The sequence below is a fragment of the Polyangiaceae bacterium genome (assembly GCA_016715885.1).
Classification (GTDB): Bacteria; Myxococcota_A; Polyangia; order Polyangiales; family Polyangiaceae; genus Polyangium.
On the sequence record JADJXL010000020.1, the window covers coordinates 1 to 115,343 of the forward strand.

A 115,343-nucleotide genomic window follows, 5' to 3' on the forward strand; every position below is an offset into this window, starting at 1 on the left:
AAAAGCTCATTCACCAGAACAGGAATTGAGATTAAAAGGAGTCGTGTGGTGCAGCCATTCCGTATTTCCGAAAAGCTTCACCAGAACAGGAATTGAGACCTCAGGTTTCTCCGCTGAAAAACACTTTGCCAACTCCCGCGAAAAGCTCATTCACGGACTTTGCCCACGGCCTTACGCACGGCCTCGTTCAAAAGGATTGGCACCTGTTGGCCGCGGCTACTCCGTATCTCCGGCGACCCGGGCCACGTAATGCCCACTTTCCGAAGCATGCGTTGTGCTTCGAGCAATCGCTCGGCATCCGGCGCCGTGGGGAAGCAGCGTCGCGAGCTCGTCCGGCAATAGCTCCGTGGGGCCAGCGGGCGCGCGGTCGACCACCGCGTCCACGATCGTGGATTGCCTCGGCTTTATCGAAGATGGCCTGGTTCAACTGCAAAACGTTGTCCGGGTCATACACCGGCAGGAGCCTTATGCCGTTCCCAGTCCGGCCCCGCGGCCAGCCGCCGCGCACCGGGAGCCGTTGCATCGACCTCGAAGAACGTACCCTCGACGCTCGCCGCCGAGCAGCCAAAGCCGAGGCTCGCGAGCTTCTCCCCGTACCCCCCACCCCGAGCAGGCCAACAGCGAGCTCGAACGCGGGCAAAAGCTCCTCGGGAAGCCCTGGCAAGGCAGCGCGCACGTCCTCGGGGCCACCTTTGACCGCGTCGACCGAGAGGCCGAGCTGCTCGAGCGGCCCAAAGCCGCGCTCGTGAATGCAATCTATTGCGAAAATCGTCGGAGATTTTTCGATAACGATCCGAGATCGCACAACGCCAGTCCCGAACGGAAGTGAGGGACTTTTGAATGTGTAGCGCGGGGTTTTAACCCCGCGCGAGCGTGCATTGAGGACGGGGATTTCGAGTTTTGAGACAGCCGGAGCTTGTGATCACGATTTTGGACTTGCGCGAGCGTGCATTGGACGGGTTTCGAGTTTTGAGACCCAGCCACTTCAGCCCGGGGCGGACACCGACGACCATGAGCCCATCGCGACGGTTATCGCGATAGAGCCGTTCGAGAGCCGGCATCCCAACCTTGCACGCCTCACACCATGAGGCCCAGAAATCAACCACGACGACCTTCGCTGTTCCGTGACTCGGCACACTCAACGTCTGATTGTCGAGTGAAACACATTCGAACGACGGGCCCACTTCACCGAGCAGCGGATGCCGCATCGATCCGGCAATGGTGGCCGCATGGGGATCGCACAGCCGGCGAAAACGCTCGCGGAAATAATGGCGAATATGGATTCACGACGTGTGAAGTGGCGAGTCGACAGGCACATGAATGCGCACAGTAGCAAAACTTGGTGGACCGCCGACACGAGAGAGTGCCAATCAGAACTTTCAGGCGCCTTGCGGATGAATGCAGGGCTGCGGTGTGCGTCGTCTCGCGCTGTGCCAGCAAGCGGGGACAACCGCGCAGAGCCACTGGCGGTTTCACGCATATCACGGCCTCGTTCAAAGGTTGGCACCAGGCCGCGCCTACTCGGCAATCGCGGGCAAGCCAGGCCACGTAATGCCCACCTTCTGAAGCATGCGCTGCGCCTCGAGCAATCGTTCGCATCGGGCGGCGTGGGCAGGCGTCGCAAGATCGTCCGGCAAAAGCTCCGTGGCCTTTCAATGCCCGGTCGGCCACCGCGTCCACAATCGCCCCGGATCGGCGCGGCTTTCGTGCGGCCGAGGTCCATCACGTACGCCCCGCGATACCACCGCCGAAAACCTGCTGGAGCTTCCGCGATCCGGCGGTGCATTTCGTCATTGTTGCATGAATTGCAAATCGCGGATCGACCGGCTGAGCGGCAAGGAAAACGCGGCAGGCCCTGATCATGGCATAGCGGCGTCGCAAAACGATTCGTCCTACGAATTGGGTGGATGAACGACGCGGGTCAGCTTCAAAAACCTGCGCCTGCGCGCAAGGACCACGGTCACCGGTTCTGGCAAGGTCCAGTTCGTGTCGAGGTCTTTATAGACGCGTCCAGACTTCCGAAAAGAGGAGGGTGTAAATCGTTTCCGTCCCGAGTTCCCCAAGGACAGCCACGTCCGGTACGACTTCATTGCCAATCTCTGGTGGAATCGTCTGATAGCCGGGGTAGGTGGCTTCGATCTCGCGAGCGATTTCGCGCGCTACTGGTTCCTCTTCGGGGACGCCTGGAAGCTGGATCCCGTAATAGGTCCGAGCAGCGACACGTGGAAGTTGATCGACGTTTTGCCCAAGACAAGCCAGATGCGGCCTGAGTACGCTGGATCGATATTCCCTGAATGCAGGTGGAGCGACTCGTCTTGAACGCCTAGCGATCCCCAAGGCGGCTGATCCTGGCCTTCCACGTTGACCACTCGCGTCGCCCGCGGGCAGCAGCTACCATGAGCCGGCAGTGCTCTTCGGTGTCATTGTAGACAGGCTACCCGGGTGCCACGTGCATGCGCTCCAACTGGAGCATCCCCCGCGGATAGAATTGGTAGACAAGGTCGAGCAGCTCGGAACGCGTACTTCATCAGAGACCCACCCTTTGGCCGAGGTTCGGGTGGTTGGCAACGATCTTCCTGGGGTTTTGAGGCGCGAAAGGCGATCCCGACGGCGAGCACACCGCGCACCCGAGCCGCAGAGGGCGATCCGGACGGGGAGTGACGTTTTCGTGCCTGCGAACTGCGAACCAGCGTTCCCATTTGTGTTGACGCGCGCGTGATGGATCTCCGACACTGGATGCCATGGGGCACTCGTTGAGCATTCTCGGGGTTGCGGCGTGGTGGTTGTTGCGTCGACTGCCGAAGGTTCTGGTCTTGCTGCTGTGCGCATTGTGCGTCGCGGGCTGCGGTTTGGTGGTCCCAGCTTGGCGACCGGCGCAAAAGGTGCAAGTGTTCAATGTGTGCTGGAGGCCGCCGGAGCCGGTCCTGGAGAGCATCATTTCGATTTTTCGACAGTAAGTGGGTAAGCTTCACCAAGGTCGGCCAGGCCGGATCCTGGGTGCGGACCCTGCGTACACGAAATATGTTTTTCAATTCAGCCCGGACGGTCCCGTCAAGAATCTTCAATTGCTCCCATTGAGTCGCGTGGATGCTTGGTGCCCGCGCATTCCGCTGCCGAGCCATTTGGATGTGCCGCGTTCGAACCAGACCCTGCACCATGTCCCGTGCCCGTATCGCTCGAGGAGCGTCCATCGGACGCACGACTTCTCTTTGGGCAAGCGTCCAATCCGCCGATTCGGAGCCCGTTCTTCTGCGACCAGCAGCCGCGTGGCGTACACGGCGGAAGAATTGATGTCGTTGCGGGCTCGCATTTGGCGTATCAATCGGCGTACGACCAAGCGTACAAGACTGGAAAAGCGTTGGCGCTGGCTGAAGCGGAGATGCAGGCCGTCATCAACAAGAGCGATTCTTGGTTGAAGCGCGCGTTGACATCGGATCCAGGTACGATCGAACAGATTCAACAGCGGGTCACGGATGCACTGAATTCCATCGAGCCACTGCCCGAGTACGATGATCCGACCCTGGAGAGCTTGGCGTGGGCGGGTTATCAGGCCGGATTCGAGAATGGCAAATTCGAGGTAGAAGCAAAACTCTTTGCCATCGATGCGGGCGTCATGCTCATCGAATTCGCCTTGTTGGAAGTGGCCATGGGTCCGCTTGGTGGAGCGACTTCTGGCGTCGGCGGTCAGCAAAGGGACGAAGGTGCTGACGGCGGCCGTGAAGCGACTGGAAAACATTCCCATTTTCATTCCGGGCGCGGTGGGTGGACCCGGGGCAATCGTTCGGATTGGCAAAATCACCAGCTCCGTTTCGGCGAAGGTGCATCGGGCCCGTTTGAAGAAGGCGCTGGAAAATTCAGTATTCAAATTCAAAAGAAAGGCTGGTGAATCGACGCACCACATCGTACCGATCGAGAGTAACGTGGAGGGCGCTGAGCGGTGCCGCAAACTCCTTGACAAGCTCAAGCTCAACATCGACGAGGAGTACAATGGCGTGTTCTTGCCGATGTACAAGAATTCGCCGAATCCCGGTGGCGCCATTGTGCACGCGACGCTAGACAACCCAGTATACTACAAAAAGGTTCTAGACTCACTCAGGAAAGCAACTTCTCAGGCAGATGCGATTCGGAGACTCCGCCGAATCCGCGAAACCCTTCTCGATGGGACATTCTACCATGCGAATCTATGAGTACATGGGCAGCACGGGTTACGAGGTCCCCTGTGTGTGACGACGAGCGCTGGGAGGAGTTTCTCGAGCTCGACGGTTCACCAAGGGCGGCGACCTGGAAGCCTCTCCGGGTACGTCGGGTCCGGCGGTCTCGCCGACAGGGATTTTCGGCCGTCCGACAGTCCTTCTTATGGTAGCGATGTTCTCGTCCTTCGGCGTTCCGCCATCGATGCGTTGCGCGACATGCTCGACGCCCACGGCGAGCTCTTGCCCCTCGAAGACGAAGGTGGCGTCGAGCTCTTTCTGTACAACCCGCGGGCGCTCGATGCCTTCGATCATGAGCGTACGGTGGGTTCTCGGGACGAAAACGGGCGAATCGAGATGGCCAATAACCATGTCTTCATCCCGTCCGTCGTGGAAGGTGTCGACATCTTCAAACAGGCATGCCCACGAGCAGGTACGATCTACGTCTCAGATCGCTTCGTACAGCGCTGGAAGCAAGCCAAACTGAAAGGTCTGGATTTCACCCTCGCGTGGGATTCGGATCTGCCGCCCGAAGCGCAGCCGAACGTGTGGACGTCGAAACCCATCAAGCTCTGAACGATCAGCGAAACGTTATCGACGGCGATGGCAAACCGGCGAAAGCGCCGCGCGGGGGAGCAAAGGGGTCGAGTTGGCGCTCTTGGGGTGAGGCGCGAGGTGTGAAACCATACACTCACCCACAATACGTCGCAAACACCTATTTTTTCTTCCTCCTGGACCCCAGCGCTGGTATAGCCCGCCCTTGGGAGGACAACATGCCCAAACAAAAACCATCGAAGGGGCCGAAAGCACCCGCCGGAAAGCCCGCCGTTCCGACCGAAGCCGCAAAAGCGTTTGCCGAAGTCGAACCGCTCATAACAAAGCTATCGAGTGACGAGCTGCTACAAATAAACGTCGATATCCCGCGCGCCGTCGCTATCGCGGTAGGCGCCGTACCACAACTCGCCAAATTGCGCGACCAAGCCGCCAAGCTACCCGATTTCGATATCACCCATATCGATCGCGTGGGCACCTACGCGCTCGCCGCTTGGTACGCATATCTCTTGGCACTGCCCGAAGTCACCGCCGGTGGACTCGCCGCTCTCTTGGAAGAAGCCAAACCGCTTCGAGAGGGCATGCTCCTCGCCGCCGAATTGCTCGCGCATCGAGGACTCTTCGATAAGAAATCCGTGGAAGCCATCCGATCCGGTCAGGGCAACCTGGACATCGCCAATGACCTCGTCGCACTCGCAGCGCTCTTCTCCGCCAATTGGCCAGAGGTCGAGAACAAGAGCCCCATTGAATGGACCGAGGTCGAACAGGCCACCACCCTCGGCCCAAAAATCCTGGTCGCCCTCGGCGCCCGAGAAGTCCCCGGCATCAAAGTGCCAGACGCCTCCAATGCCATCGAGCGGCGTGATCGTAGTTTCACCTTGTTCTTCCGCGCCTACGACCAATGCCGGCGCGCCGCTACGTTCCTCCGCTGGAACGAAAAGGACGCGGACGCATTCGCCCCATCGCTCTTCGGGAGCCGCCGGAGGACCAAGTCCGAGCCCGAACCCGAAGTCTCGGAGACCTCGGAAACCCCCGAGAAATAGCACGCGAAGGCCCGCGAGCGCCGAACGACCGCCCCGGATCCACCTCGAAAGGTCATCAAAGGCCGGACGACCGCCTCGATCCAACCGGAGCCGGTGGCCAAGGGCCGGTCGAGCGATCGTTTTCCACCGGAATCGGTCTCCACAAGGCCCAAGACCGGCCGGTTTTGCTGCGAAAATGCTCGCGAGCGGCCCGGTCGACCGAGGTTCCGTGGCCACAACGGACAGTTTGGGCCGGTCGAGTGGCCTTCGGGCACCGGGATCGGTCGATGGAGGCCGGTCGAGTGCCTTCCTTGATCAATACGCTCATTTCAAACGCCAGAAATTACACTCGCACGCTCGACTCGTGGTACCGTCCCGCGCATGCGCCGGTTTGAGCTCATCGAAGGGTCCTCGAGTAAGTTTTGGCAAATCGAACAGGATGGCCCGAAGCTGACCATCCAGTGGGGAAAGATCGGTACGGCCGGTCAAAGCCAAACGAAAGACTTTCCAAGCGACGCGAAAGCGACCGCCGAACACGATAAGCTCGTCAAGGAAAAAACAAAAAAGGGTTACGCCGAAGTCGCCGCAATGCCCGACGGAGCGCCCGCGCCGAAACCTCGAGCGACCAAACCGGCAGCGCCCGCCGTCACGGCCGATACGACGCCCGCGGCGGCCGCTGAAGCGAACGCGACACCGATTGCAGCGAGCGTACCGAGCGAAGCGCCGAATGCAGCCGTTGAAATCGATTGGAGCGGCCTGCAAGTGGACCGGAGGCTCGTGCCGCACAGGCATGGTCGTTATCGGCCGACGGAGGCGCAACGAAATGCCGATCCTTGGCAGGCATTGCAATCGGCGTGGTCGAAATGGAAATCCATTTGTCCTTTCGATAAAATCATCGTCGCCGCGGAGCTCGTTCCGGCCGCGAACGAAGCGCGACGATGGCTCGAAGCAGACGCGCCGGGACCGCTGTCGCCGCTCGAAGCGGCGGTGGTCGATTCGCTCTTGGGGTTGTCGTGCGACACGGATAGTTTTCCCGCAATGCGAGCGCTCACGGAGGCGTCGATCGCAAAATATGGCGCGACGTGGATCCTCGATATGCTCGTTGCATCGACGCGCGTGCGCATCGAGCGATACAGTGATCCGCCCATGTGCGCCCTGCATCACGAAGCGGAGAGCATTGGGCCATTCACGACGGGCACGGAGACGTCGCATCGATTGGCGTTCATTGCGCAAAGCCTTTCGGATGAAGCTTATGCGGAGCTTTGCGCAGCGGCCGAAGCGCGCTGGCCGATGTGGTCGTATTTTCGGAAGGTGCACGTGCTCACGGTCATTCCGGGGCACACGAAATTGGCGGACGCTTTGGGTGAAGAATGGCTTGCGTGTTCGGGTCATGTGGAAGGGTATACGAAGCCGACGTATTCCAATGACGGAATCGCGCCGCAATTCGATTTTGCCTACAGCCGTCCGATGATGGCGAAGCTGGCGAAAAAGGCGGTCAGTCGAGCGTTTGCGGGCGGATGTTTGGTGGGGAATTTGTGGCGCCTTCTGGATCTGGTCGGTGCCGATGTGATTCCCATCGTAAAAATAAGCAATGAAAATGTCGATTGGTCAGGCGGTGTTCGAGGCGGGCTCGAAGTCGCGTCGCTCGTACGAGGGCCGGAGACGGCCGCGTTGATGGTGTCGCACTTGGCTGCAATGAACATGGCAGTGCAATGGCTCGAGAAAAACCCGGTGCTCGCCATTCCTGCGCTGGCGGATGCCATGGCTTCAGGATCCGCCATTGGAGACCGGGCGGCCGTGGTATTCATCGATATGGATCGCGCTCATCCGGGGCTTGCGGATCGATTGGATTTGCGCCCGGCGGCTCGGTCGGCCATGCAAAAGCTTCGAGAAAAGATGGCGCCGAAACCGGATGCGTCGCTCGACGAATTGCCGGGCGTCTTGGCGAATCCTCCGTGGCTATCGGGCAAACGGGCCGATGCGCTTCCCATCGTGGCGAACGTCGCGATGCAAGCTTATCCCGACGTCATACACGAGGACGAAAATGGACTGCTCGCGCAAGCTCGTGAAGACGTCAAGACATATTCCAAGTCGCGAATGACATACGCTGATGCGTCCGAAAACCTGAGTCATCGGTGGTACAAAAAATACGTGTCGCGGAACATCGTATCGCTCGAGAAGTCGGACTTCGAGAAAGCTTTTGCGCAGTGGCCTGCCGACGCATGGGGGGCTGGATATCACGTCCTCGTGCCGCTCGTGGTTTTGGGTGTGGAAGCGATTGGAGGCTACCCGCGAATCGCGGCTGCCAATTCGATACATTTTGCTTCGACGCTGAAGGACATCGTCGAATCGCCGAAAATCGCGCTGTTTTACGCCTATGCCCGCACGTTGAAGAATGCTCGTCGATATGCGGAAGTATGGCTGCAAAAATTCCCGAAAGCGGCTGCCGTGGGCCTCGTGCCGACGGCCGTGGGACCTCACACGAAGGCACGCGAACAAGCTGAATCGGCATTGCGGTTTTTGGTGGCAAGAGGGCACGGCGAAGTGGTACGAAGCGTTGGCGAATCGTACGGTCGTGAAGTAAAAGCGGCGCTCGATGCAGCGCTCGATGCGGATCCGCGTGATCGATATCCGGCGAAACTGCCGAAGCTCGGATCATGGTGCAATGTGGAAAAAATGCCCCGGCCGCTCTTGAAAGGGCGCGAAAAAGCATTGCCCAAGCAAGCGGTCGAAGCCATCTTCATGATGCTCGCATTCTCCACGCCCGATTCTTTGTACGTGGGCATCGAAGACGTGATTGCCATATGCGACAGGGCGTCGCTCGAAGATTTTTCCTGGGCGCTCTTCAATGAATGGCAAATGGCGGGGGCGTCATCCAAGGAAAATTGGGCGATGCAGCAGCTCGGAATCCTGGGTGGCGACGAAGTGGCGCGAAAGTTGACACCGCTCATTCGCACTTGGCCGGGGGAATCGCTCCAGGCGCGAGCCGTTTCGGGGCTGGACATTTTGGCGCGAATTGGCACCGACCTGGCGCTGATGCACCTCAATGGCATTGCCCAAAAGGTGAAGTTCAAGGGGCTTCAAGAAAAAGCGCGCGAAAAAATGGACGAAGTCGCGCAAAACCGGGGCCTCACCGCGGACGAGCTCGCCGATCGCCTCGTTCCAGATCTGGACCTCGATCCGGATGGTTCTCGCACATTGGACTTCGGCCCGCGGCAGTTCCGAGTGAGCTTCGACGAAGCGTTGAAACCGGTCGTCGTCGATTCATCCGGAAAACCACTGAGCGATTTGCCGAAGCCGAACAAATCGGACGATGCGGCGAAAGCGAAAGAAGCAGAGACGATTTGGAAGACGCTGAAAAAGGACGTCAAGGCGATTGCGCAAAATCAAATCGTTCGTCTCGAATTGGCGATGTGTTCTCAAAGGCGCTGGGAATTGGATTCATTCCGTGCGCTTTTCCTCGAACATCCGCTCCTCATTCATCTCGTGCGGCGGCTCATCTGGGGCGTGTACACGGAAGAGGGCGCGCGAACGGGGGCATTTCGCGTGGCCGAGGACAGCTCGCTGGCAGATGCGCACGATTCGGCGTTCTCGTTGCCGGACGGAGCGTACGTGGGGATCGTGCATCCATTGGAATTGCCTGATTCCGAGAAGGCGGCGTTTGGGCAGATCTTGGGCGATTACGGTGTCGTGCAGCCATTTCAGCAAATCGGTCGCGATACGTACGGCCCGACAGACGAAGAGCGCAAGTCCGCTTCGATCAATCGGCGCGAAGGGCATTTCGTGCCGGTTGGCAAGATCCTCGGACTCGTCGAAAAGGGTTGGCGCAAAGGGCATCCGCAGGACGCAGGCTGGATCTGGGACATGTACAAACCGCTTCCTGGTGGATTGACTGCCACGCTGGATTTGCGGACGGGTATTGCGGCCGACATGCAGATGACCGAGCCGAAGCAAGAGATTGGGAGCATTTTCGTGTCGCACAAGCAGAATAGCAAATTCACGCTCGGTGATTTGCAACCGGTGGTATATTCGGAGCTGGTGCGGGACCTCGTGCAGCTCGGGAGTGCGACGTGAAGAAAAAGCAAGCCGCCGGATTGCAACGGGCGCCTGCGGAATTGATGTATCGCGACGAGCTCGCGCGGCTCGAAAAGGACGATACGGGGCCGCGTCCGCCGGGCTGGAAACTGTCGCCCAAAGCCGTGCGAACGTTCGTGCTAGGAGATTCGGCGCGCGAAATCAAACAAAAATTCGTGGGTCACGCGGCGGTCATCGATCGGGCGATGGTATCACTGGCGACGTCGCGCGGGCTTTTGCTGGTCGGAGAGCCTGGAACGGCGAAAAGCTGGCTTTCGGAATTGCTCGCGGCGGCCATTTCCGGCGTGTCGACGTTGACCATTCAAGGGAGCGCGGCGACATCCGAGGATCAAATCAAATATTCGTGGAACTACGCGCTTTTGTTGGCCGAAGGTCCAGGCGAACGGGCGCTCGTGCCGGGCCCGGTATTGTCGGGAATGCGCGACGGTAAAATCGTACGGTTCGAAGAGATCACTCGGTGTCCGGCGGAGGTGCAGGATGGACTTTTGTCCATATTATCGGACCGAGTGCTCACGATTCCCGAGCTCGGGGACGCGGGTGTGGTATTTGCGCGCGAGGGGTTCAACGTGATCGCGACGGCGAATACGCGCGATCGCGGCGTAAACGAAATGAGCGCTGCGTTGAAACGGCGATTCAATTTCGAAACGTTGTTTCCCATTGGAGACTTGGCGTCGGAAATCGACCTTGTGAGGCGCGAATCGACGAGGTTGCTCGAAGCGTCGGGTGTCAAAACGGTATTGCCGGATCCGGTGCTCGAAGTGCTCGTGACGACGTTTCGCGAATTGCGCACGGGGACGTCGAGCGATGGTCAGCCGCTGGAGCGATTGTCGACGGTGTTATCGACGGCGGAGGCGGTATCGGTTGCGCATGCGGTTGGCGTTCGTGCGGCGTTTTTGGGCAATGGCGAAGCGCTTCCAGGGGACGTCATCGATTGCCTTGCGGGTGCGGCGGTCAAAGACAACGCTGAAGACTTGGAGAAGTTGCGGCGATACCTGGAGACCGTAGCGAGCAAGCGCAAAGCTCCGCATTGGGCGGCATTGCATGCGGCGCGGTCGAGGTTGTAATCGTGGCGGGAAGGCTGTTCGTCGTTGGCGTGAGGCACCATAGCCCAGCGTGTGCTCGGCTCGTTTCTTCGGTGCTCCAGCGCGTCAATCCGGCAGTGGTGCTGATCGAAGGGCCGAGCGATTTCAACGACAGGCTGGATCAATTGGCGCTGGAGCACACGCCGCCCATTGCGATTTTCACGCATTACTTGACTGATGACGGGCCGGTATCCTGCTTTGCGCCATTTTGTGCATTTTCCCCGGAATGGGTGGCGCTGCGCTGGGCATTCGATCAAGAAAAGCTCGTGCGATTTGCAGACTTGCCGGCGTGGAGCAAATCGTTCGAGGGCATAGAGAATCGGTACCGGGACGAAGACGACCGGTACGAGCAAGCCGTGCAGGCATTGTGCCGACGCACGGGCACGTCGGATCTCGATTCGATGTGGGAACACCTTTTCGAGGGGCAGTCGCCGGAGGACCTCGAAAAGGCGCTCGACGCGTATTTCGAGCAAATACGGGGTGATGCGGCGGCGAGCGAGATTGATGCGCCGCGGGAAGCGTGCATGCGAGCGTATGCGTCGTGGGCGATGGAAGTGGGTGACGTCGTATTGGTATGCGGTGGGTATCATGCGCCTGCGATGAAAGGTGTTTTACCGGGCGGAAGCGAGCCCGAGCCGCCTGCGGCACCGTTTGGCGGGCAAAGTCATCTCGTTCCGTGGACGTACGCTCGAATGGATAGTTTTGCGGGGTATCAAGCGGGAATGCCTTCGCCGATGTGGTGGGAGCTGGACTTCAAGCTTGGATCGGGCGTGGCCGATGCAATGCTCGATAGGACGATGGATGCATTGCGCAAAGGATCGCAGCGTCCGACGGTGGCGGATCACATCGCGCTGCGCACGGCGATTGCTGGGCTTTCGGCATTGCGCGGGCATGTTTCGCCGAAACGCGTCGATGTGCTGGATGGACTGCTTTCGGCGCTCGTGCGCGAGCCGCTCGCGAGTCCGCCGCCCTGGTCTCGGCGCGGGATCGTGACGGAGGAGCTGCATCCGACGATTGCGACGATATTGCGGACGTTCACGGGGGACCGCATTGGAAGATTGTCGCTGGAGACGGAACGTCCTCCACTGCTTCGCGATGTGCATGCCATTTTGGAACGAGTGGGCCTTTCGCCGACATCGACGCCGCAGACGCTTACATTGGATTGGCGCATCGAAGGCGATCGCGAACGGCTTCGCGTGCTGCACCGATTGCGCATATTGGAAATCCCGGGCTTTGCACGACTACACGGTCCCGCGTGGGGAACGGAGGCGCGCATGGCGGAAGGGTTTCGCATCGTTTGGCGACCCGATCAGGATCCGGCCATCATCGAAGCATCGCGTTGGGGCTCGACGCTGGAAGGCGCGGTCGTATTTTGTTTGTCGCGGCGAATGCTCCAAGCGGATTCGCTCGCCGCGCGGGTCGAAGCATTTGGCGACGCTGCATTTGCGGGGCTGATGAAGCTTGCGGGAGATGTCGCAAACGTCGTTGCGAATGCGGTGGCGACGACGCCGTCGCTCGGAGCGCTCGGACCCGCCATTGCTAAATTATTTGGGCTGTGGCATCATGGCGAATGGCTGGAGGTCGTGGGAGCGCCACTATTGGGCCCGGTGCTTCGGTCGGCAGCCGAGAGAGCATTGACGCTGCTTGGCGGAATTCGCGGAACGGATTTGTTACCGGCGGACTTGACCGCCATGCAGGCGCTCGCGGAGCTCTTGCGGCACGGATCGGCGCTGGGGCTCGATATGGACGATACGCATGCGGTTCTTACGCGGCGCATTTCTGACGTAAATGCGCCTGCGATGTTGCGCGGGGCCGCATTGGGAACGATATGGTACCTCGATGCCGAAGCGGCGCAGGTGGAATCGGCCATCGAGCATGCATTGCAGGCATCGTCCGAAGGGCGTTTGGGTGATTTCTTGGCTGGTCTATTCGCGCTCGCGCGCGGGCCTGCGTTACGTGACGACAAACTCGTCGGTGCAATCGACGCGGCTCTTGCTACGCTGTCGGATGATGTGTTTTTGGTGCAAGTGCCGGCGTTGCGACTTGCGTTTTCTTGGTTTCCGCCGGCAGAACGAGCGCGCATTGGGACGCTGCTCGCGGCGCGCTGGGGTAAGCGTCCGGATGCTTCGTGGATCGGTGATGTGCCCGTGAATGTATTGGCAGCGGGCCTCGAGCTCGATGCGCGGGTATTTTCCTGGGGGCGTTCGCTCGGGGTGCTCGAATGACGGCGTACGATCCGGAGACTCGATGGCGATTGATTCTCGGTCGAGCGGGCGACGACGGGCTTGGGCCTTCCACGATGGGCGCCGAGGCGCTCGAAATGGAGAATGCGCTTTCGTGGCTGTATGATCGCGAGGTCGAAGGGGACCAGCGAAGAAGTGTCGCACGTGGTGCAGGTCCGGGACGCGGGCGCAATCATCCGCTCGACGTGCCTGATTGGATCAATGAAATTCATCGACTGTTTCCGAAAGAAGCGATCGAGCGTCTGGAATCCGATGCGCTTCAGCGATACGGCATTCTCGAAGTGGTGACGAGGCCCGAAGCGCTCGAGAACGTCACGCCTTCGTTGTCGCTCGCGGAGGCGATATTGCGCTGCAAGTCGCGTATGGATACGCGTGTGCTCGACGCGGCGCGGGCGCTCGTGGCGCGCGTCGTGGAGGACTTGAAAAAGCGATTGTGCGAAGAAATCGAGCATCGGTTGGGGGCGACGCCATTTCGTCATCGTCGTTCGCGTTTTCGAGTGGCGAAGAATTTGGATGCGCTGCGAACGATTCGAAAAAACCTGCGTCACTATGACCAAGAACGACGCAAATTGATTATACAAAGACCCGAATTTTTCGCTCGCGTCAGGCGATTTGGGCCGCGGCATCAAGTCATCATCGTCGTCGATCAATCAGGTTCGATGGCGCGGAACATCATTCATGCGGCGGTCGTGGCGTCGGTTTTATGGCAATTGCCCGCCACGCGAACGCATCTCGTCGTATACGATACGGAAGTGGTGGACTTGACGCCGCATGTGGACGATCCCGTCGAGCTTTTGATGCGCGTGCAGCTCGGTGGAGGAACCGACGGCGCCAAGGCATTGCAATACGCGTCGCAGTTGATTGAAGTGCCGCATCGGACGATATTGTTGTGGATAACGGATTTCGAGGATACGCCAGAAGCATTGGTGCGCGAAGTGCGGTCGCTCGTGGGTGAGGGCGTCATTATATTCGGTGCTGCGTCGCTCGACGATCAGGTGCAAGGCGCGTATGACCATGGGGTTGCGCAAGCGGTAGCGGATGCGGGGGCGCACGTGGCGGCGACCACGCCGAGCAAGCTCGTGGGGTGGCTGGTGGAGAAAATCCGGCAATGAGGTCCGACCTTGCGACGATGACACCGGAGGCTCTCGCGGCGCTTTCCAACGTTGGTCTCGTAAAACGTGCGCAGAAGGAAATGGCCGAAGGGAAGGGGCCTATCGTTCGCGAGGAATCGGACGGGACGGTCGTTGCGACGTTTGCGGAAGGTGTTTCGACAAAGTTATTGGTGGGCAAAGCGCTGAAGGATACGTTTTGCAGTTGCGGTGCGAAAGGCGTATGTCGGCATCGCGTGGCGGCGGTGCTCGCGTATGCGGCAAATGCGGGGACGGAGACGCGGCCGCCTTGGGCGATGACGACGGAAGAGCTCGAGGTTTGGCTTGGCGAACGGATTTCGCTCGTGGATGCAGCGGAATCTGCGGGCGTGGACATCGAGGTTGGAACGCGTCCGTGGGCGGCGCGTTTTTCCGGATGTACTGTGCGATTTTTGGCGGGCGCGGACCTTTCGCATGCCAAATGTGATTGCGCTGCTTCGTGGTGTGTGCACGTGCCGCTTGCTGTGCGGGCATTTCAACGGCTTTCCATCGAGGATCGCGAGCGCATATCGACGCAGGTTCGATTGGGGCCGCCTCCGCGGCAAGTGGCGCCGGAGGCTGCGCTTTCGGGCATGTCGGTCTATTTGGGGCGGCTTTTGCAACGAGGCATTGCGGATGCGCGTGGGCTGGATCAGGCGCGTGCGGAAGCGCGTGCGCACGTGCGCGATTGTCCGTGGCTCGATGCGGTGCTCGAAGACCTGGAAGCACAGCGGACGGCGTGGGAGAATCGGTCGGCATTGCACGACGCGGGCAAGGTGCGGGCGCTTCTGATGGAAGGGTTTGCCCGCGTGCGCGCGGCCAAACATGGGAGCGACCTGGCGGCGCTTTTGGGCGTGGGTGAACCGCTCGAAGTGCCGCTCGAGAAAGCGCGCCTGTTGTCGCTTGGGGCAAGGCTTTCGGCGGTGGGGTCGTCGCGGTCGCTCGAGGTGCTTTTTTGGGACGGAGCGACGGTGGTTTCGTGGCTCGTGCCGATTCCGGCGAATGCGGAGCCGGCGACGGTGACGGCGGTTGGACAAACGCCGCTGAGTGTGCTTGCGGCGGGGCAGGTGGTATCGCGGCATTTGGTGCGATTGGCGCGACGAACGATCGAGATACGTCGCGGGAGAGACACGGCGGTTCTCCCACAACGCGGTGAATGGGTTGACATACCGGCTCCTCATGGTTTTTCCGGGCCAGGTGCATTGTTGGCAAACGAAAAGGATAGGCCTCCGTGGTTTTTGCGTCATAGGGCGCGGACGGATGCGCTGCGGGTCGTGGCGACGCCGAACGGTGTAAAAGGTTTGTTCTGGTCTCCGGGGCGTCAAACGTTATCGGGCTTCATCGAAGACGACGATGGATCGCTGCTCGTCGAGCGGTCCTATGAATGGTTTGCCCCGGGAGCGATTACATCGCTCGTGCAGGCATTGCCAAAGGCGCTTTACGTATCCGGTTGGCTTCGAGGTTCCGGCGCAATGAAGGTGCTCGAACCGATTGCGGTTGTCGTGGGTGAAAGCAGTGACGCGGCTCATGTCATCGTGCCGGACTTGGCGCCGGATGCGCCGATTCCTGCGCTTCCAATGACCGCGCTAGAGCCGGCGAATCCGCTGGATACGGTGCTCGGGCGGCTCGAGGCTGCGCTGGACACGCTGGCGCAGGAGGGCGCGCTCGGTGGGCGCATTCCGCCGCTTGGAGGGCTGCTCGCGGGGGTCGGCTTGCGACGGATCGCGGAGACGTTCGGGAAGTTGGAAGCGGCGCGGGCAGCCGGGGATGCAGCGGCCGCGACGAATGCGTGGGTGGATGTCGCGATTGCGGTGGCGCTAGCGAGGGCGTGAGCGTGTACACACAAAATCTATAATCTTTATTACTCACGAGCGCTGTCGCCCCATTTTTGCGACGTGCTCAAAATCCAGCCATACCTATTCCGTACGCAATCGTGATGTGGTAGCGTCGGCCAATGACCACGAAAGCTACCGTATCCTTCGATTCCATTTCTTCTGGACAAGGCCGATCTCTGCGGGTGGCATCCAAAGTAGCAGGGCTGCTCGCGGTGCTCGCATCGACGTCCGCTTGTAGCGATCCTGCGGCGATGAAGCCCGAGCCCGAAGCGAGTTTCTCCGTGCGGGGCAGCGTCGAGCAGGTTCACGTGTGGAAAGCGCCGCCAATGGCGAAAATCGAGCTTCACGATTCGACAGGGGCGCTCGTGCAGGAGGGCGTAGCCGACGAGCAGGGAAGTTTGGTGCTACGCAATGTCCCGCCGGGAAACGATTACGAAGTCGTCGTGCCCGAGCTCGTCGAGCTCAATACGGTAAAGCCCGTGCGTGTCATGAGCGTCGAGGGCAGTTTGCCCAATCCCGAGTTTTATTCCAGCCAGAAATTCGTGGCAGGGTTCAATTACATCACCATGCGCGACGGCACGAAGCTCGCCGCATACATTACGCTCCCTGGTCCGCCTGAAAATGGTCCGTACCCGACCGTCGTCAATTATTCGGGTTACAATCCCGCTCAGCCCGGGGCGCCCATTGGCAATTATTCATTTCTTTGCGGCGACCTGCCGATCCTCTGCGACGCACCGAATGATGCGAGCGCGATCATTGCGGGGCTCAATGGTTATGCGACCGTCGGCGTGAACATGCGCGGTACGGGTTGCTCGGGCGGAGCTTACGATTACTTCGAAACGCTGCAAAGCCTCGATGGGTACGACATCATCGAAGCCGTGGCGGCGCAGGATTGGGTACTGCATCATAAAGTGGGTATGACGGGTTTGTCGTACCCGGGCATTACGCAGCTCTTCGTGGCGCGAACCCGTCCACCGAGCCTCGCGGCAATCACGCCATTGTCGGTCATTGGCGGTACGCATACCACGATGCGGCCGGGAGGCATCTTCAATGATGGCTTCGCGCTCGAATGGATCACGGGCGTGCTCGACAAAGCAGCCCCGTACGGTCAGGGCTGGGAACAGGCTCGTGTCGATGCGGGAGATACCGTGTGCCAAGAGAATCAGCTCTTGCACAGCCAGCGTGCCAACGTGATCGACACGGCGCAAGCCACGGCATATTATACCGACGACCTCGTCAAACCGCTCGATCCAACGGCTTTCGTCAATGAGATCGACATTCCCGTATTTCTCGCGTCGTCATTCCAAGACGAACAGACGGGGCCTTACTTCTTTACGCTGCTCGACCAATTCAAGTCGTCGCCGCTGACACGTTTTACCGTCTATAACGGTATTCACCCGGATGCCTTTGCCCCGCAGGTGCTGGTCGAGTGGAAGGCATTTCTCGATATTTACGTAGCGCAGACCGTGCCTTCGGTGAGCAAGCAAGTGCGAGAGCTTGCGCCGATTCTCTTCGAAACCATTTTCAAAGCGAAGTCGGAATTGCCGCCAGATAGGTTTGCGAACCATGCCACGTGGGAGGACGCAAAGAAGGCGTACGAAGCGGAAGGTTCGCTTCGGGCAATCTTCGATAATGGGGCCGCAGAAACCCCAGGCGCTCCCGAGGGGACGGCCGAATTGCGTTTCGGTGCGTGGCCTCCGCCGACGACCCCGACGCGGTATTTCTTCCAAAGCGACGGGTCGCTCGAGCCGACGGAGCCTGTGGAAATGGCGGGTGCTTCGAGTTTCGTGCTCGATGTGGATGCAGGGCATCGCGGCATCATTGCGCCGGGAGGCGACGTGTGGGATCCCCTTCCGGCATATGATTGGAGGCAACCGGGAGCGGACAAGGCCGTTGTATTCGATTCCGCGCCGCTTGCCACGGACCTCGTGATGCTCGGCACGGGAAGCGTGGACATTTGGCTGCGCTCGTCCGTCGACGATGCGGACATCGAGGTGAATTTGAGCGAAATTCGGCCCGATGGGCAAGAGATGTTCGTGCAAAGTGGTTGGCTTCGCGCGAGCGTACGCAAGCTCGATGGTTCGTCGACGGAATTGTGGCCGCAACCGACCTATCGAGAGGCGGATGCCGCGCCGCTCGTGCCGGGTGAATGGACGAGCATGCGTATTGGCATTGCGAGCTTCGGGCACGTGTTTCGAGCGGGATCACGCATTCGCATTGGAATCGACACGCCCGGAGACAGCCGCGCTCGCTGGACGTTCGACTTGAAGCAATTCTCGGGCGAAGCGCGTCATGACGTTGCGCATTCGGCGATGTATCCGTCGAGCGTCGTATTACCGGTCATTGCCGGCGAAACAGCGCAGACGCCACTTCCACCGTGCCCGTCACTGCGCGGTCAGCAGTGCAGGCCGTATGCGGCGTATACGAACACGCCGGCGATGCCTTGACCCACACACGCAAGTCCCTGATCCTGCTGCCTTTTTCCGAATTCGCTTGACGTCTTCGCAAGGCATGCTAAGCAGGCGTCGCGGCTCACCCCGCTCATGATGCTCCACTCCTCCTAAAACTCCCAAATCGAGGTCGAGTTTTCTCGGATCGCGCAGCTTTGGCGCTTGGCGGTTGCCTGCGCGTACGCGGTCCGAACGGAAGGAGCGTCAATATGGCAAGACTTTTGTTTCGCAACGTTTCATTTGCGTACGGCGATGGTGTTCCTCTGCTGTCGAACGTGACGTTTCATTTGGCCCCCGGCGTATACGGGGTCGTCGGCGAAAACGGCGCGGGAAAAACCACCGTATTGCGCCTCGCGGCAGGCGAAATCACGCCCGATCGAGGCACGATCGCGATGGAACCGCATCATGCAACCGTGATTCTGTGCAGGCAAACGACAGATGCAATCGATAACGAAGTAAAACTCTTGGCCGAAGACATGGCGAGCGAATCGTTTGCCATGCGCGACCTTTTTGGCCTCGATGAGGAAGAGCTGCGTCGCTGGGATTCGCTGTCGTACGGAGAACGACGGCGATGGCAACTCGCGGCGGCATTGCATCAAGCGCCCGATGTGCTGCTCGTCGACGAGCCGACGAATCACCTCGACAAACCCGCACGCGACGAGATTGCGGCCGCATTGCGGCGTTTTCGCGGCACGGCGCTCGTCGTGTCGCACGATCGCGAATTGCTCGACGACGTGTGCACGGGGACGTTGCGCGTGCACGACGGACGCGTGGATGTGTATGCGCTCGCGTATTCGCGCGCTCGCGATGCATGGGAGCGTGAAGCGCGCGCGAAGCAAGACGAACGGGAAACGCTCGTGCAAAAGCGGGATGCGGCGGCGCATAGGCTTTCCGAGGCGCGCGATCGCCGTGCACGAGCGGATGGAATGCGCAGCGCAAGCCGGCGCATGAAGGATCGGAACGATAGTGATGCTCGCGGCATTGGTGCGGATTTTCGTGTCGCGAGGGCCGAGAGACACTTGGGAAAGCTCGTCGGAGCGCGGCGCGGTGAGCTTGAACGAGCGGAAGCCGCGATTCCCACGCACGAAAACCGTCGTGCCGTTGGGCGCTCGATTTTCGTTGGATACGAGCCAGCTCCGCGACCTCGCGTGCTCGAGCTCGATATGCCCGCGCTTTTCGCTGGCGACCACCAAGTGCTCTCGGACGTGCGTGTTTCTATCGCACGGAACTCGCGCATTCATGTGGCCGGACCGAATGGCGCTGGCAAAAGCACGCTCGTGCGCGCATTGGTGAATGCATCCATGCTCCCCCCGGACAAACTCTTGTACTTGCCGCAAGACGTGAGCTCGGCGGAGGCTGCGCGACTTCTCGAGTCCGTGCGTGTTTTGCCTCCGATCGAGCGCGGGCGCGCATTGTCGCTCGTGGCAGCGCTCGGCGTGGATCCCGATAGGCTACTTGCGTCGGGGGCGCCGTCTCCGGGTGAAGCGCGCAAATTGGCGCTTGCATTGGCGCTTGGCAGGCGCGTATGGGCGCTCGTGCTCGACGAGCCTACGAATCACCTGGATTTGCCGTCCATCGAGCGTGTCGAGGAAGCTCTTGCGAATTATCCGGGTGCTCTTTTGGTGGTGAGTCATGACGAGCGGTTTGCCGAGCGAGTCACGACGGAGACGTGGTGTTTGCGAGGCGGGAGAATCGAGGTAGAAAGCCGCGCAGCGGTCACCGCTCGATGAAAAGCGCTTCGTACGGGCGCAATACAAAACGTCTGTCGCGCCCTTCGATGGGCGCATCGTACGTCGACGCGATCGCCTTCGAATGCTCCGATCCCCAAACGATGGTTCTCGTCGCGTCGTCGAAGTGCAGCAGCACGTCGATTTCGTCATTTTCAAACGTGCGCCGCATGCCGACCACGTTGGGCGGCAGAGCATTTTCGGGCAGGAGCGATAGCGATCCCGAATGCAATGCTGGATGCTGCTTTCGCAGGCGCAAGAGTCGCTTGTAGCAGTTCAAGATCGACGTCGGATCCCGAGCTTCGGTGTCGACGTTCGTTATTCTGTAATCGGGATGTATGGGTAGCCACGGCACGGCATCCGCCGTGGTAAAACCTGCGTTTGGCGCGGACGACCATTGCATTGGCGAACGACATGCGTCCCGGTTCAAGAGAATGCCTTGGCGGTGCAGTGCTCGTACGACGATCTCGGGCAAAAACCCATAAATGGCCGCCACGGGATCCTTGGCGCCCGAAAGCGGTAGGTCGAGGTCCCGCATGCCGAGCTCCTCACCATTGTAGATGCAGGGAATGCCTCGCGCGGACAGTTGCAGCGCAGCGCAGAGCTTTTCACGCTCGGGATGATGCTCGAGGCGCTCGCCGCGGCGCATGCGATCGTGATTTCCGAATACCCACGTGGGGACGAGCGGCGCGGGCATTTCGCGCTCGAATTCCTCGATGAGCGATCGAAACCCCCGAGCCGTAAACGGCGTTTGCATCGCTTTGAAGAGAAAAACCGCATGCAATCCGTCACCATCTTCGCAATATTTGCGCAAGACGTGAGGCTTCCCGAATACCTCACCCACGAGAAATCGTGGCGGATTTTGAAACTCGTCCACGACGCGCCGCAGGGTTCGCGCAAAGCGCAGGGTATCCGGATGATGGAGCGTGGCGCGAAACGATTGAAAAAAGCCGTCCGGATCCTCTTCGCTTGGGATCAATCGAGGTGAAAAAGGATTGTCCTCGAACGCCTCGTCCTTGAAGATCGCATGGAAAATGTCGAGCCGAAAGCCGTCGAAACCGAATGCGAGCCAGCGACGAACGACGTCGAGCATCGCTTTTTGCACGTCAGGATTGCGATAATTGAGATCCGGCTGGCATTTCAAAAAACTTGCCCAATACCATTCACCGGATGCCTCGTCCCAATGCCATCCGCGTGGTCCAAGAATGGATCGCCAATTGTTCGGAGGTTCTTTGCCGAGCGGTTTTTTCCCCCGCCGCCAAATGTACCAATCGCGCTTCTCGTTCGAACGATCCTTTCGAGACTGCTCGAACCACGCATGCCGATCGGACGTGTGATTCATGACCATGTCGGCGAGCACGCGCATGCCGCGAGCGTGGGCTTCGTCGAGGAAACGCCGCAAATCGTCGAGCGTTCCTTGGTCAGGACAAACGGCGTCGTAATCGGAAATATCGTATCCTGCGTCGACGTGGGGGCTTTGGAAAAATGGGCTCAGCCACAATGTTTCGACGCCCAGGTCTTGCAGGTAGTCGAGTTTTTCCAGGGCGCCGCGAAGATCGCCGATACCATCGCCGGAAGCGTCGAAAAAGGAGCGGAGATAAACTTGGTAAATGGTCGTGCGAGACCACCAGGGCGGGACGTTTTTCATGCGATCATGCGAGCCACTCGAGCGACTCCTACCGACGATACGCCAGCGCTCCATGGGCGTCAAAAAAAGATCTCACGACCCGTTGATTTTGCTTGGGCTGGCGTGATAGTGTCGCAACTTGGCGAACCAATGAGTGTGCAAGGTTGCTCAATCGACTCGTGCGCGGATGTCGCACTCAGGTGACGAATACGACTTTTCGACGGGATGTGTCATGCGTACGGATGAACGTTTCGGGCTGCGGAGCCATCGCAGAATTGAAGTGACGTGGGGCGATTGCGATGCCGCGAGCGTCGTATTTTATCCCCGCTATTACGAGTGGTTCGATGCGTGCACGCACGTGCTGCTCGCCGGCGCGGGGCTCAGTCACCATACGATCCGTGAAAAATATGGTTTGCTGGGGACGCCATTGATTCAGGCTTCCGCAAAATTCGTGTCACCTGCGACGTTCGGCGACGTGATCGATGCCGAAAGCTATATCTCCAAAATCGTCGACCGCGGTTTTACCGTGAGTCACCGCTTTTGTATTGGCAATCGTGTCGTCGTGGAGGGCGAAGAGGTCCGCGTTTGGGCGAAGGCGACCGGGGATTCGTCGAAACCCATGCGAACGGTCGATCCGGGACCCGAGATCCGCGCCATCATCGAGGGACGCTATGCATTTTGAACGGCGTTTCTAGAAGCACGCTTGATGGCCAGGTGTGCCGGTATAGCACATTGGCTGCGGTCCGCATACATGGCCGTGTCCATAGGTCTGTTCCTTGCACGAACACACACAACAAGCTTTCGGTACGCAGTCCGAAACCGTACTGTCGCAATGCTGGCACGCAGACACGCATTGTCCAATGCCTGCTTCGCAATCCACCGCGCAATTCGTTTCGTATTCGTCCGCATCTTGAACCGCAGGTAGATCCACCGTCCCATAATACGTGCACGTGGCACCTTGCGTTTGCAGACATGCTCCGCCTACCGAAAGCGTATAGGATATCGTCCGAGCTTCGTCGCAGCCGACGACGACGGTCGAGCCATCGCACATGATCTTGTTGTGCCAATGGTGCTCGACGATGTAGTCCAATTGAGTGAAGTCGTAGTCGGCGGTCCAGTAATAGCCATTCGGCTTCTGAACGGTCGTGAACTCACCCGTCTCCGTAGAAATGATCGAATCGGTGGCCGCCGTGGGAATGCAATTCGTCACCGACGCATACCACCTGAGCTCGAACGGCGATTTGTCGGTCGTCGGCTTGCCCCAACCTTGGGGCACGGCGCCCGTTTCAATGTGCATGACCTTGTTGGCGATCGAGCACGAGGCCGTCACGGTCGACGAAACAGCCTGGGCCGCTTCACCAATGCGCTCTTCCGGCTCTCGGGCGGTGTCCACGACGCATCCGCCAAGCGCCAACAGCCCCATGAGGGCAAAAATTTTCTTCATGGAAATCAACTCCTCATTCGGACGGGAAGTCCTGAATTTCGTTGATTCCAACATTGCGGATCGTCAAGGAATGGATTGTGCTCTATTTTCGTCTCGGCCGCCGCGTTTTGTTCGTGACGACGCGCGTGGACGATGATGCAATGGTCATTCGACCGTGACGCGTGCGCGTCCGACCATATCGAGATGCTGGTGGCCCACGGAAACCGCCAATTCGCATCCGCCCGCAGCATTCGGAACTTGCCAGTCAATCGCCTCCAGCGTCTTCGGCAATGAGCCGTTCCAAGTCTTCGATGGCGACGGGCTTGACGAGGTGTTTCGAGAATCCGGCTGCGGCCGTGTTTTGCCGGTCCTTCGGCAGCCCGTAACCGCTCAGGGCAACGAGCCGCGTCTTGCGAAAAGCTTCCTCCGAGCGCATTTGTCGCGCAACATCGAGGCCACTCATCCCCGGCAAACCAATGTCGCAAAGCACCACGTCCGGTTGTAGTGCCCGCGCCAAAGCAATGCCCGATATGCCATCGTGCGCCACGTGCACATCCTGTCCGAGGAGCTGCAAAACTTGCTTCATGGATTCTGCATTGTCGATGTTGTCCTCGATGACGAGCACTCGGCGCTTCAGCAATAAGCTTGCTTTTTGCGGAGCATCCTGCCGCTCTTGCGGCGTCGTGAGCGGCAATTTCACGGTCAACTCCGCTCCTTGGCCTCGCCCCGCGCTCGATACGCTCACGCTTCCCCCATGCAGCTCGACGATTCCCTTCACGAGCGCAAGGCCCAGCCCCAAGCCTCCGCGCCCGCTATCCAGCGTGAATTCGATTTGCGTGAAAGGTTCGAATAGCGCGTTCAGCTTCTCCGGAGGAATCCCGCAACCCGTATCTCGCACGCGGAGCACCGCTTGCTTGTTTTCGCATTTCAAGAATACCTCGACATGGCCCCCGGCAGGCGTGAACTTGACGGCGTTGTTCAACAAATTGCCAATCACCTGCACGAGCCGCGTGGCGTCACCGTCCACCCACACCTGTTTCGAACCAAGCCAACAATCGAGCTCGACTTTGCGGCTTTCGTATTCCGGTAGATAATCGTCCACCGTCCGCTGGACGATGGCTCCGAGCTCCAATGGGCGTTTTTCGATCTGAATCTTCCCGCGCGTCACACGCGTAATGTCCAGCAAATCATCGACGATACGCGTCAGATACGTCGTTTGTCGTTTGATGACCTCTCGCGCATTCTGCCCGGATGCTTCTCCCGCATGTGCGTGTTCGAGCACGTACGACGCGCTTCGAATGGCAGCGAGCGGATTCCGAAGCTCGTGCGACAACATCGCCAAAAATTCGTCTTTGCGACGATCGGTCTCCCGTAGCGCAGCCTCGCGCACTTGATCCTCGATGTCCGTGCCACATCCGAACCAACGCACGATCTCCCCCGCTTCGTTACGCATCGGCAAGGCCCGCGCGACATACCAGCGCACGGTTCCTTTCTGCATGTTGACGATGCGCAATCGCGCCTCGTACGGCTCACCATTCGTCACGGCCGTCATCCACGCTTTCATGATCCGTTCGCGATCGTCCGGATGAATGCTTTCTATCCACCCATCCCCGCGCCCTGACCCCCGCTCGAGCCCCGTGGCCGAATAATATCCTTCGTTCAAGTATTCCGAATACCCGTCTGCACGGGTAATGAAAAGCATGTCCGGTACGGTCTCCGCCATCATGCGGAACTTCTCCTCGCTTACTTTCAGCGCCTCCACCGCACGTTTTTGCTCCGAAATGTCGTCGATGGAGAAAACGATCCCCCCGACCTCACCGTAAATGTCTCGCCACGGATACACGGCCCATCGAAGCCATGACTTCGTTCCATCCGGAAATTCCCACAACTCGTCGTCGCCGCTAAAATGCTTGCCTGCGAGCGCCTCCCGATGGATCTGCTTCCATGTTTCGGGTGCGTCCGGCCAAACATCGTAATGGTAGCACCCAACGAGCTCCGTGCGCCCGCGGCCGTAGTTCTTGACCCACGAGCGACTCGCGGCCAGATAACGGAAATTCTTGTCGAGAAGCGCCATGCTCGTGGGTGCTTCGGCCACGAGCGAACAAAGCTGCGCGTGGCTATTTTGCAGCGCCCGCTCGACCGCTTGCTCCCGTGTCAGGTTCCACAAAAAACACGACACGCCAATGACTTCTCCTCGTTCATTGCGATCCGGCTCGATGATGAAGAGGTATTCACTGACTTGTCCGCGCAGGGTGCAGGTGACGACGTGCCGAGCGGCTTGACCCGACGCCATCACGTCGCGCTTCATGCGCTGCATCTCTTCGGCTTGTTCGCACGGAAAAAAGTCGAGCTCGGTCTTGCCCAGTACGTCTGCCTCCGTCAGCGGTGGCGACGGGTTGACGACCGACGTGAAACGGAGCTCGCGATCCTGTTTCAGCAGCACGGCAGGCGATGCTCGCACGGCATTCAGCAAACGACGCTGGGTCAGCTCGAACGAGGTTGGGGGCGAAGTGGCGTGATCAGGGGAAGGCTGTTCATCGTGCTTGGGAAGGCTCTGGGCCATGCGACAAGCGTACGCCCAACACGGCAGGAAAACAACTGCGACGCGGGTAGCTTCCGAATGGCCGACGCGCGGCGACGAACCCCGCGGCTGCACAATTGGACCGGCTTGTCAAACCCGTACGAGCTCGACCGTCATACGCGCAATTTTCAACCGTGCGCGACGCTCATGATCTTGTGCAGCTCGTCAATCGAAATGCCGAAAGCGCGCGCCAGCGTTTGCAGCGCAATGCCTTCTTTTTGCCCGACGCCGCCGTCTTTCCAAGCGACCGCGGACGCTGCCAAGAGCGCCGACCTGCGCAAATCGCCGTCATCCAAGCATTCTGCAATGGCCGTCGCTCGCGCTGCGATGCCTTCGCTCGCTCGCCCCTCCGCATTGCTCCGCATCGTCTCGATGTCCTCGGCGCTGAACCGATCCTCCGTCAATGCCGCGACGTGCGCCGACAGCTCCGCGCATTCTTCGCCCGAGAACCGACCATCCGCGGATGCGACGAGATAGATGGCCTCCACGAGCGCTTCGATTTGCGCGCCGATTCGCCCTTCCTCTTGCGCGTGCCGCGCGAGAATTTCGGCTTTCATGGCCGCTTCACGCTCGAGCATCGCCTGGTATGCGGCTGAATCGTGCAGCATCGATTGAACGGCCTCTGTGCTTTGCAGTTTATTTGCTTGCGTCATGATTTCGTCTCCGTATCGTGGCGCGCCACGATGGCACGGGTTGGGTGTGCTTGTCGATGGAATTTTGTCGCGCACGTTTCCGTCGCGCAACCTTGACGCTGCCGTCTCACCATGTTCTGCTCGTCTGTCGGAGACGGACGCAAAACATGGCTGGCTACAGAGGAATTGGCGTCGTTTTTGCGCGGAGAACATCGCGCGCGGCCCGCGTCGAAACCACCGTGATGCAGCGATTGCCAAGCGCGACACGCGAGACGTTCATCAAAGCAAATATGTCGTGCTGGGTGCCGATCGAGCATGCAACGGACATTTTCGACGTGGCCTCGTCGCTCATGTACCCATCGTCGACGAACGCAATCCGCGAGCTTGGTCGCGCTCTGGCTCGCGATAATCTGGGCGGTGCCTACAGGCACTTCGTGCGCATGATGTCCGTGCCATTTCTCATCAAGCAAAACGCGCTTTTGTGGCGAGCGTATCACAATGCCGGACGTACCGAAGTGGAGCTCTTCGATTCCAACTCCGTCGTGCTTCGCGTCCACGAGTATCCGGATTTGCCCGAACGTTTTCGCGAATGCATGTGCGGATGGCTCGAGCAGGCGATTGTAATGACGGGAGGCAAGGACGTCTGCGTCGAGAAGTCGGATATCGAGCCGGTTCACAAGTGGCACATGACGTGGAGATGACCGCAGCGGGATCAGGTCCCAGTTTGTCCGGGAGGTTTGCGAGGACCCCCCCATCGTCATCGGACTGTCGCGAGCGCGCGTCCAAATCCACTCCCGGGCTCGAAAGGAGCGAGCACATAATTCTTGGCCCTCGGTCGAACTTGGAGTAGTCACACGTTCCGTGGAACCGACGCTCACCTGTTTGTTGCGTTCGCAGGCAGTGCCCATGGAGGTACTGCACCAGCAATATGGCAAGCTTCTGGAGCTCGTCCGGAAGCTCATCGGGGTCGTACCGAATTGCGATCCCTACATGGAGATTTGGCCGACATCTTTCCGCACCTACAACGTGCTCGTGCCCAATTTCCTCAATTTGCCGTTCGCGCTCTGGGGCGCCGGTGCACCCGCGGATGTGGTGGGTTTGGCCATGTACGTCGCAAGTCGCAATGCGGGGTGCGCGTATTGTTCTGCCCATACGACGTCGTTTGCGCTGCGACGAGGGGCCGATCCGGACAAGATAACGCGAGCATTGAAAGGCGAAGATGCAGGATACACGCCGCGAGAACGAGCTGCGATGAAGGTCGCGCAATCGCTCGCGCGCGTGCCCATTGAATTGACCGATGCCGAGCGAACCGAGATCGGTAAGCATTTTTCGCCCGAGTTGGTCGAGTGGATCGTGCTTGGCATTGCCATGATGGGATTTCTCAACAAATTCATGGATGCCATCGGTGTGGAGCTCGAAAACGACACCGTCGCCGAGGTGAATTCAGTCATCAGTTCCACCGGTTGGTCGCCTGGAAAGCACGCGACCGATGTCATGAAAAACCTTCCGAATCGGCCAAGGCCCAACGCCGATACGTTTTTACAAAAACTCTCCGTGGTGCCATTGATTCCATCGGCGTTGTCCAAAGATAGACAATGGACCGCGGGGGTTCCGGATTTTTGGCCCGCGGTGGGCAAGTATCTGAAAGAGCACACGGGATCGGATTTTTCGATTCTCTCCAAGTTGACGCACGAACGTGCCATTCGTGCCATTGGCGTCATCGTGCGCGACAACTTGGATGCCGGTTCGAGCGCGGTGGGTTTGCCGCTGAAGGTGCAAGTGGGGCTGGTTTATGCGACGGTCGTGGGCAACAAGTCGCTTGCGGCGGAAATGCGAGCGCTCGGGGTTCGACACAATGTCACGGCGGAAAAAATGGATGCGGTCGTGAAGTTTGCCGGTAGTCAAACGCGTCCGGCGCCATCGATCGATGCGAAATCGAAAGCGGTGCTCGTATTGGCGCGCGCGGCTTCACCGAGCCCGGCGGTCGTCGACGACAGCGTCATCGAGGAATGCCGCGCGGCGGAGCTTTCGGCGGCGAGCGTCGTGGAAGTGGTGACATGGATCAGCGTGCTGCAGATGCTGCATAGGCTGATTGGGTATTACGGCTGACGGGTTGCTCGAGCATGCGACGATGCGCTCGAACCCGAGGGCGCGTGTCTCGACGACGCCTATTCGAATCCTCAAGGTCGACGTGCACCATCCGAACCAGGTGCAGAGTGTAGTCGGTCTTTTTGATGATCTGGTGTTGCTCGATTGCGCCGCACACCGTGGGCGCTTGTTGGCTCCCTGGGTCCCTCGCCGGCACGGGTTGAGCAACTCGAAGAATCTTGTTTCACATACGACCGGAGCGGACGTACCGACCAAAGACGCTGCGAATCGCCGTGCGCATTTGAGTTGACACGGGTGCCTGTGGGCATCGACATTTGTCGCCATGGGGCATCTTTCCAAGGTTTTCCAAACTTGGCTGATCTTGGTCGTGGGGCGGCTCCATCGGCGGCTGCTGGTTTTGGTGTGGTTGTCAAATCTTTTGTACGCGCTCAATGTTTTCAGGGTTGCGGCGTTGTGCTTTAGTCTCTGTCTGGTCGTTTTCCCAGTGAGTTGTGCGCGTGCACGATCTGTGACCGCCGATGAGTCGTGGCCTGCATCGACGCGCGAGCAGGTAGAGGCGTGCGTCGATGCGTACGCGGGTGAGCTCGACGCTGCCGACCACACGATGCGTTTCAACATGGTCGTGACGGAGAAAGCGGTCATCCGTGATGTGCAAGCGCAGGAGCCGCGCATCGCGTCGCGCAACATGGAGATCTGCATACGTCAGGCGCTCGAACGGATGAGGGTACCGCACTCTGTCGTGCGACGAGGTTTGGCATCGTTGAACGAGCGCCGGGTATCGGCGCAATCGCGTGCCGTGATGGGTGACGTAACGATGGCCAGCACCGCGGCGGCGGAGGAAGTGGTCGTCAAGCTGGGGCCCATGGTCGTACGTGCCGGAGCGGTGGGTGTTTTCGTATTCATAGGGATCGCGGTCGTGGCGGCGGCGTTGGCGGACGACAAGCCGAGTGCGGAGGAGTGCGAGGAGGAATGGAGGAGGGCAAGGAAAACATGTAGGGAGCTGCTGAAGATACCGGGGCGCAAACCGGCGCGCGGGCTGACGGGAGGCCATAACGAGGTGGAAAATTGCGCGAGGGGGTTCGTCACCGAGGCATGCGGCGGCAATCCTGTGGAATGGTGATGGCGATGGGAGAAGTTTGTCATGACTAAATCATTGAAACTACCGACACGAGGGTGGAATGTTATTGCTCGACGATTGGGATGAATTGTCCGCGTCTCCCGACGAGGAAGAGACCGCGCTCGCAATGTCGCTTGGTGCTGCCGCTCTGGACAGCATCGACGCGACTCTGCTCAAACACGCTCGACATCAGTGGCAAAAGGCGGCACGAGTTGTTCTCGACGCGGTTGAAGCTGGCGGCTTTCCGCTTTCTGACGAGACCCGCGTCCGCGTCCATGTCCGCCGGTTGATCGTCCTTGCGGAATCTGGGGCACTCGAATCGAAGGGAAACCTACGGAAGCCGCGTTCGAGTGAGGTCCGGTTGTCGGAGCACGGTGTGGCAACCTAACTTGGCGTAGCCGGAACCAAAGTGGGGCTAGCCCCACACCCCACGAGGGCTTCCCGTTCTCGACCTGGCAAGGGGCGGAAGCCCTAGAAAACGGGACGTTCTTCAATGTACCTCTATGAATACAGACCCACAAAGGGCTACGAGATAGTTACGTGGGTCGATGACGATACGTATGAGGCCTTGGATCGGCTCAACGGCAAACCCCAAGGCAAGAAGTGGAAACCAGTTCGGGTACGACGCGTGCGAGCAACGAAGCGTGAAGGGTGCGAACCTTCGGATGCGCCCTTCATGTTCATGTCCGGCATACTGGTGTTTCGGCGCTCGGCGGTGGATGCACCGCGGGACATGCTGGACGCGTTTGGCGAGCTGTTACCCCTCGAAGACGAGGGCGGTGTAGAGCTTTTTCTATACAATCCCCGGGCGCTCGAAGCCTTGGATCACGAGCGTACGCAAGGGTCGTTCGGTTTTTCGGCTCATGTCAAAAATCCATATTTACCTGGATCTCGCTCTTCGGTAAAGTCGGCCCATGAGCGAAAACACCGTGTACACTTTGTCTGACATCGTTCAGCGCCTGGGTACCGCAACCGAAGACGAGGCGCGTCTCGAGCTCGAAGGGTTCGGCAATGATCACTTCATCGCCAAGGGGCGGCGCATTGGTACGCCGAGGCTCGTGAAAGAGCTTGCGCGCAATTATGGCATCATGGCGGATTGGCTTGCCACGGCAACCGATCAGCAAAAGGAATGCCTTGGATTCGTGGGAGCGGATTGGTTACGCATTGCTGCATGGGCGGGGCGCGAAGCGGAGATCCGACATGATGCGATGACGAAAGGGGAATCGCTTGCTGCGGCGACGAAACAGGTGCGGTCGTCGACTGCGGACGAATTGATGGGTCAAGTGAAGAATGCGCGTGAACGGCTCTATACGGGGCTCGTGAACGTGGCCGCTGGAATCCCCGCGTGGAAAGCGCGAGTGGATGGTGCTTACGCGACGCCCGACACGCAAGTTCCGATGACGGATGCGCTCGATGCGATGTGTGTCGTCGCGGAAAAGATGCTCGCGGAGCCGACGGATGGGATGAAAATTCGATTGGCGCGGAACAAGCTGAATGCGAATTCGATTCAGAAGCTACGTGATCTCGCGGCGGCGGCGCGCGTGGCGAAGCGCGAGGCGGATGCGGTCGCGCCTGCGCCGACGGTGACGCAATCCGATGTGGATACGTGGGACGGGATTGCGCTTTTATTTTTCGAGCAATTCGTGGATGCGGTCGAGGATGCGCGGCGGGTGGACCCGGCGATACCGGCGCCGTCGATCATTGGGCTGCGAAGCTTATTTGGTCGCACTCGAAAGGGCGGGAAGGGAGAGGCGGCGGGAGCGGTGGAGGAGACGGGCGAGGAAGAATAAGGGGGCGGGTTGATGAAACGGGCGCGGTACCGTCTATAACGGCTGCAGAAGCCTCTGTAACGTAACTGGGCTTCCCGAACATGGGTCGTCGCCGCTCAGGCAACCCATCCTTGGAGCCGCGACAACCCATTCCTGCGCGCTGACATGGCGTCTTCGGGCGCTGACATGCCATGCAAGGCGTCCGGAAACGACGCTCCGCGCCACGAACACGGCCCTCGGCGAGCTTGCCATGGCTTCCGACATTGCAGACACGTGCTGACTGCGCGCAGCCTTGCCTCCTCGAAACGCGCCGCCTGCTCTAAAGATTGCCTTTCATCATCACATCCTGATACCCTCGGTGGCGATGGACTTGGTGTCGCTCTGCCCGCTGCAGGCTTGGGCCTTCGTGTGGCAATCGCAGGATGGCCGGCATGCGCAAACGGTCGTCGTCAAAGCCACCTTCGTGCTTGCTCCCAGCAGGGTGTCGCTCGCTGAAGAACAGGATGGAGCGAACGAAGAGGACGGCTACTGGAACGACGACCCGACTCGCAGCGTCGTGGCGCCCAGCGACAAAGCGCCCTACAAAGCGCGCGCCGATGTGATGCTCGTCGGGCATGCCTATGCGCCGAACAAGCAGCCCGTTCGGTCGCTCGCGACGCGGATCATCGTCGGCGACTTCGACAAGTCCATCGAAGTGTTCTGCGATCGCGGTTTTCGCATTCATGACGGACAGCTCCTCGAAGGGCAACGCTTCACCAAGTCGCGCCTGTCCTGGGAACGCGCGGCCGGCGGTCCCGATTCGGCAAACCCCATCGGCATCCGCTTCGATGCGCAGCCAGATGCGTACGGAATCGTTGCGATCCCCAACTTGCAACCCCCGGGACTCTTTGTATCCAAACGATCGGACGTGTTCGTGCCCGTGTGTTATGGGCCCGTTGCGCCAAGCTGGCCGGGACGAGCGGCGCGGCTCGGTCGGCTTGCTGGGACGTTTCCGCAGCCTGGATGGTCGGACAAGCCTCTCCCCGAGGGGCTCGATCCGATGTTCTTCCAAGCTGCTCCGCCGGATCAGCAAGTTGCCGAGATCCGGCAAAACGAGCGCATCATCCTCGAAAACCTGCACCCCGAACACCCGTACTTGGTCACGAGTCTGCCTGGGCTGAAACCGCGCGCGCTGGTGGAACGGGCGACGGGGGAGCGCGAGGAAGTGTCGTTCGTGGCCGATACGCTGCTCATCGATACGGATCGAGGCGTATGCGTCGTGGCGTGGCGCGGGAGCGTCGGGCTTCGGCATGCGCAGGAGGCGGGACGGATTTCCGTCACGATGATCGAAGATGCAGCGGCGCCGGTGCCGCGCGTTTCAGTGCCCGTGTCGGGGGCGGACGACGATGAGGATGTCGCGAATGGGACGAGGACGATCATCCCGCAGAGCGAGACGAAGCGGCCGGTAGGGAAGACGTTCGTTCCGGGGGTGACATCGGTTTCTCGCGTGATGCCTTTCGTTGGAGCGGACAACAATCCTGCGCGTCCGCCAGCGCCCACGCCGCGCCCGAGCGATGCGGCACTGCCGTTTCTTCGAGCGGATCAAGCTCCGGCGAGCAGTGAGCCGTCGAGTGGTACGGGGCCGTCGTGGTTCAAGGATCGGCCTAGTCAGGCGGTGCCGTCGGCGCCGGTTACGCCTTCGGGGATGCCGTGGCCCATGAGCACTGGGCCTGCGACGGCGCTGCCCGTAGCGCCGCCCATGGGGGGACCTCCTCCCGCCAAGGCGCCTCCGGGAACGGTGGTTGCACCGGTGGCGGGCGGTCCAGCGCCGCCCATGAAGCCGCCGGCGGTGGCTCCGAGCGCCATGGCAGCCGTGCCACCTCCGCCGGCAGCCGTGCCGCCGCCGCCACCGGTTGCTGTCGCGTCCCCACGCGGCACGGCGGAGCCATCGAGCAGTCCGTGGGCGTCTGGGCCGCCGACGGGCGCAGTTGCTGCCGCCGTGGGACTTGGTGTTGGCGCTGCGGTCGTTGCTACGGCGTCCGTAGCCGCGTCGAGCTCGGCCAAGCCTGGGACCGCCGCGGCGTTGAGCGATGCCGCTGCCGATGCGCAGGTGCGTTCGGCGCCGGCGGCGCAACCGGCCATCAAGCCGCTGACTCCGTCACCAACGTCGAACAAGCCGCCTCGGCCGTCCAACGGGGATGTCCTCGACCTCATTTGGTACGAGGAGAGCTTCGTGCCGCGTATTCGCAGCTATTGGGAGGAGCTCGTCACGGAGCTCGACTTCGAGCCTGCGGATCCGCGGCGGGACCTTGGCGCCGAAGATCCCGAAAAAGCGCGAACGCGCCACAATGTTTTCGGCATTTTGTCCGACGGCGAGATGGTGGATCCATCGGGCATCTCGCGGATCGTCAATGACGCGGTGAATCAACGAGGCCGATTCACGCCGCCGCTCGCGCTCACGGGTGGTGAATTGCGATTTCCATTCGACGAAGTAGAGACGCTCAAGGCGATGATCGTGGCGATGACGCCGTTTTTGGGCTCGGACAAGCGGCTCAAGGAAATGGTCGATTCGATGACCGAGCTCCTCAAGACGCCGTACTTGCAAGGTTCGACGGGTATCGTCGACAAGCTCACGCGTGATCTTCGCGGCCAATTTCGGGAATCGAACCGTTCGCTCCCTGCGACGTATTTGGATGGGCATGTCGAGCGGCTTCTTTTGGAGCAGCGCCGTTATGCCATACGTAAAGTTTTCGGTGGTGAGTTCATTCGGGCGCTATTGATGATACCGGCTGAAGGGGGCATGAAGGGACAGGCGTCGGAGGCGTCGATTCCGGTGTACATGCCCAAGACGCTCGACCAAACGTTGCCGATGCTCGTTTCGATGAAGGTTCGGCTCATCGTCGAGGCTCACTTGCAGCAGGATCCGTACGACACGAGCTCGTACGCGCTTCGCACCGTGGCCTTGGGGCGCTCGTACCAGATGGATGCGATTCGAGCGGCCGCGGGGAAGTGAGCCTCACCCCCCAACCCCCTCTCCCTATCGGGAGAGGGGGAGAAGACCTCACCCCCCAACCCCCTCTCCCTATCGGGAGAGGGGGAGAAGACCTCACCCCCCGACCCCCTCTCCCTATCGGGAGAGGGGGAGGCTCATTCCCCCCTCTCCGCTTGCGGAGAGGGGGCTAGGGGGTGAGGCATGTTCCCCCCTCTCCGCTTGCGGAGAGGGGGCTAGGGGGTGAGGCACGTCCCCCTTGATCCCCTGATTCGCTTTCGCTTACGCTCAGCATCGTATGCCTTTGCTCGAGCTTTCTTTCGCGTCGGGAGAAGACACCCTGTCGGTTCGGCACTTCGCCGTCCGTGAAGAGATATCGACTCTCTTCGAGGTCGACATTCTCGCCCGCTCACCGCTCGACGAAATCGACCTCGAGGCCATCGTCAACGACGGGGCGGGCTTTGGCATCAACAGCGGCGTCGCCTACTTGACGAACGCAAACCGAGTTTGGACGGGCATCTGTTCCCACATGGAGCTCGTGCAGACCGAATCGATCGGTTTGTCCACGTACTTCATCAAGATCGTGCCCGCGCTCTGGCGAACCACGCTCCGTCGCAACAGCCGCATCTTCCAGCACATGACGATCCCCGACATCGTGCTGAAGGTGCTCTCCGAATGGCAGATCGAGCCCGAGCTGAAGCTTTCGTCAACCTACCCGGAACACGAGTACCGCGTGCAGTACGGCGAGACCGACTTCGCCTTCATCAGCCGCATGCTCGAAGAAGCAGGCATCACGTACTTCTTCACGCACGAGCCCCCCAAGACGAAACTCGTGCTCACCGATCAGCCGCTCGTTCCCGACGCGCGCCCCGCGCTTCCCTTCGTCGACAATCCCAACCAAGAAGCCGAAAAAGAATTCGTCACCAAGGTCAAACTCACGCAAAAGGTCAAACCCGGACGCTTCACCATCCGCGACTTCGACTTCCGCAGAAACCTCGACTACCAGCTCTTCGGCGAAGCTCGCGCAAAGACCGAGCTTGCGTATGAACACTACTACTACGATCCAGGCGCGTTCTGGTTCGAGCCGGGGCAGGGCGGCGACACACCCGTCGCCGACGACAAGGGGATCGCCAGGACAAACGACAAGGAAGGCACCGGTCGAGTCATCCGCGAGCTCGAAGGTGCGCGACGAACCCGGCGTGTCGTGGCGTTCACGACAAACGTCCTGGATTTATCACCTGGCATCTTGCTGAGCGTCACTCCGCATCCGCGCGGAGACATTTCTGGCAAAAAGCTCTTGGCGGTCTACAGCGAGCTCGAGGGCGCACCGGGCGAAGAGTGGACGATCACCGGGCAAGCCGTGTACGCGGATGCGCCGTATCGGCCCGAGCGACGCACGGTGCGTCCGAGGATTCGGGGCGTGCAGAGCGCCGTCGTCGTGGGACCTCCGGGCGAAGAGATCTTCGTCGACGAGTTTGGCCGGGTACGCGTGCAGTTCCATTGGGATCGCGAAGGCAAGTACGACGACAACAGCTCGTGCTGGATGCGCGTGAGTCAAAATTGGGCTGGCGCGGGATACGGCTTCTTGAGTTTGCCCAGGGTCGGCCAAGAAGTGCTCGTGGAGTTTTTCGAGGGCGATCCGGATCGTCCCGTCGTGACCGGACGCGTCTTCAGTCAAACGCGCCAAGTGCTCTACAAACTGCCTGACAACAAGACGAAGAGCGGGTGGAAGACCGAGACGTACCCCGGCGCTGGAGGCTTCAACGAATTGTCTTTCGAAGACGCCAAGGGTCGCGAAGAGATCCACATCCAGGCGCAGAAGGATTATACGGAGCTTGTCAAGAACAATCAGAGCTCCAACGTTCTAAATAATCGTACGGGTAGCGTCACCAGCAACGATTCGTGGACCGTCGGTGGTAGTCAAAGTTTTAGCGTGGGACTGAACCAGAGCCACACCATTGGCAAGGCCCAGAGCAACAACATTGGCGACAGTCGGACATCGAGCATTGGTATGACGGACGCCATTCATGCGGGCGACGTCATCATGATGAACGTGGGGCCAGCAGGCGTTGGGTTCCTTTATGCAAAGGACCAAACGATATACTACACGAATTCCGTGGCCTCGATTACCCTGACCCCCGACGGGTTGTTCATCAATTCGAAAAAGAACATGACGGTGAAGTCCGAGAAAGCGATGAAGCTTTCCGGCAAGGACGTCGTGATCGACGGCAAGCCGAATGTTTATTTCAACAAGAATGGCAAACTGCTGCGGTACTTGAAGCGGCTTGCGATGATCGCTGCGGCGCGTGAATTGGCCGAGAGCATGCCGCCGGGGCCCGAGCGTGATGCATTGCTCAATGCGGCAAACAGGCTCGAACGGAACAATCAGGCGGTGGAGCGAGCGCGTCTTGCGGCGGATGCGTACAACACGGAAGGTGCGCCCGAGGGGTGGACGCGGCTCGAAAACATCGACAACCCGTCGACTGGATTTTTTGCAGCGGTGTATCAATCCGATATCGATGGATCGGTCGTCGTTGCCTATCGCGGAACCGAGCCGGCGACGACCGGTGACTGGTTCAAGGCCAACTTGCCGCAGGGAATGGGCCGAGGCTCACCGCAGCACGCGCAAGCAGCGGCCGTTGCTCGCGACGCGCAGGCCAGGTACGGCCAACGTCGAATACACGGGGCATTCGCTCGGCGGAGGTCTCGCGGCGACGGGTGCGATGGCGACGGGCGGCAACGCGACGACGTTCAATGCGGCGGGCATCCACAACAACACCTACGGACTTTATGGCCTCGATCGCAATGCCGCTTCGGGCGTCTCCAATTATCGCAACGACGGCGAAATCCTCACGGGCTTGCAGGAAAACAGCCTCATCAGCGGCATGATGCCGGACGCCGTAGGCACCCAATACGACATCCCGGCGGTTCGCATGAACACCGAAGCTGGGAATACGAGCTTCACGGATTCGCCGGGCATGAATCGATTGGGGTGGCTCAGGTATCTCTCGCCGGCTGCGTGGCTCGCCAACGGCGCCATGAACGCGATGGAAGGTGTGGATCGCCATTCGCGCTACATCGATGGTATCGAATTCCAGAAGACCGAGGACATGGCCACGATCGCGAGGATGTTGCCGCAATGAAGGACGAAACTGCCGAAATCAGCATCCCGCCCGTAGCGGAGGTATTCGAGGATCCAGCGCTGCGCCGAGCTGCGGCGGCGGCCGAAGCGGGCGATGTGGCGCAACTTCGAGCGATCGACGTCGACCTCGATACGATGGCGCCTGGGAACGTCAACCTGCTGATGTACTACATTACGGCCGAAAACGACGTGGCCATTCGTGCATTGCTCGATGCAGGAGCGAATCCGAATGTGCTGACGCCTTCGGGCGCGTCGCCGCTGATGCTCTCCGCAATCAAACCAGATTCGCGCTTTCTGGCGCTCTTGCTCGACAAGGGCGGTGACCCGAATCTTCTGGATCAAGCCAAAGAGCCGATCCTCACGCGCCTCGTGTTTCATCAGCAATGGGACAATATTCTGCTGCTGCTCGATCGAGGTGCCGACATAAACAAGACGGGTCCTTCGGGGCAAACGGCGGCCTACCTCTTTGGCTCACTGCATCAATTCGACCGCGTCCATGCTCTGCTCGAACGAGGTGCCGACCCGAACGTGAAGACCTCCGCAGGCCTCGATTTGCGCACATTCGTTACGCAGCGCGTCGCTCCAGATTCGCCGCAAGCGTCGTGGCAAAAAAAGGTCGCCGAACGAATTGGTATTTAACCCGCGCTCAATTCAGTTGAGCTCATGAACGAAACCCATTAAGGTCTGCAACTATGCCCTTGCTCGAGCTTTCCTTCGCATCGGGAGAAGACTCGCTTTCGGTTCGGCACTTTGCCATCCGTGAAGAGATATCGACTCTCTTCGAAGTAGACATCCTCGCTCGCTCTCCCCTCGACGAAATCGACTTGGAAAGCATCGTCGACAATGGCGCGGGCTTCGGATTCAACAGCGGCGTCGCCTGGTTGACCACGACAAACCGCGTCTGGACCGGCATCTGCTCGCACATGGAGCTCGTGCAAACCGAATCGATGGGTTTGTCGACGTACTTCATCAAGATCGTCCCCGCCCTTTGGCGCACGACGCTCCGCCGCAACAACCGCATCTTCCAGCACCAGACCATTCCCGACATCGTGCAAAAGGTGTTGACCGAATGGCAGATCGAACCGGTGCTCAAGTTGTCGGCTTCCTACCCCGAGCACGAGTACCGCGTGCAGTACAACGAGACCGACTTCGCCTTCATCTGCCGGATGTTGGAAGAAGCGGGCATCACGTACTACTTCACGCATGAACCGACCGTCACGAAGCTGGTTTTGACGGACGAACCCACGGCTCCTGGTCCGCGTCCCGCTCTGCCCTTCGTGGACAATCCAAACCAGGAAGCTGAAAAAGAGTTCGTCACCAGAGTCAAGCTCACGCAGAAGGTCACCCCCGGTCGCTTCACGTTCCGCGACTTCGACTTCCGCAAAAACCTCGATTACCAACTCTTCGCCGAAGCTCGCGCGAAGACCGAGCTTGCGTACGAGCAGTATCACTACGAGCCAGGTTCGTTTTGGGTCGAGCCGGGACTGGGCGGAGACACGCCGGTCGCCGATGACAGGGGTATCGCTCGGACAAACGAGAAGGAAGGCAAGGCGCGCGTCACGCGGGAGCTCGATGCGGCGCGACGAGCTCGGCGCGTGGTGGCGTTCAAGACAAACGTCGTGGATTTGTCCCCCGGATCCTTGATGACGATCACGCCGCATCCGCGCGGAGACATCTCGGGCAAGAAATTGCTAGTCATTGAGAGCAACATCGAAGGCACGCCCGACGACGAGTGGACGATGACGGGCGAGGCGGTTTATTCGGACGTACCGTATCGGCCCGAGCGGCTCACGCAGAGGCCGCGTGTGCAAGGCGTGCAAAGCGCGGTCGTCGTGGGCCCCGCCGGCGAAGAGATCCACGTCGACGAATTCGGCCGCATTCGCGTGCAGTTCCATTGGGATCGCGAAGGCAGCTACAACGACGGCAGCTCCTGCTGGATCCGCGTGAGCCAAGGTTGGGCGGGCGCAGGTTACGGTCTGCTGAACTTGCCGCGCGTGGGTCAAGAGGTTCTCGTCGAATTTTTCGAGGGCGATCCTGACAGGCCCGTCGTCACGGGGCGCGTCTTCAGCCAAACCCGGCAAGTCCTCTACAAACTGCCCGACAACAAAACCAAGAGCGGTTGGAAGAGTGAAACATCGCCAGGTGCTGGCGGCTTCAACGAGCTGTCCTTCGAAGATGCGAAGGGGCGCGAAGAGATCCACTTCCAGGCGCAAAAGGATTTCACCGAGCTTGTCAAGAACAATCAGAGCTCGACGGTGCTCAATAATCGGTCGGCGAGCATCACTTCAAACGACTCGGTAAGTGTTGGAGCCAACCAGAGCTTCAGCGTGATCGAGAATCAGAGCCACACGATTGGCAAGGTGCAGAGCAACAACATTGGCATTGCTCGAAGCTCGGTCATTGGCAAAGCGGATACGGTGAGCGCGGGAGAGCTCATCAGCGCGCAGGTGGGCACGCTGGGCGTTGGGTATTCGCTCGACAAGGATCAGAACATCACCATCACGAACAGCGTTGCGTCGATTGTTTTCACGAAGGACGGCATCAGCATCGACAGCAAGGGCGCGCTGCTTTTGACGGCCGATGGTGTGCTGAAGCTTTCCGGCGAAACGGTGTACATCGACGGCATTCCGAACGTGTACGTCAATTGCGATTCGGCGCTTGCGGCGACGGTTCCGACGATGGATCCGGCGCAGAGCCCCGCGCCTCCGGGAGGACCCGGCACGGGCGGCGAGACGATTGACCCGCAAAGCAAGCTTTCGGGGCAGGGGACGGTGGAAGAGCCGGGTGGTTTCAAGGAAGTCAGCATGTTCCTTGGAGCGATGCCGCCTCCGGCGAATCCGAATGGAGCGCCTTCGGCGATCAGCATTGGAGCGGGTGTGGCGGCCGCGATTGGTGCTGCGGTGATGGGTGCCGGAGCGGTCACGGATGCAGCCGAGGCGATGAAGTCGGCGCTCAATCTGGATATGGCGACGAAGGCGATTCAGATGTACGGGCAGGTCAAGAACGTCATCGAGGGAGGTCCGGGGGCGCTTTTGCAGACGCCGCCTGGCCAGAAGTTGCTCGGTGCCGTGCTGACGAATCCCATTACGGGAAGCGTGACGGGCAAGGATATTGCGGGGCTCTTGAGCGCCGGGAACGAGGCGGGCATTTTCCACCTCGGCAAAGTCGGCGGAGCGGTTGCATCTGCGGCGGCTGGCGCGGCGTTGCCGAGTGGGGTGCAGCAATACATGGCGCTCCGCACGCAGGCGGCGGGGCAAGTGGTTGACGGGGACGCTGTGAACAACGCGATTGCGCACAACCTCGCGCTTGGATACAAGCCGATGGATGCGCGAGCGGTGGCGCTCGAGCAGCATGGCGTCGCGCTTTACCAAGGCGACGGCGCTGGAGTCTTCAACAAGATCATTCCGGGCATGCCCGTCGGCTGACACGGAAAGGACGCAAGATGCCTCGTTACGAGCACCCCGACATCAGCTTTGAAGTTCCGCGCGACTGGGACGACAAGTCCGTGGGGGCTTTTGCCGCGCCGGTTGCGCCAGGACAAACCACGGCACCGAACGTCGTCTGCACGCGCGACAAGCTCTTGCCGGGCGAAAACCTTGCGGGGTATGCCGACCGAAACCTCGTCGAACTTGCTCAGCGACTTGACAAGTTCAGCCTACAAAAGCGATCGGACATCACGGTGAGCGGTTTGCCCGCCATCGAATTGCGCTTCACGTGGAAGGGCAACAAGGGTCTGGTCGACCAACGACTGGTAATGTGCGCCACGGGCAAACGCCTCGTGTTGAGCATTACGTCGACAGCGCCGCGCGCGGCGGGTGTCGATATGGATGCGATCATGAATCGCATTCTGAGCACTGTGAAGATACCTGGGGAACGCGGCGAAAACTAGGCAGGGTGAGCGGCCATGAGCGTAACACCGCTTGAAGCTGCGCGGCTTGGAGATGAAATAGGCCACACGTGCGCCTTGAAGGGGCTCCTTTTGGGGCTTGCGCTTGGGGCGGCGATCGTCGCGGTCGGCATTGTTGCTGCTGGCGCGACGGTCGCGACGGGTGGAGCGGCTGCGGTGCTCATTGGTGGCGCTATTGCGACCGTTGCGGGCACTGGCCTTGCGGGCATGAAGATAGGGTCCATCATCGATGCTGGACCCAGTGGGCCTATAATGATAGGCTCACCGAATACATTTTTAGGCGATGCGGCGATACCGGCTGCGCGAGCGACGCTCGATACCGTGGCGTGTAAAGATCACGCCATAAAACTCATTGCCGAGGGGAGCCTGACGGTATTCATCAATCAGGCTCCCGCTGCGCGAAGGACGGACAAGACGGTATGTTCCGGTCCGATTCGCGAGGGACAGCCGGATGTCTTTTTTGGTGGTCCCAAGGGCACGTATTTGCCGCTCGAGAGCGAGGTTCCTGGGTGGCTCGTGACGACGCTCGAATGGGCGGCGATCATTGGATCTGTAATTGCCACGGGCGGTGCCATTTTCACGGTTGGTATTGGTGCGGCGCTCGGTGGATTCGCTCTTGGGTACATCGGCGGCGAGCTTGGTACCAAATATGGCGGCGACATTGGTTATGCCATTGGAGGCGACAAGGGTCGCGTCGTCGGCGAAGTCATTGGTGAGCAGATTGGTTCGGCGCTTGGCGGCAAATTGGGTGAGTGGGGCGGCGCCAGGATCGAATCTTCGCTTCCTTCGAGCGTTCTCGCCAAACTGCCTGGATCGACGGCCACGACGACATTGCAGGCGCGCATGGCCAACCCGGACAACTTTGCGCCTGGGGAAAACCCAGCATTTTGGACGGGCCCCGGCTCGCGCGATGCCGCGCTTGCCAATGGCAACTCCACCATGGAGAATACGCTCGGTGGGCAATCCACGGAAGCGTTCGTCAATGGCCAGAATATGGCGTGGGAGCAATCCAAGCCGGTCTGGGTTGAATCGTCCACGAATTATGCAAATCAGGTCGCATCGCAATATGGCACGGGCGGGCCGCGTGCGGGCGAACCCGTGACCGTTTACGTGAGTGATGCGGCAAATCCAAACAGCGTGTACTTCACGACGGAAAAACCGATTTTGCAGGCCGCTGGCGTGAACATCGTCGAAGTCGTCGTGCCCGCGCCGCCGCCTTCGCCTTGACGCGCCCGACTTTTGGTGGCACAGACCCGCTACTCCCATGGCAACCAGCGATTACCAGCGATTCCTCAGTTCATTTTTCGGTACCGGTGCCGATGCCGCCTTGAGCGGCCCCGACACGGCCGCGCTTTCGCGCTTGCAAGGGTACGAGCAAGACGAAGCCGAACGAATGATGCTCGAGCGGCTCTCCGTGAGCGATACGCGGTCGGCCGTGGGGCTGGGCGTGATCAAGTCGCAAAAGGCTCTGCCGCGCATCCGCGAATTGATGCAATCGCTCGAAGGCAAAGAACGCGGCCTCGAAGGTGGGCCTCTGGTGGCCTTGAGTTTGGCATGTTATCGCATCGACGGCGATCCGAAAGCGATCGAAAACATCATCAAAGTGCTCGAAGTGGCAGAAGTCGACGTGTTCAAATTGGATGCAATCGCGGCGCTCCGCGACAGTGGCGCTCCCGAGGCACGAGACGCACTTTTGCGAGCCGTGGAAACCAGTGAAGTGCCGCTCATTCGGCTCAATGCGGCGAAATCATTGCTCGTCATGGCCGGCAAATTGCCAGATCTGCGCGACAACCCGCCCGTGGTCCTCAAATTGATGAACAAATCGCCGGAAGTGCGGACCGAAGCGGTGCGCGAATTCAAATACATGCTGAATGGCTGAGCTTGCGGCCATGCGTTACGCCGCGCTTGCCATTGCGCTAGTCGCCAGCGGGTGCTTGCATCGCTACAGCGAGCCGCCGCCGAGGCCCGTCGAGTTCGCCCGGACAACCCCCACGGTCGCCCCCGAACCTTGCGAAAAGGCGGCCGAAATTATTGTCCCGCCCGGACAAACGCCTCCGCCCGACGCCGAAGGGGAGCTTGGCGTCATCGATGTTCGCGGCGATGATCGCTTTGCGATGCGTGGATATGTCGCGTTCACGTGGTCGAGCGACGGCGAGCGTATCGTGAGCGCGACCCAGGAGGGCGTGATTTTTTGGAGCGCCAGCACCGGGGTGCTCGAACGCCGCATCGATTTGGGCACGCGCCTCGAACGCGTTCACAAAGTCGCTGTGTCGCCCGACGATCAATGGCTGGCCGTCGTCGGATTCGAACCTCGCAAAGAAACATCGGCGCTCGACGTACCGAGCATGTGGCTCGTGCGCGCCAGTGGCGAAGGCGGCGTAAAGAAATTCGATGGAATCGGGGACGGCATTTCGTTTACGCCGGACAGCAAAAAACTCGTTGCGCACGGCCATACTTGGGATCTCGCCGCGGGTACGCATACGAAAACGTCGGTAACCGCCATCAAGCACGAAGCCAAGTTTTTACCTGGCAACGAACGCGCCGTCGTCTTCATCAATCAGGACAAACCTGGGAAGCAGGCATCGATTCCCGAAGTGTGGGACGTTGCCTCGGGACGCGTGTTGCATCGGTTTCCAGAAGTCCAGACGTCGATCAGCGCATCGATCTCGGGCGATGGCAAGCGCCTCGCATTGCTGCAAAAAGGCGAGCTTTCGGTGTATTCGCTGGAGACGTTCGAGCGCGTCGTGCACATTCCCAGCGTCGGCGACGCTCAAATGGTGCACCTTTCGCACGACGGCCGCAAAGCGGTGCTCGAAGTGTTGATGTGCGTAACCTTGTTATCGAGCGATTCCAATAAAATGTGGAAATGTCCGTCGCCCGATTTGAGCCTGTGGGATTTGGATCGTGCCGAGCGGTCGTGGCGCAAGCCCCAAGGTTCCGGGACTGGTTGGATTTTCACGCGAGATGGCGAATACCTCACGGGGCCGGACACGCGCCTCGTCGATTACATCATTCGAGCTCGTGACGGTGCCGAATTACGCTTTGGTACGCGCATTCGATCCCTATCGCCGGGCAATCATCGCGTTATTTTCGATGGAAAACATGGACTCGAAATCGGATCGCTCGACGGCAAGAGCGTCGTTCCTGTGTTTCAGCGATCTCCCAAGGTCGTAGCTCGCAGCGCCGACGGGCGTTATTGGGTCACGCTTGGAAACGAAGGCCGATTGCGCATCGAAAGTGATTCGTCATGCGTTCGTTTGGGCATTGCTCATGGCAGTTGGCCCGAGCCACGCAATCGTTACGATTTTTTCAATCCGCAGGACCACACGGTGGTGTTTTCACCCGACGGAACGTCTCTTTTCACGATTGTTGCGGCGACGTCGATGCACGCGCTTTTTCGAGCTTACGATACGAAAGACGGCTCGGAGCGATGGTCGATTCGAGCAGGTGGGCAGGGTGGTGGGATTGCGAGTGTGCTGCCAACGTCCGGGCAAGTGCTTTTTCAAGGTTACAATCACCCGGAGCTGCGACGGTTCAATGCCGTGACGGGAGCCGAGCTGCCCAAGGGCAAAGTGCCACGGCTCGCGTATTACACGCCGCCTGGGGGCGGTGCGACGTATGAAGTACGCGATCACGATGGCGATCGCGCGGGATATGTCACCAAGCCCGTTTCGGATCGAAATGGAGTGCGTATAGCTGCGTCGAGCTTTATTGGAAACAAGTGTCACCTTTCGATTTGGGATTTGCGCAACCCTCGAGACGTCGAGGATCGTTCGCCGGGGTGCCTTTCGGCCATCAAGGCGCTTTCGCCGGACGAGAAATGGCTCGCTGCTGCCGGAACCGACGGTCGAATTCGCATCATGTCGTGGACCGAGGACCGCACGCATTTCGTGGCGGAGTCCTTTTCGGGCAAGGTCACGGCGCTCGTTTTTGCGCCCGCTGGTGATCGCCTTGCAAGTGCGGATGAGCATGGTCATGTATTGCTGGCCGATCCAAAGGATGGCAGCGTGAAAGGGCGGGCGCGGTTGCCGCTCGACCACGCCGAGCATTTGTGGATTTCGCCTGATGGACGTATGCTCGTGGCCGATACGGCGCGGGGGCTTCGCGTGCGGTTTCGGATTGGCGCGGCCGCGTCGAATTGACCAACTTCTTGCCGATGTGAACATATTCGACAAGTGATCGTCGGGTAAAAATTCCTGTTGACTGCCGAATCCATCTCGTGATGAAGTTTCTCGCACGAAGATGAGACATTCGCGGATTTTTGAAAATTGGGTTGTCGTTTTCGCTACGGGCCTGCTCGCCTCGGCTTGCGGCGACACGGGTAGCTCCACGGCCACGGGTACGGGCGCGGCAAGCTCCTCGGGCGTCGGTGGCGAAGGCGGCGAGGCTGGCGCTGGCGGTGAGGGTGGCAAGGCCGGCGCTGGAGGCATGGCAGGTGCCGGCGCGGGCGGCATGGGCGGCGCGGGCGGTATGGCGGGCGCGGGCGGTATGGGCGGAGCTGGTGGGGGTGCCGGATGTAATGGTCCCACCGAGGAATTGTGTAATGGCGTGTGCACGGACACGCAGACGGATACGGCGAATTGTGGGGCTTGCGGGACGGATTGCGGGGCGTTGCCCAATGTGGACACGGTGAGCTGCGTGGGAGGCGCGTGCGTCATTGGCGCATGTGCAGCCAATACAGCCGATTGCGATAACGATCCCGCCAATGGTTGCGAGACGGATACGACGACGTCACAAAATTGTGGTGCATGTGGCACGGTATGCTCCTCGCCGACGCCGCTATGCGGCTTGGATGCGGGCAGCGGCCAATATGTGTGCATGGATGGTTGTCCCGCTGGAACGCCGACGTTGTGCGGAACGAGCTGCGTCGACTTGCAGACGAACGTTTCGCATTGTGGAATGTGCGACGCTGCGTGTCCCCCCGTTGCAAACGCCCAAGTCACGTGTGCCGACGGGATGTGCGGTTTCGAGTGTAATAATGGTTTTACGAGCGATGGCGCGGGATGCGTCGACATCGACGAATGCGCGACCAATACCGACAATTGCGATGCCAATGCTACGTGCATCAATACGCCAGGCTCGTTTGCGTGTGTCTGCAATGCCGGGTACAGCGGAAACGGCGTGACGTGTACCGATATCGACGAATGCGCGACGAACACGGACAACTGCGATCCGAATGCGGTATGCGCCAATCTTCCTGGGTCGTTCTCGTGCACCTGCAATGCGGGATATGCCGGCAATGGCAGCTTCTGCATTGACATCAACGAATGTGCGGACAACACGGACAACTGCGATCCGAGTGCGACGTGTACCAACGTCCCCGCATCCTTTACGTGCGCGTGCAATCCGGGCTTCACGGGCAACGGCGTCACGTGCACGGATATCGACGAATGCGTGCTCAATACGGACAATTGCGACACGAACGCGACGTGCACCAACATCCCCGGCTCGTTCAATTGCGCGTGCAACGTTGGCTACTCCGGTAACGGCGTGACGTGTGCCGACGTAGACGAGTGCGCGACGAACACGGACAACTGCGACAACAATGCGACGTGCGCCAATACGCCAGGCTCGTTCAACTGCACGTGCAATGGCGGGTATTCGGGCAATGGCGTGACATGCTCCGATGTCGACGAATGCGCGACGAACACGGACAATTGCGACAACAATGCGACGTGCACCAATACGCCGGGCTCGTTCAACTGCGCGTGCAACGGCGGCTATTCCGGAAACGGCGTGACGTGCACGGACGTCGATGAATGCGCGATGGGCACGCACAATTGCCTGGTGCCGACGACGTGCGTGAATACGCCGGGTTCATTCACCTGCGATTGCTTGCCGCCCGCCATGATATGCAACAACGTTTGCACGGACGTCAATACCGACAGCGCGAATTGCGGCGTATGTGGCAATTCCTGCGGGGCAAGCGCAGCATGCGTCAATGGCACGTGCGTTGGCACGGGCAATCTGCAAATCACATTGACGTGGGACCTGGCGGGCGACATGGATCTGCACGTCGTCACACCGACGAACAAGCACATCTATTACGGCAACAAAGGTCCGAACAACTTGACGGACTTCGGCGAGCTCGATGTGGACGATCAAAATGGTACGGGGCCGGAAAACGTCTTCTGGGCGCCCATTTACACGCCGCCTCCGGGCACGTACCACGTGTGCGCTTCGCCCTACAACATCGCGGGAACCACGACGTATACGCTCGTCATCAAACGCCCGGCCCAAATGGATCTCGTGCTGACGGGTACGCGCACCGTGACCAATACCAGCTCGACCTGCGATACAAGCTCGCCCAACTACGTCACGTCGTTCACGTTTCCTTGAGTTGCTAGAGCCACGAACGGTCTGAATCCGGGCCAGAATTTGCTCGCTCGCTTCGCGCGCGTGGGACGCGCGCTTCGCGAGGCTTTGTTTACGATGGGGGCCGAGGCTCGGCCCCCCCATACCCCCCGATTTCCCCTTTTCATCAAACCGTTCGCAGCTCGCGCTGTTCGCGCCCCTTTGCAATTCGCTCAATGGCCGCGACGGCACGCATGACGCCATTTTCCTTGCGAATTCGCGCACCTAGCTCGGCCGCGCGGACGGCCATCGCTTTGTCGTGTACTGCAACGTCGATGGCTTTTGCCAAACGTTCTGCGGTCAGCCGATTTCGTGCAACCGGAGCGGGTCCCGCTCCCAGATCGTGAACGCGTTTTCCCCAAAATGGTTGATCCCCATGAAATGGGACGACGATGGACGGCACGCCCGCTCGAAGCCCAGCGGACGTCGTTCCAGCGCCGCCGTGGTGCACGACCGCAGCCATGCGCGGATAGAGCCACGAATGATGAATCGAATCGACCTGGAAAACATGCTCGGGCCGCTCGTTCACCTGAAGGCCTCCCCAGCCAGCAATCAAAATGGCCCGTTGTCCCGAACGCGCGATCGCATCGAGCACCAGGCGCGTCGTCGCTTCTGGATCACGCTGGCTCATGCTGCCAAATCCAATGCAAATGGGCTTGGGACCTGCAGCAAGAAATGCTTCCAGCTCTCGCGGGGGCGCCCACCCCTCGGGTTCGTCTGCGAACCAATACCCGGTAATCTCGATATCATCACCCCAATCGGATGATCGCGGTAATACTTCCGCACTGAATCCATAAAGAACCGGCCCGGGCACGATGCCCGATTGACGACCGGACACGAAGAGCGGCGCTTTCGGCATGCCAAGTTTTTCCTGGCGCACGCCATTGGCCATCGCACGCATCATCATCCACATGCCCTGTCGCGTGATCGCGTGGGAAATGCGGCGAATCGACGGGCCCCAGGACAAACCCGGCATGAGCGCTCCCGGGTATTCCGTCGTGGAGGTCAAGGGCACGTTGAACGCCTGCACCAATGGCACGCCATAATGCTTGGCAAATCCTTCGGCCATGAATGCACCCGTGATTCCCGTCACGACGACATCCACGTCTTTGCATGCAGCAAGCCCCACATCGAGGAGCAGCCGCGTCCCTCGCTTGGCAATTTCAGCGAGTTGCCGAAACGACGCAATGTGACTTCCGCTCTCCAGCGAAGCGCTCACCTTGTCCGATTGCAGCGCCGATTGCACATCGATATCCATGGACCACAATTCGAGCCCATACGACTTCACGAGCGCCCCATGATCGACGTTCGTCACCACGCGGACCGAGTGGCCCGCCCGGACCAAACCCACGCCCAAAGGCACATACGGCTGAATGTCCCCTCGGCTCCCAGGCGCGATGATCGCGATACGCATGTCGGATATCCTTCCACGAAGCGATGCTGCCAATTCAATATGCAACACCTTCATGGATCCTGATACAGAAAAATGCAACCCGATACCTGCGTTGTGAAGCGTCCTACGCGCGCTTCGCAAACATCCAGGTCGGCGCACACCGTCGCACCGAAACCTTCGATCTTGGCGCATTGAAAGGCATCCCCCAACGGCATCCAACGACCGCACTACTTTCTAGCAAAGTCTTGCGTATTCGCCGAGTTTGTCATACCCTCGACCCACAGCGCGGCTTCGTCACCCGCATGGAGTTTCGAGCATGAGCGACCTCGTCACCATCATTCGCGACGAATTGCGCTCGCGTATCCCAAAAGCTTAAAAGGTCACGATGACGAATCCTGATTCGAACGTGCTGGAATTGCTATTGGCAGACATTTCGGGCGCTCGCGTGCTCAATGGAGGACTCGACGCTGCATCCGCGGAACGTCCGCCGCTTCCCGACAAGGTGCCCCCGGGCGTCGATGCAATGAAGCTCGACGCACCCGACGCCGATCCGAATGATTTGTCATGTCAAAGGTGGGGAATCATCATTCCGGATACCAAGGCGGGCGATGCGATGCTCGAGGCAATCACGCCGCTCTGCAAGCTGCGCGCGGCGGAACAAGGCGGCATCGAACCCAGGGTATTTCGAGCGCGTCCCGGCATGAACGTGCAGGAGGCGTTCCATTGGAAAAACGATGTATTGCGTGACGAAGACAGGCTGCCCGCCGATGAGAGGCCGCGTTACTTGTTGATCCTCGGCGACCTCGACGGCGTATCGGCCGAGCTTGGTTACGTGCTGGCAAATGGATCGTTCGTGGGACGAATTCATTTCGACGATTCACCAGGGTACGCGGCCTATGCCGAGAAAGTCGTTCGTTTGGCAAAGGAACCCACGTCCTTTGCTCGGGCAAGAGCGGACTTTCTCGTGGCTCAGGATGATTCGCCCGAGACCAGGAAGGCGGATCTTCAATTGGTGGAGCCTTGCCGAGAATTGGCTTTGCGGAGGAGATCGCGCCCCTTCGCAGGCGATATGGGCGATACGAGGTACGTGTCGACCGTTCGCGAGGTGCTGAACCATTGTGCATCGGAGCAGCCGCGTGTTTTGTTATCGGTTGGTCATGGCATAGGACGCTCGGCAAAATATCCATGGGCATCCGTAAGCGAGCAGCGGCGACTCCAGGGGGCGCTATTGCTCGATGCGACGGGCGGCCCGGAGAATACGCTCACCGCGGAAAGCGTGGCTGGAGCGCCGTTTTTGCCGGGTGGTTTGTGGTTCATGTTCGCGTGTTTCGGTGCCGGAACTCCATCGAAAAGCGCTTTTTACAAGTGGCTGAAGCAGCTCGCGGCCCTGGGCAGGCTTCGGGAGAGCGCGGACGATGTTCTTGCGAGCCTTCCCGTCGACGGGGAAAAACCATTTATCGCTGCGCTTCCCAAAGCGGCGCTGGCCAATCCGCAGGGACCCCTTGCCATCCTTGGGCACTTGGACTTGGCTTGGGCGTATTCGTTTACCAATGTGGAGCGTGGAGGCAGAAGCCAAGCGGCACGCATTTTCAGCAGTCTGAACGTCATGGTGAACGGCAGTCGCGTGGGCGTCGCGCACGATGCACTCATGCAGGCGTATCGCGAAGTGAACCATTTGTTGTCGTCGTATTTCGAGGAGCGGCGAGAAGCCGAGGTGGAAGCGCGTCCATGCACCATAACGCCTGCGTCGTTCGCGCACACATTCATGCTCCGTAACGATTTGCAGGGTTACGTGCTGCTCGGGGATCCCGCCGTGCGATTGCCGCTCGCAGGCACCAAAGACGCGGCGAAGAGCGACGCGGAAGCGCCTGCGCCGCGGAAGAACGTCGCGGAGATGGAGCAAGCGGTGCTCGTGGCGATTGCGGGCAACAGGCGCAAAGAGGCGATTGCGGCAGAGCACGACGTGGATGTGAATGAGCTCGACCGATGGATTGACACGTACCAGACCGCGGGCCGTGAAGCCTTGGGACGAATGCAATGAGCTACTGCTGGAACGTGACGTTCAGCGTAAATGCACCAAAGCTCGACGGGCCATAACCATCGACGACGACCCAATAATCCACATACGCTTTTCCCTGTGGAATGTCGACGGTCCATTCGACCGATTCCGGGTTCTCCGCAGTGGCCGGTCCGGCAATGTCATCCGTGCAGCGCAGGAGCGGGACGGGCCCGATGTCGCACGCGCTCGACACGGAAAGCACAGCGTCGAAGCTCGATTCCAGCGTCGCTTTCAGTGTCCCCGATTTGGTCGCCCTGAAAGAATAAATCCGATCCGGCGATCCCGAAAGCGAACCACAAGCTTGTACGTCGTCGCCGAAGCCCGTCGTGTAACCCGCAATCGGCTTCGATAACGCGCTGATCGAACCAGGACACTTGTCCGATTCATCGGGCACTGCCGCGAATTGACATTGAGCATCGCATCCGAGGGGGGCGGGGTCGGCCAAGCCAAAATCGCATTGCTCGCCATCTTCGACCAGAGCATTGCCGCAGACGGAGTTTTCATCGAGCGTGAAGGCCAATGCAAACGGTGACGAATTTTCCACATCGTCCCACGATTCTTGAAATACGACCGAATAGCGGTGACCTGCCTTCACCGGAACGTGGAGCGTCGAACCATTCGTGCAACCAAGCCTTTTTGACGGCGTACCGCATTGATCCTCGGCATGAACGAAGATGGCGCCAGTCGCTTCGACGACGGCGATGCCCAGCGTCCCACTGCTCTTCGGACTCACTTCATAAATGATCTCCGGACCAAAACCGTACATGCAATCCGCGTTGAGCTCGCCCTCCGTACACGGCATGTGGCCAGAGACGATGACGGGGCTGCCGACCCGCAGATCGATGGGCATGCCTGGACAGAACAATGCCTTCGGGTCGATGTCGTTGATGCAATTGGATGCTTGTGCGTCGTCACTACACGCTGCATTGTAGAGTACGAGAAACGCCGAGCATGCACATAGGGCCGCGATGCGAGACCAGGTCATTTTCATGGCTGCGTGCATTGTTGCTCCTCGCAATCATTCGACAAGCAATCGCCTTTGACGTTGCAATTCATTCCGATACCGCACGTGGCGCCACAAGGTCCGCCGCAATCGACGTCCGTTTCGCAACCATTGCGCAAGCCGTCGTTGCATTTCGGCGCTGTGCATGTGCCGCCCGAGCACGTGCACGAATCGCAATCGGCGTCCGTGCTACACGCGCCTGCATTGGCGGCCTTGCAAGGCGGACAGATACCGCCACCGCAATCGGAATCCGTTTCGAGGTTGTCCTTTATCCCATTGACGCAATCACTGCATTTCCCTTCGGCATTGCAGGTGTCCCCAGCATTGGCGCAGCGTCCTCCAGGGTCGGGACCATCCGGCACGAGCGCGCATGCGCCGGTGCCGACCACGCATGTTCGACAGGGCTCGTCACATGGAACCGCGCAGCATATGCCGAATCGACAGGCGCCTTTGCCGGATGACCCTGCGGGCGCGCAATCCGTATCGACTTTGCACATTTTGCCAGGTTTGCATTTCGATGCGCAAGCGCCTCCACAATCGACATCCGCTTCGTTTATCGGGTCGTGCACGTTGTCGGTGCAGCTTGGTTTGTCGCAAATCCCTGCCTTGCACTTGTTGGTGATGCAATCGCTGGCGATACTGCATTTTTTGCCGACGTCACATCGCGCCTTGCATATCGGGCCACCGCAATCGACGTCGGTCTCCTGAGCATCTTGCACTTCCTCGTCGCCGCACGCCGCGCACTCCGCGTCCCAGTTGCACACGCCTGCTCCCGCATTGCAAAGCGTCCCGGCGCTGGCCGCGAAGTCGATGCACAACCCCTCGACACATCGCCATTCGCGGCAAGTACCGGTTGGAGCAGGGCAATCGGCGACGGCATTGCACGGCGTGCCGGATTGAACGTCGGGGTCGCAGTTGCATGCCGGCGCGATGGAAATGACAAGGAGCGCAAACCAAAAGAACGAGAATCTCAAAAGAATCTCCCTTCAATGGAAAAACCTTGGGGACCAATGTGGATTTGGGGATCGACCACGAAGGGGAGCACGTGGGCCTTGTGCACGGTTGGCGGCGCATCCTGCGTTCGACCGATGAAATGATAGAGCACCCCGCCGGCTCCCACGAGCGCGCCCGCGAGAGCGCCTATTCCGGTGCCCAATTGCCGTGTACCGAACGTTTCCAGCTCGACGATCGCCTCGGGGGAACACACATTCGCGCGCGGGCACTTTTTCGGGTCCGATTTCACGGACGCATATTGCACGCTCGAGACGATGAACGCTGCGCCAAAGCCGACGAATACCGCACCTCCAACTGCCATCGTAGATATGGCGACAGCATTCGTGGTGAAAACGACATCGAATGATTTCTCTCGTGGTGAAGTGTCTTTTTTGGCAATCCATTTCAAAGGATATCTGCCAGGTTTACGTGCAACGATGGTGGTTTCCTTGCTCGGATCGATGATGACCTGTAGCAATTCGCCCTTTTTCCACCGAGTCGGTTCCGATGAGGCGCGCTGGTCGTCGAGAAAATGGACGCTCGAACCAGACAAGACCGGCATTGCGCGCAATTGCTGGTCGCGTTGATCCACGCTGAACTCCAGCCGCGTGTCATCGTCCCTGATGGTGATGTTGACCTTTTGTAATTCTTTCTGAACCAATTCCCTCAGGCACGCTCTCGTACGACGGGCCCATACGGTGTTCTCGTGCCCGCGAGTGTCCACATTACGAAGCTCGAGGAAAGCAGCGTACGGATTTCCCGGAGGCGGACGCAACTTGGCGAGGGCCCCATTGACGAGCGCTACAGGCGTATTCGCATCTTCGGGCAGAAAATCCAATTCATCGGTCGGCAATGTGATTTCCTGTTTGCCGTTCGATTCGAGCTCCACGATGCGCGGCGAAAGCTCCGTCGCGGGGAAGCACCCACCACGTCCATCTTTGGGAATTTTTAATGAAATATTGTATTTGCCCGGGTTCCACGGCCGAGCGTTCTTGAATTCTTTGGCCGGCATCGAGCACGAGATCGGAGGCACGGACGATTCGTTCGTGACCGTAATCGTTGCCGCGTCCCGGTAGCGGCCCGTGGCCTCGATGGCCATCGTCGGCACAACGCGCGTGTCGAATGCAATCGTCTCATGCTGCCCGCGTTTCAAATCCACGACCTTGGAAGGAAGCGCGATCGCCGGAAAACACGTCCCTTTCGGGCTGGGAAGCTCCACCGTGATCTTGTATTGGCCGGGGTTTTTCTGCTTTTGTATCTTTGCGAGGTCGCTCCACGTGAAAACCTGCTTGGTATTCGTTGGGGCAGACGTCGCCGGCTCATCACCGCATTGGAGCGGCGACGATGGCGCGCTCGTTTGTTCGATCGTCACAATCGCTTGGTCGTGAAATGGTCCGGTGATATCAATATCGAGCGTTGGAATCTCCGTTTCCAGCGCTTTGATGCGGGCATGCACGTCGGTGACGTTTTTTTGCCAATGGCTATTCGGCGCGCACGACGCTTTCAACTTGGCGATTCGCCTATACGCTTCCAATGCCTCGATGAGCTCGCTACGCCTTTCATGCGCCATCCCGAGGTGTACCACGAGGCTCGGCCAGCGCTTGGCGTGCTCGTCAAGCTTCTCTACGGCCCGAAGCTTGCACATGGCTTCGTTCCACTTGCCCGTTTTCACGTGCTGAGCGCCGATATTCACCTGGATGGCGTTCTGTGCTGCGCCCCCGTGCGTGTTGCTCGGGTATTCATCTCTGTCCTGCTTCGTGCACGTTTCGGCTGCGCTCGCCGATATCGCGAAACACATTGACGTGACGGCGAATGCTCCTGCCAAAAGGAGCGACGACTCCTTCAATTTGCGCATCCGCATTCCTCCGAAATGGGAACTCCCTGAACCAGACGAGTACACCTTCGACCCGGATGACAAAACGACGCGTCGACGCGGCCCCCCATGATGGGCGTATCAGGCTGTTTTTTGATTATGTATTTGATCGCCGTCGAGACGAAGCTCAACGTTGCGGCCCCGCCGCGATACTTTTCTGCAAACGTGAACGTCGCGATGCAATCGTTTTCTCGGGCATTTATCGTGGCGATTTCCTGCTTCGATTGTTTCTCCACCCCATCGAACTTGCTGATTTCGATTTTTAGTTGCTCGCCTTGAATGGGGCAGCGCTCGAGCTTACCCGCATACCTAGGATCTCTGTGATGATCGAGGTGCACCACCACGTCGAACGGCGGCGGTTCCTTGGGCCGTTCGTCCTTGGGCCGCTTGTCGGCAATGGGTACCGTCAGCAGCGCCGTCGCCCATGCCGTTTGCAGACCTCGCGACGCCGTGACAACCCGCTTGCCATTCGGATCGCCGCGCAAATGGTTGATGACCGCGATTGCTGCGACCACCGCGAGCACCGCAAACACGCTCGGCAACACCCACGTTTTCCACTTCGGCGGGTCGGGCGGTGGCGGTTCGAGTGGTGGCGGCTGCGAATGCGGCGGCTCTGGCTTTACGAAAAGCCTCGTTTGCTGCCCTCGCAAATAGAGCACCATCGAAAATGCCGCCGCGCTTTTTTCTGCGAGCACGCGCCTCGTTGCATCCACACTCTCCGCGACGTCGCCGTCCTTCGACACGAGCGATTCATAAAATGTTTCTGCGGCTTCTCGTGCAATCGATGGATCCAGCCGAAAAAGATGAGCCACCACCGCGACGGCGCAATTGCGTGCCAAAATCTCCGCCGCATTGCCCGTGGGGCCAAACCGCCCATACGGCCCAGGCTCCGCTCCGCGACACGCATCGAGCACCACGAGGCGCAATGATTTACGAAATGATGCGAGCTCTTCGGCCAACGTTTGAACCGAAATGTCGGTGTCGTCGCCCGCCTGGCCCAGTTGCAACACCGGCTTCTTCATTCCGGCAGTATCTTTGCGCGTGGATCCATGGCCGATGATGTGAACGATGTGCGGCGGCGGTGCGCTCCGAATGGCCGCGCACAGCTTGTGCTCGTCAGCGTCTCGAAAACGTATCTCCGTAAGCTCGACCAAGCCTTTTTTTATTGCGTCCGCAAGCCCCTCCTTGACGGCATTGGCGATACCCACGTCTGCCAACTCGATCAACAACACGCGCAGCTTGTCGCACTCGACGGGCCCTTCTGGCGCAGGGCCGCCAACGACCTCGCGCACACCATCGAAATCAGGTGACGTAGCGAGAAAACTCCCGCGCCACGTGCTTCCTATCGGCACGTGCATCGCTTCCCAAGGCACGCCTTTCCATGCATCATCGGCGCTCATTTGCAGCAGCACTTGCTCGGCACCCGCGCCAGCACCAGGCTGATGACTTGCCTCGCTGACCATTTGAGTACAAAACGATTGCACGTCGCCCGCAAAAATCGCATTGAACAACTGCTGCGCCTTGGCCTGCGTCTCGGCGCCGAGCAGGGTCGGCTCTGCTGCTTCCGCCGCCTTGCCGACGGCAGCCGTGAACTCGTCGAGCCACTTGGCATCGATGTCCGTCCGCACCTCGCGCGTCGGAGTTTGTCCGGGCGCGTCGGCAGAAACGGTCAGGTGACCCTGCGCCATGCCGAGCTTCAACCGAACCCAAAGCTGCGTGCCATCGCTCATTCGACCGGCGCATCCTCGCACATCATCCGCTCGGACGCCAAGATTGACGCACACTTCGACCAGCGATCGGCCGTTCGAGCGTGTTTGATAGGACCATCCATTGATCCAGAAAGCTCCGCAGTTTGGCTGCATCGCATAACGTTTGGATTTCGACGCTATGAGACGCACCGTCACGTCGCGAGCACTGCGGCACCACCTTCCAGAGCGATCACGACAACAAAATTCTTCACCAGAGGCTGTTGACAGTGGCGCTGACCACAAAATCGCTCACGAACACGTCGTTGGAGGTGATTTTGACGGTCAGCGACGTCCGCGGGGCATGCGGGCAGCATTTTGCGACGTCGGCGAGCGTCGTCGCGGCGTGTTTGCAGCACGCGTGATGAAGCGAATCGGTCGCGGGAAGCTTTCGAGAGCGCATGGCGAGCGTTTTTGTCGTCGTCGGGAGCTCTCGATGCGACTCGAGCACGACAAGCCCCTTGCATTCGTCGAGAAGACCGCGTAAAGCGGGGGATGCGGATGATGCGCCCCGCTGCATTCGCTCGAACGGTACCTTCTTACGATTCAGGTTTGGTAACTCTCATGCGTAAACAGACCATTCTTGCATTTTTCGTCGTAGCATCGGTCGGCGGTTGCGGCACGCTATTGGGCCTCGACGACTACACCGATTCGAGCAGCTTGTCGCCGGTGTGTGCGCCGAACGAGACGAGGGACTGCGCATACAACGGGCCGGAGACGGCGCTCGCGCACAATCCGTGCAAGCGCGCGACGCAGGTATGCAATGCCGAGGGCAGCGGTTTTTCCGCATGTGCAGGCGAAGTGCTTCCCGCGGAAAAAGAAGATTGCTCGAACCAGCTCGACGACGATTGCAACGGGATGGTCAACGAGGGTTGCTCGTGCGTGGCGGGCTCGATGGAAGCTTGTTATACAGGTCCCGCTGGCACCGAAGCGAACTTGCCGTGCAAGGCGGGTACGCATACGTGTGAGGCGGATGGTTCGGGGTGGGGGGCTTGCACGGACGAGGTTCTACCCGGTATCGAGGTCTGCGGCAATGTGACGGATACGGTCGACGAGGATTGCAGCGGTGCGTATTGCACCGAGGCATTGTGGAGTAACAGTTACGGCGATTCCGATTCGCAGAGCGCAGCGGCGATGGCGGTGGATGCTGCTGGAAACATCATCATCGCAGGAAGCTTCGAAGGCGGATTCGACATGGGCGGCGTCATGCTCTCCAGTTTGGGCAGCGCGGATGTTTTCGTCGCCAAGCTCACGCAAGACGGCACGGTGTTATGGGCCAAGCAGTTTGGCTTTGCAAACAACCAACGCGCCTCGGATGTTGCTGTCGACGCGGCCGGTAATATCATCGTGGTCGGCGATTTCCTCGGTTCCATTTCATTCGACAACGGCATGACGACACTCACGGCGACGTCGGCGCAGACGTTCGATAATGACATTTTCGTCGCCAAGCTCGATACGAACGGAGATCACGTCTGGTCGAAGCGTTTTGGTGACGACAACGATCAATCCGTTCGTGGGTTGGCCATCGATGGTAGCGGAAACGTCATCCTGACGGGTACATACAAGGGCTCGATGAATTTCAACCCGGGTACGATTCTCGCGGCTTCGGGGACCGGTAATTACGATGCATTCGTTGCGAAGTTGAACAGCAATGGCGGTGGTGTCTGGGCGAAAACGTACGGTGATGCCCCGCAGTATCAAGGTGGCATCGACGTGGTGGCGGATGGCCCCGGAAGTATCACGTTCATCGCGACGCTCAGGGGCACCATCAACTTTGGACCCGCTGCATATACGGGCTCGACGTCGGGCGATTACGTCATCGCTCGTCTCGACCCGACTGGAACGCATGTATGGAGCAGGTGGGCAAGCGGCGGCGGGGAGCCCGTTTCGGCCGCCGCCATTGCGCGAGACAGCGGCGGGAGCATCCTCGTGGGTGGAACCTTCAACGGGACGATCGATTTCTTGCCGGGCGTGATGAGCTCGGATAAGTTGACGAATCCTGGTATGGGCGCCAATATATTCGTCGCGAAATATGCTGCGGCCGATGGCGCTGTCACGTGGGCGACGCAGGTCGGTGCCATGTCGTCATCATCGGGGCAAGGCAAGGCGGTGTACGGCATCGCCACGGATACGAAGGACAACGTATTCATCATGGGCGGCTGCAAAGGTGTATTCGATCTGGGATTGACCGATATCCAGTGCAGCATCGAGTCGTACACGCCTTTTCTTGGGAAATTGTCATTTGCAGGAGCGCCCGTATGGGGCCGCGGGTATGGTCTCGACAGCGGTTCCATCTACGATGCGGCCTACGTGAACCCGGCCAAACTCTTCGTGCTCGGTTACAACACCAAATGGATGAACCTTGGCAATGGCATCATGCCGAGCAAGGGACAGGGTGACATTGCGGTGGGTCTCATCGTGCCCGAATGACCACGATTCCGACGGTGAATGATCGTGGCAGATAGCCCAAGCGCGTGGTAACGTAGGGCGATCTTGCAACTTTTGTCCCACATCCAGAGGTCTCCCATGCAATTGCGTCATCTCTTCCCGCTTGTTCCTGCATTCGCTGCGCTGATGTATGCTTGTGACGACCACGGTCCAACCGTTGAAGTGGGAGACGTCATTCTCGAAGGAACGGTCACGGACGAAGCCTACGGGGCGCTCGACGTTGCGCTTGGCAGTGGTGCTCCGAAAGACGATCCAATGCGGAAGGCGACGCTCGACATGCCGGCCGACGGGGCAAGTTTGCCGCGGGCGACGCCGCCGGTATTCACATGGCATTTCGGGACGGCAGGGACAGAGCGAGCTCCATTGCCTGATTTTGGCCCGACGCAAATGTTCGCGCAGCAAAATACCGTCGATTGGTCCGCGCCTTTGCGGATGCTGCTCGCGCCGGTGCGGACCGCGCACGCGCATGGCGATCCATTCAATGGCACGGGTACATTTCTCGTGTTTTCGACGGACAGCGAGCCGAATCTCGTGCGGGTATTCACGAGCAATACGAGCTACGTTCCGTCGGCGGATGCATGGGGCAAGATGACATCGGCCGGCAAGCCGATCACGCTGAAGCTCGTGAGCGCCATTTTCGAATCGAATCGAGTGGCGCAGGATGGCGGGCCTTTCGAGGGCAGCACGACGACGTTCACGGTGGCCCCATGAGTGCCAGAGCAGTCCATTGCGTGGGTCTTGGCATGGCAGCGCTCGCGTTTTTTGGCTGCACGCCCGAAACGCAAATCGAATATCAATACGATCCGTACGAAGGCGACGTTTACCCGAGCAATCGTCCGAAGCTCACGATACCTGCCGGTGGAATGGGTGTCGTGAGCGATAGTTTGTCGGATACGTTGTCCTTCATCGACCTCGACAAGGGAGAGCGTTTCGCGCATTATCCGATTGGGCGAGAACCGGTGACGATCGACGGCCCGCATCACGTGGTCGTCGATCCCAAAGCGGGTGCGATATACGTCGCGCTTTCGTATCCGGTGGTCGCGGGAACCGTGGGTCCGCATGCGACACATGGGTCGAGCAGTGCGGCAGGCTGGGCGCAAAAACTGGCACTCGATGATCTGCGTTTGCTCGGCCAAGTGCGCGTGGATCCGAATCCGGGTGAAATCGTGATTTCGCAGGACGGCACGCGTCTCGTGGTGTCGCATTTCGATCTGAAACGGGCGCTCGACAATCCGGCGAACCTCGATGCTGCTCGATCGACGATCGCCGTGATCGATCCGGCGACGTTGAAGACGTCAGGATCGCCGGATCCGGTGCGAATTCCCATTGGAATTGCCGCTCACGGGATGGCATTGTCCCGGCCCGATGGCGCGACGGCGTATGTCGCTTGTTATGGTGAAGACGCCCTTTGCATTGCGGACCTGACCAATCCCAATGCAGAACCCAGGCGGATTCCGGTTGGTCCGGGCGCGACCATGTTCAATCCGACGTACGGACCGTATGCGGCCGTCATGTCGCCGGACGGGAAAACCATTGCGGTCAGCAGTACGGTCAGCAAGGATGTGCGTTTTTTCGATGTCGACACGGAGACGTTCGACGCGGCGAAAACCGTCAAAACCGTGGGAGCGCCATTTTTCGTCGCATGGTCCGACGATGGCAAGCGTATGTTCATCCCCACGCAGCAGCCGGATGCGCTCGTCGTGGTGGACCTCGAAAATGGGCATCAGCAAATGGATTATCGCGATTTGGCAGGCGTTTGCGAAAAACCTCACGTTGCCGAGACGCACGGATTGACGGATCTTTTCATCGTGTGCGAAGGAGACCAGAAAACGCCGGGCCACGTGCTGAAAATCGATACCATGACGCTCGAAACCAAGACGACCGCGGAAGTGGGCATTTATCCTGATGCGTTTTTCCCCGTCGAGGGAGGTGCTCTGTGACGAATTGGCAATTCCGCGCGCTTTGTGCCATTTCGTTCATGGTGGCTGGTTGTTCGAGCGAACCGGAGATCAAAATCGTTGAAGGGACCGCCATTGATCACGGCGCGGCGCTTTTCCGCGATCCGATGGCATCGGGAACGAAGTTCAATGCGTATGCGTGTTCGACGTGTCACGAAGCCGAAGCGGGCGATGGTGGTGACGCGATTTTGCCCGGCGCGCCGCTCGCGGGGGCGACGATACGCCCGTCGTATTGGGGTGGTCAGCAGCTCGACTTGCTCACGGCGATCAACGATTGCCTTTATTACTTCATGTTGAGCAGCGCGCCTTGGACGACGGAAGACGTGAAGGCACGGGCCATGTACGCGTGGCTCGAATCGCTGCCCGTGGAAAGCAATGCGGACGAGCCGGTGCCGTTTACGCCCGTGTACGAGCTTGTCGATGCGCCCGCGGGCGACGCCGCGCGGGGTGCGGATCTTTATCGTCGAGCGTGTGGGTCGTGTCATGGAGCGGCGAAAACGGGAGCAAATCGCATCACGGAGCGAGCTCCCATTTTGCCCGATCAAACGCTCGCCGAGCATCCGCCGGACCAATACACGCCCCAGCAGCGGCGCATCGTTTTCGTGCAGAAGGTTCGTCATGGCACGTTCGTGGGATATGGAGGGACGATGCCGCCATTTTCGCGCGAAAAGCTCTCCGACCAGGACCTTGGCGACATTCTCACGTTCTTCGCGTTGCCCACCCAGTGATGGTTCGAGCGTCGACGTAGGAAAAGTTCCGAGCGACAGCAGAAATCGTCCAACATTCGTCACTTTTTACGCAACTGCTGACCGCCTCGCATCGATGTATGTGAGAAGCGGCGATTCTTCGAGGCTTCGTGGTTGTGCAATGGCACCCGTTCGCCCGGAAGGTCTGGTATGCGCAAGAAGCGAGCACAGAGGCAAACGGACAGTGAGGCCCTGGAGACTGCCGACGAAGCCTTGCGCTCGTTATCGCGGCGCTATCCTGATGGGCTTGCCCAGTTGGTTTTGCGTCGGAACGAACGCATCGAGCATGTCGAGTGGTCGGAAACGCAGATTTCGGCACGTGAGTTGCGTATGGATCGCGTGCTCTGTGTGCGTCTTGCGGGAGGTCACGAGCGGCTCGTGCACGGCGAATGGACGGATCGTCTCAACGAGGAAGTGAAACGTCGTGTTGGCGAGTACCACGTCACGGTGGCTATGGCGGCGGGAATCGACGCCGATGTAGCCGCGAAATTCGAGCTGCGTGGTCCAGGAATGCGCCCCGTCGAATCGGTCTTGGTGGTGTTGAGGGGGCGAAAGAAACGTTGGCCGACTCACGGAATCTACCGAACTTCGCCAAGCGGAGCCAAGTTTTGCGGCGTTCAATTTCGCATCGAGCCGGTTTATCAGCGAACAGTGGCGGAGCTAGAGTCCCGACGTGGCGTGTTTTGGCTTGCGTTTGTCCCGCTCGCGATCGATGTGGATGAGAACAAACTTCGCCGTGTCATCGAGCGGCTCCGAGCCGAGCTCGACGCCGAAGATTTCGACGAGATGATGGTCACGATGCTTGTGATGGCGAGGTTGAAAAAGGATGCACCCGGTTTGACGGATGTGATAAGGTTGGCGTCTCAGGAGGTATCGATGAACCCACTCATCAGGTTTGGGCTCATGGAAGGACGCGCGGAAGGACGCGCGGAAGGACTCGAGAAAGGGCTCGCTCTTGCAGTGCGTCTATTCGAGCGGCGTTTGGGACGTCCGATGACCGACAGCGAGAAACATCGTCTGGAAAAACGCATGAGCAAGGACGGACCCGACAAGCTGGGCGACGTCGTGCTCGACCTGTCGCGCGACGAGCTTGCCGCGTGGCTTGCTCCACGTAAAGCAAACAAGCGTACGGCTGTATAAAGCTTCCATCGTTGGCGCGTCTTCGGTATTCTCGTGTTCACCATGAACACGAAGATAAAGCGGATCCCTTGGTTTTCGGCCTGTTTTCTTCCATTTTTGCTGCCCCTTGGTTGCTCGTCCGGTGGTTCGTCATCGAATCACGGAGGCGAGGGCGGCACCGGGACGATGATTTCGTCTGGCAGCAGCGGAGCTGGTGGCGGCACGGGAGGCACGGCCAGCACCAGTTCGTCGACATCGTCCAGCAGCGCGAGCGGATCGACTGGATCGGGGGGCAGTCCGCCGATGCTTCCTTGCGATCCGGGATTTGCATTCGATAGCAATCCCATCAGCTCGCCAATCGTCACGGCATCGTTCACGCACGGCACGCCATACGCGTATGTGGACATGGAGGTGAGTGGTCCGGGCGAGCCGGTATCGCAATGGGGAGGTGTCGTTGGATCGGGGCCATTTACGTGGACGTATACGGTGAATGGGTACGAGCCGGGCATATTGACGTTCAAGTTCGTCGAAGGAAAGAATGCAGGGAGCCCTGGCAACGTGGTCGCGACGTGCCAAATCGAGGCGCTCGTGAAGGGGTCGACGGGTGGAGGTTCGAGCAGCAGCAGCAGTGGCGGCGGCCTTGCAACGTGCGCGCAGCTCGCGCAGGCCAACAATTGGCCTGGCGGTCAATACACGTGCGACGACGGCAGCAAGGGTTGGTGCGCTGGCACGGGCACGCCGACGAGCGATTGCGCGAAGTGTTGCGGTCCGTCATGCGGCATCGTGGCGAATCATTATGGCGCGGCCAATGCGTTATGCGACAATGGATCCAATGGTGTCTGCAATGGTTCGGGCATTGTGACATGGGATTGCGCCGGCGGATGTTGCGGCGCGGGGATCCCCAATTCCATGCCGCCAACGGGCGGGAAATTCGGCTATCCCGTGGGAGACAAGAGCACGAGCCCCGCGGGCGGAGCAGGCTGGAGCGTATGGCAGGTGCTCGGGCATTATTGGAGCGTGTACGGCGGGGCGCATTTGGCGGAAGACATCGGCAAAGCGGGGGCCGCGAATGCGCCAGTGTATTCGGTGGCCGATGGCGTGGTGCTCGTCTCCGCGCCGAATTCGAGCTCGTACGTGAACGTCATATTGGTGCAGCACACGATGCCCGACGGATCGAACGTGTGCTCATTTTATGGGCACCTGGCGATGAGAACGGTAACGGCGGGACAAACTGTCACGCGCGGCCAGCAGATTGGGACGGTCCTCGATCAGGGGTCGAATTCGCACTTGCATTACTTCATAGCGCCGAAAAACGTGTGCGACAAGATTGCGGGGCTCAATGGCGGAGGCGCCTGCGGGTACGATGGATCGGGCGGCGTGCCCGGGCTTGGTCACGCGGACTTGGCCAATGCGCCGGCTTCTTATATGGCAAAAGGCACGAACAACGGGTGCAGCTTGAATGGGTACACCATCATGGCGCCGCATTCGTTCATCGACGCGAACCATTTCTGATGCGGCGTTCATCCGGCGAGGGCGATGTCGCTCGTTCTTTCGGTTTCTTCACCACCCGCAGCAAATCGGTCGACGTTCCGCCATAGATCCGCCAGCAGCCGAGTTTGTCCTTCCGCATCCGTCGGAAGTTCTTCGAAGGGAACGTGCTCGATGTGCACGCGCAAATGCGCCCCCACGAGCGATCCGCGCGTGAATGCAGTGAACGACGTGGCCTGTTCGAGCCCCGCATGAGCCACCACCAACAAATCGCATCCAGGGTTCTTTTCGAGCAGCGCTAGAGCACCTCGGCGCAAAGGCGAAAGCGTATGCGTGAGCGACTGCGCCAATTCGAGGGCCGCCGACGGGCCGCGTAACGAAAGCTGTGCCAAAAGCTCGCGCCGCTTGCGCTCGGAAAAACGTGTTCCTTCCGGGAAAAGCACGATTGCATCGTTCGCATCGAGGTCGTCGTACAAGCTCACGACGCGTTCGACTTCGTTCGTACCGCGTTCGCCGCGACGTACGAACCGATTCGGAATGCGCTGCCCGACGATATCGATGCACGGATCCAAGAGTAGCTCGCGTTTCAGCACGTAGCGCAGTCGATAGTGCAATGGATACGATAGCAAGAGAATAGGAAGCGCCGTGTCCACCGTGCTTGCATGCCTCACGAACACGAGCAATGGTCGGCTTCCCGGACGTGGGGCGGATCCTTCCACGGACATACGCATCCCGAAGAGGATGCGCGCAGCGGCAAATATGGTATGCACCCAAATCGCCTGAAGGCGCGAGTTCGCCCCGACAAAGGCGCTACGGTGTTTGCCCGCAGTGCGCGCCAAAAAACGCAACCAAAGCGCCAGCGAGCAGGCGATCCCGCATACTTCGCTCCACAAAAAGCAGACGAAGAACAGTGCCGTGCGGCTCAGCGCAAACCGCCTTTGCAAAAGCACGTCGGCGATGAGCACCAATGGCAAAATCGCCGCAGTGACCAGTGTTGCACCGACCGCCATGACGAACGTTGTGGGAATCGTCAGGGCACGTCGCCCCCAGCGCGTGAAAAAGGATTCGTTTACCGAAACGGACGAAGGCTCGGACGAACTCATTCGAGTATGCCCACATATCACGAACGTGCGTGGATGAGAACTCGAAAAATGCTCGTGCGGGCGTCACTCGAGCGGCACACATTTCCAGTTGCCGAGCATCTTTGGGCGGGGTACCATCGAAAAGAGCTTGACTCTCGATCCCTTCGGCCTTCACCAATCGTAGGAGCGCCATGACTTTGCTTCGAGCACTTCCCTTGTTGATGGTTCCTCTCCTCGGTGGCTGCATCGCGGGCGATCAGCAACTGCCATCTTTTTCGCATAGCCCTGGCTTCTTCGTCTCGTTCCACCGCATGGTCGAGGATTCCAAGTCGCTGGGACCCGTCGACAAGCAAGCATCTGCGCTTCGCTCTGGCTTTGCGCTTCATGCGAAAAACGGGCCTTCCTTCGACGAAGCCTACGCAGCCGGGCCGACCTGGGACAAAGTGAGGTCGTTCCTCGACATCGGGCTCATCGCGGGGGACGTCATGGCGCCCATTGAAGGCTCGTCGCAGAACCGAGTGGACATCTTTTTGGACGCCGCGGACCGAGTGCATCGGAGCGATTTCGTGGCCATCACGGCCTGGAACCAGCAAGCTCTCGATATGGGCTTTCCCGATGAGACCATCGAACACACTGGGGAAATCGTCTGGGAATCGCTGTACCTCGTGCTCAGCGAATCGGAACATGCCGAGCGTCAGGTGCACGTCGAAAAGGGCAATTGGGTCGATGGGTATTGGACCCGCGCGAAAGGTCATTACAAAAACCTCTGGATGGACGGATACAACGAGACCATTTGGCGAGAAGGCTCGTGTCGGGACGAATACGTCGGCACCGAATGCAGTTCGTACTGGGTGCCGGAAGCCTGTTACGACGTGTGGGTCGACGACGGGTATTACGACACGTATTGCAGCGCGTACGATGAAGATGGCAACTGCGTGGAATGGACCGAGGAATGGGTGAGCACGGGGTATTATGAGACGCAATGCGATCCTGGCTATTACCAAGAAGAATGCGTGGACGTTTATCAAACGGTCTGCGATCCGGGGCAATGGATCGACGTTTGGATCGACGGGCGCTACGTGCCAAATGCATGGGTCCCGGGTGATCTCGAGTGGGTCGAAGGTCACATGGCCGATGCGCCAGCCGATTTGACCGTGGTCTTCGTGCCGGAAGAAGCAGCGATTCTCGCGCAAGGCATCGAATACGTGGCGTCCTTCGGACCCGAATGGGTGAAAGGTGATTGCCTGACGAGGCTCGACGATGCCGTCGCCGCATACACCATCGATCCGCCGGAGACTTCGATCAAGACCTCCAGAGACGCAATTCTATACTGCATTTCGCCTCATTGAACACCTCAATGGGGTGGCGGCGGGGGCATTTCGAAGGGATGACAGGTTTCGAGCGTCCCGAAATCGCAAACGCCAGGCGCCCCCGGTGCTTCATGACAATCGCGGGCCAAAACGACCAAATCGCCCGTCTCCGTAAAAGGTGATTCGCAATCGCTCGTACCAGGCGGCGCGTCCACGACCATCCAAAACTTTCCTTCTGGAACCGAGGGCAAACGAAATGCTCCGGCGGCATCGGTCGTCACGCGCTTGGCGCGAGGATTTTTCGAGCAGTTCAACGTGCCCGAGGCGCACAGCGAAATCGTTGCACCAGCAAGGGGTTTGCCCGTTTTGTACGTGACAAACTTGCCCGTGATTTCCCATAGCCGCGCGGTCGTTTGTGAAGGAGGCGGCGACGGACCTGCATCGAGGGCCGCCGAGGCTGTGACGGAAGACGGTGTGGCGCTTGCGGATGCGACCGGCGCTTGCCCGTTGCTCGAGGATTTCAATGGCGCGCTGACGGCCGTCTGCGCGGGCGTTTCGGAACCGGTGCAGCCCATCGCGATCAAGGCGCAAGTAGCAATCAATCGGGACATGTCGATGGCTTTTCGGAAAGTCGTTTCGCCGAGCATCTCACGAAACCCAGGGAGCTTGTCAAGGCTCTTCGTGCGGCGGTGACGGGGCGTGGGCGTCCTCAACGCCATTCCAACACGAGCGTATCCTCTTTGCCGAGCACGACGCGCGTCCCAAACCGGCTTCCTTCACGGCTCGAAGCTTCCGCCAGCCAGCGCGCATCCGAACGCGTAGCGCGCTCGAGGCGAAAGCGTCGCATGCACAAAGGGACCATGGTCATGGCAATCAGCTTGCCCGTTGGAACCTCGATGCGCACGAAATACATCAGCGTGAGATCGCTCCGGTATTCCTCATGGCCATGGATTCCTTCATAATCGTTCAAAAAATCGCCGCACCCATAAAAAATTGGTCGCCCGGAATGAACCTCGATGGGCTTCGGATGATGCGACGAATGCCCGTGGATTACGTCTACGCCGGCTTCGTCGACGAGGGCGTGGGCGAATGTCATTTCTCGGCGAGAAATATCGTAACCCCAATTGTCTCCCCAATGAATCGAGACGATGACGATGTCCCCCGGTCGCTTCGCTGCCAAAATCCGCGTTTTCACGCGCTCGATCGTGTCTTGTCCCAGGTTTTCGAGCACGGCGATGCCTGGCGATTCGGCCCCTGCCTCCCAATCGAGCGGCACGCCTGAAGTCACCGAACCATACGAAAAAATGAGCACACGACATCGTCCAGGCAATTCGAGGATGGCGGGTGATTCGGCTTCGTCGCGATTTCGCCCGGCACCGGCGGTCGCGATGCGCGCATCGTGCAGTGAAGCGAGCGTATCGGCGAGGCCCACGAGGCCCCAATCGATGACGTGATTGTTTGCAAGTGCGCAGCAATCGATGTTCGCCGCGAGCAAGCAGGGCACGTTGTTGGGATGCATTCGATAATTGATTCCCTTGGGGCACGCATCATTGCTCGTCGTAATGCTCGTTTCGAGGTTCACGATGCGCACGTCTGGCGCGTGCTTTGCCCACTGTTCGAGCGCGTCGCCCCACACGTAGCCGAAGTCGACGGGCCGAGCGATGGGACCATTGGCGCGCTCGGCCAGTTTGATGTATTCGCGAGCATCGTGCATGTAGGGCTCGCAAAGCCAGGGCTCGCTGGGGCAGGGCAGTATCTGATCGATGCCCCGCGCGGTCATGACGTCGCCGCACAAAAACACATCAATGACGTGCGGAGCGTGCTTCACCTTCAGCCCGTACGATGTTCGGCTCCCACGCTATGCTGCTGCTCCACCGTTCCGTCGCGCCGGTGCACGACCACCTCGGCCATGGTGTGCTTTCGCGCGCAGTGTTCCGCAGCAGCGATGGCTTCGTATTTCGACTCGTGCACGCTTTCGGGTTGGCTGTCAGGGCCTGGAGTTACCTTCCACCCGCCTTCGATCGGCTCCACGTGATAACGCATCGGTTCGTTTGCCATGAGTGACCTCTCGATATGTGATACGTCTGGTACCATGCGCGGCTCGGGGCAAGGGCCAATGACGCGTCCATCGGTAGACAGCGCTAGGACGGTCGCGAACCTGTGTCGGGTGCCGCTGCGCAGTAGCCTGGATTCGGAAAACGAATCGCGTATTGCGTACCGTTCTGCCGCGATACATCGATTGTCCCTCCGAGCTGTGCAACCAATCGGTAAACGAGTCGCAATCCCAGCGTGTGCCCTGTCTGCAAATCGATCTCTGCTGGCAATCCAATGCCGTCGTCTCGCACACCGAGCACGAGCTCGGAGCTGCTCGCTCGGCGCATCGATACCCACACGTGCCCTCCTCGACGACCTCGGAAGGCGTGTTTGAGTGCATTGGTGACGAGCTCATGCATGATGAGACCACATTGCACGGCCGTGTCGATGCCAATACGAATCGGTTCGACGTCCACGGTAATCTGCGACAAACCCATGCCGCCGTACATGCTTTGGACGACGCTGATGAGTCTGCGCGTATAGGCAGATAAATCGATGGAACCCAAATCGTGAGATTGATAGATGCTTTCGTGCACGAGCGCAATCGTTTGCACGCGGCTCTCCGACTCGTGCAGGATTTCACGCGCTGCGGAGTCGGTCAACAAGCGCCCCTGCAAACCCAGTAGGCTCGAGATAATTTGGAGGTTATTTTTGACACGGTGATGCGCTTCCTTGAGAAGCACCTCTTTTTCGTGTACTGCTGCGCGCAGTCGCCGTTCGAGCGCGCGTTCGTCCGTCACGTCACGCGCAATGCCCACGAGTCGAGCTGGCAATGTTTCGTTCGGCGGCACGAGGTGCCCGCGCATCAAAAGAATACGCTCGGCGCCGTCTCCCCGAAGGATACGAAATTCGTGCGCAAACAGCACGCCCTCCTTCACCGTCCGAGTCAATGCGTTGTGATACCCTTCGCGATCTTCTGAATGTATTCGGTCGATGACCCGGGCGTAGGAGACCTCGAAGTCGTCTGGGTTTTCGCCGAAAATGCGGCAAAGCTCGTCCGACCAATTGTACGTATCGTGCTCGAAATCCCATTCCCAGCTTCCCATTTGCGCAAGCTCCATCGCGTGGGCAAGCTGGCGCTCGCGTTGTCGCAATGCATCCTCGGCGTACCGGCGTGGCGTAATGTCCGTGATCATTCCCAGCGCTTCACGCAATTCGGAATGTTCCGTGCGCAGCGGGCTCGCCACGACGATGACCCACAATCTCGATCCGTCATGGCGTAGGAAACGTGTGTCGAATTGAACACGCTCACCGCTGAAGATTCGCCGGAAGTTCTTTTCGGCATGTTGCCGGTCCTCGGGTGCCACGAGGGACAACAAACTACGTCCGACCAGCTCGTTCGTGGCATGCCCGAGCAGTTGTTCGAGGCGTTCGTTGACGAACGTGATGCGCAGCTCGGCATCGATTTGCCAGATACCTTCGAGCGCCGTTTGTACGATATTGCGATAACGCCGCTCGCTGGCTTCCCGCGCGGCCTGGGCATGCTTGATGAGCGTGAGGTCGGTAATGACGATGGTGCACGTATTTTCGACACCGTCTTCGACCACGGCGCGCAAGGACAGCATGACGGGCAAACGTGCGCCCGCGGCCGTCAGCAAACAAAGCTCGCCCTTGTGTCCCCCACTTTGGGTTTTGGTGAGCAAATCCGCAAACTTGCCTTCGTCTTCGGGAGCCACGAACGTGCTGAACTTCTTTCCGAAAACGTCATCGAGTGCATGGCCAATCAATTCAGAAAATCGGGCATTGGCGTAAAGAATGTGTCCCGATGACGCGGTAATGGCGAGCGTCCCCTCGTTGAGGGTTTCGAAGAGCACGCGATGCGTTGCGTTGGCGCCATGGAGTAGGACGACCGATTGCTTTCCTCCACCGTGCGCCACCACGAGCGCATCGACCTCGCCTCTGCGGATCGCGCTGAGCGCCTCCTGTGCTTCGTCGACGCGCATCGCGACGTCCTGCAGCACAATGACGCGGTCGTCTGGATTGAGTTTTTCCTCGGCGGGTTTGTCCACCATTGCATCACTCCCGGCGGACGAGGTGTAGACTGGCGAGCACGCGCTCGGTATTCGACAGGTCCCCGACAATCTTGCGCACGGGCGGCGGCCGCTTTCGGATCAATGTGGGAATTGCGATGATTTGGTCTTCGTCTGCAAGTTGTGGATCTTGCAACAGATCAGTGATTTCAATGCGATGTCGATTGGGAAGATGCTTTTCGCACAGCGCAATGAGATTGGATAACGCAGTGAGAGATCGTGGTGTTTGTCCTGCTATGTACAGGCGCAACTCCCAAACGGTATCATCGTTCGCTGCAGGGGGCGGCTCGTCGCTCATGACACCCCTCAGGCTCCCTTTTTGGCTGAGTTTTTCTGTTTGCCGCTCTGCTTGCCCACATCGGCTTGTCGAACGCCCGCCATTGTGGTTCGAGCCTGCGACTCGAGCTCGTCCGCTCGTTGCTCGTTGGCGATTTCACCGAGCAATTGTTCCTCCGCATTTTCGAACTGTGCACGCAACATCGCCAGGCGTGCGTCGAGCATTTGTTTTTTTCGCGCCACGTCGCGCTTCAATCGTTCGATTCGCTGGTTTCGTTCGAGGGAGCGTGCCCGGTCCCGAGCTTCCTCGGTGTGCCGCGCCGCGCCCACGACGATTCCACCCGCTGGGCCGACGTAGACATCGGCTGGCTCGATGCCGTGTTCGGTGAAAATGATTTCGCGCAACTGGTTGGAATGTGCCATGCCGCGCGACTTCAGCACGTACATCAGCCGATTTCGTTCATTGTTTTGTTCGGCGAGCTGGAGCAGCAGCCACGTATCCATCAACGAAGAAACGCCCACCTCGGTGGATTCCTTCGATTCGCCGGCATGCGTGAGGCTCGTAAAAATTGCGGTTATGAGCCGGCTTTTCAGCAAATCGACGAGGCGCGTGAGCATTCCGAGGACATCGGCGGCTTTGCCGACCGTCAACATACCGGTAATGGGATCGACGATGACGAGCTGGGGATTGAAGTCCATGATCTGCTGTTGCATGGTCACCAGGTGCATTTCCAATCCAGATGTCGTCGGACGTGCAGCTTGGAAGCGAAGTAGCCCTGCCTCCTGATGTGGTTGCAAATCGAGGCCAATCGAGCGCATGTTTCGTATGATTTGCAGCCGTGGCTCTTCATAGGCGAAAAACAGACAACGTTCTCCCCGGCGGCAGGTCGCGTCGGCGGCATATGCAGCGAGACTGCTTTTGCCCGAGCCGGCGGCGCCGGAAATGAGCACGGTCGACCCGCGATAAAGCCCGTCGCCGCCACCCAGCATTGCATCGATGCGCGGAATACCCGTGGAGATCCGTTCGGTGGACGTGGGATGGTCGAGCGTCAGCGTCGTAATGGGTTGAACTGTGATACCGCGTTGATGAATGAGAAACGGGTATTCGTTCGAGCCGTGTCGCGAGCCGCGGTATTTGACGATGCGCATGTAGCGGGTGGCGATGCGGTCCTCGACCCGCTGGTCGAGCAAAATCACACAATCGGAAGCATATTCCTCGATGCCATGGCGCGTGAGCTGCTCCCCACCTCGTTCGCCTGTGACGACGGACGTAACACCGCGGTCAGCGAGCCAGCCGAAGAGCCGGCGCAACTCCGCGCGCAAAATGACCTCATTTTGGAATACCCCGAAGAGCGACTCGAGCGTATCGAATGCGACGCGTTTGGCGCCGACGGTATCGATGGCACGGCCGAGGCGAATGAAGATCCCTTCGAGGTCGTAATCTCCCGCTTCCTCGATTTCGCCCCGCTCGATGCGCACATGATTCAGCGCGAGCTTTTTTTCGGCAACGAGACGTGGGATGTCCATGCCGAGCGAGGCCATGTTGGAAGCGAGCGCCTCGGCACTTTCTTCGAAGGACATGAAGACGCCGGGATCGTTCATCTCGACGGCCCCACGGACGACGAACTCCATGGCGAAAAGGGTTTTTCCGGAGCCCGGCCCGCCGCAGACGAGCGTCGTGCGTCTGCGTGGCAGCCCGCCGAACGTGATCTCGTCGAAACCTTGAATGCCCGTCGGAGCTTTTTCGAGCTCGCCCGCCTGCTTGACGTTTGCCGCGGCGAAGGTTGCGTCGTCCATCGGTAGGCCCATTCCCCGCGAACGTTCTATTGCTGGACTTCTGGTCCCTGGTCCCACATCCCGCAAGGGGAACCGCCCGCCCGATGGAAGTCGCGGACGTACGAGCAACATCCAATGGATCAGCTCGCCAAACGTCGTGCGGGCGCGACGGGGAGCGTGAAGCAAAACGTGCTACCCTTGCCCTGGTCACTTTCGACCCAGATACGCCCGCCATGAGCGTCGACGATGCCCTTGCTGATGTACAGTCCGAGTCCGGCGCCGCTGTATCCCGCGCCGGTGCCCCGAAAAAACCGCTGGAATATCCCCTTCATGTCGGAATCGCGGATCCCGGGCCCCGTATCTTTCACGGCAAAACGAACTCCGTCTTCGCACGGCTCGGCGCTCATGGTAATCGTCCCGTCGGGGCCCGTCCATGCGCGTGCGTTGGAAAGAAGATTCGAGAACACCTGCGCAATTCGCTCGCGATCGCAATGCACGAGCGTGTCGGGGCACGAAACGACAGGAATGATTTGAGCGACCTTCATTGCCCCCGGTTGAAATGCATCGATGGCATCATCAATGAGAGAGGTCACCGTGCAAGCGCCAAGGTCGAGTGAGAGCAAGTTCTTATCGATGCGGGCCACGTCGAGCAGGTCGCCAATGAGTCGCTGCATGCGCAGTCCCGCTCGACGAATTCCCTGCGTGATATGTTTGACCCGGGCGGGCACTGCATTATCGGGAATTCGCAGGAGCAAGTCCGTATTCGCCAAAACCCCCGCCAGAGGATTACGCAAATCGTGCGAAACGATCGCCATCATCTCATCGCGAACGCGAATGGCCCGCTGCGCCTCGCCATACAACGTCGCATTGTCGAAAGCCGCTCCCGCTCGACGCCCAAGATCCTCAGCGAGAGCCATGTCGAGATCGTCCTTGGCAGGCCCCGGCGACGTGGTGATGAACGTGAGCACACCGAAGGTGCAGCGCCGCGCCGTGAGCGGAACGCTTATCAGTGACCGAATGCCGATTTTTTCCAGATCGCTCCCATTTGCGAGCCCAAGTGTTTGTCCGAGCGATACATCATTTCCTTCCGAAAATGATCGGGTCGCGCCGGTTCGCGCGACGTCGATCATCATGGACGTCGGGGGAGCTGGGTCGAGCGCTCGCCGCAATTCATCCGCGACTACCATATCGATGTGCTCGAGAGCCGCCAAACGCATCGTTCCCATTGGGTCGTCATGCTCGCGGCTTACGAAGTGCAAGACGAACCCATCGGCAATGGCAGGCATGATCAGCCGGCCGAGCGCATCGGTGGCTGCATCGATGTCGAGTGTGGAGGCGAGCGCCGTGCCGGCCTGAAGCATGATTTGCTGGGCTTTTAGGCGCCGGTTACGCTCCGAAACGTCGCGCAAGGCGACCACGGATCCATATGCATATCCATCGGGACGAACAATGGGCGTCCGCTCGACTTCCACACACCGAGCAACCCCATGGCGATCGCGCAGCCACGTCGTAGGTTCCCGCATGACCTTATCGCAAAGCTCGTCCGGCTCAGCGCGTTCGCCTTCCAGCCGCATGATTTCATCGAGCGGCTTTCCGAGCGCCTCGATCCCGTGCCAGCCGGTGAGCCGCTCGGCCTCGTCGTTCATCAGTCGCACGTACTCGTCACGATCGACCGCAATGACTGCATCGGCGACGCTTTGTATGGTCGCCGCAAGCCAAGCTTCGCTTTCCGAAAGTCGGCGCATGACGCGATGGCGGAAAAGCGCCATTTCGAGAGCAATCTTGAGCTCTCGCTCTTTGAAGGGTTTTAAGACATAACCATAAGGCTCCGTGCTCTCGGCACGCCGGACGGTGGGTTCGTCCCCAAATGCCGTCAGGTAAACAATCGGCACGTCGAGGTGCTCATGAATACGTGCGGCCGCTTCGATCCCGTCGATATCGCCCTTGAGCTTGATATCCATGAGCACGAGGGCGGGCTTCAGCTCGAGCGCTTTCTTGATGGCGTCGCTCCCGGTCGCCAACGTCGCGGGGACGTGATACCCGAGCTGCTCCAGCCGCTCCTGAAGATCGAGCGCCACGATTTGCTCGTCTTCCACCACGAGAACCGAATACTTTTCTTCGCGCGAGAGCATCATCATCCACTTCACCTTCGCAGAAACGCACCCAAATCCAGCGCCTCCGAATGCTCGCGCAACTTCTGCAATGCCCTCGATTCAATCTGTCGCACACGTTCGCGGCTGAGCGAATTCGACCGGCCGATTTCTTCGAGCGTCAACACATCGCCTCCCCCAAATCCAAATCGCAATCGCAGAATCTCCTGCTCGCGCGGCGTCAGCGTCTCGAGCAAACCTCGTGCTCGCTCCAGCAGTTGATGCTGGTCGAGCCTTTGGTCGGGCGCTGCGCCTTGCCCTTCCAGCATGTCCACGTAATTGCTGTCCCCGCTATCCCCAATCGGCGCGTCCAGGCTCAACGTCGGCGCTGATGCAACACGCACCGCATTCACCTTGTCGAGCGACAGGCCGCTGCGTTCGGCAATCTCCTCCATCGACGGCTCACGAGCATTCTCCTGCGCGAGCGCTTTGCGTGCGCTCGCCACACGGCGCCGGGTATTCGCAATGTGCCCAGGTACTTTGATGGCCTTGCCGTGGTAGAGCACGTGCCTATCGAGCGCCTGCCGAATCCACCACGCTGCATACGTCATGAACCGATGACCCCGGCGGTAATCGAATTTTTCCGCTGCGCGCATCAGTCCAAGATTGCCATCCTGCACCAAATCGAGCAGCGGTACCCCGCGACCCAGGTAATCGCGTGCCGTCGCCACCACCAGCCGCAAGTTCGCCGTCACCAATTCATCCCGAGCCCGCGCAATCGTGCGTCGCGCTTTCACCAGCTTCGCCCGCGTATTCTCGATCGACGCCCGCTCGTCACCCTCCGCTCGTTCAGCCGCTTCGCGCAGTGCACGCTCGATTCTGTCATTCACCGCCGGCGTCATCCGCACCTCTGCAAACCCCGTGGCAAGATCCGACAGCCCGCTCGTCGCCGCCGATTCGCCCGCCTCCGCGGCCGACGCACGCAATGCAGCCAAAAGCCGCATGAGCCGTGCAGAGATCGCATGCTCGGCCGCATTGTCGTCGTCTTGCAGCAGCGTATCCACCTTCATCCGGCCCAATCGCAGATCCTCCTCGATTGCACCGAGCTCACGCAGCGCCACCGGCGACTCGATCCACGCCTCGGCCATCTCGCGCTCGGCTGCTTCGATGCGCTTACCGATCTCCACTTCGCCTTCGCGCGTGAGCGGCCTGCAGTGCGACAATGCCTGCATGTACATTTCCGTCGCGTCGTGCGCGGCCCGGTTTGGCGCGGCAATCTTTGCTGGACGTGGGCTCGTCGTCGCGCGTGGGCTCGTGCGTTTGGCTCTCCGAACCACGGCGCGCACCGGTTTGCCCGGGTGCTCGTCGCGCGCGGATGCCGTTTCGGATTGTATTTCGTGTGTAATAAACGTTTCGTTCAGCATTTCCCTCGTCGTCGAGTCATCCACTCGGAGCATTTGTTGAATTTCGGGCTGAGCACGTTAATCACGCATGCGCGTCGTGGAAGGGGTCGCAATGTATCATTTCGTCACGTCCCGGTAAAACGTTTGTTGCGGTCGAGGTTGCTCGAATGGGCGTGCTGGAGTGTAATAGGTGCGGCCAATGCTCCGTTCGAGCGCCGGGGCGGCACGGGGAATGCTTCGCGCCGGGACATCAACCATTATGTCGACGGAGGAGGCCAATGCGCGTAGGTGACGTCATGACGCAGGCGGTGGAGACGACGACGCCGAGCACGACATTGCAGGCGGCGGCACTCAAGATGCGGGAGACGGCCGTTGGCATGCTGCCCGTCATCGAAGGCGGCCGACCCATCGGCGTCGTCACGGATCGGGATATCACCGTCCGAGCGACCGCGAACGGTATGGACCCACAGTTGAGCACCGTGGCCGAAGCGATGACTCGCTCCGTTCATTCGTGCCGCGACGATGATTCTCTCGAGGATGCCGCAAGGAAAATGCAGATGGCAACGATTCGCCGCCTCATCGTATTGAACGAAGCGGGGGTCATGGTCGGAGTCGTTGCATTGGATGACCTGCTCGCTTTGCCCAAGGAGGAGCAGGTCGTGGCCGATTTGGAGGATTCCATTTCGGCAGCGGAAATCCGCAGAATCGCGTAATCCGAGGCCGTTCGGGTGGACGGCTCAGTTGGGTATGCAGACCAGGCCCAGCAAATTCGACGCGCCGACGGAGCCGACGACCGTCGCTGCCCCCGTCGTTCGGTTCAGCGTCGTCAATACGTCGGTCCCCGTATCGATCAAATACATCACGTCGTTCGCTGCATCGAACGCCAGCGACTGCGGGCTCGTCAGACCCGCTCCGAGCGGGCCCAGCAACGTCACCGCGCCCGTCGCGCGGTTGACGACGTAAGCCGAGTCCGTATTTGTATCGGTTAGATACATGATGTTTGCGTTGCTATCATAACCAATGTTGCTGAACCCCGTGAGAGTGCTGGTTCCCACGAGCGTCGCCGCGCCCGTCGTCGTGTTGATCGTGTAAAGACCATTGTTATGGTACGACAACCCATAGAGCGTGCCCGTCGAGGTATCCCATTCGAGCCCGTGCATCACGATCGCGCTATCCCCATAGGGTCCAATCACGGTGACGGCGCCGGTCGTGAGGTCCAGCTCGGCGAGCAAATCGAGGCTCGTCGAGCTCACGTACACTTGGTTCGTATCCGGCCGATAAGTGAGGCCCCCGGTGGTTCCCGCTGCCGATCCTGCCGTGGCCAGGACTGTCCTTGCCCCCGTTGTCTTGTCAATCATCGAGATGATCCGATTGGACTCGATCCCGTATAGCGTACACCCGCTCGATAGGGTGCACGTCACGCCATCGCCCACATACCCGCTGTTGCATGCGCACGTGAACGATCCAGCCGTATTCGAGCACGTCGCGTTGACATCGCAATTGTCCGTGCCGAGGGCGCATTCGTCGTCATCCGCGCAGGTGACGCCATCGCCCGAATAGCCGCCATTGCACGCGCACATGAACGAACCAGGCGTATTCGAACACGTCGCGTTTGCATCGCAATTGTCCGTGCCCGCAGTGCATTCGTCGTTGTCATTGCACATCACGCCATTGCCGGAATACCCGCTGTTGCACGCGCACGTGAACGACCCGAGCGTATTCGTGCACATCGCATTTGCATCGCAATTGTCCGTGCCGAGGGCGCATTCGTCGTCATCCGCGCAGGTGACGCCATCGCCCGAATACCCGCTGTTGCACGCGCACATGAACGAACCGGGCGTATTCGAGCACGTCGCGTTCGCATCGCAATTGTCCGTGCCCATCGCGCATTCGTCGTTGTCGTTGCACGTGATGCCATTGCCCGTAAACCCGGCATTGCACGCGCAGGTGAATGATCCAATCGTATTCGTGCACGTCGCGTTTGCATTGCAATTGTCCGTGCCCAGCACGCATTCGTCCACGTCGCTGCACATGACGCCGTCCCCGGAATAGCCAACGTTGCATGTGCACATGAACGACCCTGGCGTATTGACGCACGTCGCATTCATGTCGCAGTTGTCCAGGTTCGCAGCGCATTCGTCAATTTCGGAGCACATCACCCCGTCGCCCGAAAAGCCCGCGTTGCACGCGCACGTGAACGAGCCTTCCGTATTCGTGCACGTCGCATTCGCATCGCAGTTGTCGACGTTCGCCGTGCATTCGTCGACGTCGGCGCACGTCGCGCCGTTGCCCAGCCATCCCGTGTTGCACGTGCACGTGAACGACCCATCCGTATCCGCGCACGTCGCATTCGCGTCGCAGTTGTTCGTCCCGTCCGCGCATTCGTCCACGTTCGTGCACGTCACGCCATCGCCCGCATATCCGCTGTTGCACGCGCACGCAAACGACCCATCCGAATCGGTGCACGTCGCATTCGCGTCGCAGTTGTTCGTCCCGTCCGCGCATTCATCCGCATTCGTACACGTCACCCCGTCGCCCGTGTACCCAACATTGCACGCGCAAGAAAACGTGCCCGGTTCGTTCGTGCACGTAGCATTCGCGCCACAATTGCTCGCTCCCGTCGCGCATTCGTCGACGTCGCTGCACGCCATCGACGTGTCCGAGCATGTATACCCCGGCTCCACCGTGCACGTGTCCGAACATCCATCACCCGCTGTCGTATTGCCGTCGTCGCACGCTTCGCTGCCCCCGAGCGCGCCATCACCGCACACGTTTTTCGCATCCGGATCCACTTGCGACGTGCCGTCGCACCCCATCCCGCCCGCTCCCAAAACGCCAAGCAAAATCGCTGCAGTCAAGCCTATTTTTCGGTATCGCATCGCCAAAGCCCTCGGTGTTTACAAAGTATGTTCTGGACTATCCGGCGCATGTTCGACCAAGCGCCGCGCGATGTCAACCATTGCGTTTCGGGGTGGACGCGTCGTACTGACGCTTGGGGTGTGGCGTCCAAGCACATGGCGCAGTCGCCAGTGCCGTGCGATCACTCGTCCCGCGGCGGCTCGCTGCGCACTTCGAGAATTGCTTTCATCACGAAAACCGCCGGCCGGAGCACATCCGACAACCGCCCGCCATCATCGACGGGTGGCGTCGTTCCACCCACCTGATAGAGCGCACTCCTCAGGTCCACCGCGCGCGTGATGACATTGCGCGACGTTCCGTACGGCCCGTCCGCCAGCTCCAAAAGCGTTTCAATGCCGATGCCCAGTGCCTCGGCAAAACCTTGTCTCACCGGCGGAGAGCCCGGTGGTCCTGCCGAACGACCCTCGCGCACCGCTGTTCGCATATTGGCGGCCGCTGCCGGAGCATTCACGCTCGAGCCATTGGGTATGGATTCGAGCGCCTTCGCGAAAAGCTCGACCGTCCGTGCCAAGTCGTCATCACTTGGTGGAGCGGCGCTCGTTTCGAGCAGTCGAACGGCGATTGCAAAGTTTTCGATTGCCTCGGCAAGACCACGCTCAGCCACGCGGATATCCGGCGGCGGCGCCTCGTGCAGCGCTTCTTGATGAATCTGACGCGCGAGCGGCAATGGAGGCGAAGGCACCGCCGGTGGCCTTTCGACCTCGCAACCGCAGAGCACGATTGCAATCAAGAAACACCTCACCCCCCGACCCCCCCCAATATTGCGCATTCGTCAAATGGCATCCGCAATGGACGCACTCGAGGCTTCCGATTCCGATCGACGTTTCGACGCCTGTCGCCCCACGCCCGCACCATAACGATATGTCAGCTCACCGCCGAGCCATCCGCCTACGCCTACGGCACCCAATGCCAGCACCGCCAATGCGAATCCCGTCCGTCGCGCTCCCATCCCGCGAGCAATCAGCGATGTCGTGATCAAACCCGCGGCAAGCACATTCGATGCGGCGTGAACGAATGACACACGTCGCGCATTGCCGTGTTGATGAGTCCACTCGGCAAGCCCCGCGGCCAACGCCACCCCGGCTCCAACCAATCCGACTCGATAAGACAGGTCCGCCATTCCCGACGACCGGCGATTGCGCCCGTTCATGCTCGCGATGTCCAGCACGACCCCTGTTGCCCAGGCACCGATGGGAAGCGGAATGATCGCCGGATGCAATGGATGCCCCAGCCACGTCCCCGTGAGTGCATCATGAATGGCAGGATTGTTCTGCATGAAGTCGCTCACCGGTCGGTGAAGCGCCTGGATCATCCCATCGATCGCGGGCGATTCGTCTTCGATGATTTGCAAGAGCCTCGGCGGTTCTGAATTCGTCTTGCCCATGGAGCTGATCGTTTGATTCATCTCCGCTCGCACATGCACGGCGCGGGCCTGCGCTGGGCGAGCCAGCGCGCGACCCGAGCCGCAATGGCGTTCCTCAGCGGTAGAGTACGAACTTGATGAGCACCTTCGCCGTTATCGTAATTTGGCCCGGGGCGATCGTCCCAACGGATGTATCCGGTGCCCCTCCAGCCTCGGACACCGTTTGCGCGCCAAGAGGAGCCCACGTCTGTCTTGTCGATTCTTCCACTTCGAGCGGCCAGCCGACTTTGTGGTTCAGTTTCTTCGCCATCAGTTGCGCCTTTCGCTGAGCGGCTGCAATGGCGAGATCCCGAGCGGCGTCCCGATGCTTCTGCAACTCGGTCGTCTGGAATTCAATGCCGTCGATGCGATTCGCGCCTGCCTGAAGCGCGCCGATCACCAGATTTTCGAGCTTCGTCAGGTCTTGCAGCTTCACCGTGATCGAATTGTGCACGATGTAGCCGATGATTTCGGTGCGGGTCCAGTCCTTGTACATCGGCTCCACGCTGATGTAGCTCGTCTGAATGTCCTTCGCTTCGATACCTAGCTGCTCCATGTGGCGCAGGACCTGCGTCACCTGCGTATCGCTTTGCTGCTTGGCGGTCAAAAGCTCCGTATTGCGAGTTTCGACGCCGAGCTTTACGATTGCCTCGTCGGGCGAAACGCGCACTTCCGCATCGCCGGAGACGATGATCGTGCGCTGCGTTTGCGCACTGGCGCGAGTAAACATCGTTTTCATGGCGACTTGGGATTGGCCTTTGGCATTGGCCAGCCCGGGAACCAAAAGCGCGGCACTGACGGCGAGTGCTGTCAATATCGGAATCCGTTTCATGTTCCTGCTCCTTTTTCGATGCCGCGCGTGGATCGGCGCGCGTTTTTATCGGAGCAGTGCAGACGTTATACCACGGACGAGCGTGCTCGAACGTAACGGGCGGATGGTCGCTCCGCCCGCATATTCACATGCGCCTCAAGAACCCTTTTCTTGCTTTTCTCGCTGCCAAGGAAACTGTCCTGTCAATTCGACTTCAATAGTCCAGCTCAAGAACGTCCGAACGAGCACGATGCGTCACACCAGAAGGTGCAAGCCCATCGTCATGGCGAAAGCGTTTTACCTGAGCGAACGACCTCGTGCAAGGCCATCCATGGACGACGTCGGCGCGCGTCGGCACTTCCTGCGCGACGTGGGCCATCGAGACGACGCCGTTGCAACATCCCTCTACCACTCCGTCGTTGCCCTGTGCTATACGGGCGCGTCGTGAGCGCTACCTGGTACATCTACAGCCCTTTGCCTCCCACCGCGATGACGAAGCTCGAAACTGCTTTCGAGCAGTATTTCGAGGCGTATGCCGACGTCAACGGCGATGCGCTCGAGGACGACGATGGCGTCCCCGAAGTGGTCGCAGGAGGCTCGATGCCGCCCGCCAAGGAGCTCGAAGCTCTGTACGCGCACCTCGGGATCCCGCTGCCAAAGGACATCCTGAAACGCTACAAAGCTTGCAAGTCCGTGATGACGCTCGATAGAGCGAGCGACCTGGAAACCGACAGCTCGCGCGCATTCGTGTCCATTCTACGGTACTTGCTTGCACGCACGGGTGAAGGTGCGCTCGTAATGCAAAACGACGTGCCGCTCGTGACGGCCGAAGAGCTGATAACAAAACTTCGCAAAAAGAAGGGGTTGCCAGGGTTCGACGAGGAATCGAATGCGGGCGCTGGGGAAAAACGCAAAGCTCCGGCCGCGCGTGGGGAAAAGCCGGGTGAAGTGCGTGCGGTTCGCGTGTCGCAAGCGCTGGATGCGCTGATGAACGATCCCGAACTGGCGCTCGATTTGCGCCAAGCATTGCACAAAACCCCGAAGCTCGGACAACAATATGCGGCGTTGATCCTTCAAGATGGCGTGATGCCGGATGCGGCAGCGGCAAAAAAGCTGGGGGTTCGCGTGGAAGCGCTCGCGGAGGCGGCCGATGAGCTCGACGAGATGCTGGGGGAGCTCAGGGATTAAGTTTTCGTCGCTTCCACGCGTTTTTCACGCGCCCAGCCTCGTTCGAAGCGCATTCGCAGGGCCTCGTCGTCGAGCGATGCTGCAATGGCCGCGGCACGGCGCCGAGCCTCCGCGCCTTCGTGACCTCCCACGATACGCGCGAGCATGTTCAATGCCATTGCGCGGAGCCTCAAATGACCGCCGTCTCCGGCGTGATCCGCTGCAATGCGCGCAAAGCCGGCAGCTTCATCGGCAAAGCCCTGTTTCCACCGAGCATACGCAAGGCCATTCGCTCGGCGGCATAGAGCAAATGCGGGTGCGTTTTCCTCTTTGATTGTCCGATAAAGCGCTTCGGCACCGGCGTGATCCGCCGTTTTGCCGGGGGCAGTGCGGTTTTTCTCGTAGGCGCGTTGATCGATCCAGCGAGCATGAAGGCACGCTTTGTCGTGCGCGGGCATGTCCTCGGCAAGAAACGGTTCAATGCGGGCGAGCAATGCGGGGACCGCAGCGACGTCCGCACGACTTGCGATGTAGGCTTCGACGAGGAGCAGTTCGATGCGCGCTTCGGGGGGCGCTTTGGCAAACGACGCGTGCGCTCGGCGGAGGTGCGTTTGGGCGGCGTCGGATTCGTTGGCGCGAAGGGCACAAGTGGAATGGGCGAGGGCGAGCCAGATGCGGGAAGTTGGAGCGTCGCTGATGGGTGGACGGTCCCATAGGCGGACCAAATCGCGGCAGACGGGGAGGGGGAGGTCATTGAATCGCGAGTGATACGCGCCCATCCAGCGGGCGCGGGCGTCGACGGCGCCTGGCAGGCCGAATGCTGCGAGGACGCGAGCGCCCCAGGTGCCTCCGTCGAGTTGCCCGCGGCTTCGCAATCGGCGCAATGCGCGTTCGATGGTTGCAACGTCGTCAGCGTAGCCTCGGAGGGCGGACAGGCGTTCGGCGACGGCGGCGAGCGAGCCGTGCTTTTCGACGAGCCAGGCGACGTGATCGGCCCATGAAAAGCCCGGATCGGCGCTGCTGCCAGGGTCGAGCTCGGGCTCGTGTCCGGGATCGTGTCCGGGTGAAGTGGGCATTCTTTACGTATAACAGCAGGACAAAGAACACGGAGCAACGATCATGAACAACAACCCGAACTTTTACTTGGTCATCGATCTCGAGGCGACCTGCGACGAGAATCACCGCATTCCGCGGGCGCAGACGGAGATCATCGAGATTGGCGCGGTCCTGGTGGACGCGGAGACGCTGACGCCGGTGGACGAGTTTTCGACGTTCGTCAAGCCGGTGGTTCATTGGAAGATCACGCCGTTTTGCACGCGGCTGACGAGCATCACGCAGGCGGACGTGGACGCGGCGCCGACGTTCCGCGAGGCGATCACGAAGCTGGGGCGTTTCGTTGGAGGCAAGGACGCTCGGTTTTGCTCGTGGGGCGATTACGATCGCAATCAATTCGAGCGGGACGCGTCTCGGCATGGAGTGAAGCTGCCCTTTCGGGCGGGGCACTTGAACTTGAAGAAGCGTTTTTCCGAGCAGCTCGGGGAGACCGAATCGTACGGGATGGCGGGAGCGCTACGGCGGGTAGGGCTGCGGCTCGAGGGGACGCATCACCGAGGGATCGACGATGCGCGGAACATTGCGAGGCTTTTGCCGTGGATCCTGGGACGACCGCGGGCGGCACCGAGGTGAGGGTGTGAAAAGGTGCCGGACGACCCCGGAGCGCGTTGTCCGAAAGCCGTGCCGCCGTTGCGATCACCGCGTGTCGTTCGAGTCCTGCGACGGCTGCTCATCCGCCTTGCGCAAGACCTCGTCGAGCGATTGCGCGCTGAGCACCCGCATGGCCATCTCCGTGATCTCGCTCGATGCAGCAGCCTTGACATGAGCAACCGCGTCATCCGGAAGGGACCCGAAACGCCGCTCGAGTTGCAACAGCAGGTTCTTCTCCACCTCTTGTTTGGCCTTGCGTTCCGCCTCGCGCTGTGCCTCTTGCGCCTTGCGCTCAGCCTCTTGCGCCTTGCGTTCCGCCCGCTCCACCTTCGCTTCGAGCCGCTTCTCTCTCGCCTCAAAAATCTTCTTCGTCAGTCCTGGGTTGAGGATCTCGTCGATCTCCGGATATCCCGTCAACATGAACTGCGCCGCCATCTTCAACTCCGCTTCGGGAACCTTCGCTCCAAGCTCAAGATACGTAAAAACGCCCCGCAGGCAAGCATTTCCTTCCTCCCCGCGAAAAAACACACGCAGCTCGTCCTTCATCTTCAACAGCTCATCGAGCAACCTCGACGGTTCCCGGACGAACCGAAAACACAGCAACGTCAAGCGAGCTGCAAGCGTGACGGGACGCTGCAACAACGCCTCGGCATCGACTCGGCTCACGTCGTCCACGACAACCCCATAATCGACCAAATACGGCGCAAACATCCGCGCCAAGTCATCGTCCAGCTTGAAGTAATCTCGAAACCGACACGATGACTTCCACCCTCCATCGCCATGATGCAAGATGATCGTCAATATGGGCGGCAATCGCTTGTCCCCACGCCCGATCGGTTGGGCAGCGAATTCTTCCCATTTGTCGACCTGATACCGCAATGCTTGAAGCAACGACCACGGCTTGTACCCACTCTCGTGCTCGAACAAAATATGAAACAATGTCTTGCGCCCTCGAACGTCGACCGAATACAGCACGTCCGAAAAGTCCGAGAGCAAGTCCGTGCCGACAAACTGACTCGATTCCAGTTGCAACGACGACCAGTCGATGACGTCCACCAGCTCCCGGTCCAGAATGCATCGCAGTTCCGACGCGGTATTCTCCGGTACCGTGAACGTCCGCAGAAAGAGAGCATTGTGCGGCGAAGGCGACGCTTTGCTCGATCGCTTCGCACGTTTGCGTTTGGCACGGGCACCCATGGAGTTTGCCCGGACGTCCTGCCAGACAAACTCATCCGATGCAACCCCAAACCGCCCGCCCCGCTGTCGAGCAGTGGCAAGAGAAATCGCATGGTTCGCCGTATGGCCGATGGTAGACGAACGCTCGACCTCGTGGTGCGAAGACTACCCTTGCATCGAACCGCGGATCTGCGTTACCGTGAGCCGATGAACGCGCCCACCTCTCCCGATGATCTCCTTCGCGTATGGTTCGGCGAGCCTGGTAGCCCGCCGCTTTCAGCATCCAAAAAATGGTTCGCCAAGGACGAAGCATTCGATGGCCTCTTGCGCGATCGGTTCCTCGGGACGCTCGAGGCCGGCGTTCGTGGGGAGCTCGATGCGTGGAAGTCGATGCCACGCGGGCGCTTGGCGCTCATCATTCTCTTCGATCAGCTCTCCCGCAACATGTTCCGCGGCAGTCCGCGTTCGTTTGCGCAAGACGCGCTGGCGCTCGCATTGACGCTGGAGGCGCTCGGTGCCGGCGAGGACCGCAGCTTGACGCCCGTCGAGCGATATTTCTTGCTCATGCCATTGATGCATTCGGAAGACGTCGTGATGCAACGACGATGCGTCGCCGAATTCGGAAAAGCTTTTGGCTGAATCGCCTGACGAATTCAAATCGCTCTTGGCGTCCGCTCTGGATTATGCGCAGCGCCACGCGGTCATCGTCGAACGATTCGGCCGCTTTCCGCATCGAAACGCGGTGCTCGGGCGGGAATCCACGGCGGAAGAGAAAGAGTTTCTTCTGCAACCGGGGTCGTCGTTTTAAGGATACTTTTGCAATGATGCTTCGCTCGAAGACGGCACCTGCGTGCTTGACTGCAATGGGCCTATCGCTTGCGCTCGTCGCGTGCGGGCCGCCCGAAGAGCCCGAAACGCCAGTGACGCCGCCTGGAACGCCGCCTGTTGGAGCTTGGCCTGGCCCTGCACAACCGCCTCAGTACACGCCGCAGCCGTACGTACCGCCGCAGGTGAACCTGCCGCCTCCGCCCACCGAACAAGAATGCCGCGATCGCGCAGCTCGGGCAGCGCCAATAGACACGAGCGGCGAGACCGACGTGAAGCAGCAATTCAACAAGGTCTTCGGCGCGCACCACGAAACGTTCCGCTGCTGCTTCGATGCGCTCGAAGCGCCGAGCAAGCCGCTGACGAACGCGAAAGTGACGCTCGCCGTCATCGTCGACGCATCGGGAAAGCTGACGAGCGCCGAGGTCATCTTGGCGGAAAGCGACCCGGTGTCGATGGGCACGATCAAGTGCATCAAGGACATCGCGGGCATGATCGCGTACCCAGCGCCCGTCAGCGGCGCCCCTGCGGGCTACAAGCGCGTTTTCGACTTCAAAGCACGCCGATAGTCGCCATTTTTTGCGGTGAATAGCCGACGAGCTGCCCCTTGACAGTGCGCCAAGCGGACACATGTTGGGCGCCTTCATGAGCACTGCGGCATCGATTCACCTCGCACGAGCCAGCAAAGCAGCCCGCCTCCTGAAAGAGGCTACTTCCGAGGAAGAAGCGGCGCTTTTGCTGGATGCAGGCATGAGCGAACTGAACGCAGCCCTTCGCGCAGCTCCCAAGTCAATCGCCGAACGTGTACAACAAGTCGTCAACGACATCGCCAAGCAAATGATGAGCGTCGTACGCGAAGACGCCCTCGCCGAGGCGCTCGAATCAGCCCAGGCGTAACGTCGCACGAACCGCGCATTTCATCTCCTCCCTCCCATCACTCACCCCAGCTTCCGGATCCAGCGCAACGTCCTCATGTCATTCGCACATGAGCGGCCATGTTTTCGAAGAGCACACGGGCGAGCTGCGTATGCGCCTCGTCGCACCGACGCTCGAAGGGCTCTTCGCCGAAGCAGGGCGAGCGCTGGCAGAATTGACGCTCGGCGCAGGTGATCTTCCGTTACCGACAGGTGATCCCGAATTCGTTACGTTACAATCGACGGATCGCGACGCATTGCTCGTGGACTGGATTGATGAGCTCATTTTTCGCACGGAAAGATCCGGACGAATCTATGTCGAATTCCAATTCCAGCGCCTGACCGATAAGACGCTAGGCGCGCTCATCCGAGGCGCCGAGCCGCGCGAGCTGCGCACCGTGGTCAAAGCGGCCACGTTTCATGGGCTCCACATCAAGGAAGACGCATATGGCTTTTCCTGCACGGTCGTTGTCGACGTCTGAGCCTGAACCAAGCACGACGCGGTATCCGTTCGAGCCGGTCGGGCCGTATTTGTACGAAATTCCGCGCACGTACCGATCGGACATGCGTGTGCCTGCGCGTGTCGTGGCAGATGCCGAGCAATTGGCGGCCATTGGACAGGATCGCAGCGTCGAGCAGCTCATCAACGTCACCACATTGCCCGGCATTTACGGCCAAGCGCTGGGCATGCCCGACATGCACGAGGGATACGGTTTTCCCGTGGGAGGCGTGGCTGCGACCCGCCTGCCCGATGGAGTCATTTCTCCTGGAGGAATTGGTTTCGACATCAATTGCGGCGTCAGGCTCCTCGTCTCGAACCTTGAAAAAGCTGCCCTGGCCCCGCATTTGAATGCGGTCGTTCACGAGCTCAGCCGTAGCGTCCCCACGGGCGCTGGCCGTGCGGGTCGCTTGTCCCTCGATGACGACGCAATGGCCGATCTCTTGCGTGAGGGCGTGCCGTATCTCATTCGCAAATTCGGGCTGGGGACGGCCGACGATATCGACGTCATCGAATCTCGCGGCTGTTTACCTGGCGCCGATCCAGCGCACGTCTCCGAGCGAGCGCTGCTGCGCGGTCACGATCAGCTCGGCACCCTGGGCAGTGGAAACCATTTCCTCGAAGTGCAGGTCGTCGACGAAGTATTCGACGAAGCAGCCGCAGCGGCGTTTGGCATTGCCTTGGGACGCATCACCGTGCTCATTCATACGGGCTCTCGAGGGCTCGGGCATCAAGTGTGTACGGACTTCGTGCGCATTTTGGACCAAGCCATGGGTCGTTTTGGCATCGTATTGCCCGATCGCCAGCTCGCTTGCGCGCCGCTCTCGTCCTCGGAGGGCAAGCGTTATCTTGCTGCAATGTGCGCAGCGGCCAATTTCGGTTTTTGCAATCGGCAGGTCATCACGGACATCGTGCGCAAAGTGTTCCGCCGGTTTTTCCCGAACGAGCTGCATTTGGTGTACGACGTCGCCCACAACACCGCAAAAATCGAAAAGTATGGAGGTTTATCGCTGTGTGTTCATCGCAAGGGGGCGACGCGCGCGCTCGGGCCATCGAGCGTCGAGATTCCGCCGCGATATCGTCGAATTGGCCAGCCTGTTTTCATTCCGGGGAGCATGGGCACGGCGTCGTACGTCCTCGTGGGTACGGATGCTTCGGCCGAGATATCGTTCAGCAGCACGTGTCACGGAGCTGGGCGGGTCATGAGTCGAGGGGCGGCCAAGCGGCAGGTTGCTGGTCACGAGCTTCGTAAGCAGCTCGAAGCGCAGGGCATCGTGGTCAAGTGTCCATCGAATGCGGAGCTGGCCGAGGAGGCGCCGCTTGCGTACAAGGATGTCGATCGGGTGGTCGACGTGGTGCACGAGGCTGGGATTGCGAAAAAAGTCGCGCCTCCGGCCGCTCGGCGTGCTGAAGGGGTGAGCCGGCCGATTTGAATATCGAAACGCCTGATGTTATTCGTTTCGGATTGCGCGCCGATTCAACCTTGCGATTGTTTTTTCTTGCCGCTGCGAATCTTGGGGAAAAAGCGTTCTGCGGCTTGTTTGCCGACATCGGCGACGAGGGCGCCGTAGATCTTCGTCATGAGCGTGGCCCAGGCGTCTTCGGCTTGTTGAAGGCGCGTCGAAGCGATGGATTGTGCGGTCAATGCTTGTTCGACGGCTTCGGTAGCGGCCTTGAATGCTGCAATGCCGGCGGTGAGCGCTGGGACGGCGGCTGTGCGGACCTCGTCGCTTGGCGCGAGGAATTCGTTCATGCGCGAGATCAATTGCCCGTAGCGAGCGATTTCTTGATCGAGCGGTGCGGCTGTGTAATAATCGATTCCGTCGGGGAAGATCTGCGTATAGGGGGGTTCTTTTGCGGCATTGACGCTGCGTCCGGCAATCCTTGCGCGGCCGTCTTTGGCGGTATCGTCGAGGTCATCGTCGGCGGCGTCGCGGTCGGCGCGGGCATCTTGCACGGGGCCGGCGGCATCTTCCCATTCACGGCCGCGTTGCAGGACGAGCGCCGTTGCGGCGTCGGCATCGGTGGCGAGTTGGGTACGTTTGGCGCGGCGAAGGCGGCGGCCGACATAGCGACCATATCGCACGCGTTCGTTATGCGATGCATCGGGATCGGGGAGGCGCATGGGCAAGACTCCTTGGTGGTGCAGCGACAGTAGCCGAGGTCGCTTGGCTGGGTCAAGTTTTTGTGTGATGGCAGGGGCAGCAGGGTAGCCAAGGCCGGAAGGGTGTCTCCTGAGGCGTCGAATCGGTGCATAGGGGGGTAGGGTGCGCGGGTTCGACGTTTCGAGAGCGCGCAACAGGGGGTGGGGTGCTCGGTTTCGACATTTCGAGGAGGCGCACCAGGGAGTGGGGTGCTCGCTTTCGACGTTTCGAGAAGGCGCACCAGGGGGTGGGGTGCTCGGGTTCGAGATGTTCGAGCGGTGCATCCGGGGGCCTGATGCGCGAATCGAGAAGAGGGTTGGCGGCTTTGGGGGTGCTGATTGGCGTGTGTGCGGGGTGGGGTGATGAATTTTCTTTACAGGGAGGAAGTTCTGGGCGAGAGTGGGTGTGGGCGGTAGGGAGCCGTCCGAGTTGGTCTGTGAAAAGCTGGAAAGGCTAACCGCGTCCGGGGCACAAAACCCGGGGGGGTTAGCGCTTGGGGTCAACCTTGCGAAGTTGCAGGGGAAAGGCACGAAGGCCACCTGTTGCGGGGTGGTGATCGGAGTGGTTGAGCTCGCTGTTGGGGCGAGGTTAGCGATTCCAGATTTGGGGAGCTTACAAACAAGGCCGTTGCGAGGGGTCCCGAGGGGGGTCTCCCGCAACGGGTCCGCCCGCGTAAAGGGCATTGAAACAGCCGTCAGGTACATGAAGGCGCTTACTACTGCGCCCCCGCAACGGGTCCGCCCGCGTAAAGGGCGGATCTGTCGCCCCAGTAACGGCCCGCAACGGGTCCGCCCGCGTAAAGGGCATTGAAACAGTAGTTGGTCGCGTCCAGAAACTGGAGCCTATCAGCCCGCAACGGGTCCGCCCGCGTAAAGGGCATTGAAACAGTTGGTCGCGGAGGTGTTGGTCGTCGCGACGTGTTGGTCGCCCCGCAACGGGTCCGCCCGCGTAAAGGGCATTGAAACATGAATGCTGGGTGGCCTCTCAGCCGCCCAGCTCGGTCCCCGCAACGGGTCCGCCCGCGTAAAGGGCATTGAAACAGGGCTCACAATCCTTGCCGCTGGAGATTCTCCCCCGCAACGGGTCCGCCCGCGTAAAGGGCATTGAAACTTGGGTGTACCCCTTGGGTTCCGCTTTCCACGTCTGCCCCGCAACGGGTCCGCCCGCGTAAAGGGCATTGAAACTGCCAAGTTCGGCACAAGTGTGCCATTGTTTTTTGTCGGCCCGCAACGGGTCCGCCCGCGTAAAGGGCATTGAAACTCATACGAGAAGGGGGCCTTCGGGGCATCCTTGTTCTCATTCCCGCAACGGGTCCGCCCGCGTAAAGGGCATTGAAACTAGATGCAGACGTTGTTCGCCGGATTGGCAAACGTAACCCCGCAACGGGTCCGCCCGCGTAAAGGGCATTGAAACATCTTGATTTTCACCTCCAACGAGGGCGAATCACCTGCCCGCAACGGGTCCGCCCGCGTAAAGGGCATTGAAACAAGCCGAGTTCAATGTGGTTCCGAGGCCGCCACACAGCCCGCAACGGGGTCGCCCGCGACAATCACCGCAACCACGCGCGGGGTTAAAACCCCGCGCTACACAAAGTCCTCACTACCGTTCGGGACTGGCCTTGTGGAATTTCGGATCGTCATCGAGAATCCTCGACGATTTCGCATAGATTGCAGGCCTCGCCATGCAGCCATGACGTCAGTCCGAGCGCGGTAGCGCGAGGACTTCTTGTCGTGTAGCGCGGGGTTTCAACCCCGCGCGGGGCTGGGCGAGGATACGCGTTCGGAGTTTTGAGACGGTCTCTGCTGAAACCCCGCGCGCGCCTGGCGCGAAGATGCGCGAATCGAGTCTCGAGACAGCCTTTTCAACCCCGCGCGCGCCTGGCGCGAAGATGCGCGAATCGAGTCTCGAGACAGCCTCTTCAACCCCGCACGGGCGTCGGCCGAGCCACCCTCGTCAACGGGTCCGCCCGCGTAAAGGGCATTGAAACAAGCCGAGTTCAATGTGGTTCCGAGGCCGCCACACAGCCCGCAACGGGGTCGCCCGCGACAATCACCGCAACCACGCGCGGGGTTAAAACCCCGCGCTACACATTCAAAAGTCCCTCACTACCGTTCGGGACTGGCCTTGTGGAATTTCGGATCGTCATCGAGAATCCTCGACGATTTCGCATAGATTGCAGGCCTCGCCATGCAGCCATGACGTCAGTCCGAGCGCGGTAGCGCGAGGCCTTGTCGTGTAGGCGCGGGGTTTCAACCCGCGCAGGGGCTGGGCGAGGATACGCGTTCGGAGTTTTGAGACGGTCTCTGCTGAAACCCCGCGCGCGCCTGGCGCGAAGATGCGCGAATCGAGTCTCGAGACAGCCTTTTCAACCCCGCGCGCGCCTGGCGCGAAGATGCGCGAATCGAGTCTCGAGACAGCCTCTTCAACCCCGCACGGGCGTCGGCCGAGCCACCCTCGTCAACGGGGTCGCCCGCTCAAGGGCATTGATACGGATCCCGGCCGGCTACGCCACGACGACTGCGCCATGAATGCCTTGACTCGCTTGACGCATGCTGTTGTTGTCATCGTATGCCGAAGCAAGGTCTGCCGCTACTCATGTGCGCATGGCTGCTGCTATGCAGCGCCGGTTGCCTCACAATGGCGGACCTCCAATGGAGCAATCCCCGCGCGGACGTCGTGCATATCTGCGACAAACCGCTCGATGTCCCCGAGGGCGTGAATCTATGGGCGTGGAACAGCGCGACGGGACAGCTCGTCACGGGCGACGATCCCGCTGAATTGAGGTGGTTTGCGCACCGTGCGGATGTGCTTTTCGAATACGACCCCGATGCACCCCGATCGAGCGTCTCGAGAATGCCGCCGGAGTACGGTTTGACATGTGAAAGGCCGGCGGCATCCTACCCGCAGTGGACGTTCTTGCCGTCATCCACCGTCTTTTTCGGGCCCAATCAACCCTGTGCGGAGGCGGCTCGACGTGCCGATCCGCATTGGCTCGCCGTCGTGCCGGGAAGCAAACCGCCCAGCAAGAAGAAGGATCCCCCACGCTTGCGCGTCTGCGTGCGTCCGTCGTGGGTCAAGGACGATGTCGGCGCATGGGCCGTGTTCAATGATGTCAAGGAAAAACGACTTACCGCCAGCGCTATGAAATTCGCAGAAGAGGCTGCCAAGGCGGACGCCATTTTCGTCTTCGATGCAAATGCTCCTCCAGTGTCCGCGTGCTGGTTCACCGAGGACCCCACGAAGCTGCGTTGTCCGGGCAAGCGGGTCCCAAAGACATGCACCGAGGAAGCACTGTCGGAGTTGTTGCACTTCGATAAAGGGGTCGACGCATATACCGGACACTCCATGAAATGCGACGGGCAAACCACGTCGACATCGAGCCCGGACGGCAACGGACCGCCCTTGAACTTCGTGGAAGTGCTCGCGCGCAACCTGGCGATCGCTGGCGCGCTCGCGTCGGGCGACACGTCGGGCTCGCTGAAGGATCCGCACGGTAAGCGGTATGGGATGCTTGGCGGTAAAAGCGCCGACGGGCCGGATTGGTTGGTCCTTCAAGCGGCCGCGGGTACGTTCGCGATCATCGGCATCCCGTTCAAGTCGGGCAAGGAGTTCCTTGCGACATTCCGTCGGGCGCTGACCGAAGGAAAGGCGGCGACGATCTTGGACCCGAAGGTCCTCTCGAAGGAGATCGCGGAGCAGTTGGCGCACGAGCCCGAAAAAGCAGCGGTAAACAAGGTTATCGATGCTTGGAAGCTGGGCGACACGAAGGCCGTCGAGAAGGCCGTCGATGCCCTCGAGTCATTCGGCAAGACCATGGCACCATCGCTTCGGGAGGCGGGTGTGACTTTGCCGTACTCGCGGGCGAAGATCTTCACGAGGGGATGGGAAGGGAAGTTCCAGGCGCATCATATTCTGGAAGTTGACATGGGGGACAAGGTCTTCAAACTGGGGAAAGCGATCGATGATGTCCCGGCCATCGTCCTCTCCGATGCGGAGCACAAGGCGGTTACGAAGGCGCTGGAGGAAGCTCGAGCAACGATCCTGGCAGGAACCGGCAAAAAGTACCCGGACAAGCAGCAGTTGTGGGCGATCTACCAAAAGGTGTACGCGGGCAAGCCGGCATGGTTGGAGGCCATTGATGCCTACTTCCAATGACAGTGGTGAGCATGAGCAAGGGCGCAAAAACACATGAAGACGAAAATCTGGATATCATTCAACGCGCTCCCCATTCCTGGCGGCGCTGCGACGATTCTCGAACCGGCTCGATGTGGTAACGACGTGGCAGACGTCAATGACGTTCCCATTCTCAATCAAATCTTTGTCCATGTGAAACTGGACGAGTATGATGAGCGCGTTGCCAAACTGCTCACCCTGCTTGAAAAACACGGTGTCGAGGTCGATGCGTCCACGTACGTCGAATACTCCGAGGAAGACCGCCAAAGTGCGCGACTATTGTTGATGTCGGCGGATATCAAGAATAGCTTTCACGTGTCCCTGCGAGGCGGTACCAAGTATGATATGAGCGCAGCGTGCGCCAACTGCGGCGCGGGAGCGGTACAACCATCGGTACTGTACGTCGATGGCGACTATTTGAGTAGGATCCGGAAGCATCGGGCGATCGGTAGCTGGCAGGGCCACATCCTCGTCGACGGCGGCATGGTCAAGAAGCTGAAAGACGCCCGCATCACGGGAATCTCGTTTGGCGACGTTCGAGCGCGATTGAGAAACGACAAATGGACCAGCGTGGCTCGCGACCAAATCCTCATCGAACATACGATGCCGCCCATGCGCGGGGAACTCACGGCGGACGACGAGAAGTATCTCTGCAAGGTTTGTCGGCGAGGCGGACGCATGGATTTTCCCAAGCAGCCCTATCGTGAAGAGGATCTGGCCGGGATGCAAGACTTCAACCTGACGTGGGAATGGTTTGGCGAGTTTTGGCCCGAAGACAAGCAACGAGGTGAAAAGCGTCCGTCGCCCTATGTCCTCGTCACGCCCAAAGTGATGAACATCTTCCGCGAAGCCGGCGTGAAAACGTTCGAATGGACGCCGGTCGGCATCGAGCGGTGACGACGCCCTGGGACCAGCACCTCGGCAAAGGAAACGCGCGCGTCGATTCGGTGCATGGGGGGTGGGGTACGCGGGTTCGACGTTTCGAGAGGGTGCACTCGGGGGTGGGGTGCGCGGGTTCGACATGTCGAGAGCGCGCATCAGGGGGTGGGGTGCTCGCTTTCGACATTTCGGGAAGGCGCATCGGGGGGTGGGGTGCAGGGGTTCGAGATGTTCGAGCGGTGCATCCGGGGGCCTGATGCGCGAATCGACACCGGGTAGACGCGTTTGGGGGTGCTGATTGGCGTGTGTGCGGGGTGGGGTGATGAATTTTCTTTACAGGGAGGAAGTTCTGGGCGAGAGTGGGTGTGGGCGGTAGGGAGCCGTCCGAGTTGGTCTGTGAAAAGCTGGAAAGGCTAACCGCGTCCGGGGCACAAAACCCGGGGGGGTTGGCGCTTGGGGTCAACCCTGCGAAGTTGCAGGGGAAAGGCACGAAAGGCCACCTGTTGCGGGGTGGTGATCGGACTTGTTGAGCTCGCTGTTGGGGCGAGGTTAGCGATTCCAGATTTGGGGAGCTTACAAACAAGGCCGTTGCGAGGGGTCCCGAGGGGGGTCTCCCGCAACGGGTCCGCCCGCGTAAAGGGCATTGAAACCACCATCCACATCGGTTGTAGCAATGCCAGTGATTGTTACAACCCGCAACGGGTCCGCCCGCGTAAAGGGCATTGAAACTCACAGGATCCTGGGCAGGTTTCTGCGCAGGAGCTGCCCTCCCCGCAACGGGTCCGCCCGCGTAAAGGGCATTGAAACAGAATTTGCGACATCGCCTGTCGCAATATGACTTGTCCCCGCAACGGGTCCGCCCGCGTAAAGGGCATTGAAACGATTCTGGGCCATTGCTGGCCTCCTTTCTTTTCTTTTCCCCGCAACGGGTCCGCCCGCGTAAAGGGCATTGAAACAGGTTGTGGGTTAGCCGCCGCAGGTGGCGGTGTCTCGAGCCCGCAACGGGTCCGCCCGCGTAAAGGGCATTGAAACAGTTAAGTGTTCTTCTCCCTGTTCCCTCAGAGTGGGTGCTTCCCCGCAACGGGTCCGCCCGCGTAAAGGGCATTGAAACGTCAAAGGGCCGTTTCGGTAATACGGTTTGAGGAGGAGCCCGCAACGGGTCCGCCCGCGTAAAGGGCATTGAAACAGGAGCGGAAGGCTCTTCCTCGGCTTGCTCTTCCTTACGTCCCGCAACGGGTCCGCCCGCGTAAAGGGCATTGAAACAGTATTACCTGATCACCCTGGTAGGTGATGATGGCATCCCGCAACGGGTCCGCCCGCGTAAAGGGCATTGAAACCAAAATCGACGGCTTCTTTGGCATAACCGTATGCTCGTTCCCCGCAACGGGGTCGCCCGCGACAATCACCCCGCAACCCCGCGCGGGCGTGCATTGAGGACGGGGGAGCCTAGTTGTGAGGCGCTCTTCCCCTCCTGAACGATTTCCACGCCTCGCTCGCATTCATCCAGGGCATAACCGGCCCGTTCGTTGCTTGGTTCTCGCGTGAGGTCGCGCCCGACGCGACGACCAATGCATCGAAGGGAGGGGTTTCATGAAATGGATGGCATTCATTGCAACACTGTTGCTGCTCGCCGCGCCAGCTTTTGCGCGTCCCACCGTGAATACGACATGGCGGTACGAACGCGGGAGCGACGGGCAGGTCATCGACGGGCGCCGAAGCGTCCCACTTCCGATTGTCGTGGGTAACGAACGGTTTTCGACGGACCCCGGTATCGATAAAACGATATTGCTGGCACAAATGGCGAACGGAGTCCGTGATCGTCTTGCACAGTACGAGGCGGCGTGTCCGTGGCCGATTCGCGAAAACCGCACGACGACATGCTCATCGACGACGCGAAGGCGTATTGCGCTCGCATTGCGGCAGGACATCAACCGATGGAATCAACGAGCTCTCGCGAATGCGTGGATTCGATCGGATACGAAGGTGCTCGATACGCTCGATTTGCTCCGCACCTTGGCGGCGAATATCGAGGCTACTCCGAGGCTCGAGCCTGCACCGCGACTTCGCGCATTCGCGGCAGCCCCTGGACTGGGTGCATTCCACGCTGGCGGCAGCCTTGGCGTCACCGGCGGAGGCGCCCAGGATTTTGGATTCTTCCGCAAACTCGTGCTCGATGGCCGCGTTCCAGATAAAGACGTGCTGACCGTCGAAGGCTTTTTGCGAGAATTCCAATTGCCGCTCCACTTGGCGCCTGCTTGTGCGCGGCTCGTCTGCGTACATCCGGCAGCGGCATTCGATCCGCAACAAAATCGCTTGTACGTGCAAATCGGAATGAACTCGGCCGTGACCGAAGCGACGTTCACGCGCAAACCGCTCAACCTCTCCATCGTGCTCGATGTCAGCGGCTCGATGAGCGCCACGGACGAGACGGAGAAAGCGCGCCTCGAATGGGCAAAAGACGCGCTCGAACAAACCGTACGTCAGCTCGATGCGCGCGATATCTTGTCGATCGTCATCTTCGACACGAACAGCGAGATTCTACGGCGGCCGGCGCGCGTGAACGATCCCGAGCGAATCATTGCAAAGGTCCGGCGGCTTTCGACGCGGAATACGACGAACCTCGAGGCGGGTTTGCGCGACGGCTACATGCTCGCCAGTGAAAACGTCGATAGGCTTTCGGGCTACGAGCATCGCGTCCTGTTGATAACGGACGCAGGCTTGAATACGGGCGTGGTCGACGAATCCGATATTCTGCGGCTCGTGACGGACAATGCCAGCCGGGGCATTGGTCTCACGGCGCTCGGGCTAGGGGAGAACTTCAAGCAGGAGTTCATTCATGGCATTACCAACAGCCGAGGCGGAAACTATGTTTTCGTGCACTCTGGCAAGGACATGCTGCGGTACTTCGATGCATTCAAGTACCTCGTGACGCCGATTGCCTACAACTTCCGCGTTCGGCTCGGGCTGTCGGATATCCAAGCGAAACTCGTGGCCGTCAATGGTGTACCAACGGAGTCCGGAACGCAGCCGGTGCGGCCCGTGATTGACCTACCGACGCTCTTTTTCTCGGAGACAGGAGGTGCCATGTTGCTCGAATACGAGCTTCCACGCGGCGAATGATTCGCACGCTCACCGCACGTGCACGGTCCTCGTGCCATTGTCGACGAGTGGCCTCGGCACATCCGAAAACGTATTGTCGGAAATCACCGTCGAATGAACGAGCGGCAGTCGTATGTGGACTCCAACCTCGCGAACCGGATCGTCCCCGCACATGAACGAGCCCGAGCATGAATTGGCCGATTGAATGGTCGGCGCCGCGGGAGCGAGCAAGTTGCTGATCTCGTTCTGGTAAATCAATGTATTCACGTACATACGCGAGCCTTCCGGCTCCCACCAGGTATCGGCGAAGACGACGGCGCCGCCGCGAATACCGTCCGCGTGTGAAATGCTGTTTTTCGCGACGGAGACGCCATAACCGAGGACGACGGGGCTGGGGGGCATGTTATCCGGCGGCCCGCTGGCGGCGCCGTGCCATAACGATACGCCGGCCCAACTGCATGTGGAGGCATAATCGGCTTCGCCGGACAAGGTGTTGGATCGGACGTCGACGAAATACGCGAACCTTTGCGTTGCCGTGAAATGGGGCGCGTGCTCGATGCTGTATGCGGGCGTGATCAAGATGCCGGAGGCGTCGTATTGGATGTTCCCCTCCGCTGTCGAATCGGCCGTCATTCCGCCGAAATTGATGACGCCGCATTGTTTCAAGCCATTTTGATTGTTGCACGATCCCGCGCCGCTTTGTGCGCCCGAGCAGCCTCGCATATCGACGATGTTGTCCACCGTGTAGACCTGCCAAAACTCGCGCGCGACGGTCATCGTGCTCCGCCCGGGCTCTGGAATCACGTCCCACGCAGGCGAAACGGTGAACGTGACGTCTTGGGAAACGGAATCGACCTCGTAGGATACGATCTTACGTGCTTGACCGAGGCCGACGCCATTGGCGATTTGGATCCAGTGTTCGTTGTAATAGTCCGACGGTACGGGCCGGCCATGTTGAAGTCTTTGCAGCGGATGGCCATCGGCGGCCGACACCTTGACGGTCGTGGATGTGGCGTGGGCGATTGTTTTGCCGCGTCGAAGCCGAATGTATTCGCATTGTTGTCGTAGGCAATCGCTTCGCCGTCGCCCGCCTTGTCGCCCGTGCACGAGGCCATGTTTTGGGAGACCAACACCATTTCGTGATTGTTGTTCATGTGCCAGAAAAAAGCCGCGCGCCAGCCCGGGAGCGAGCCATCCAGAAAGTCCTGCGCGTGACCATCGGCCATGTTGTGACTGAAATCCAATCGGCGGGCGGCTCCGAGGTGCGTTGCAATGGCGCCCTGGTAAATGCAGCTATCGATGTAACCGCCGGGTTTGAAGACGTTGTGCGACACGATCGAGTCTTCCACTTGAAACTTGAAATCGGTGATGTAGCGGTTTCCGCCGAGCAATATCGCGTCGTGATACGCCCCAAATTCGTTGTGCGTGATGTGCACGTGCCGCAGGGGAAACCCACCGTCGCCAATGGCCATGAATGGTCGCGCGAATACGTTCTCCGTGAATGTCACGTCATCGACCGAGGTTGGACCCGGATCCGGCGACCAGGGAAATTTGCCGAGCAAAAAGAACGGGGCTGTCCAATCGGTGGATTGATATTGCCGTGAATCCTCGAATCGGATGCGCCGAATCAGGTTTTTCCCTTGGACAGTAAAAACAGCTCGATACGCGAGCGCCCCGCCATCTACATTCCAGTCCGAACCTTTCAATACCGTTGTCGCCGATGCGCTCGAGCCGATCAAACTCACGCCTCGAGGTAAAACAATGCCAAAAGTGGGATCGACGCCCGGAATCGTCGAGTCGAGCAATTCCCAGGTGCCCGGTCCAAGCGCCACGATGCCTCCGCCAGAAGCTTCCGCTGCGTCTTTGGCTCTGAGAATGCAGGATGTGTCGTCGAGACCGTCGCTAGGCATGCAGCCATACGAGGAAACTTGAAAAATAGGGGGAGTTATTGGATCGGGCAGGACGGTAAATGTTTGTCCTGGTACGGTCACCCAACTCGCGGAGTCTCGCCGAACATCGACTTGGTACACGCCCGGCTGGAGGTTGTTCGGGAGATTGACGCGGGCGACATAATGTTCGATGGCCGTATTCGGATTGCCGTCGTTCATGGCCGTGAGCGTGTACGTCTTGGGGCCGCGCAGGCGCACCTTCGTCGTCATGCACGGCTGAGGTTCGAGGTTGCGACCGACGACTTTGAGCTGTCGAAACAAACCCTGTGGCGCGACTTTTCGGTACATCACGTCGGGCGTGAACCAAAGGGGTCTCGCGTCGTTGATTTTGATGCCCGCGCTCCATTCTCGAGCGTCATTCACGACCCATAAGGCATACGACGCGCCGCTTTCCATGGCTTCCGGCAGGCGGACCGTGAGCGAGTCGGGCACATTTTCGAGCGATACGATGGGAGCGACGCCCAAATTCGCATTGGAAAACTGCGGTATTGCGGGCGGATGAACCAATGGCAGCGTGGTGTCCCCAATGCGCCGGTATACGACCGTATCTCCCGCCGAAAAGCCGCTACCGGCCATCATGAGGAGGTCCCCGGGCTCGCCGCGAACGGGGCTTTGCCGGAATGGATTTGCGTAAAGCTGCGCAGGCGCAGCGGTCGCCTCCGGAAGGAAAGCGCACCACGCCGCCGCGGCCGCGAGCAAGACCAGCCCGGTCCTCGCCATCCGTGCCCCCAAAATCCCCATTGTCAAGCACTCACGCTATTCAGGCGATAGCATGCAACCTTGTGCCGTAAGACGCAACACTTGTTTGTGGATGGGATATGCCCTGGACTGCGCGAGGACGTGATCTGTGTTATGGGGGAGGCGATTGCTTCAATGCGCTCTGGACAATCGGCTTCGCCTCGGGGCCGTGGCATCGATCTCGAGGCGCTGTGTATACGAGGCGGGGATTTCTTCGGCTGCCAGCGCTTCATCCACGCACGCCTGTCGTACGTGATGGTCGCATGCAGTTTCAGCGCGCTGCGCTTCTCGCAATGCTTTGATTTGCCGCAAGATTTCGCGATCGGGGCCCGAATTCCGTATTCGATCCGCGCCGAGCAGCGCCATGCCCACGATGAATACCATTGCGATTGCGCTGTGCAGCTTGTTCATGACGTCACGTCCTCGATGCGGTCGATTGTTCTTCCAGAGGGAGGTCATTGCAGCACGCGTGCCATTCGAGCTCTCCGCGGAATTGGCCGATACTGCGCGGAGAGGCAGACGCACCATGGAGGTTCGAGCCTCCAGCCTGGGGGCACGCGCCTCCATGCATGCGCGGATTGTTGGGTTCTTGGCTGACACGCTCGTGCATCTCTGATAGGCTGCCGCAATGCTTTACGACACTGCTGCTTCCTTACGATTCCACATACCCCTTGCGTCTGCCATTGCCGCAGTTTGCTCGGCTTGTGGCCCGCAGGTTTCCATCACGCACACGGGCGAGGCTGGTGCGGGCGGGGCTTCCGCGTCGAGCTCTTCTTCCAGCGCCAGCTCGGGTGGTGCTGGAGGCGATACCAACTGCGTGTTCAATGACCTATCCACGTGGGAGATCGAAACGTATCGCGACGATGGCGACCATCCACGTGCGGTTGCAGCAACCGGCGGCTCGGCGTGGGTGGCATTGGCCGTCAACAAGGGAAATCTCGTCCTCGAAAAACTCGGTATCGATGACGCGGGTATTGCGGTTCTCGACAAGTTCGAGGTTCCGAATAGCCCCGTGTATCCGATCGCTTTCGACGCGAATGATGCTCGATTCGCGCTGCTCACGACGACCGGCATCAATTGGAATGGGACGCTCGAGCTTTGGTCGATTGACCGTCAAAGTGGCACGGTTTTGCGCAAGCCCGTGGGGGGTCCGGACGATCCCGATTACACGATTCGCGCGGCGCTCGGCCTGATTGGGGACGATATCGCGCTTGCTTACGCACGCCCGGCGAACAACGAAGGCATGATCGAAATACGCAATGGCAATCTGGAAGTGCTGACCAGTCAGCCGGTCGACACCGCGCAATTCCAAGGCGTTTGGCGGAGCCCGCTTGCATTCGACATTTACCTTGGCAAGAAGGCGCGCGCGCACATCGAATCCGGGACGATCGTGATCGAGCCGGTGGCTGCCGACTGGGAGGTCATCGGCGGGCTCGAGGATACCTTGGTTGAAATGGGCAATCAGATGCGGATGATTCGTGGGGACGAGGCGTGGTTTGGGCCGTGGCCGCATTCGCAGATATCGCTGCCGGCCGTCGTGCGAAAGCATGGAGACACGGCTGTGTTTTCGCTCAATACGGAGCTGACCGGCGTCGTGGGTCATCCGCACGATGGGGCGCTCGATTGGATGCGCATTGAAAGCCTGCCGGGAGCTTCGGGGATAGGCGTTGCGCTGATGCCGCTCGTGGAAGAAAGGCGCATCGGGATTTTTTATTTGGGTCTCGAAATTCCGCAGCCCGAGCAGCCGTTGCGGTATTTCGGGCGAATTTGTCGCTAGGCGACACAACCGGCCGGAGAGGTCCAGCGGTTCATGGCCCGTCAGCCTGCCGACGGCTTACCGAGCACCTCGTCGAGCGTCTGGGCGGTGAGCACACGCAGGGACATGGCATCGAGCTCGTCAAGAGTTTACGTGACGTGGGTGACTTCAAGGGCAAAGGACGTGCTCGTGACGTACGGCGCGTCACGAGGTCAGCGCACTCGGCGTCCGAGTAACCCAAGCTCGTCACGAGATCAGCGCACTCGGCGCCCCGCCGGCAAACCGCAACGCTCGTCACGGATCAGCGCACCCGGCGCCAGCCGAGTCAACCGCATTCGCCACGAGGTCAGCGCACTCGGCGCCCGAGTAACCCAAGCTCGTCACGAGGTCAGCGCACTCGGCGCCCGAGTAACCCAAGCTCGTCACGAGGTCAGCGCACTCGGCGCCCGAGTAACCCAAGCTCGTCACGAGATCAGTGCACTCGACGTGGCAATTGATGTGCGTGCGTTGTGCGGAGAGGTTCGTCGGCGTTGCGAGGTTTCGATGATCATGGTGATCGGCGGGCATCCTTGGATGCCCGCTCGATACCTAGGCAACGGATCGCTCAGTATTTGCCCGGCCATCCCCACCCGTAAGGGTTGACGGCACCGCGCCCGAACCGGCCGTATCGTCCTGCGTACCCGCCCCAAACGTCACCCTTTCCCGGGAGGATGCCGCCCTGCTGCGGGAAGACGTCGCCCTTACCCGGGAGGATGCCGCCCTGCTGCGGGAGAACGTCGCCCTTACCCGGGAGGATGCCGCCCTGCTGCGGGAAGACGTCGCCCTTACCCGGGAGGATGCCGCCCTGCTGCGGGAGAACGTCGCCCTTACCCGGGAGGATGCCGCCCTGCTGCGGGAAGACGTCACCCTTTCCCGGGAGGATGCCACCTTGTTGCGGGAGAACGTCACCCTTTCCTGGGAGCAGGCCGCCTTGCTGCGGGAGAACGTCACCCTTTCCCGGGAGGATGCCGCCTTGCTGCGGGAGTACGTCACCCTTTCCCGGGAGGATGCCGCCTTGTTGCGGGAGTACGTCACCCTTTCCTGGGAGCAGGCCGCCTTGCTGCGGGAGTACGTCACCCTTTCCCGGGAGGATGCCGCCTTGTTGCGGGAGAACGTCGCCCTTGCCCGGGAGGATGCCGCCCTGCTGCGGGAAGACGTCGCCCTTACCCGGGAGGAGGCCGCCTTGTTGCGGGAAGACGTCGCCCTTTCCTGGGAGCAGGCCGCCTTGTTGCGGGAAGACGTCGCCCTTTCCTGGGAGGAGGCCGCCTTGTTGCGGGAAGACGTCGCCCTTGCCCGGGAGGATGCCGCCCTGCTGCGGGAAGACGTCGCCCTTGCCCGGGAGCAGGCCGCCTTGTTGCGGGAAGACGTCCGGTGATTGGATGATCCCATCATCGATCCCCAAGCTCTCGATAATGTCGTAGGGCGTCATCTGCACGAGGCACGCATCCATTTGGAACAGCCTGGAGTTTACTGCGCGCGCGATTGCGTCCATCTGGCCTCGGCCTCGAATCATGAGTTGACCGCTATTGAGGCACACCAGTCGAACCCCGGAAGCATATGCCCCATCGATCGGCATTTCGCCGCGCACGAAGTGCGTCGCGGTCGGTAGCTCCGCGAGAGCCAAAGCGCATGGATCCACAGCCGGATCCATGGTCATCCTGATTGTCGCGTCATAACCCGAAGCCCAGTCGGCGACGCTGCAATACATGACGACGCCATATCCAGCGCCAATTCCGCCCTGAAGACCGATATCACCTTGAAGGCCGATATCACCCTGAAGGCCGATATCACCTTGAAGACCGATATCACCTTGAAGACCGATATCACCCTGGAGATCGATATCGTCGAGGTAGCCACCGCCGAGGTAACCATCGTCGAGGTATCCACCACCGAGGTATCCACCGCCGAGGTAGCCGTAATCGTAGCTGGCGTAGGGGCTCGAGGAGATTCGAATGAAGACGTTTCTCCCACGCCCGTACAGCCGCCAGCTATCGACGCCGACTCCAACCATCCCCGGACCTGCAACACCGTAATCGAGGATCCCCGCACCCGGTGCTCCAATCATATCCTGACCAACGTCGAGGATTTGCGCATCTTGGCCGACGTCGAGGATCTGCGCATCTTGGCCGACGTCGAGGATCGGCGATTTCGGGCTGTCGATGCCGAGGAACTGCGATTGCTCACCGCCAAGACCGAAAAATTGCTGATCGTCGACCCCGGCCAGCGCGTCTTTGGCAGCGGTAAATGTGGGGAGTGACATGCCGCTCATCAACAAGGTCGATATTACCAATCGTTTCATGGATTTCTCCCTTCGCGCATGGTTCGCTTGCGCGTATTGCTCGTTCCGCGACGAGTACGATTGATTGCTTAACGAACTCGCGTATGACGTCAACGAGACTCGACGCCCGAGTCGCATGATTTCGCCGTCTGCGTCGCTTGATTCATGCTCGCGCACATGTCTCCACGCCCCAGACAGATGGAATATGCCTCAATCGCTCGGTGCTTGAAACGTCGTGCGAATACTCGAGTTTGACCGTAACGCTCGGGCCGAGGTTTTGTCAGCGTCGAATGCGCGCGCCTTGTCCCGTCGCAAGCGCAAAGAGCGCGGCGCTGTCCGTTCCGGAGATAGCGGCGAGAATCGCGAGCTCCAAAGCGCCCGTCCATGCGGGCGTAGGGCCCGAATCCGCGACGAGCCCAGCTTGCATGCCCATGTAATAGGTCGTCGTGAATTCGATGGGTTCGGACATGGCCAAGGTGCGCGCGTCTGGACCAAGTCCTAGCCAATATTTTTGCCTTCGTATCTGATGCCCTTGGCGCAAGGGAATCGATACCGCGGCCACGGGCCCTCCATACGGCATGAGCCGAAAGGCTTTGCCAGGCATCGCGTCATTCAATGCAATGGGACCGCCAAATAGCGCGGACCCATCGAACGTGAGCGCCACGGTCCCTCGGTTGGTCCCGGAAATACCGGCACCCGTCGTCATGGCGAGCCAATCGACGCTCGCCGGATGGAAACGACCCCACGTGCGAAACGCGTACATCCAATCCGGTAGATTGCGCTTGTTGCGGCTTTCAGCAGTGCCATCCGGATTGTACCCACCACCCAGCCGCCGCCCATCGTCGCCCATTCATTGATCTGCCGCTCGAAGCGCACTTCGCCGCCGATGCCGCTATTCGACAGGACGCCGGTGCCAAGGCCCACGACGAGCAGAATGCGCATGTCGCCGGGTGCATTGGGCACCGTGCCCGCGAGCTGCGGCAAAAGCGGCGGGGGCGAGATGACCGCACAGCCGAGGGAAAAAGCCGCAACGATACAGGAAGAGCCAAGCGACAGGAGGGCGCGACCGAGGGGCATGGTGCGAGGTTATCATGGCTTGGCGTGAAGCGGAGGGGGATCATGGCGCAAGCGATCTCGTCTGGGTACACGAGGTCCGAAAACCGCCAGACGGCGAACGCGTTTGCGGTATGTTTGCCCCATGGAACTCGACCACGCGGCTTGTTACCGCGCGCTGACGGCCCGCGATCATCGCTTCGATGGGCGGTTTTTCACGGCCGTGAGCTCGACGGGCGTCTACTGCCGCCCCGTTTGCCCAGCTCGCACGCCGAAACCTGAAAATTGCACGTTTTTTCCTTCGGCCGCGGCGGCGCAAGAAGCCGGCTATCGGCCGTGTTTGCGCTGCCGGCCCGAAACGTCGCCAGACCTTGGCGCGTGGCGTGGTACTTCGGCCACGGTGTCGCGCGCGCTGGGCCTCATCGAAACGGGGGCGCTCGATGAAGCGGACGTCGCCGGGATTGCCGATAGGCTCGGCATCGGCGAGCGCCAACTGCGGCGATTGTTTCGGCGACACCTTGGCGCATCGCCCGTGGCGGTGGCGCAAACGCGGCGCGTTTTGCTTGCAAAACAGCTCATCCATGAAACGCGATTGCCCATGACCGACGTGGCGCTCGCTTCGGGGTTTGGGAGCGTGCGCCGATTCAACGAGACGTTTCAGCAGCTTTATGGTTGCCCTCCGAGCGAATTGCGACGCGGGCGCACGACGGACGGCAATGCCGAGGCGATCACGTTGTTTTTGCGTTATCAACCGCCCTACGATTGGGCAGCGATCATCGATTTTTTGTCGGCACGCGCCATTCCAGGGGTGGAAACGATTGACGACGGCGCGTACGCTCGCACGATATCGCTCGATGGCGCGACGGGGACGATTCGCGTGGCGCACGAGCCGCAGCGTCAGGCGCTGCGATTGGCGATTCGCCCTCCACGTCTCGCGGCATTGCCGGCGATCCTTGCGCGTGTGCGTCGCATGTTCGACCTTGGGGCCGAGCCGCACGTGATTGGGAAGCATCTCGAGGCGGATCCGGTGCTGGCGCCGCTGGTCAGAGCGCGGCCGGGCATGCGCGTTCCCGGAGCGTGGGACGGATTCGAGGTTGCGGTGCGTGCGATATTGGGGCAGCAAATCACGGTGGGTGCGGCGACGCGGCTCGCGGGAAAGCTTTCAATGGCGTATGGCGAGCCGCTGGATGGTGCACGAGGGGCGTTGACGCATGTGTTTCCGTCGCCGGAGCGGCTTGCTGGGGGCGATATTGCGGCGCTTGGGATGCCGCGCAGCCGAGGTGCGGCCATTGAGGGGCTTGCTGCGGCGGCCATTGCAGAGCCGCGGCTTTTTCATGCACGGGCCGATCTGAGCGTGACGATTGCTCGGCTGCGTGGTTTGCCCGGTATTGGCGAATGGACTGCGCAATACATCGCGATGCGGGGTTTGCGTGAAACGGATGCATTTCCGGCAGCGGACGTGGGGCTTTTGCGCGCGCTTGCCGACGCGAACGGGCGGCGGCCTTCGCCGGAGGAGCTGCTTGCGAGGGCGGAGGCGTGGCGTCCATGGCGAGCTTATGCGGCGCTGCATTTGTGGACGGCTACGGGTACGAAGGTGGAGACGACGAGATGAAGATGACGATAACAGAGTTTTCGTCGCCGATTGGGACGATCTTGCTGGTTTCGGATGGCGAAAACCTACGCGCGCTGGATTTTCACGATTACGAGGATCGGTTGCTGCGGCTGCTCGGACGACATTATGGGCACGTGGAGCTCGAGCCGGGGGCGGCACCGGCCGTCGTCGTCAATGCGTTGACGGCGTATTTCGCGGGGGACTTCGCGGCGACGCAGGCGATTGCGGTCGAAACGGGGGGTACGGCGTTTCAGCGGCGGGTTTGGGCTGCGCTGCGGACGATTCCGGTGGGCAAAACGATGACGTACGGCGCGCTCGCGACGGCATTGGGTCAGCCGAGCGCGAGCCGGGCGGTGGGGCTGGCCAATGGTGCGAATCCGGTGGGCATCGTGGTGCCGTGTCACCGCGTGATTGGCGCGAATGGGTCGCTCACGGGGTTTGGCGGAGGGCTACATCGGAAGAAGTGGTTACTGGAGCATGAGGGGGGGGCGAGCGCCACGAGCGCAAGCGTGAGGAGATGGGAAAGGTCACCCGTCGAGGGCCGGCATCATGGCGTCGGAGAGCTCTCGCTACACACGGCTCCCGGTCCCGGGGGGATGGGCGATGCGGGGGAGTCAGGCGGCGCGGGGCCGGGGGGCGGCGGCGTTGGCACACAGTCACGGTTGTGCCCAGGTTTGGTGCCCGGTGGACATGGGGGCGGGCAGAGCTCACTGGCTACGAGGTGGACGAGTCCACACGCTATGCCGCACACGAGTACGCCCGGCCCCGATTCCCATAACACGCCGCAGGCGAGGCAATCAAAAATGCCCGCCGCGCCGATAGTTGCACTGCACCCGTCCTTTCCCGACGGATCTGACCATCGCCACGGATTCTGCCCCGGCCAGCCCCATAACGTCGTCGTCGCGTCGTGGTACTCGAGCCCGTCGATCGAAAGGAATACCCCCGCCTCGGGGCTCCACCAACGCGCGCGGACGTCGTACACGCCGCCCGCAACAGGCTCGTACCAGCGGCCCTTCCACCGAAGCGGCTGATCCATGCTGGGCGCCGGTGTGCCTGCATCCGCCGGGTACGCCTTGCCAAACGCGCTGTACCGGTAGCCACCTTCATCACTGCCACCGGGGCCACGCAAGCGGCGCACATTGCCCGCAAGGTCGACCTCGTAATACAGCGTCGCCGTGACCGTACCCGTTTGCGGATCGAACGTGCGCAGGCCCAGCGGATGGTCGACGCCATCGAAGACGTAGGCCACCTTCACCTGCTGCCCGTTCAGCGTGAGAACCGCGCTGACGTTCTGCGCGCCGTCGTGCACGTACCACTCGATCGCCCCGGTGCTCGTCTTGCGGCGTGAGATCCGCCGCCCGAACGTGTCGTACCCGAACGTCTCGGTATCCGCGGACGTCGTCACCTGCTGCAGCTTGCTCTGGCGGTTGTAGCCGAACGCGGCGTCGCCAAGCATCGTGACGCGGCCAACGGGATCCAGCCCGACCGGGTCTCCGCCCACGGAGGCGGGCACCGCGCTGTCGGCCGTTCCAGCGCCGTTCTTTCGCGGGCGCTGATCGTCGAGGCTCACGCCACCATTCACGCGGAGCGCACCGAGCGCGTTGTACGCGTAGTCCTCGACCTCCGTGACCGTGCCACCGCCGGCCACGTCGATCACGCGTGTGACCTTCGTCAGCCGGTTCAGCGGGTCGACCTCGACGGTCTCGTCGCATTCCGGATCGCTCATCGTGACGGGATTGCCGACCGCGTCGTACGTTGCCTCGTAGCAGCGCGTGGCCGCCGGGGCGGCGTAGACGTAGCAGCGCTGGGTGATGCGGCCGAGCTCGTCGAAGCTTTGCTCGCGGACGTGGCCGTCCGGGTATTCGAGCAGCACGTTTCGCCCGACTTCGTCGTAGCCGAACGTGTACGTGCCTTCGCCGGCGATGGTCATCGTCGCGAGCTGCCCGCGGTCGTCGTAGGTGAACGTCTTGTTCCCCGCGGGGCCTTGCTCCGTTGCAATGAGCCCGTCGGGTCGGTACGTGAACGTCGTCGGCAGCGCCGTATGGTCGATGCCCGGTGGCGAGACGAAGCGCTTCTCTTCCGTGATGCGCCCGGCGGTATCGCGGACCCATTGGTAGTGCATGCCGAGGGGGCTCCAGGCGTCGGCCTGCACCAGCTCGTAATGGTCGCTGTAAAAGTAGTTGGTGTCCTCGAGGAAGTTGCCGAGGTTCGAGGGCGCGACGTCGCGATTGGGGAATTCGCCACGCGCGGCGAGGCTGAACGAGGTTTGCGTGTGTACGTATTCGCCCGTTCCGATGAACGCAAATGGGTCGGATGCAATCGGCACCGACGCGCGGTCCGTCACTTTGGAGACGTTCCCACGCAGCGTGTGCTCGTACGCGTACGAAACCTCCATCGTCGCGTCGCGGTACGCGGTGACCCGAGGAAGGCCAAGCGTCCACTTCTCGGTGATGCTCTTCGCGCGTGACGTGAACGCCGACGCGCCCACCTGGTACTCGCCATCGTCGAGCGGCGAGGTGAGCGTCGCTCCCGGCGGAATTGCGCCGGGACCAGCCACCAGCAAGCCCGTCTCGAGCCAACCGCCCACATGGGGGATGGGGTACGCCTGGCTGCGGACGCGTCCGAGCGCATCGGTCAACGTCTTCGGCCGGCCGAGCTCGTCGTAGGTTGCAGCGTTGACGCGGCCGAGCGCATCGGTCGTGGACGCGAGCTTGCCCTCGGCCGTGTGCGTGTACGACTCGGTGTTGCCTTCGGGATCGGTGACCGCCACGAGCCGCCCCTCGACGCCATAGTCGAACGTCCACTTCTTCCCGGCTGCGAGGTCCGGCGTCCGCATCGACGTCACGCGGCTTCCTTCGGTGCAGCCGCACGGCATCTGCGTGTAGCCGAACGTCGTCACGTTGCCGCGCGCGTCCGTCATCGCCGTGAGCCGGTTGCCGTCGTCGAACGTCGAGCTGGCCGACACCGTCCCGTCGCTCGCCCCAATCGGACGGCCGAGCGGGTCGCGCGTGTACGTGACGACTCTCCCGGTCGTGTCCGACGTCGACACGAGGTTGCCCTGCGCATCGTACGAATACGTCGTCGTGACGTCGTGGCTCGTCCTCGACGCGATCAGCCCATCCGGCCGATACGTCCACGTTTGCTCGATGGTATCGACGCCAAAGCCTGCTTGCTCGGCCTGCCGCACGAGGCGCCCCGCTGCGTCGTATTCGAACGTCATCGGTGGGCGGTTCGGCACCACCAAGTGGGTCAGGCGGTTCGCTTCGTCGTATGCATATTCTTCAATGGTTCCGAATGCTTCCGGCGCATGCACCCGCTTCAAACGACCCATTCCGTCATATACGCGCTCGTATCCCTGCAAGAGGCCATTGATCGCCACATGCGACACCCGCCCAATCGTGTTGCGTCGCTTGAGTTGTGCGAGCGTGAAGGTTTCGTCGAGCACTTCCGGCCGACGTTGCTCCACGACATAGGTCACGCCATCCGCGACGTACGTCTTCTTCGATGCGCGGCCGAATCCATCGATGGCGAACGTGTGCACGACGCCGCGTTCATCCGTGTACACGCCCGAATGCATGTTCGTCGCGTCGGGATCGGTCGCGAGCGCCGGCACGAGGAACATCTCGGCGCCGCCGGGACGCACGACGTGATCGAGCGTGCCGCTGGCCGTATAGCCGTATTGCGTGACGTCACCGCGGGCGTTCCGCTTCTCCGTCATCTTGTGGCCCGCGTACGTGAAGCCCCGAGTCTCCCCCGTTGGCTCCGTCATTTGCACGAGGTCACCTTCGGCGTCGGTGTCGAACGTCGTCGTCCGACCCGCCGGATCGGTCATCGTCTTCAGCTTGCCGTCAGGCCCGTACGTCAGCGTTAGCGCTTCACCCGATGGATCCACGATACGCGACACCCGCGACGAGTCCGGCTCGTACTCCACCGTGTGGATCGGCTTCCCGCTGCGCAGCCGCCGCTCGAGGACGCGGCCTTTCTCGTCGAACGACGTGACGACCTCCGACCGCTGGTCGACGAGCTCGGCCTCGCCATTGGGCGAATACGCAATCGAGCGCAGCGGCTCTTCCTCGCTGGCAAACTCGGTCACGCTGTAGCGCCGGAACACACCGAAGTTCATGCTGACGAGCGCGGTGCGGCTTTCTGCCAAGTGCGCCGACATCTCGTCGAAGAACAGCCGGTCGATCTCGCCACCTTGCGGCCCGCTCGCCACCATCCAGCGCGCCAGCCCTTCGAGCGGCCTCGCCGGATCGGGCGTCCAGACCGCGGCGCCGAAGCCGTTGACGATCCAAACGGCACCGTCGGGCGCAACGGAAAGCGCCAGTGGATCGGCCAGCGGGAAAGCTTTGCCCGGCGCAACGTCGGTCACGGCCGGAATGAACGCGCCAAAGCCGTCACCCACGACGCGCCAAACAGAGCTCGCCTGGCTGATTTCCGTTTGGTCGTCGGGAAGCAGCTTGTAAACCGATGCAAGCTGCTGATCGATGACGAACAGCCCGCCATCGGGTCCCATCGACATTCCACCCAGGCGCCCGAATCGCACTGCACCGAGCAGCGCGTCGTGATCGATGCCTCGTTCGCCGCCCGCCGTCGGCGTGAGCTGTTCGGCTGTTGCCGCGTCACTCAGGCGGAACCGAACCAGCGGCCCGCCGAGGCCATCGTGGTAATAGGCCAGGTCGCCCATCGCTGCGACCTGCGGCACCGTCACCATCGTATCGAGCTGCGGGTTCGTGCGCGTTTGCAGCGTGCGCGTCGTCCCGCCCTCGGCGATGTCGAGGAGCTGCGTCGACGTTGCGACCACGAAATGGCGGATGCCGCCGACGTACGTGATCGCCATGCTTCGAGGTGCCCAACCGGGCGGCAAGCCGGAAGCGACGACAGTGATCACCGCATCGCCTCCGCCCGCGGGTTCCTCGATGCGCACGATGCTGGCGCCATTCTGGGCCATCATTTCTGCAGCGAAGAGCTCTCCCGTCGTGCCATCTTTCGCCATGGGGCTCACGGGCAATTGCAGCGTCGGCGTGGGAATGTGCTCGGCGATGGCGCGCGGGCGGAACGTCTCCTGACTTCCGTCGCCTTTGACGAGCACGGCTTGCGAGCCGACCGGGTCGCGATAGAGCCGCTCGATTTCGCGGATGCCCCACCCGGCGCCGTAGGGTGATGCCATGCGGTGGTTCACGAACGTGTAGCGCTCGACGACGATGGGCCCTGTGCGAAGGCTCGGGTCCGTCGTCGCGGACGCTGCACAATCCGGTCGTCCGCCGAAGGTGCCGCCCGATCCGAACGCCACCGGCTGACCGTCGTCGATTTCCACGCGACTCTTCAGGAACGACGGCCCCACGACCTGGTTTGCCTCGTTGAGCGGCACCGATACGAGCGCTGCGCCGGTCGCCGTCGTGCGTCCCGCGGGCGTCGACTTTTTCAGCGCGGCCGTGCCAGGAGGTGTCACCGACACGCTTGCTTGGCGCGCCGTCGGTCGCTTCGTCCCGATGGTGCAATTGCCGCCGAACGCAGCGCCGGATCCGCACACGGCGGTCGATCCTGCCGCGTTCACGCACACGTTTTCGGCGACCACCGGACGCGTGGACCGCTTCAGCGTCGATGTCGACGTCGATGCGCGCGCATTCGCAGGCACTTGCCCGGCCAGCTCCGTCGACCCCGCCAGAAATGCGTCGTACGCGAGCGTCAACGAATGCATTTGCCCATGCCGCATGTATCCAGGAAGGGTAAACGTTTGTCGCAGCGTACCATTGGCCAAGCCTGCCGAGCTTCCGACGCATTCGTCGTCGGTATTCGACGGGTCGTTTCCACTACCGAGGACGGTTTTGTTATCGGAGCTCGGCGACGAGCCATTGATGTCGTAAATGGAAAAGTGCGTCACCTCCACGGCGAAGTGCGTCCCGTCCCAAGTCGCCGTGCCTGCGTGCAGCCAGCGGCCGCGTGACTTGTCCACGTATCCTACGGGGATTGCTGCGGTCGTTGGCACGTTCCGGTCATTCTTGACGCGAATGGTCGCTGGAACGGCGAATTGCGTCCCATCCGGTTCCGCCTCGAATGCGTACGTCGTGATGGTCCCCGTGGGCAGCGGAAACGGCAGCTCTTCGCGCTCGGTAAACGGCGTTATGCGGATGGGCGTCGGCGCGGCCAGCGCTCCTGCCGGAATGACGATTTCCATCAAGTCGCGCGAATCTTTTGCGACGCCGCCCTCGGGGCCGATGACCGTCACTTGCGGATCGTGCGCCACGACGACGATGTCACCTAAGTCCGAGGCATCCGTGGGCATGAGGTACGCCTCGCGGAAAACGTCGAGGAATCCTGGAGATTGGATGCGCACGAGCACGTGGTGCGGAGCCGATCCTACGGGTGCGGACGTCGGAAACTGCGTGAGCCTTGCGCGGAACGAGCCATCCGCGCCGATCGACGTGGACACGTCGCTGCGAATGGAGGGCACGTCGACGTTATCGAAGATGCTGACGGTGTATCCGGTCGCTGCGACGCCCGTATTCGTCACGACGCGTCCGAAGAGCGATGCACGTGTTTCGAACACGGTATCTTCGGAGTTTGCGGGTGCAGTGCAGCCATCGATGGGCGTGTGCACAGCGCCGATGAGCGGGTCGCACGAATCGGCGGTGCAATCGTCGCCGTCGTCGACGACGAGCGCCACACCTGACTCGCATTCGCCAATGTCGTTGCACATTTCGACGCCGTTGCACATGTCGCCGTCCGAGCAGCTCGAGCCCGCGGCTGCTGGCTCATGGGAGGGGCCCTCGATGGGGTCACACGCATCCACCGTGCACGGATTACCGTCGTCGACATCCACCGCGGTGCCCGCTGTGCACGCCCCCTCCTGACACGTATCCGATTGCGTGCACGCATTGCCGTCACTGCACGCGGCCCCGTTGGCTTTTGCTGGATTGCTGCACGTGCCCGTCGCCGGATCGCACGAGCCCGCGTCGTGGCATTGATCCTGCGCTGCGCAAAACACCGACCCGCACCGATTCAGGAACCACCTGATCGGGAGCGTGAAGCCATTCACGAGCGGGATCATTTCGTTCGTATCGACGTTCTTCAATTGTCGAAGCGTCGTTACGGGCTGGACATCGATGGTCCCAGCAACATATCCGCCCAGAAGAACATCAATTCGATAAATCTTTGCCGCTGATAAGGCGAATTGCCAGGTGTGCCAATATACATAATAGTTTTTCAGTATGGGGTTCACGCGAACGACCTCATATCCAGGACCGCTCGTCTTCGTGTACGTGGCGATGACCGTGGCCCCCGTGCAATCCGCCGTGCACACACCACTCGCGCTGCACGTCCGCGCGCATTCGGAGATCCTGACCGTCGGTGACTGCGTTGCATCGA

Annotated in this window: 79 protein-coding genes, 3 pseudogenes and 2 CRISPR repeat arrays (1 of these 84 running past the window's edge); of the genes and pseudogenes, 48 read left to right on the forward strand and 34 right to left on the reverse strand. The window is 60.4% G+C overall.

The genetic code is table 11. The features are described 5' to 3' along the window. Nucleotides 1-857: 857 nt before the first annotated feature. Nucleotides 858-1,208, reverse strand: a complete 351-nt coding sequence (locus tag IPM54_25490) for a TlpA family protein disulfide reductase (protein MBK9263144.1) — start codon at nt 1,206-1,208, stop codon at nt 858-860. Nucleotides 1,209-3,094: 1,886 nt separating this feature from the next. Here IPM54_25490 and IPM54_25495 point away from each other — a divergent pair. The 11 genes from IPM54_25495 (at nt 3,095) to IPM54_25545 (ending at nt 20,326) form a co-directional block, all read left to right on the forward strand. Then, on the forward strand, nt 3,095-3,886 hold the full coding sequence (locus tag IPM54_25495) for a hypothetical protein (protein MBK9263145.1): 792 nt from the start codon (nt 3,095-3,097) through the stop codon (nt 3,884-3,886). Continuing rightward, complete coding sequence (locus tag IPM54_25500) at nt 3,834-4,187, forward strand: AHH domain-containing protein (protein MBK9263146.1); 354 nt, start codon at nt 3,834-3,836, stop codon at nt 4,185-4,187. Before IPM54_25495 ends, IPM54_25500 begins: the two co-directional genes overlap by 53 nt. Before the next feature lie 36 nt (nt 4,188-4,223). Next, nucleotides 4,224-4,766, forward strand: a complete 543-nt coding sequence (locus IPM54_25505; protein ID MBK9263147.1) for a hypothetical protein — start codon at nt 4,224-4,226, stop codon at nt 4,764-4,766. A gap of 197 nt (nt 4,767-4,963) precedes the next feature. Next, nucleotides 4,964-5,785 carry a hypothetical protein gene (locus IPM54_25510; protein ID MBK9263148.1) on the forward strand — a complete coding sequence of 274 codons (822 nt, stop codon included), beginning with the start codon at nt 4,964-4,966 and terminating at the stop codon, nt 5,783-5,785. A gap of 360 nt (nt 5,786-6,145) precedes the next feature. Beyond that, nucleotides 6,146-9,838, forward strand: a complete 3,693-nt coding sequence (locus IPM54_25515) for a DUF4132 domain-containing protein (protein MBK9263149.1) — start codon at nt 6,146-6,148, stop codon at nt 9,836-9,838. 44 nt (nt 9,839-9,882) lie between these two features. Then, complete coding sequence (locus IPM54_25520) at nt 9,883-10,923, forward strand: AAA family ATPase (protein ID MBK9263150.1); 1,041 nt, start codon at nt 9,883-9,885, stop codon at nt 10,921-10,923. A 2-nt stretch (nt 10,924-10,925) separates the two neighbouring features. Then, nucleotides 10,926-13,166, forward strand: coding sequence for a hypothetical protein (locus IPM54_25525; GenBank protein ID MBK9263151.1), 2,241 nt, complete (start codon nt 10,926-10,928; stop codon nt 13,164-13,166). Next, complete coding sequence (locus IPM54_25530; GenBank protein ID MBK9263152.1) at nt 13,163-14,296, forward strand: VWA domain-containing protein; 1,134 nt, start codon at nt 13,163-13,165, stop codon at nt 14,294-14,296. Before IPM54_25525 ends, IPM54_25530 begins: the two co-directional genes overlap by 4 nt. After that, entirely contained in the window at nt 14,293-16,143 is a 1,851-nt protein-coding gene (locus IPM54_25535; GenBank protein ID MBK9263153.1) for an SWIM zinc finger family protein, read from the forward strand. The genes IPM54_25530 and IPM54_25535 overlap by 4 nt, the downstream gene beginning before the upstream one ends. 122 nt (nt 16,144-16,265) lie before the next feature. Continuing rightward, nucleotides 16,266-18,593, forward strand: coding sequence for a CocE/NonD family hydrolase (locus IPM54_25540; protein ID MBK9263154.1), 2,328 nt, complete (start codon nt 16,266-16,268; stop codon nt 18,591-18,593). Between the two features lie 212 nt (nt 18,594-18,805). Next, nucleotides 18,806-20,326 carry an ABC-F family ATP-binding cassette domain-containing protein gene (locus IPM54_25545; GenBank protein MBK9263155.1) on the forward strand — a complete coding sequence of 507 codons (1,521 nt, stop codon included), beginning with the start codon at nt 18,806-18,808 and terminating at the stop codon, nt 20,324-20,326. Here IPM54_25545 and IPM54_25550 read toward each other — a convergent pair. Next, nucleotides 20,313-21,971 carry a DUF3459 domain-containing protein gene (locus tag IPM54_25550; GenBank protein MBK9263156.1) on the reverse strand — a complete coding sequence of 553 codons (1,659 nt, stop codon included), beginning with the start codon at nt 21,969-21,971 and terminating at the stop codon, nt 20,313-20,315. The genes IPM54_25545 and IPM54_25550 overlap by 14 nt on opposite strands. A gap of 211 nt (nt 21,972-22,182) precedes the next feature. Between IPM54_25550 and IPM54_25555 the strand changes: the two genes are divergently transcribed. Then, the gene (locus tag IPM54_25555) at nt 22,183-22,632 is read left to right on the forward strand and encodes an acyl-CoA thioesterase (GenBank protein ID MBK9263157.1); all 450 of its coding nucleotides are present in this window, start codon (nt 22,183-22,185) and stop codon (nt 22,630-22,632) included. 9 nt (nt 22,633-22,641) lie between these two features. Here IPM54_25555 and IPM54_25560 read toward each other — a convergent pair whose 3' ends face one another. The 3 genes from IPM54_25560 to IPM54_25570 all read right to left on the reverse strand — a co-directional run bounded on the left by IPM54_25560 (nt 22,642) and on the right by IPM54_25570 (nt 26,607). Continuing rightward, a complete protein-coding gene (locus IPM54_25560) occupies nt 22,642-23,394 on the reverse strand; it encodes a hypothetical protein (GenBank protein MBK9263158.1) in 753 nt (250 codons plus the stop codon). A 244-nt stretch (nt 23,395-23,638) separates the two neighbouring features. Next, on the reverse strand, nt 23,639-25,936 hold the full coding sequence (locus IPM54_25565; GenBank protein ID MBK9263159.1) for a PAS domain-containing protein: 2,298 nt from the start codon (nt 25,934-25,936) through the stop codon (nt 23,639-23,641). Nucleotides 25,937-26,082: 146 nt separating this feature from the next. Further along, nucleotides 26,083-26,607, reverse strand: a complete 525-nt coding sequence (locus tag IPM54_25570) for a hypothetical protein (GenBank protein ID MBK9263160.1) — start codon at nt 26,605-26,607, stop codon at nt 26,083-26,085. Between the two features lie 146 nt (nt 26,608-26,753). On the opposite strand from IPM54_25570, the gene IPM54_25575 reads away from it, so the two are divergent. From IPM54_25575 to IPM54_25635, 13 genes are all read left to right on the forward strand, one after another. Next, nucleotides 26,754-27,287, forward strand: coding sequence for a hypothetical protein (locus IPM54_25575; GenBank protein ID MBK9263161.1), 534 nt, complete (start codon nt 26,754-26,756; stop codon nt 27,285-27,287). A gap of 205 nt (nt 27,288-27,492) precedes the next feature. Further along, the gene (locus IPM54_25580) at nt 27,493-28,695 is read left to right on the forward strand and encodes a carboxymuconolactone decarboxylase family protein (GenBank protein MBK9263162.1); all 1,203 of its coding nucleotides are present in this window, start codon (nt 27,493-27,495) and stop codon (nt 28,693-28,695) included. A 508-nt stretch (nt 28,696-29,203) separates the two neighbouring features. Further along, a complete protein-coding gene (locus IPM54_25585; GenBank protein ID MBK9263163.1) occupies nt 29,204-29,815 on the forward strand; it encodes a hypothetical protein in 612 nt (203 codons plus the stop codon). A 58-nt stretch (nt 29,816-29,873) separates the two neighbouring features. Further along, nucleotides 29,874-30,200, forward strand: coding sequence for a hypothetical protein (locus IPM54_25590; GenBank protein ID MBK9263164.1), 327 nt, complete (start codon nt 29,874-29,876; stop codon nt 30,198-30,200). Between the two features lie 526 nt (nt 30,201-30,726). After that, nucleotides 30,727-31,602: a hypothetical protein gene (locus IPM54_25595; GenBank protein MBK9263165.1), complete on the forward strand. Its 876-nt coding sequence runs from the start codon at nt 30,727-30,729 to the stop codon at nt 31,600-31,602. Between the two features lie 271 nt (nt 31,603-31,873). Further along, on the forward strand, nt 31,874-34,573 hold the full coding sequence (locus IPM54_25600) for a DUF2169 domain-containing protein (GenBank protein MBK9263166.1): 2,700 nt from the start codon (nt 31,874-31,876) through the stop codon (nt 34,571-34,573). 274 nt (nt 34,574-34,847) lie between these two features. Beyond that, entirely contained in the window at nt 34,848-38,330 is a 3,483-nt protein-coding gene (tssI, locus tag IPM54_25605; protein ID MBK9263167.1) for a type VI secretion system tip protein VgrG, read from the forward strand. A 53-nt stretch (nt 38,331-38,383) separates the two neighbouring features. Further along, entirely contained in the window at nt 38,384-41,116 is a 2,733-nt protein-coding gene (gene tssI / locus IPM54_25610) for a type VI secretion system tip protein VgrG (protein MBK9263168.1), read from the forward strand. A gap of 17 nt (nt 41,117-41,133) precedes the next feature. Next, nucleotides 41,134-41,580: a DcrB-related protein gene (locus tag IPM54_25615; protein ID MBK9263169.1), complete on the forward strand. Its 447-nt coding sequence runs from the start codon at nt 41,134-41,136 to the stop codon at nt 41,578-41,580. 15 nt (nt 41,581-41,595) lie between these two features. After that, a complete protein-coding gene (locus IPM54_25620; GenBank protein ID MBK9263170.1) occupies nt 41,596-42,825 on the forward strand; it encodes a PAAR domain-containing protein in 1,230 nt (409 codons plus the stop codon). Between the two features lie 37 nt (nt 42,826-42,862). Beyond that, on the forward strand, nt 42,863-43,477 hold the full coding sequence (locus tag IPM54_25625) for a HEAT repeat domain-containing protein (GenBank protein MBK9263171.1): 615 nt from the start codon (nt 42,863-42,865) through the stop codon (nt 43,475-43,477). Nucleotides 43,478-43,487: 10 nt separating this feature from the next. Further along, the gene (locus IPM54_25630) at nt 43,488-45,740 is read left to right on the forward strand and encodes a hypothetical protein (GenBank protein ID MBK9263172.1); all 2,253 of its coding nucleotides are present in this window, start codon (nt 43,488-43,490) and stop codon (nt 45,738-45,740) included. A gap of 100 nt (nt 45,741-45,840) precedes the next feature. Then, nucleotides 45,841-47,937, forward strand: coding sequence for a hypothetical protein (locus tag IPM54_25635; protein MBK9263173.1), 2,097 nt, complete (start codon nt 45,841-45,843; stop codon nt 47,935-47,937). A gap of 142 nt (nt 47,938-48,079) precedes the next feature. Here the strand turns inward: IPM54_25635 and IPM54_25640 are convergent, their stop codons facing one another. After that, nucleotides 48,080-49,366: a glycosyltransferase family 1 protein gene (locus IPM54_25640; protein MBK9263174.1), complete on the reverse strand. Its 1,287-nt coding sequence runs from the start codon at nt 49,364-49,366 to the stop codon at nt 48,080-48,082. A 364-nt stretch (nt 49,367-49,730) separates the two neighbouring features. Here IPM54_25640 and IPM54_25645 point away from each other — a divergent pair, with 364 nt between their 5' ends. Continuing rightward, a complete protein-coding gene (locus IPM54_25645; protein ID MBK9263175.1) occupies nt 49,731-51,386 on the forward strand; it encodes a hypothetical protein in 1,656 nt (551 codons plus the stop codon). A gap of 1 nt (nt 51,387) precedes the next feature. Here the strand turns inward: IPM54_25645 and IPM54_25650 are convergent, their stop codons facing one another. Genes IPM54_25650 through IPM54_25665 form a run of 4 tightly spaced genes read right to left on the reverse strand, consistent with a single transcriptional unit; the run spans nt 51,388 to nt 57,177 of the window. Beyond that, complete coding sequence (locus IPM54_25650; protein ID MBK9263176.1) at nt 51,388-52,395, reverse strand: hypothetical protein; 1,008 nt, start codon at nt 52,393-52,395, stop codon at nt 51,388-51,390. After that, nucleotides 52,392-53,381, reverse strand: a complete 990-nt coding sequence (locus tag IPM54_25655) for a hypothetical protein (GenBank protein MBK9263177.1) — start codon at nt 53,379-53,381, stop codon at nt 52,392-52,394. The genes IPM54_25650 and IPM54_25655 overlap by 4 nt, the downstream gene beginning before the upstream one ends. Beyond that, nucleotides 53,378-55,255 (reverse strand): hypothetical protein, encoded by a 1,878-nt coding sequence (locus IPM54_25660; GenBank protein MBK9263178.1) that lies wholly within the window; start codon nt 55,253-55,255, stop codon nt 53,378-53,380. The genes IPM54_25655 and IPM54_25660 overlap by 4 nt, the downstream gene beginning before the upstream one ends. After that, complete coding sequence (locus tag IPM54_25665; protein MBK9263179.1) at nt 55,243-57,177, reverse strand: CHAT domain-containing protein; 1,935 nt, start codon at nt 57,175-57,177, stop codon at nt 55,243-55,245. Before IPM54_25665 ends, IPM54_25660 begins: the two co-directional genes overlap by 13 nt. Before the next feature lie 405 nt (nt 57,178-57,582). Between IPM54_25665 and IPM54_25670 the strand changes: the two genes are divergently transcribed. The 6 genes from IPM54_25670 to IPM54_25695 all read left to right on the forward strand — a co-directional run bounded on the left by IPM54_25670 (nt 57,583) and on the right by IPM54_25695 (nt 64,801). Next, nucleotides 57,583-59,448, forward strand: coding sequence for a hypothetical protein (locus IPM54_25670; protein MBK9263180.1), 1,866 nt, complete (start codon nt 57,583-57,585; stop codon nt 59,446-59,448). Between the two features lie 96 nt (nt 59,449-59,544). Continuing rightward, nucleotides 59,545-60,177: a hypothetical protein gene (locus tag IPM54_25675; protein ID MBK9263181.1), complete on the forward strand. Its 633-nt coding sequence runs from the start codon at nt 59,545-59,547 to the stop codon at nt 60,175-60,177. Then, nucleotides 60,174-61,406 (forward strand): YncE family protein, encoded by a 1,233-nt coding sequence (locus tag IPM54_25680; protein ID MBK9263182.1) that lies wholly within the window; start codon nt 60,174-60,176, stop codon nt 61,404-61,406. Before IPM54_25675 ends, IPM54_25680 begins: the two co-directional genes overlap by 4 nt. Nucleotides 61,407-61,444: 38 nt before the next feature. Next, the gene (locus IPM54_25685) at nt 61,445-62,152 is read left to right on the forward strand and encodes a c-type cytochrome (GenBank protein ID MBK9263183.1); all 708 of its coding nucleotides are present in this window, start codon (nt 61,445-61,447) and stop codon (nt 62,150-62,152) included. 168 nt (nt 62,153-62,320) lie between these two features. Beyond that, entirely contained in the window at nt 62,321-63,310 is a 990-nt protein-coding gene (locus IPM54_25690; GenBank protein ID MBK9263184.1) for a hypothetical protein, read from the forward strand. A gap of 42 nt (nt 63,311-63,352) precedes the next feature. Continuing rightward, complete coding sequence (locus IPM54_25695) at nt 63,353-64,801, forward strand: M23 family metallopeptidase (protein ID MBK9263185.1); 1,449 nt, start codon at nt 63,353-63,355, stop codon at nt 64,799-64,801. Between the two features lie 8 nt (nt 64,802-64,809). On the opposite strand, the gene IPM54_25700 is transcribed toward IPM54_25695, so the two are convergent. Next, the gene (locus IPM54_25700) at nt 64,810-65,787 is read right to left on the reverse strand and encodes a 1-acyl-sn-glycerol-3-phosphate acyltransferase (protein ID MBK9263186.1); all 978 of its coding nucleotides are present in this window, start codon (nt 65,785-65,787) and stop codon (nt 64,810-64,812) included. Between the two features lie 263 nt (nt 65,788-66,050). Between IPM54_25700 and IPM54_25705 the strand changes: the two genes are divergently transcribed. Next, nucleotides 66,051-67,208: a hypothetical protein gene (locus IPM54_25705; protein MBK9263187.1), complete on the forward strand. Its 1,158-nt coding sequence runs from the start codon at nt 66,051-66,053 to the stop codon at nt 67,206-67,208. 5 nt (nt 67,209-67,213) lie between these two features. On the opposite strand, the gene IPM54_25710 is transcribed toward IPM54_25705, so the two are convergent. From IPM54_25710 to IPM54_25745, 8 genes are all read right to left on the reverse strand, one after another. Continuing rightward, nucleotides 67,214-67,780, reverse strand: a complete 567-nt coding sequence (locus IPM54_25710) for a carboxypeptidase regulatory-like domain-containing protein (protein MBK9263188.1) — start codon at nt 67,778-67,780, stop codon at nt 67,214-67,216. Between the two features lie 98 nt (nt 67,781-67,878). Beyond that, entirely contained in the window at nt 67,879-68,949 is a 1,071-nt protein-coding gene (locus tag IPM54_25715; GenBank protein MBK9263189.1) for a CapA family protein, read from the reverse strand. A 50-nt stretch (nt 68,950-68,999) separates the two neighbouring features. Further along, entirely contained in the window at nt 69,000-69,227 is a 228-nt protein-coding gene (locus tag IPM54_25720) for a DUF2188 domain-containing protein (protein ID MBK9263190.1), read from the reverse strand. Nucleotides 69,228-69,310: 83 nt separating this feature from the next. Next, nucleotides 69,311-71,275: a PAS domain S-box protein gene (locus IPM54_25725; protein MBK9263191.1), complete on the reverse strand. Its 1,965-nt coding sequence runs from the start codon at nt 71,273-71,275 to the stop codon at nt 69,311-69,313. Nucleotides 71,276-71,279: 4 nt separating this feature from the next. Beyond that, nucleotides 71,280-71,591 (reverse strand): circadian clock KaiB family protein, encoded by a 312-nt coding sequence (locus IPM54_25730; protein ID MBK9263192.1) that lies wholly within the window; start codon nt 71,589-71,591, stop codon nt 71,280-71,282. Nucleotides 71,592-71,599: 8 nt separating this feature from the next. Beyond that, entirely contained in the window at nt 71,600-73,366 is a 1,767-nt protein-coding gene (gene kaiC / locus IPM54_25735) for a circadian clock protein KaiC (protein ID MBK9263193.1), read from the reverse strand. A gap of 119 nt (nt 73,367-73,485) precedes the next feature. After that, entirely contained in the window at nt 73,486-75,483 is a 1,998-nt protein-coding gene (locus IPM54_25740) for a response regulator (GenBank protein MBK9263194.1), read from the reverse strand. Between the two features lie 5 nt (nt 75,484-75,488). Further along, complete coding sequence (locus tag IPM54_25745; GenBank protein ID MBK9263195.1) at nt 75,489-76,859, reverse strand: sigma-70 family RNA polymerase sigma factor; 1,371 nt, start codon at nt 76,857-76,859, stop codon at nt 75,489-75,491. Nucleotides 76,860-77,116: 257 nt separating this feature from the next. Here IPM54_25745 and IPM54_25750 point away from each other — a divergent pair, with 257 nt between their 5' ends. After that, the gene (locus IPM54_25750; GenBank protein ID MBK9263196.1) at nt 77,117-77,551 is read left to right on the forward strand and encodes a CBS domain-containing protein; all 435 of its coding nucleotides are present in this window, start codon (nt 77,117-77,119) and stop codon (nt 77,549-77,551) included. Between the two features lie 24 nt (nt 77,552-77,575). Here IPM54_25750 and IPM54_25755 read toward each other — a convergent pair whose 3' ends face one another. From IPM54_25755 to IPM54_25770, 4 genes are all read right to left on the reverse strand, one after another. Then, the gene (locus IPM54_25755) at nt 77,576-79,717 is read right to left on the reverse strand and encodes a hypothetical protein (protein ID MBK9263197.1); all 2,142 of its coding nucleotides are present in this window, start codon (nt 79,715-79,717) and stop codon (nt 77,576-77,578) included. 161 nt (nt 79,718-79,878) lie between these two features. Further along, complete coding sequence (locus IPM54_25760; GenBank protein MBK9263198.1) at nt 79,879-80,487, reverse strand: hypothetical protein; 609 nt, start codon at nt 80,485-80,487, stop codon at nt 79,879-79,881. Nucleotides 80,488-80,529: 42 nt separating this feature from the next. Beyond that, nucleotides 80,530-81,141 carry a DUF2231 domain-containing protein gene (locus IPM54_25765; GenBank protein MBK9263199.1) on the reverse strand — a complete coding sequence of 204 codons (612 nt, stop codon included), beginning with the start codon at nt 81,139-81,141 and terminating at the stop codon, nt 80,530-80,532. Nucleotides 81,142-81,235: 94 nt separating this feature from the next. Next, nucleotides 81,236-81,991: an SIMPL domain-containing protein gene (locus IPM54_25770; GenBank protein MBK9263200.1), complete on the reverse strand. Its 756-nt coding sequence runs from the start codon at nt 81,989-81,991 to the stop codon at nt 81,236-81,238. 229 nt (nt 81,992-82,220) lie between these two features. Between IPM54_25770 and IPM54_25775 the strand changes: the two genes are divergently transcribed. Both IPM54_25775 and IPM54_25780 read left to right on the forward strand, forming a co-directional pair. Next, the gene (locus IPM54_25775) at nt 82,221-82,418 is read left to right on the forward strand and encodes a hypothetical protein (GenBank protein ID MBK9263201.1); all 198 of its coding nucleotides are present in this window, start codon (nt 82,221-82,223) and stop codon (nt 82,416-82,418) included. Beyond that, on the forward strand, nt 82,415-83,158 hold the full coding sequence (locus IPM54_25780) for a hypothetical protein (GenBank protein MBK9263202.1): 744 nt from the start codon (nt 82,415-82,417) through the stop codon (nt 83,156-83,158). Before IPM54_25775 ends, IPM54_25780 begins: the two co-directional genes overlap by 4 nt. On the opposite strand, the gene IPM54_25785 is transcribed toward IPM54_25780, so the two are convergent. Next, nucleotides 83,155-84,213 (reverse strand): hypothetical protein, encoded by a 1,059-nt coding sequence (locus tag IPM54_25785; protein ID MBK9263203.1) that lies wholly within the window; start codon nt 84,211-84,213, stop codon nt 83,155-83,157. The genes IPM54_25780 and IPM54_25785 overlap by 4 nt on opposite strands. Before the next feature lie 43 nt (nt 84,214-84,256). Between IPM54_25785 and IPM54_25790 the strand changes: the two genes are divergently transcribed. Further along, nucleotides 84,257-84,823, forward strand: coding sequence for an exonuclease domain-containing protein (locus tag IPM54_25790; protein ID MBK9263204.1), 567 nt, complete (start codon nt 84,257-84,259; stop codon nt 84,821-84,823). Between the two features lie 63 nt (nt 84,824-84,886). On the opposite strand, the gene IPM54_25795 is transcribed toward IPM54_25790, so the two are convergent. Next, nucleotides 84,887-86,038 (reverse strand): Rpn family recombination-promoting nuclease/putative transposase, encoded by a 1,152-nt coding sequence (locus IPM54_25795; protein ID MBK9263205.1) that lies wholly within the window; start codon nt 86,036-86,038, stop codon nt 84,887-84,889. Nucleotides 86,039-86,224: 186 nt separating this feature from the next. Here IPM54_25795 and IPM54_25800 point away from each other — a divergent pair. The 5 genes and pseudogenes from IPM54_25800 to IPM54_25820 all read left to right on the forward strand — a co-directional run bounded on the left by IPM54_25800 (nt 86,225) and on the right by IPM54_25820 (nt 89,674). Then, nucleotides 86,225-86,825 (forward strand): annotated as a pseudogene (locus IPM54_25800) (DUF924 domain-containing protein). Between the two features lie 13 nt (nt 86,826-86,838). Continuing rightward, nucleotides 86,839-87,411, forward strand: a complete 573-nt coding sequence (locus tag IPM54_25805; GenBank protein ID MBK9263206.1) for a hypothetical protein — start codon at nt 86,839-86,841, stop codon at nt 87,409-87,411. Between the two features lie 76 nt (nt 87,412-87,487). Beyond that, the gene (locus tag IPM54_25810; GenBank protein ID MBK9263207.1) at nt 87,488-87,739 is read left to right on the forward strand and encodes a hypothetical protein; all 252 of its coding nucleotides are present in this window, start codon (nt 87,488-87,490) and stop codon (nt 87,737-87,739) included. An 88-nt stretch (nt 87,740-87,827) separates the two neighbouring features. Beyond that, entirely contained in the window at nt 87,828-88,238 is a 411-nt protein-coding gene (locus IPM54_25815) for an archease (GenBank protein MBK9263208.1), read from the forward strand. After that, nucleotides 88,204-89,674, forward strand: a pseudogene (locus tag IPM54_25820) (RtcB family protein). The gene IPM54_25815 and the pseudogene IPM54_25820 overlap by 35 nt, the downstream one beginning before the upstream one ends. Before the next feature lie 58 nt (nt 89,675-89,732). On the opposite strand, the gene IPM54_25825 reads toward IPM54_25820, so the two are convergent. Beyond that, nucleotides 89,733-90,380, reverse strand: coding sequence for a hypothetical protein (locus tag IPM54_25825; GenBank protein ID MBK9263209.1), 648 nt, complete (start codon nt 90,378-90,380; stop codon nt 89,733-89,735). A gap of 795 nt (nt 90,381-91,175) precedes the next feature. After that, nucleotides 91,176-91,960: a CRISPR direct-repeat array (repeat unit 37 nt; unit sequence CCCGCAACGGGTCCGCCCGCGTAAAGGGCATTGAAAC). Nucleotides 91,961-93,036: 1,076 nt separating this feature from the next. On the opposite strand from IPM54_25825, the gene IPM54_25830 reads away from it, so the two are divergent. The 3 genes from IPM54_25830 to IPM54_25840 all read left to right on the forward strand — a co-directional run bounded on the left by IPM54_25830 (nt 93,037) and on the right by IPM54_25840 (nt 98,571). Further along, nucleotides 93,037-94,554: a hypothetical protein gene (locus IPM54_25830; protein ID MBK9263210.1), complete on the forward strand. Its 1,518-nt coding sequence runs from the start codon at nt 93,037-93,039 to the stop codon at nt 94,552-94,554. Nucleotides 94,555-94,587: 33 nt separating this feature from the next. Then, entirely contained in the window at nt 94,588-95,469 is an 882-nt protein-coding gene (locus IPM54_25835; protein MBK9263211.1) for a hypothetical protein, read from the forward strand. A gap of 595 nt (nt 95,470-96,064) precedes the next feature. After that, nucleotides 96,065-96,865: direct repeats of the CRISPR family, unit length 37 nt; unit sequence CCCGCAACGGGTCCGCCCGCGTAAAGGGCATTGAAAC. Between the two features lie 176 nt (nt 96,866-97,041). Continuing rightward, entirely contained in the window at nt 97,042-98,571 is a 1,530-nt protein-coding gene (locus IPM54_25840; GenBank protein MBK9263212.1) for a VWA domain-containing protein, read from the forward strand. A 9-nt stretch (nt 98,572-98,580) separates the two neighbouring features. Here IPM54_25840 and IPM54_25845 read toward each other — a convergent pair whose 3' ends face one another. The 3 genes from IPM54_25845 to IPM54_25855 all read right to left on the reverse strand — a co-directional run bounded on the left by IPM54_25845 (nt 98,581) and on the right by IPM54_25855 (nt 101,765). Next, a complete protein-coding gene (locus IPM54_25845) occupies nt 98,581-99,327 on the reverse strand; it encodes a hypothetical protein (GenBank protein MBK9263213.1) in 747 nt (248 codons plus the stop codon). Nucleotides 99,328-99,350: 23 nt separating this feature from the next. Beyond that, on the reverse strand, nt 99,351-101,219 hold the full coding sequence (locus IPM54_25850) for a hypothetical protein (GenBank protein MBK9263214.1): 1,869 nt from the start codon (nt 101,217-101,219) through the stop codon (nt 99,351-99,353). Nucleotides 101,220-101,369: 150 nt separating this feature from the next. Beyond that, the gene (locus tag IPM54_25855; protein ID MBK9263215.1) at nt 101,370-101,765 is read right to left on the reverse strand and encodes a hypothetical protein; all 396 of its coding nucleotides are present in this window, start codon (nt 101,763-101,765) and stop codon (nt 101,370-101,372) included. A gap of 100 nt (nt 101,766-101,865) precedes the next feature. Between IPM54_25855 and IPM54_25860 the strand changes: the two genes are divergently transcribed. Continuing rightward, complete coding sequence (locus IPM54_25860; protein ID MBK9263216.1) at nt 101,866-103,014, forward strand: hypothetical protein; 1,149 nt, start codon at nt 101,866-101,868, stop codon at nt 103,012-103,014. 273 nt (nt 103,015-103,287) lie between these two features. On the opposite strand, the gene IPM54_25865 is transcribed toward IPM54_25860, so the two are convergent. From IPM54_25865 to IPM54_25880, 4 genes are all read right to left on the reverse strand, one after another. Then, entirely contained in the window at nt 103,288-103,560 is a 273-nt protein-coding gene (locus tag IPM54_25865; protein MBK9263217.1) for a hypothetical protein, read from the reverse strand. Between the two features lie 37 nt (nt 103,561-103,597). Continuing rightward, the gene (locus tag IPM54_25870; protein MBK9263218.1) at nt 103,598-105,331 is read right to left on the reverse strand and encodes a hypothetical protein; all 1,734 of its coding nucleotides are present in this window, start codon (nt 105,329-105,331) and stop codon (nt 103,598-103,600) included. Between the two features lie 259 nt (nt 105,332-105,590). Next, complete coding sequence (locus IPM54_25875) at nt 105,591-106,016, reverse strand: hypothetical protein (GenBank protein MBK9263219.1); 426 nt, start codon at nt 106,014-106,016, stop codon at nt 105,591-105,593. After that, nucleotides 106,013-106,387: a hypothetical protein gene (locus IPM54_25880; GenBank protein MBK9263220.1), complete on the reverse strand. Its 375-nt coding sequence runs from the start codon at nt 106,385-106,387 to the stop codon at nt 106,013-106,015. The genes IPM54_25875 and IPM54_25880 overlap by 4 nt, the downstream gene beginning before the upstream one ends. 121 nt (nt 106,388-106,508) lie before the next feature. Between IPM54_25880 and IPM54_25885 the strand changes: the two genes are divergently transcribed. Together IPM54_25885 and IPM54_25890 are read left to right on the forward strand one after the other, a co-directional pair. Continuing rightward, on the forward strand, nt 106,509-107,975 hold the full coding sequence (locus IPM54_25885) for a helix-turn-helix domain-containing protein (protein MBK9263221.1): 1,467 nt from the start codon (nt 106,509-106,511) through the stop codon (nt 107,973-107,975). Continuing rightward, nucleotides 107,972-108,460, forward strand: a pseudogene (locus tag IPM54_25890) (methylated-DNA--[protein]-cysteine S-methyltransferase). Before IPM54_25885 ends, IPM54_25890 begins: the two are co-directional and overlap by 4 nt. Nucleotides 108,461-108,522: 62 nt before the next feature. On the opposite strand, the gene IPM54_25895 reads toward IPM54_25890, so the two are convergent. Beyond that, nucleotides 108,523-115,343, reverse strand: the 3' portion of a protein-coding gene (locus IPM54_25895; protein ID MBK9263222.1) for a hypothetical protein. Its footprint extends 253 nt past the window's final position; only the last 6,821 of its 7,074 coding nucleotides appear in the window; its start codon lies beyond the right edge, outside the window; it ends in the stop codon at nt 108,523-108,525.

Coding starts and splice junctions, on each gene's coding strand:
- IPM54_25715 (MBK9263189.1), bottom strand. CDS start 68,949: ATGACCGCGCGGGGCATCGATCAGATACTGCCCTGCCCCAGCGAGCCC.
- IPM54_25675 (MBK9263181.1), top strand. CDS start 59,545: ATGCAATTGCGTCATCTCTTCCCGCTTGTTCCTGCATTCGCTGCGCTG.
- IPM54_25885 (MBK9263221.1), top strand. CDS start 106,509: ATGGAACTCGACCACGCGGCTTGTTACCGCGCGCTGACGGCCCGCGAT.
- IPM54_25690 (MBK9263184.1), top strand. CDS start 62,321: ATGCGCAAGAAGCGAGCACAGAGGCAAACGGACAGTGAGGCCCTGGAG.
- IPM54_25660 (MBK9263178.1), bottom strand. CDS start 55,255: ATGCGCAAATTGAAGGAGTCGTCGCTCCTTTTGGCAGGAGCATTCGCC.
- IPM54_25550 (MBK9263156.1), bottom strand. CDS start 21,971: ATGAAAAACGTCCCGCCCTGGTGGTCTCGCACGACCATTTACCAAGTT.
- IPM54_25625 (MBK9263171.1), top strand. CDS start 42,863: ATGGCAACCAGCGATTACCAGCGATTCCTCAGTTCATTTTTCGGTACC.
- IPM54_25520 (MBK9263150.1), top strand. CDS start 9,883: ATGTATCGCGACGAGCTCGCGCGGCTCGAAAAGGACGATACGGGGCCG.
- tssI (MBK9263167.1), top strand. CDS start 34,848: ATGCCTTTGCTCGAGCTTTCTTTCGCGTCGGGAGAAGACACCCTGTCG.
- IPM54_25825 (MBK9263209.1), bottom strand. CDS start 90,380: ATGCGCCTCCCCGATCCCGATGCATCGCATAACGAACGCGTGCGATAT.
- IPM54_25650 (MBK9263176.1), bottom strand. CDS start 52,395: ATGAAAATGACCTGGTCTCGCATCGCGGCCCTATGTGCATGCTCGGCG.
- IPM54_25580 (MBK9263162.1), top strand. CDS start 27,493: ATGGAGGTACTGCACCAGCAATATGGCAAGCTTCTGGAGCTCGTCCGG.
- IPM54_25720 (MBK9263190.1), bottom strand. CDS start 69,227: ATGGCAAACGAACCGATGCGTTATCACGTGGAGCCGATCGAAGGCGGG.
- IPM54_25490 (MBK9263144.1), bottom strand. CDS start 1,208: ATGCGGCATCCGCTGCTCGGTGAAGTGGGCCCGTCGTTCGAATGTGTT.
- IPM54_25810 (MBK9263207.1), top strand. CDS start 87,488: ATGAGCACTGCGGCATCGATTCACCTCGCACGAGCCAGCAAAGCAGCC.
- IPM54_25595 (MBK9263165.1), top strand. CDS start 30,727: ATGAGCGAAAACACCGTGTACACTTTGTCTGACATCGTTCAGCGCCTG.
- IPM54_25620 (MBK9263170.1), top strand. CDS start 41,596: ATGAGCGTAACACCGCTTGAAGCTGCGCGGCTTGGAGATGAAATAGGC.
- IPM54_25740 (MBK9263194.1), bottom strand. CDS start 75,483: ATGATGATGCTCTCGCGCGAAGAAAAGTATTCGGTTCTCGTGGTGGAA.
- IPM54_25860 (MBK9263216.1), top strand. CDS start 101,866: ATGCTTTACGACACTGCTGCTTCCTTACGATTCCACATACCCCTTGCG.
- IPM54_25615 (MBK9263169.1), top strand. CDS start 41,134: ATGCCTCGTTACGAGCACCCCGACATCAGCTTTGAAGTTCCGCGCGAC.
- IPM54_25875 (MBK9263219.1), bottom strand. CDS start 106,016: ATGACGACGGGTGCCGGTATTTCCGGGACCAACCGAGGGACCGTGGCG.
- IPM54_25670 (MBK9263180.1), top strand. CDS start 57,583: ATGCGTAAACAGACCATTCTTGCATTTTTCGTCGTAGCATCGGTCGGC.
- IPM54_25645 (MBK9263175.1), top strand. CDS start 49,731: ATGACGAATCCTGATTCGAACGTGCTGGAATTGCTATTGGCAGACATT.
- IPM54_25565 (MBK9263159.1), bottom strand. CDS start 25,936: ATGGCCCAGAGCCTTCCCAAGCACGATGAACAGCCTTCCCCTGATCAC.
- IPM54_25835 (MBK9263211.1), top strand. CDS start 94,588: ATGAAGACGAAAATCTGGATATCATTCAACGCGCTCCCCATTCCTGGC.
- IPM54_25530 (MBK9263152.1), top strand. CDS start 13,163: ATGACGGCGTACGATCCGGAGACTCGATGGCGATTGATTCTCGGTCGA.
- IPM54_25510 (MBK9263148.1), top strand. CDS start 4,964: ATGCCCAAACAAAAACCATCGAAGGGGCCGAAAGCACCCGCCGGAAAG.
- IPM54_25815 (MBK9263208.1), top strand. CDS start 87,828: ATGAGCGGCCATGTTTTCGAAGAGCACACGGGCGAGCTGCGTATGCGC.
- IPM54_25590 (MBK9263164.1), top strand. CDS start 29,874: ATGTTATTGCTCGACGATTGGGATGAATTGTCCGCGTCTCCCGACGAG.
- IPM54_25855 (MBK9263215.1), bottom strand. CDS start 101,765: ATGGTGCGTCTGCCTCTCCGCGCAGTATCGGCCAATTCCGCGGAGAGC.
- IPM54_25865 (MBK9263217.1), bottom strand. CDS start 103,560: ATGCCCGCCGATCACCATGATCATCGAAACCTCGCAACGCCGACGAAC.
- kaiC (MBK9263193.1), bottom strand. CDS start 73,366: ATGGACGACGCAACCTTCGCCGCGGCAAACGTCAAGCAGGCGGGCGAG.
- IPM54_25845 (MBK9263213.1), bottom strand. CDS start 99,327: ATGACCGTCGCGCGCGAGTTTTGGCAGGTCTACACGGTGGACAACATC.
- IPM54_25750 (MBK9263196.1), top strand. CDS start 77,117: ATGCGCGTAGGTGACGTCATGACGCAGGCGGTGGAGACGACGACGCCG.
- IPM54_25555 (MBK9263157.1), top strand. CDS start 22,183: ATGCGTACGGATGAACGTTTCGGGCTGCGGAGCCATCGCAGAATTGAA.
- IPM54_25685 (MBK9263183.1), top strand. CDS start 61,445: ATGGTGGCTGGTTGTTCGAGCGAACCGGAGATCAAAATCGTTGAAGGG.
- IPM54_25805 (MBK9263206.1), top strand. CDS start 86,839: ATGATGCTTCGCTCGAAGACGGCACCTGCGTGCTTGACTGCAATGGGC.
- IPM54_25635 (MBK9263173.1), top strand. CDS start 45,841: ATGAGACATTCGCGGATTTTTGAAAATTGGGTTGTCGTTTTCGCTACG.
- IPM54_25545 (MBK9263155.1), top strand. CDS start 18,806: ATGGCAAGACTTTTGTTTCGCAACGTTTCATTTGCGTACGGCGATGGT.
- IPM54_25795 (MBK9263205.1), bottom strand. CDS start 86,038: ATGGGTGCCCGTGCCAAACGCAAACGTGCGAAGCGATCGAGCAAAGCG.
- IPM54_25535 (MBK9263153.1), top strand. CDS start 14,293: ATGAGGTCCGACCTTGCGACGATGACACCGGAGGCTCTCGCGGCGCTT.
- IPM54_25695 (MBK9263185.1), top strand. CDS start 63,353: ATGAACACGAAGATAAAGCGGATCCCTTGGTTTTCGGCCTGTTTTCTT.
- IPM54_25840 (MBK9263212.1), top strand. CDS start 97,042: ATGAAATGGATGGCATTCATTGCAACACTGTTGCTGCTCGCCGCGCCA.
- IPM54_25630 (MBK9263172.1), top strand. CDS start 43,488: ATGCGTTACGCCGCGCTTGCCATTGCGCTAGTCGCCAGCGGGTGCTTG.
- IPM54_25515 (MBK9263149.1), top strand. CDS start 6,146: ATGCGCCGGTTTGAGCTCATCGAAGGGTCCTCGAGTAAGTTTTGGCAA.
- IPM54_25705 (MBK9263187.1), top strand. CDS start 66,051: ATGACTTTGCTTCGAGCACTTCCCTTGTTGATGGTTCCTCTCCTCGGT.
- IPM54_25775 (MBK9263201.1), top strand. CDS start 82,221: ATGCGTCACACCAGAAGGTGCAAGCCCATCGTCATGGCGAAAGCGTTT.
- IPM54_25725 (MBK9263191.1), bottom strand. CDS start 71,275: ATGGTGGACAAACCCGCCGAGGAAAAACTCAATCCAGACGACCGCGTC.
- IPM54_25790 (MBK9263204.1), top strand. CDS start 84,257: ATGAACAACAACCCGAACTTTTACTTGGTCATCGATCTCGAGGCGACC.
- IPM54_25755 (MBK9263197.1), bottom strand. CDS start 79,717: ATGCGATACCGAAAAATAGGCTTGACTGCAGCGATTTTGCTTGGCGTT.
- IPM54_25830 (MBK9263210.1), top strand. CDS start 93,037: ATGGCGGACCTCCAATGGAGCAATCCCCGCGCGGACGTCGTGCATATC.
- IPM54_25560 (MBK9263158.1), bottom strand. CDS start 23,394: ATGAAGAAAATTTTTGCCCTCATGGGGCTGTTGGCGCTTGGCGGATGC.
- IPM54_25745 (MBK9263195.1), bottom strand. CDS start 76,859: ATGCTGAACGAAACGTTTATTACACACGAAATACAATCCGAAACGGCA.
- IPM54_25680 (MBK9263182.1), top strand. CDS start 60,174: ATGAGTGCCAGAGCAGTCCATTGCGTGGGTCTTGGCATGGCAGCGCTC.
- IPM54_25785 (MBK9263203.1), bottom strand. CDS start 84,213: ATGCCCACTTCACCCGGACACGATCCCGGACACGAGCCCGAGCTCGAC.
- IPM54_25570 (MBK9263160.1), bottom strand. CDS start 26,607: ATGACGCAAGCAAATAAACTGCAAAGCACAGAGGCCGTTCAATCGATG.
- tssI (MBK9263168.1), top strand. CDS start 38,384: ATGCCCTTGCTCGAGCTTTCCTTCGCATCGGGAGAAGACTCGCTTTCG.
- IPM54_25765 (MBK9263199.1), bottom strand. CDS start 81,141: ATGGGCAAGACGAATTCAGAACCGCCGAGGCTCTTGCAAATCATCGAA.
- IPM54_25710 (MBK9263188.1), bottom strand. CDS start 67,780: ATGTCCCGATTGATTGCTACTTGCGCCTTGATCGCGATGGGCTGCACC.
- IPM54_25700 (MBK9263186.1), bottom strand. CDS start 65,787: ATGGCGGTCGGTGCAACACTGGTCACTGCGGCGATTTTGCCATTGGTG.
- IPM54_25540 (MBK9263154.1), top strand. CDS start 16,266: ATGACCACGAAAGCTACCGTATCCTTCGATTCCATTTCTTCTGGACAA.
- IPM54_25880 (MBK9263220.1), bottom strand. CDS start 106,387: ATGCCCCTCGGTCGCGCCCTCCTGTCGCTTGGCTCTTCCTGTATCGTT.
- IPM54_25730 (MBK9263192.1), bottom strand. CDS start 71,591: ATGAGCGACGAGCCGCCCCCTGCAGCGAACGATGATACCGTTTGGGAG.
- IPM54_25770 (MBK9263200.1), bottom strand. CDS start 81,991: ATGAAACGGATTCCGATATTGACAGCACTCGCCGTCAGTGCCGCGCTT.
- IPM54_25640 (MBK9263174.1), bottom strand. CDS start 49,366: ATGCGTATCGCGATCATCGCGCCTGGGAGCCGAGGGGACATTCAGCCG.
- IPM54_25850 (MBK9263214.1), bottom strand. CDS start 101,219: ATGGCGAGGACCGGGCTGGTCTTGCTCGCGGCCGCGGCGGCGTGGTGC.
- IPM54_25575 (MBK9263161.1), top strand. CDS start 26,754: ATGGCTGGCTACAGAGGAATTGGCGTCGTTTTTGCGCGGAGAACATCG.
- IPM54_25870 (MBK9263218.1), bottom strand. CDS start 105,331: ATGAAACGATTGGTAATATCGACCTTGTTGATGAGCGGCATGTCACTC.